Raw genomic sequence first — 110,890 nt, forward strand, 5'->3', positions numbered from 1 at the left:
GATGAGATTTCCCTTTGAGCAATCAAGAAAGACCCCTCAGAGACGATGAGGTAGATAGGTCATGGGTGGAAGCACGGCGACGTGTGGAGCTGAATGATACTAATCGGTCGAGGCTTTGATCTAGAAACGGTTTGAACTTGATGAGTCTTCAGTTTTCAGGGAACAATTCCCTTGTCTGGTGGCGATAGCGAAGCGGCCACACCCGTTCCCATGCCGAACACGGAAGTTAAGCGCTTCAGCGCCGAAAGTAGTTGGGGGTCTCCCCCTGTGAGGATAGGACGTTGCCAGGCAAGATCGTTCCGCAATAGCTCAGTGGTAGAGCAACCGGCTGTTAACCGGTAGGTCGTAGGTTCAAATCCTACTTGCGGAGCCAATAAGGCCCGTTGGTCAAGCGGTTAAGACACCGCCCTTTCACGGCGGTAACACGGGTTCGATTCCCGTACGGGTCACCATTTTGGAGGATTAGCTCAGCTGGGAGAGCACCTGCCTTACAAGCAGGGGGTCGGCGGTTCGATCCCGTCATCCTCCACCATTTTAATTAACCAATCAAACCATATATGCCGGTGTAGCTCAGTTGGTAGAGCATCTGACTTGTAATCAGAGGGTCGAGGGTTCAAATCCTTTCGCCGGCACTCCTTGGGGGGGTAGCGAAGTGGCTAAACGCGGCGGACTGTAAATCCGCTCCCTCGGGTTCGGCGGTTCGAATCCGCCCCCCCCCACCAGGTTTGAGCCATTAGCTCAGTTGGTAGAGCATCTGACTTTTAATCAGAGGGTCGCAGGTTCGAGCCCTGCATGGCTCACCATTTTTTTCGCGGAAGTAGTTCAGTGGTAGAATACGACCTTGCCAAGGTCGGGGTCGCGGGTTCGAATCCCGTCTTCCGCTCCATATTTATTCCCTGTAACGGGGCCTTAGCTCAGCTGGGAGAGCGCCTGCCTTGCACGCAGGAGGTCAGCGGTTCGATCCCGCTAGGCTCCACCACTTGTTTTTTTCTTAAGTTACTTACGACTTAAGTTTTTTTTTGCCTAAATCCATGAAACCATTCACTTAAGAGTACAGAGAAAGGCAGCCTGCCACCATTCAGGCTGCCTTTTTGCATGTTTATTCACCGGCGTGTGAAGTTGAACCACACATTTGGTAGCGTTTACAATGTAGGTATCAATTGCTCAAGGGGGAATGGCTATGCAATGGTCATATATTGAAGTACCACTCCGTTACGGACAGGGGAAACACGGAGTCGATCAAGGTCCAACTAAATTGCGAACACTCGGAATCGAGGCGTTACTGCCAACGGGGACGCTACAACAAAGGATTCGCGTCTTGCCAGAGTCAGAAATTCAAGTGAACGAAGAACATTTAAAGCGCGTAGACGGCGTCTTGTATACGGTCAATGAGCTGGCAGACGTCGTTGCTGCCGATATTGAAGCAAATCGATTCCCGTTGATCGTTGGGGGCGATCACAGCATGGCAATCGGGACACTCGCTGGGCTCGCCAAAACCGGACCGTACGGAGTGATTTGGGTCGATGCCCATGCTGATTTGAATACGGGGGAAACATCACCGTCAGGCAATATTCACGGGATGCCGCTTGCCGCTGCGATGGGACTAGGTGACATTCGATTGACGGAAGTCGGCGGGCGTGAACCAAAGCTTGCCCCAGAACATCTGGTGTACATCGCTTTACGTGATATTGATGAGGGGGAGATGCGAGCGATTAAGCAGCTGGGGATCAAGGTCGTAACGGTCGAAGAAGTTCGAACGCGTGGCGTCGAGATAATCATGGCTGAAACGATTGAGTATTTACGTGACCGTGTCGATCGCTTCTATCTCAGCTTTGATATGGATAGTTTGGATGCTCAACTCGTCCCTGGAACAGGGACACCGGTTGACGGCGGGTTGACGGCAGAAGAAGGAAAAACAATTTTGGCGGAAGCGATGAAAGCCGACGAGTTGATTGCGATTGAAATCGTCGAATTGAATCCTGCACTTGACCAAGAAGATACAACTGCTCAACTCGCCTTCAGTTTATGCGAAACGATTTTGAAATCCAAAGAAAACCTGTTACTGGAAAGCAAAACAGTCTAATAGCCTTACAGTTTCCAAATCCGTTTGCTACAATGGGTTTGGAAACTTTTTTTTGTGTGATGTGAAACCTGATCAGACAACTGAACGTATATTGTATTGACCGCATAGGTTGCGGAGAGGGGAAGTGGATTGATGGAACGGCTGACCACCCGTTTAGTAGACGAATTAAGGTCGGGGAATCACGATTCGTTTGCTGAGCTGGTAGAACTGTACAAGGATGGTGTCTTTGCTGTCGCCTTTAAGATTTTATACGATCGTGGCGAAGCCGAGGATGCTGCCCAAGAGACGTTCATTCGTGCATATACCCGGATTGATACGTATGATCCGCAGTATAAGTTCAAGACATGGTTGTATCGAATCGCCACGAACGTCGCCATCGACCGTCTCCGAAAGCGAAAGCCGGAGTACTCGATGGATGCCGAAATCGCTGGCACGGATGGTCTCACCTATCAAGACCATTTGGCCGATGATGCCCCCCAACCCGACGCCCAAGTCGTTCACCGCGAGATTCGAGGCGAAATGCATGAGGCCATCAAGCAACTGCCGGACAAATATCGTATCCCGTTACTGCTCAAGTACGTGGACGATTTGTCGCTCAAAGAAATTAGCGTCATGATCGATATGCCGGTCGCAACGGTTAAAACAAGGATCTTCCGGGGAAGAGAAATGTTAAAAACAATCTTTCAAAACAGGGAGGGGTTCAATTGACTCCTGAAGAGAAACTGCAACAATACTTGGAAGATGGCATCCTGCCCGAAGAATCTGACGAATTACGTCAATTACTAGAGGACGAAGCCTTATATGAGGCGTACCTTCAGTACGAACGAATAGATGCCGAACTTAAAGCACTTCCACGTCCTAAGCTATCAGACGATTTTACGGCGCGCGTGATGGCGGCCATTCCTGAAGCGAAAACGTCTCCGCTGGCGACATCGGTCGTGCGTCTTGAAGACCGTCCACGGCCACGGAGAAAACCGCATTCGAAACAGATGACTTGGTTCCGGAAGCATCCGGGACTCGTTGCGGCCTTACTATTCTTTAGTTTAATGTCGAGTGCGACACTCGGTTTATGGAATGGGTCTACCGAAACCATGACGTACACGAAAGTACCTGGAATCGTTGTCACAGCGAACGAAGTCATCGTGCCGAAAGACGTCATCGTCGAGCGTGACATTACGGTCCAAGGCGGGGACCTGCGGATCGAGGGTACCGTCAACGGCAATGCGACAGCTGTGCACGGCCGAGCCTATTTGGCCAGTGCGGGTGAAGTGACCGGAGAGCTCGAACAAATCGACCGGATTTTTGAGTGGATTTGGTACTCTATCAAGCAAATACTTTAAGAGAGGCGCCTCAGGGCGTCTTTTTTCATTCGTTTCAATCTGGTTTCGTTTTGTCATCTAACGATGCGTCGTTTGGGAAATATGATATAATAAAACTTGCACGAATTGGCTAGGTAGTTGAGGAGGGGAGCATTTGCCGCTACTTGAAAAGGTTTCAATCTTATCATTTTTCAGTCTTTCAGAGAACGTACATTGGTACGATTATTTGAATGACGTTTTAGATATTGTCGTCGTCACGTACGTCATCTATAAATTGATGATGATCGTCCGTGGGACAAAAGCGGTCCAACTGATAAAAGGAATTTCAATCATCCTCGTCAGCTGGTTCCTCAGCGGATTCTTTGGTTTGAAGACGTTACAGTTCTTGCTGAACCAAGTGATCACGTATGGTTTGCTTGGGATCATCATCATCTTCCAACCAGAACTTCGACGCGGGCTCGAGCACTTAGGGCGAACGAGCAATTTGTTCGGTCGTACGAGCACAAGCGATGAGGACAAGCAACGACAAATGATCGAAGCGATTGTCAGTTCGGCACAGTACATGTCGAAACGTCGAATTGGGGCATTGATCGCGATTGAACGAGATACCGGGTTGAACGAATACGTTGAAACCGGTATCCGGATGGACTCGCACATCACGTCACAACTGATCATCAATTTATTTATTCCGAATACACCGCTTCACGATGGGGCGATGATTATCCAAGACGGGAAAATTGCAGCGGCGGCTTGTTATTTACCGCTCTCGGAAAGCCCGCACATCGATAAGGCGCTCGGGACGAGACACCGGGCCGCAATCGGGGTCAGTGAAGTGACCGATAGCGTGACGCTCACCGTTTCAGAAGAGACGGGTGCGGTATCTTTAGCAATTGCTGGACGTTTATACCGCGAGCTAGACGAGGAGGCACTTCGCAACAAGTTGATCCAAGAACTTGTTATTGAAGAAAAAGAGACGACACTCTCGTTCTTTAATAAAAAAGGGGGGGACAAGTAAGTGATTGATCAGTGGTTACAACATAAATGGTTTCTCCGCATCATCGCACTTGCTTTAGCCATCCTTCTTTATTTTATGGTCGCCGAGACGAGCTCGTCGACCAATTCAACAAATGCATTGCCGATTGTCGGGCAAAGCTCGATGTCGCTTGACGTTCCTGTCGAAGTATTCTTCGATGAAGTACAATACGTCGCGTACAACGTTCCGGAAGAGATGAACGTTGAGCTGCAAGGTCCATCGAGTAGTTTGACGATGACAAAATTGGTGAAAGATTATCAAGTGTTCGTCGATTTAACGAACCTCGGTACTGGGTTCCATCGTGTCCCGGTGGAAGCACGAGGTTTCGGAGGTGACGTCAACGTAAAGCTTGAGCGGGACACTGTTGAAATTTACATCGATCGCAAACAGACAGTTGAAGTGCCCGTTTCGGTCAACTTGTTAAATAAAGACCAGTTGCCGGAAGGGTATGTGGTCGGAGAAGCGGAAATCGAGCCGGCGACTGTAAAAGTTTCTGGTGGCGAAAGCCGGATTCAAAACGTAAAAGAAATCACCTTGAACGTCGATGTGGCGAATCAAACCCAGACGTTCACGCGCGAGGTGCCGCCGACGATTTTAGATGCGAACGGAAACCCGCTTAACGTGACGGTCGAACCGAACATCATCAACGTCACCGTTCCTGTCTATGAACAAAGTGCCGTGTTCCCGATTGAAGCTGTCACGACCGGAGAAGTTGCCGATAATTTCAGGCTCGTTGACACGTTGCTAGAGGAAACAGAAGTCCGTGTTTTCGCACCGCGCGAAGTGCTCGATGCACTAGACCGTGTTGAGACCGAGCCGATTGACCTTGATGGCGTCGATCAGACGGGGAAGGTGACAGCGAAGCTTGCCCTGCCGGAAGGCGCATCATCGCTCGCTGCCGAGCAAGTTGAAGTCCAGCTACTCGTCCGAGCGGATGATCAGACGCGAGATGATACCGGGGAATTGACGGAACGCGTCCGTTTAACCGTGCCTGTCACGGTCAGAGGCTATGATCGGACGAACTATACGCTTCAAGCACCGGAAGTCGTCAGCGTCACATTGTCAGGTAAACGATCACTTCTTGAGAGCGTGACGTCGAACAGCATCAGTGTGACACTAGATTTGACCGGTCTGCCGAGTGGTTTGCATGGGGTCGATGTAGACTATGAAGTACCGAAAGGCGCGACGGTCGTCTCGCCGAAAACAATCGACGTCGAGTTAACGAGCGTCGAAGACCAAACCGAAACGTCTTCGCTTCAATGAGACGTTCAATCATACAAAAGTGAGGAAACGAATATATGGGTAAATATTTTGGAACAGATGGGGTCCGCGGTGTCGCGAACTCAGAATTGACAGCAGAACTAGCTTATCGTTTAGGACGCATTGGTGGTTACGTGTTATCGAAGCATTTGCCAGCCGGTGAACAGCCGAAAGTATTGATCGGGCGTGACACACGCATTTCAGGTCATATGCTCGAAGGCGCACTGATCGCAGGTCTTTTGTCAATCGGAGCGGAAGTGATGCGTCTCGGCGTCATCTCGACACCAGGTGTGGCTTACTTGACGAAGTCGCTTGACGCGACAGCAGGTGTCATGATCTCAGCTTCACATAACCCGGTCGCCGACAACGGCATCAAATTCTTCGGTAGCGACGGTTTCAAGCTCGATGATGCGACCGAAGCAGAGATCGAAACGATTCTCGACGCAGCGGAAGATACACTCCCGCGTCCGACAGGGAAAGATCTCGGATTCGTCTCGGACTATTATGAAGGGGCACAAAAGTACCTTCAACTCTTGAAACAGACGGTTGATGAGGACCTCGATGGTCTCCATATCGCCCTCGACTGTGCACATGGCGCGACGAGCGGCCTTGCGGCTCGCTTGTTTGCTGACCTTGAAGCGAACGTCTCGACAATCGGGAACTCGCCGAACGGGTTGAACATTAACGAAGGCGTCGGCTCGACACATCCGGAGCACTTGGCACAATTCGTTCGCGAAAAGGGAGCGGACATGGGCCTTGCGTTTGACGGAGACGGAGACCGCTTGATCGCAATCGATGAAAACGGCGACATCGTCGACGGCGATAAAATCATGTACATTTGTGGAAAATACTTGAGCGAAAAAGGTCGCTTGAAAGACAATACGATTGTTGCGACAGTCATGAGTAACCTTGGCTTCCACAAAGCAGTCGAAGACGCAGGTATGACGGCTCTTCAAACAGCTGTCGGTGACCGTTACGTCGTCGAAGAGATGAAGAAGCATAACTACACGCTCGGTGGCGAGCAGTCGGGTCATCTCATCTTCCTCGATTACTCGACGACGGGCGACGGTATGCTCTCGGGTGTCCAACTCGCACAAATCGTGAAGACGACAGGACGCAAGCTGTCTGAACTAGCTGCGGAAATGCCGGTCTATCCGCAAACGCTCGTCAACATTCGCGTCACGAATAAACAGGATGCGATGACAGGGGAACGTGTGCTCACAACGATTCAAGAAGCGGAAGCTGAAATGAACGGAAACGGGCGCATCCTCGTCCGTGCATCAGGTACAGAACCACTCGTTCGAGTGATGGCTGAAGCGCCGACGAAGGAAGATTGCGACCGTTACGTCGAACAAATCGCTCAAGTCGTCCGTGAAGATTACGGTGTTGAAGGATAATTTTGTCGAAACAGGGAATAACACAAGGGAATCCAATTTTGGGTTCCCTTTTTGTTTCCGTTTTGTCACTGTGAAATCATCTGATTTTCTTGACGGATGGGGGTGTGATTTGTACTATTAAGAGCGTGACCTTAGAAACGGAGGGGCACAAAGTACGAGAAAGCGCCAGAACTCTTTATGAGTTGACGAGGTTGGAGGTTATCGAGATTTCGGCGGATGCCTCCTAGTCGCCTGTCACGACTAAAAGCAATCCCTCAAAACGTCCGGGTGACCGGACGGCCAAAGGGGAGCGCGTTGACAGCTCTTTGAAAAAGCCCGTTTCCTTTTTCGAGAAATCGAATATAGAGGAGATTTTTGTATGTGTGGAATTGTAGGAATGATTGGGAATACCGGAGCGAAGGAAATCCTTCTCAAAGGTTTAGAGAAACTCGAGTACCGCGGTTATGACTCGGCAGGTCTTGCGTTGATGCACGATAACGTCAACGTTCATAAAGAAGTCGGTCGCATCGCTGCGCTACGCGAAGTCGTCCCAGCAGAAGTAGACGGATTGATTGGAATCGGCCACACACGTTGGGCGACACACGGGGTACCGAGCGTACCGAACGCCCACCCGCACCAAAGCACGACAGGCCGCTTCACGCTCGTCCACAACGGCGTCATCGAGAACGACGAGCAGATCAAGGCGACGCTCGACGCACCGTTCCTCTCAGAGACGGACACGGAAGTCATCGTCCAGTTGATGGAGAAGAACTTCGTCGAACTCGGCGACGTTGAAGCGGCGTTCCGTAAGACGCTCTCAGAGCTCCACGGCTCGTACGCGATCGCGATGATCGACTCAGAGGACCGCGAACGCCTCTATATCGGTAAGAACAAGTCGCCGCTCCTCGTCGGACTTGGTGATGGCACGTTCAACGTCGTCGCGTCGGACGCGATGGCGATGCTCCAAGTGACGGATCAGTACCTCGAGCTCCACGACGGCGAGATCGTCATCTTGACGCGTGAGTCGGCGACGATCAAGACGCTCGACGGTGAAATCCTCGAGCGCGCCCCGTACACGGCCGAGATCGATGCGTCAGACATCGAGAAGGGCACGTACGCGCACTACATGTTGAAGGAGATGGACGAGCAACCGGCCGTCATCCGCAACATTATCCAACACTACCAGAACGACAATGGCGACATCGAGCTCACAGAAGGCGTCCGTTCGCTCGTCTCGGAAGCGGACCGCATCTACATCGTCGCTTGTGGCACGAGTTACCACGCTGGTCTCGTCGGCAGGCAATTGATCGAGCGCGTCGCTGGTGTGCCGACTGAAGTGCACGTCGCTTCAGAATTCGGTTACAACATGCCGCTCCTCACGGAGAAACCATTGTTCCTCTTCATCTCACAATCAGGTGAGACGGCCGACAGCCGTGCCGTCCTCGTCGAAGTGAAGAAGCGCGGCTACAAGGCGCTCACACTCACGAACGTTGCCGGTTCAACGCTGTCGCGTGAAGCGAATGAGACGATGCTCCTCCATGCTGGCCCTGAGATCGCGGTCGCGTCGACGAAAGCGTACACGGCGCAAATCGCCGTGCTCGCGATCCTCGCTTACGACATCGCTCGTGCGAACGGGAAGAAGCTTCCGTTCGACCTCATGACGGAACTCGCTCGCATCGCGACGATCATGGATTCGGTCATGGCTCAAAAAGAGATTTTCGAACAGCTTGCTGACAAGTTCTTGAAAGAATCACGTAACGCGTTCTTCCTCGGTCGTGGGATGGACTCATACGTTGGTCTTGAAGGCGCGCTCAAGCTTAAAGAGATCTCGTATATCCAAGCGGAAGGCTACCCAGGCGGTGAGCTCAAGCACGGACCGATCGCGTTGATCGAAGACGGCACACCGGTCATCACGCTCGTCTCGCAACCGAACACGCACCTCAACATCCGTGGAAACATCAAGGAAGTTGTCGCTCGTGGCGCCGTTGCCTGCACGATCTCGATGGAAGGCATGGAACACGAGAGTGATTCATTCGTCTTGCCACGTGTCGAGCCGTTGCTCACACCACTCGTAACAGTACTCCCGCTTCAACTCATCTCATATTACGCTGCACTCGCGCGTGACTGTGATGTCGACAAGCCACGTAACTTGGCGAAGTCAGTAACGGTAGAATAAACAGTGAAGCCAGGATTTTTAAATCCTGGCTTTTTGTGAGGAAAAATACAAAAGAGGATACCTTGCTGTATAATATAACCAGTTGATTCAAAGAAACACAAACATAAACTTTAATTGAAGGAAATGAGGATTTAGCATGATGCAAGAGTTAAAACGTCGCGCGACCGAAGCAACGCGTGGCAAAATGCTTTCGTTGATGATGGGTTCATTTTTGATTGCCGCATTCATGGAGATGCAATTATGGACGGACCCGTACATACAGTTTTCCTGGTTGTCGTTCCTCCCGCTATTGCTCATCGCCTTGACGGCTCCGCTTTCGATTGGATACAAATGGATTGTCTTAGACGTGATCCGCGGACAACAAATTGTGTGGGCTCGTTTAATCGATCCGTTCCGAGAGAATTATTTACGTCACGTTCTAGTCACCGTATTATTGGGGATCTATCAACTTGGATGGTTGTTGTTGTTCATTATTCCTGGAATCGTGAAGTATTTTTCTTACGCGTTTACGTATTTCCTTTTACAAGACGATCCCGAGTTGTCGGCGAATGAAGCCATCACAAAATCCCGGGATATGATGAACGGTCATAAGAAAGAAGCATTATATTTAATTTTTCCATTTTTTATTGTAACTACGATTGGATGGATTGCGCTCATAGTCGTCGAAGTCTTTAATCCGCTGTATTGGATTTTGACGCTCGGGATGCCATGGCTTTATCCTTTCATCGATCGTCGCTTTGCTGTCTTCTACGAAGAAACGAAACGAGAGTATGACGAACAGTGGAACCGATCGGCGTGAAACGCATCGAGACCGGATGGCACTCTCACCGTCATGGTACAATCTTCCTGAAAGAGGGGGAATGCATATGAACATCGGAATCATCGGGGCCGGACTGAGCGGAATTGTTGCAGCACGTGAACTCGTCCGGCAAGGACATACGGTTGAACTGATTGAGAAGAGCCGGAGCGTCGGTGGACGCTTGGCGACCCGACGGATCGGGGCCGGGAAAGCCGATCACGGGGCCGTCTATTTCACCGTACGCGGGGAAGCGCTTAAACAGGCGGTCGCCGATTGGGTCGAGCGGGACTGGGTAAGCGTCTGGTACGCCGACCCGTATCCGCGGTACATCGCCCGTGACGGCATGAACGCGCTCGCCAAACAGTTGGCCGACGGCTTGACCGTCCAATTGAACGAGCGGGTCGAGACGGTCAGTATGGAGAGTGGGACGGTCGTCGTCACGACAGACGTGGCGACGCGCCACTATGACCGTCTCCTCATCACGTCACCGCTCCCACAGACGTTCGAGCTCCTCGCTGACTTATCGAGTCAGGTGGCTGAGTCGTTGCGTGAGCTGACTTACGCCCCGACGTTCGTCGGATTGTTCGAGTTCGCGGGCGACACCCAAATCGGTGCGGACGGGATTATCGACACGGACTTGGCACCTGGTCTGTTGAAAATCATCAACAACCGGCAAAAAGGCATCTCGACGTCAGAACTCGTCAGCGTCTACATGGATGAGGCGTGGAGTGAAGCTTGGTATGAGCGTCCTGCTAAAGACACGCTTCTAGAAATCGAGCGGTTGCTAACAACCGTGACCGGAGACGCACCGATTCAGTCGAGACAGTTGAAGCGGTGGCGCTACGCCCAGGCGACAGACGTCTGGCACGAGCCTTACTATAAATTGAACGACGCACCGATTTACTTGGCGGGCGACGTCTTTCTCGAGCCGGACGACGCTTCAGGGCGGACCCGGTTCGAAAGTGCGTACGTCTCGGGTCTCCGCGTTGCGGCAGCGATGCGGTCCTAAACCTTCTGCGGAAGGTTTTTTTGATCACGACGATACGATTTTGAGAAAGGAGGCGTTGATTACGTGAATCGGGTGAGTCTGAAACCATTGCGCATACAGGACGAAACCGCACTGTACACGTTTGAATGTGAGAATCGCCCCTATTTCGAGCGATACGTTCCAAGCCGTGGAGACACGTACTATGAACCTGAAGCATTTCGTCAGAAGTTGGAACGTTTGTTGGCCGAACAAGTGAACGGGGATGGATATTATTATTTGATTTGGCATGGTGAGTCCATCGTGGGGCGTCTCAACGTCCATCATGTCAATTTCGAGACCGGGGAAATCGGCTATCGAATTGGTGGGGACTATGTAGGTCGTGGATATGCCACCGCAGCCCTTCAGCAATTACTTACGCTTAACCTTCCTCGATTCACACGATTGACTGCCAAGACGATGACAGATAATAAGGCGTCCCAACACGTCTTGATGCGTTCTGGCTTTTCTCGTGAAGATGAAATACATCAGATGGAATGGGAAGGACGATTCTTATCTTTTTACATATACGTTTACGAAATGGACAGATGAAGCGCCTACTTCATCGGTCTTTTTATTTGACCTCGTCTAGTTTAGGGCATAAACTATCTTTAACTAGTTTAGGGGGTAAACCAAAATGAAAGAATTGATGCGGGAGGCCGTCCAACTATTTGAAGAAGTCATGTTCCAAGGAGCGGAACATGTCATTGAGGCGATGGAAGGCGACGTCTGGCGGGAGTATTCGCGTGAACAGCTCCAACTATTAAAACTGCTCGAACAGTTCGGCCCGATTCAAGCGGGTCAGTTGGCGATGAAACAAGGTGTGCATAAAAGCGCCGTTTCAAACCGTTTAAAAAAACTCGTTGAGAAACAGCTCGTCGTCAGTCGGCGCGGGCAAGACCAACGCGAACGGTTGATCGAACTGACAGCGGCGGGACAACACGTCGTCGAACAGGCAGATACGGCCGTCTACCATTATGTCGAGTCACTACTCGACGGGAAAATAGATGAGGCAGAGATCGAACAGTTCGTCCGGACGTTCCGGAAAATCAAAGAGCTGCTTCGAATTGGGGAGGAATAACACGTGCGCAAAATTATTCAATGGCGCTTCGGCATCTTGATCGGTCTCGTCGTGTTGACGGCGGCCTTGTTCGTCGCGGCACCAAACTTGACCGAGCAGGCAGAACAGGCGGGAAGTTTCCAACTGTCTGAAGACATGGACTCGCAACGCGCGCAAGATATTTTAAACGCTGCGGGCAAGAGCGATAAGACGATTTCGCTCGTCTATGAGTTTGAAGCGCTCGGAGACGCTGAACGGGCCGATATTGCCCGGGTAATCGATGAGCTGGAACAAAATGATACGGTCGTCAAAGATGTGCTCGATCCGTTCGAGAACGCCGAGACGGAGGCACAACTCGTCTCGGAAGATGAACGTATCGTCCTCGTCCCGATCACGGTCGAAGGATCGATAGAGGACATCAACGCTTTCGCGGACGATGTCCGTGAGAACATCCTCCCGACAGACGAGACCGTCTACATCACAGGTGAAGAAATCATCAACAACGATGTGAACTTGAGTGCGCAGGAAGGGTTGAAGAAGACCGAGATCATCACGGTCGTGTTGATCTTCGGACTGCTCTTGCTCGTGTTCCGTTCAATCGTGACCCCGTTTATTCCGTTGATCGCGGTCGGGTTCACCTATCTCCTCAGCCAATCGTTCGTCGCGTTCTTCGTCGACTGGTTCGGTTTCCCGGTCTCGAACTACACACAAATTTTCCTCGTGGCGATTTTGTTCGGGATTGGGACCGACTACTGCATCCTGCTGCTTAGCCGGTATAAAGAAGAACTCAGTGCCGGGCACGCGATCGAGGACGCCATCGTCAACACGTATAAGACGGCTGGACGGACGGTGCTCATTAGTGGTCTCGCCGTATTCGTCGGCTTCGCCGCGATCGGATTTGCCGATTTCCCGATCTTCAAGTCGGCCGTCGCGGTCGCGGTCGGGATTGCCGTCTTGTTGCTTATCTTGTTCACGGTTGTGCCGTTCTTTATGGCGACGCTCAAGAATCGCTTGTTCTGGCCGTCGAAAAAAGCAGGCGAGCATCACGACAGCAAGCTGTGGGCCGGATTCAGCCGCATCTCGGTCAATCGTCCGTTCGTCTCAATCCTTGTCGTCGCACTGATCACCGTGCCGGTGTTGTTCACGTACGACGATGCCCGGTCGTTCAATACGGTCGATGAGATCGGTGACGATTACGACTCGGTGCGCGGTCTCAATTTGATCTCGGAAGGGTTCGGACAAGGTGAATCGCTCCCGGTTCAAATTATCTTGAAGCAAGAGTCGGAACTGACCGAGTCGGATATTCCGTACATCGAGAAGTTCGCGAGCGAATTAGAAAAAGTCGATGGTGTGAGCGGTGTCCGTTCGATCACACGTCCGACCGGTGACGTCATCGATGATTTTTATGTCGATACGCAACTCGAACAAGTGAGTTCAGGGCTTGCCGAGGCAGAGACCGGTCTCGGTGACGTGCAAGACGGACTCTCTCAAGTCGAAGCCGGTCTTCAAGCGGTCGTCGGTCAACTGCCGGCTGGCACGACGAACGCCGGGGCGCCGCTCGTAGAAGCGGCGACAGGACTCGGCCAACTGAACGCCCAACTCGGTTTGATCGGACAAGGCCTTGCGGCGACGCAAAACATCCCGGCGACCGTGGCGCAACTGCAACAAGTGTCTGGTGGTCTCAGTCAGATCGAGGCGGGTATCAATGAAGCAGCGTCTGTGTTGACGGCGCAAGGTGCGCAAGTCGGTGAGCTCGGATCGGGACTCGGCCAACTCGCGACTGGTGTCGGTGAAGCGAACGCTGGGCTCGCGCAAATCGAAACCGGTCTTGGCGACGCGGTGGCGTTCCTCTCGGCACTCAGTGAAGCGGACAGCCTGCGTGATACGGGCGTCTATTTACCGGAAGGAACGCTCACGTCAGACGAGTTTGCCCCGGCCGTCGAACGTTACGTGTTCGACGAGGGGACGGCGACACAACTCGAGGTCATCCTTGATATGGACCCGTACTCGCCGGAAGCAATCGATACGGTCGAAACGTTGAAACAGACGATGGAACGTGTCGTCACGGACACCCCATTTGATAACGCGACCATCGGTTACGCCGGGATTTCAAGCATTAACAGCGATTTAAACGAGACATCGACAAACGACTTCAATCGGACCGTCGCCATCATGCTCGTGACGCTGTTCGTCGTTTTGACGGTACTATTCCGTTCGATGATCATGCCACTCTATATGATCGGGTCACTGTTGCTCACGTACTACACGTCAGCGGCGATAACGGAGCTCATCTTCGTTGAAGGGCTCGGTTATGACGGCATCAGCTGGGCCGTACCGTTCTTCGGGTTCGTCATGTTGATCGCGCTCGGCATCGACTACTCGATCTTCCTACTCGATCGGTTCCGTGAAGAATCGATTAACGGGATGACGGTGCGTGACGCCCTCGTCCACGCCATGACGAAGATGGGTACGGTCATCATGACGGCGGCCGTCATCCTCGCCGGGACGTTCGGGGCGATGATTCCGTCTGGTGTACTCAGCCTCGTCCAGATCGCGACAATCGTCATCACCGGTCTGTTGTTGTACGGGTTGATCGTGCTGCCACTTCTCATCCCGGCGATCACCGTATCGTTCGGAGATGGTGTCTGGTGGCCGTTCAAACGAAAGAATAAATGACTGAACAAGACGTCATTCAATTAAACTGTCCCTCAATTGTTAAGTACAAATGACAATTTGAGGGACAGTTTTTATTTGTTTAGTCAATGTAATAAAAATAGCGAAAAACAAACTTCATATTGGAAAAAATGCACCGAAGTATAGTGTAGATCTCTATTCTACTGAAAGAAGGCAACAATCATGGTGAATCATTTTGAAAAAATAAGTTCGTTGTTAGTATCTCGTATGTTGATCGTTTTATTTTTCCTCTCTTATCCGATTATGGGTGTTTTGTACTGGATCGGGGAGCTCGCCGGACAAGACGCAGTCAGTTTTATTGTGGTGGGGAGTGTCATTCAAATTGGATCATGGCTCGGCCATCGCTTCTATGTAGAGCATGCTTGGTTGAAGTATGGGCTCGTCACATTGATGTACATTTCGGCTTCAGCGATTATCTTGACGCTACCAGGTGCGGCGATTCAAAATGTCGTCTTTCTTTACATCGTATTGACGTTGATCTACTTGAATCGGCATCTTGTACTGTACGGTAGCATGCTCGCGCTGATCGTCTCGGTCGTAGCTGTGTTAACCGGGCGCTTTTCATTTGCAACGCCGCTCGACCTCGTCATTTGGTTCACGGTGCTCACAATGGCTTTGTCTGGCGCGTACTTTGTGTCGTTCTTTGGCGCAAAGTTGTTGCATGAGACGTTCGCGCAGCAAGAGAAAGCAGAACAACATGCAGGGGAAATCGAGCTGACAATGGCGAAAACGACAGCGAGTGCGACTACGCTTCACGGAGCTGTCTTCACGATGAATGATTCAGTCGAGTCAGTCACAAATGCTTCAGAACAGGTGACGGAACAAATCGGTTCGATGACGAAACGGACATCTGAACAGGCAGGTCTTATTCAAACTGTCGCTTCACAAATCCATTCAACTGTACAGGCGTTTGAACGAATGCAGCAGCAGCTCCAGGAGACAACGTCTCAAGTAAGTGGCGTCTTGCAGGACGCTCACGTCTCGCATGAAAACATGGACTCGACAGAACGGTCGCTCGCTGAACTGAACTTAAGTATCGGTGAAGTCAATCATGCGTTTAAAGGGTTGGCGGAGCGCTTCCAAGAAGTACGGACCATCACGGGGACGATTCAGCAGATTTCATCTCAGACGAACCTCCTGTCGCTCAATGCTTCAATTGAAGCGGCGCGAGCGGGTGAGCACGGGAAAGGGTTTGCCGTCGTTGCGTCCGAGATTCGAAATTTGTCGGATCAAACCGCCCAAGCCTCATCTCAAATCAATGATATTATCCAACTCGTCATGCAAGAGGTACAAGTGACGGAACGGGCAATCGATGGCAGTACAGAACGTTTGTCGACGCAGGAAGAACAAGTCCGTAAGAGCGGGACGTCGATTCTCTCCATGATTCAAACGACAGGGACGGTAGCGAGCACGGTGGATGAGACATCGACCCAGCTCCAAGTCGTCGCATCAGAACTGAACAAAGTCCATCAAGTGACGGGCCAAATGTCAGCACTGATGACAGCTCTCGAAGAGAACGGTCAAGACGTGCATGTGTTGACGACGTCGCAGCAACAGGCGTTGGCTTCGTTAAAGGATCAAATTGCAGAATTGAACGAGATTGCGAACGAACTCGTCTAAATGATGGACACGCCTTGAAAATAGGCGTGTCCATTTGCGTATACATCTCTTCTAAAACGGGAAAAGTTTTGCGTCAGTCCTAAAATGAGGAGGAACGATCAATGGAAATTACGATCACAGCTATTTTAAAGGCTCACCCGGGCAAAGAGAGTGAGTTGCGTCAAGCACTCGATCAGGTCATCCCGCCGTCGCGGCAGGAAGAAGGGTGCATCACCTACGTGTTACACGAGTCGATCGATGCGCCGGGTACGTTCGTGTTCTATGAAAAGTATCGGGACGAGACGGCGCTCGACCATCATATCAACTCAGCCCACTACCAAGCGTATCGGCAAGCTGCCGAGACGTTACTCGCTGTCCGTGACGTGTACCGTTTGCAAGAGGTCTGAAAGGAGACAGTCCGATGATCACGCAACCGATTATTCCGTGTATTTGGTTCGAGCAAGACGTCGAAGCGATTGCCGATTGGTACGCCTCGATATTTCCGGATTCATTCGTCGACTATACGACGAAACTTATCGACACTCCGCCTGGTGAGACGACGGTCGTCACGGTCTCACTCTTTGGTCAGTTCTTTCAACTGCTCGGTGCCGGTAACTTGAAGGAGCGGAATCCGTCCTTCTCCTATATGGTCTCGCTCCCGACGTCAGAAGAAGTCGATACGCTGTGGGACAAGTTATCAGACGGTGCTGACGTGCTCACGCCGCTCGACACGTACGACTTTAGTGAACGTTACGGCTGGTTGAAAGACAAGCACGGCGTCTCTTGGCAAATCATGCACAACGGTGGCATGGACATCCAGACGGTGACGCCGTGTCTGTTATTCGTCGGTGAGGCGTTCGGCCGGGCCGAGGCGGCGATGGACGATTGGGTCACAGTGTTCCCGGACTCGTACGTACTCGACGATCAGCTGATCCGTTACGATAAAGACGATGGCCCAGAATTAGAAGGGAAGTTGAACTACGCCCGTTTCGTCTTATCTGGACGTGAGTTCGTCGTCATGGACAGTGCCGAGCATCACCAGTTCGCTTTCAACGAGATGCAGTCGCTGATCGCGTTTTGTGAGACACAAGACCAAATCGATGCGTATTGGGATGAACTATCGTCCGTACCTGAAGCCGAACAATGCGGTTGGCTACAGGACCGCTACGGCGTCTCTTGGCAAATCGTGCCGTGGGAGATGGAAGAGATGCTGACGACCGGTACGCCGGAACAGTTGGCGCGGGTAACGGCAGCGTTCTTGCCGATGAAGAAGATCGATCTGGCCGAGTTGCGGAAAGTATATTGAAACGAATCATGCCGCCCTTAACGAATCGGGGCGGCATGGTTTTATTCGCGTTTCTTTTTAGAGAGTGCGTCTTTCTCGATGATCGTATCGGACAGACGTAGCTGTTCGGCCGCTTCGTCGATAAAAGGCTCACATTGGCTGAGCGGTAGCTCATCTCCTGTCTCGACCGCGTAACACGTCCCGTTTCCGATGGGCTCGGTCAAGTTGGGAACATAGTAGAGCGTGTCGTACCGGAACGACCCGTTACGGAACACGGTCAAGTTCGGTTCGTCGTCGAGCAGCGGGCTGCCGAGCATGTAGGCGGGCTCCATCCCGAGCAACTCTAGGATGGTCGGGGCGATGTCCGTTTGACCGCCGCTCGCTTCGATCGTTCGACCTTCGTTCAAGTTGGCTGGTTTGATGTAGAGCGGAACAGAACGGTCGAGCTGAAACAGTTCGACGGCCGAATCGGCGTTCTCTTGCTCGGCCATCTCGTCACCTGCTGAGGTCAGGCCGCTGTCATGATCGCTATAAAAGACGACTAACGAATTATTCCACGTCCCGTTCGCCTTCAATTGATCGACCATCAATCCGACGGCCGCGTCGACGTAATGGATGGTATGGTAATAGTTTTGAAGCAGCGGATCGTCATATCCGGTCAAGTCCAAACGCTTCTCTTCTTCCGGAATGTCGTACGGCGTATGGCTCGTCAAAGCGACCATGAACGCATAAAACGGTTCTGCTAACGTGTCCATCGCTTCGACGGAAGTGGTCAAGAAGTCTTTGTCGTTAAGTGCCATGCCGATCACGTCCTGAGCGGGGTAATCGTCTTTGCTGAAAAAATGATTGAAGCCGATATTGTCGTAGACGTTGTCGCGGTTCCAAAACGTTTTATCGAACGCATGCATCGCGGCCGTATCATAGCCGGCTTGGCGCAAACGTTCAGGTAAGGCGTCAAACGTATGGTCACCGTACTGGGTGTACACTGAACCGGATTTGACGGGATAGAGCGAGGTGTTGACCGTGAATTCTGCGTCCGACGTCCGGCCTTCGTGCGTCTGATGATAGAAGTTCGGGAAGTACAACATCTCGTCACGAAGCGCGTTCAAGTTCGGTGTCAGTTCCTGTCCGTTGATCGTCTGGCCGATCACCGACGTCTGGAACGACTCGAGCTGCAGCATGATGACGTTCGTATCAGCCGTTGTCTCGACGTCGGTTGGAGCCGAGGTACCGAGCCGCGTCTCTTCTTGTGCGGTTAAGCCGTCTCCGAAGCCGAGTTGGTCGCCGATGCCACGGAACAAGTCGAGGCCGTGATACCCCCAAAAGCCGTACTCGTAATATTCACGCATGTTCGAAATCGGTGCTTGCTCGTCACCATTCGGCTGACTGACGGTTAACGGAACGACGAAGGCGGCCAAGCCGACGACAAAACCGGCAGCGGCGATCCGGCGGTTTTTTCCTGTGCCTTGCGCAGGTCTTTTTCTCATATAGACGAGGACAGCGGTATAAAGCACCAAGTCCACGAACAATAGAAAGTCGGTCGGTTGAATCAACGTCAGGAAGCCGCCGCCGACGTCGCCCATCTGACCAACGTCTGACAAAAGCGCGACCGACAACAGATTGCCGAAATAGCGGTAATACCAGACGTCGGAGATGAGGAGTGTACTGTGTAGAAACAGCGAGGCGAATAAAATCCAGCGCCGTGTTTTCGTCTTCACGAGTAACGCCCAGCTCGTCATCATGAGAATCATCCCGATGTTGACGAGTAAAAAATGAACGTTGAACGCACTCGCGGTCAAGATGCTGAATAAAAATAGTTTGGCAAGTGATAGTGACAGATAACTCCAATAATCAAGATATTTCATAAATAGCCTCCAAACGGTACGTACACGTTGTATTCTTTTTCATGTACCTGTTCGCAAGTGGCGGGAAACATGGGGGTGTGCGATACGGACGAAAAAAAGCGAGGCGAGCGCCTCACTTGATCAAAAACGTGTCCCGAAGCTCGATGATCGTGCCTTCCGGGGCTTTTAGTTTGCTCAAATGTCCGTCGACGACGAAGTAGATGTTGCCGCCATGTTTCGGCAAGAACGTGACACCGAGCGCCTCGAGCCGACGGACTTCCGCTTCAAGGTCATCGACGTACAAGGCGAAGTGAACGGGTCCGGCCGCATGTTTCGAATACGGCGATAACGTCTCGTCGGTCTTCGCCGTCTGGAGTTCGATATAGAAGTCGCCGAGCTTGAGCCAACTGTTGAACGCCCGGGTATGGAAGTTGGGTGACTCTTGGACGAGCTCAAAACCGAGCGTTTCATAAAATTGCTTTGACGCCGCATAGTCGGGCGTTTGGATACAGAGATGGTGGATTTGTTTCATCGTGTCACTCCTTTGCTTTTATTTTAGCGAATAGGAGCCTGAAGCGGAACTTTTCTTGAACGAAGACGTATACGACACCGAGGAGGGATACATATGGAAATCCAATACGAATTGACGGAAGAAGACTACATTCACTTCAACTTGAGTCATATTAGACGTTCAAAGATAGGAAAGAGGATGCTATTCCTGCAGCGCATCATCGGGCCCGTCATCATTTTAAGTGGTGGCGCTTTGACGTTCGCGACACTGTTTCAAGATACGAGCTGGTGGCTGTTTGGGGTATATGGCGTCATCAGCCTCCTCTGGTTCCTGTATTATCCGAAGTATTTTGAACGGCATATCCGAAAACAAACGAAGCGGATGATTCAAGAACGAAGCAATGAAGGCATGATCGGCCCGCATACGATGGATTTGGATGAAGACGGTCTTCGTGACAAAAATGCGTTCGGGGAGACGAAAGTCTCATGGAGCGGCATCAAGGAAGTCGTCGAGGAAGCCGATTATGTGTATTTGTATAACTCGTCGGTCAGCGCCTACATCTTGCCGAAACGCGGGCAGGACATGGAGGAGGTACAACGATGGCTACCGATGCGTTGACGATTCAACCGATTGATGAGACGAACTTGGATGCGGTCGTCGCCTTGACCGTCGCACCTGGTCAGGCCCGCTTTATCGAAACGAACGCGGAATCGCTCCGCGAGATGGACGTCGACGTCAAGTACGCGTGGACGTGCTACGCGCTCTGTCGAGACAATCAACCGGTCGGCTTCATGATGGTCGGGGCCGAGAACAAGGTGGAGCGTTACGTCTGGCTCGACCGCTTTATGATTGATATGGATGAGCAAGGGAAAGGCATCGGGTCAACATTTTTGCAACTTGCGATTGAGTGGATGCAAGAGCGATTTGATGTCGATGACATCATCCTCAGTCTCCATCCGACGAACGAACCAGCGAAACGGTTTTATGCGAAGGGCGGATTTGAGGACAGTGGCTTGATTGATGAAGCGAACGGGGAAGAGATTTGGGTGTATCACGTGAAGCAGGGACAGCCTTCCTAAGTCGGCCGTCCCTGTTTTGGTGGTTGTTGTTCAATTATCGCTTCACCGTGAGTGGACGCAACTGTTTGACCCGCGCCAAGACGATCCAGCCGAGGATGGCTCCGGTCACGCTCGAGGCGAGGAAGGCCGGGAAGAAGAACAGCGCCCCAAACTCAGAACCCATTAAGATTTTCGCGTACGGGACGGCGATGAGCGAGGCAATGACGCCCGTCCCGATGACTTCACCGAGCGCAGCGAAAGCGACCCGGTTCGTCCGCACGTAAAATAGTCCGGCAAGCAAGGCGCCGATCATACCACCTGGGAAGGCGAGCAACGACCCGGTCCCGGTCATGACACGGACGAGTCCGGTCACGAACGCGACGAGGACGGCACCAATCGGACTGACGGTGACGGCGGCGATGACGTTCACCATATGTTGCACCGGATAGGCCCGGGCGACACCGGTCGGGATGGAGATGAACAGGGAGCCGATGATGGCGATGGCGATGAGCATCGCCATCCAAGTGAGTTGTTGAATACGCATGAAGTGTCTCCTTTCAAAATGAAAACGCCACTTCTCCAAGTGGAAAAGTGGCGTGGACAGACAGACGTATCCAAGCCACTTCCCTACGCTGGTATGAGCCAGATCAGGTTCGAAGGGTCCGGCAGTTGCCGTCTCAGCCCGAAGGCTCCCCTAGTGGTCGTTTATTGGTTTGAGTATAGCATACCGTTATTTTGTTGCCTCAATTTTTCGCGGTCGGAAGATGAAATAAATGATACCGCTATACAGGGCGTATAAAAACAGGGAAAACACGAGATTGATGAGCCACGGGAGTGTACCCATAAATACGGTGACCGAGGCGTTACGGAACCAGCCGAGTGAAAGACATAGTCCGACAAAGCTGAGCACGATCGTCGTCCAAAAGCTGATATCTGGACGCCTCGACACGCGGCGAACGACTAGACCGATTATGAAGCTGAAGACAGCCGTCGTACCTAAATACATATAGAGTAACGCATCAACCGGGTATGAATAATAGACAACGTCCATATTATTTCCTCCTAAACGAAGTGTGGTGAAAGGAAGTGAGGTCAGTGAGGAGTGCGATCCCATGGCGTGACGAGTCTTACCGTGAACAGTTCGAGCACTGGCTCGATGGCCATGTGCCAGGCGTGACGTGGCGGGTTGTGAAAGATACGGATTTGACATACTTGATGTATGGAGAGTACGGAGCAGACCGTTACTACGCCAAGGCGGTGACAGCAATTAGTGATGGCGAGGCCGAACTGTCGATGCATCTAGCCGAACGGCATCCGGGACTGGTCCCGGAGGTCATCGCCATTGACGCGGCACGCAACTGGCTACTTATGCGAGACATCGGCGGGGATGCACTTCGCGAATACCCTAAGCACAGTCGGTACGAAGCGGCTGTGCGTCAATATGCGAAACTACAGAGAAAAGAAGCGAATTACATGGATACGCTTTTGGCCTACGGCATCCCGGACCGGTGTCCGGCTCGTCTAAAAGAAGAGATACGGACGTATTTACCCGAGTTATGTACGGGGTTAGATCGAGATAAGGCAGAGGCGGTGCTGGCGCTCCAAGACGAACTCCTCACCATGTGCGACGAGCTCGCGACGGGTATGCCGATGAGTCTCGAGCACGGCGATTTACATTGCGGCAACATCTTTTGGCGCGAACAGACGGATGACTTATGTATTCTCGATTGGGGCGATGCGACCGTCACCCATCCGTTCTTCAGCGTCCGTGTGTTTTGGAACGCGCTCTACGACTTGTTGCCGGAAGACGATGAAGTCGCCTGGTATGAACAGATTCAGAAGATGCGTACCGTCTACTTGGCTGAGTGGGAAGATGTGGCGCCTCGGGACTTGCTATGGCGCCATTTGTTGATCGCTGAAGAGCTCGGTTGCGTATATCGGGCGCTGTCGTGGCATATATATGTGACCAACTATCGGTATGATCCGTCCGAGTCAGCCGATAAACCGGCCCAATGGCTCAACTTGTTCCTCGAGTATCGGGACTTGAAACGTCGCGGTACGTGATCACTCATTCTTCTCGAGCAGGTTTTCATAATCCGTCTCGTTCCAAAACAGCTGGGCGATTGACTCCGGTGCTTTCAAAATCTCACCGTCTTGGTCGTAGACGATGGCGTAGCCGTTTTCGATCTCAAAGACGATCAAGTCGGCCGTCACTTCCTTGACGCCGTTCCCGGCAATGATGACGTTCTCGATTGGGTCGCGTGCGACTTGAACTCCCCATTCGTCGAGCTCGACGATGAGCGCTGACGTGTAGGCATGGCGGTCGTAAATCGATTGAAACTCGTCTTGCGTCAATGTGACGTCGGTCGGGGGGGCACTCGTCCCGTATTTGCGCTTCTCAATCTCCTCAACGAATTGCGTGAACGACTCTTCTTGCCAAAAGAGCGGTGCGACCGACTCGGGACCGTTGGCGATCTCACCGTCTTCATTCTCATAGACGGTCGCGTACGTGCCGTCGTCGAGCTTGAACGGATAAATATCGGCGTATGTATGATGGATCCCGTCCCCGGCGATGACGACGCGTTCGAACGTCTCCCGGAACGGTGTTAGCCCTTGGGTTTCGAGCGCTGCTAACAAGTCTTGGGCAGTCTCGTGTTGGTCAAAGACGTCTTTGAAATCTTCTCGTGTCCATTCGATCGTCGCTTCTTCATCTTGTTCGTTCATATCAGGAGAGACGATTGGTTGCTCGGCTTGATCGGTACAACCTGTCAGCAAGAACGCGCTTAAGCCAAGTAGTCCTAACCGTTTCATAAAACAACCCCCTAGTAAGTTACATTATTTCCCTATTTTACATTAGCGTAGCATGTATGAAATAGGATGAGAACCTGGATACTTTCTCATCTAGGGCAAATGCAATCGCTACCTCGTCTGGTTCAATCAACACAATCTGTACGATTGAACAGGGAAATGTCGACTTTTGGCGAACACATTTAGGAAACCGGTCTAAAGGAGAGAGAGAGATGCCAAAACGAAAATTTGCCAATCGTCGTGATTGGGAACGAATATTAAAAAATCGATACGCACAAATGGAGGTGCAGGACGATCGCTTCTCGGGCACCGTCGCCCTCTTCCAAATTGACGCCGTCCGAGCCCCGCAATATAAGATGCATCAAGGAGAGGAGTTCATCGTCGCCGACGCAGGTTATGCGTGGCTCCAGTACTTCTCAGAACATGAACCGTTCGGGGTGACTGTCATGTTCGACGACCGGGGCAACATCGTCCAATGGTACATCGATATCGTTGAAGGGATTGGGTATGAGGATGGGATTCCGTACATGGATGACCTCCTGCTCGACATTCTCATCTTCCCGAACGGTGACGTCGTCCGTAAAGACGAGGATGAGTTCGAAGCGGCAGCCAAGTCAGGTGAGCTCACGCCGGAGATGGTCGACCGTGGCTGGCGTGATTTCAAGGCGACGCTCGATCGGATCGAACGCCGCGACTTCGTCTATTTTGATTTAGCGAACGAGCATTACGAGCAGTTGAAGCAAAAGCTTTGAGTCTTCCCGTACTGCTTTTGGTACAGTGTAAGAACAGGGGGGAAGATAGATGAAACAAATTGATCTCGAGAAGTGGTCGCGTAAAAAGCATTATGAGTTTTTCAAGGCGTTTGACGCCCCGCATTTCAACGTGACGGCGAACGTCGACGTGACGAAGCTACATACGTTCGCGAAGACGCGCGGACAGTCATTTTTCAAGCTGTTCTTATACGGCGTGGTGAAGACGGCGAACGCCATCCCGGAACTTAGGTACCGGATGCGCGGTGACGTGGTCGTCGAGCATGATGTCGTCCATCCATCGTTCACCGTCATGATGGATGATGACGTCTTCAATTTCTGTACGGCGACGTATAAAGACGCGTTTCCCGACTTCATGGAGGAAGTGGCCGTGCGGATGAGCGGGGCGAAACGAGAAGTCGTCGTCGGAGATGACGAGCCGGACAGCCTGCTCTATATTACGAGCGTGCCTTGGCTCACGTTCACGAGCATCAGTCATCCGACGAATGACCAACAGCACGATAGCGTTCCGCGGATCGCCTGGGGCAAATTCACGAAAGTTGGCGACCGGATGATGATGCCGCTCTCGGTTCAAGCGCACCACGCGCTCGTCGACGGCGTCCATATCGGGAAATATTATGAGAAACTGCAAGTGTGGCTCGATGATTTGAGCGACCTTCACGTTAAACAGCCTGAAGAGGTCGGACTCGACGAGGCGATCCGCCTGCGCGAGAACGGAGAGCTCGAGCGGGCGAAGCAGCTGTTGCTCATGCTGTTGCGTCAAGATGAGAAGAATCCACGACTCCACGCGCAATGTGCCTGGTGTTATGACTCGCTCGGCGAAGAGCGTCAAGCCGTCCCGCACTATGAGCGGGCCATCCGACTCGGTCTGAGCGGTCACGAGCTCAGTGAGACGTATATCGGGCTCGGCAGCACGTACCGTGCGCTCGGTCGTTACGAGGATGCCGAGGAGCTGTTCACTCGGGCTATCGAACAATTCCCGGACATCGGCGCGCTCAAAGTGTTCCGGGCGATGACGCATTACAACCTCGGCCGCCATACTGAAGCGACCGGCGCATTGCTCGAACTGCTCGCGAACCCTAAGCCCGATGACAGCATTAAACGGTATCGTCGCGCCATCGCGTTTTATGCGCGCAACCTCGACGAGACGTATGACTGATCCGGAAGACAAGGCTTGTGGACGCGGCCTTGTCTTTTTTGGAGACGAATTGATTGACCAATCCAAATTACCGTGTTATATTTATCTCGAATTAAAGATAATTAAATTTAAAGTATTGTTTTCTCTCAACAAAGGAGGGGAACAGATGAAACAATCAGACGCCTTAAAAGCGATTACCGTCTTATTTCGAGCCTCGCAGTCAATCCAGGACATGGTCAAACACGAAGTCGCCGCATATGGACTGAACGCGACCGAATTCTCGGTACTCGAACTGCTCTATCATAAAGGTGACCAACCGATTCAAATCATCGGCAAAAAAGTCTTGCTCTCAAGCGGAAGCATGACGTATATCGTCGACCGACTCGAGGCAAAAGGCTATTTGGTCCGGAAAGCTTGTCCAAGCGACCGCCGTGTGACATATGCCGCATTAACTGAAGCGGGAACCGACTTGATGGATCAAATTTTTCCGACACACACGAAACGGATGAACGAGTTGTTCGACGGACTCGATTTAGATGACACAATCACACAATTGAAGACGGTCGGCAAACGTGCCGAGGCGTCAAAATTTTTTAACTAATTATCTCGAAATCAAGATTTTGAAGGAGCGATTTAGATGAACCATGTAAAAGGGATTCACCACGTGACGGCGATCACGAGCAGCGCCGAAAAGAACTATGACTTCTTTACGAACGTCTTAGGGATGCGTCTCGTCAAGAAGACGGTCAACCAAGACGACATTCAGACGTATCACTTGTTCTTCGCGGACGATAAAGGTAGCGCCGGGACGGACATGACGTTTTTCGACTTCCCAGGCATCCCAAAAGGCGTGCACGGGACGAATGAGATTTCAAAGACGTCGTTCCGTGTCCCGACGGATCAGGCACTCGACTACTGGGTCCGCCGTTTTGATCGGTTAAAGGTCAAACATGAAGGCATCACCGAGCAGTTCGGCAAGAAGACGCTGTCGTTCGTCGACTTCGACGACCAAGCGTATCAACTCATCTCGGACGAGTTCAATCAAGGTGTCGCTTCTGGTGAGCCGTGGCCAAACGGTCCGATTCCGCTCGAGTATGCCATTACTGGACTCGGGCCAATCTTTATCCGTATTTCTGACTTCACGTACTTCAAGCAAGTGATGGAGGAAGTCATGTTGTTCGAAGAAATCGGGAAAGAAGGTGACAATCATCTCTTTGAAGGAGGTGAGGGTGGAAACGGAGCGCAAGTCGTCGTCATTCATGACGAGACGTCTCAGCAAGCACGCCAAGGGTTTGGAACGGTGCATCACGTCGCGTTCCGCGTCGATGACCGCAGCGTCCTCGACGAATGGACAGCACGGCTTCAACAGTTCGGGTTACCGACGTCAGGTTACGTTGATCGTTTCTTCTTTGAATCGTCGTATGCACGCGTCGCACCGCAAATCTTGTTCGAATGGGCGACCGACGGACCAGGATTTATGGGTGACGAACCATATGAGACGGTAGGTGAGAAATTGTCGCTTCCACCGTTCTTAGAGTCGAAGCGTGAGCAGATCGAAGCGATGGTCCGGCCGATTGATACAGTCAGGAGCACAAAAACGTTCGAGAAAGAATATGAGGGTATGCCATCATGAGTTTTTTCAATCGTTTGTTCGGTAAACAAGAAGCATCAACCAACTCACAAGGAGGAACTACTATGTTGAAAATTGGAATCGTACTCGGATCGACTCGTGAAGGACGCGTTAGCCCGCAAGTCGGAGAATGGGTAAAAGAACTCGCCGACAAGCGCGGTGACGCGAACTATGAAATCATCGATATTGCGGACTACAGCTTACCGCTTCTCGGCGAGGCTAGCGGTGACGCGACAGGTGCCGCGGCATGGTCAGAGAAGATTGCAGAGATGGACGGTTTCGTCTTCATCGTACAAGAGTACAACCACTCGATGACAGGCGCGCTCAAAAACGCCCTCGACTACTTACGCAACGAATGGCATAACAAGGCGGCAGGGATCGTCTCGTACGGTTCGGTCGGCGGTGCTCGGGCAACTGAGCATGTGCGCGGTGTCTTGAGCGAACTCTTGATCGCCCACGTCCGGGTCCACCCGGCGCTCTCGCTCTTCACAGATTTCGAGAACGGCACGCACTTCGCACCGAAAGACGTACAAGTCCAATCGGTGAATGATATGCTCGACCAGCTCGTCCCGTGGACAGAAGCGATGCAGACGGTCCGTACGAAAGCAGCGGAAGCAACGAACAACTAATCAAGCAACTGGTTGTCCTTTTAGGGACGATCAGTTTTTTTGTGTTACTGTTCATTCGAGATTGCATCGTGTATCGTCAGTAAAAGAAGGGAACAAAAGAAGCATACATATAGCCTGAAGGAGGAAACAACGATGAAATGGATGATCTATGGCGCGAACGGCTATACGGGTGAACTGATTGCCCGGCAAGCAGTAAAAGAAGGGATGACGCCGGTGCTCGCAGGGCGGCGCGCGGACGCGATCGAGCGTCTTGGCGATGAGCTCGGATGCGAGACGCGTGTCTTTAGTCTGTCGCTCGACAAAGCGAAGCAGGAACTCGCTGACATCGACCTCGTCTTGCACTGTGCTGGACCGTTCGCCGATACGAGTCAGCCGATGGTCGAGGCGTGCCTTGCGTCACAGACTCATTACCTCGATATTACCGGGGAAATTGAAGTATTCGAATACATTCATTCGAAGAAACGGGCCAAACTCGCGCAAGAAGCAGGCGTGTTGCTGTGCTCGGGTGTCGGCTTTGACGTCATCCCGACCGATTGTGTCGCCCGAAAGCTAAAAGAATTGATGCCAGACGCCACGAATCTTGCCCTTGGTTTCTCGGCCGCTGCCGGTATTTCGCGCGGAACGATGAAAACAGCAATCCGTGGGCTCGGCTCGAGCAGTGCCGAGCGGAAAGACGGAAAACTGTCGCCGTTCCCGCTTGGGGCCAAGCGTCGACAAATCGACTTTGGGCGCGGCAAGAAAACAGCGCTCGCGATTCCGTGGGGTGACGTCTCGACCGCGTATTATACGACGGGAATCCCGAACATCACGACATGGATCCCAGTTCCCCCAGTGGCCGGATATGCGTCTCGTCTCATGTCGTTCTTTAGTCCGATTCTTGGTAGTGACGCTGTCCAAGGACGTCTCTTACGCTATGTCGATGAACATATTAGCGGACCGGATGAGGCGGAGCGGGACGGGTCGTCGACGTATGTTTGGGGCGAAGCAACGAATGCAGACGGACACAAATATATCGTTCGCATTCAGACGGCGAGCACGTACGCCTTCACCGTCTATGGCGCGCTCGAGGTCGTGAAACGTCTCGTCGGTTCAAGCCGGGTCATTCCTGGAAGCTTCACACCAGCGATGTTGTTCGGCTCGCATTTTATCGAAGAAATCGAAGGGTCGTCCTCGTTCGTGATTGATGAAGTCCGCCTTTAAAGCGTTGCCTTGTAACGGAATCACAACATGTTCGTAATTGAAGTGTGGTAAACTCAGGGAAGATTAGAGGGAGGGAACGAGATGAAACGCTTAGAACTAGCCAGGCGCATCGAACGCATCAAAGCGGAAGGGACGTCTGCCTACATCAGGCATCGAAAACAGACCCCTCCCTATGAAGGTTCGGAGTTAATCGTTGAAAATAAAGGTCATGTGTTCCGGATGGGGAATACGAGTTTTGCGGTCGGGTTCGGCTTGAACCGTCCGACGAGCTTTTACGATCTGCACCAAATGGAGAAGTGGGTCCGTGGTAAGAACGTGTCCCGCCTACATATTGAGGTGTGTCCACTCGCGGACATGTCGCTCATTCGCCTGCTGCAGGAACGAAACTATACGCTCGATCACTTTCTTGACGTCTGGTTGCTCGATGTGAACACGTTTGAGTTGCCAGAGAGTGAAGCGACACGTGTCGAACGTGTGCACGCTGATAACGTGAACGAATGGGCTCGGGCGATTGCGACAGGATTCGCCGAGACGGGGACCGTCCTGCAAGAGACGATTGATACGGCGAAAGGGTTTTATGCGTTACCGGAAAACCAGGCGTTTCTCGTCCGTGAAGACGAGACAGCGGTCGCCGGCGGTATTCTCGCCGTTCAGGATGGGATGGGGGAACTGTTTTTAACGAGCACGATTCCCGATTATCGGGGAAAAGGGTATCAGACCCAACTCATTTTAGAGCGAGTCGCCGCGGCAAAAGCGATGGGTTGCGAGTACGTGACGGTGACGACGAAAGTCGATACCGCCTCGGGACGCAACATGGAACGCCTTGGTTTTACACCGTTTTACCAAAAAGCAGTTATGAAAAGTCCGATCCTCAAATAAACAGGTCGCCCCGCGGGGCGACCTGTTGTCGTTAGAGTAGTGATTCGGCACCGTCGACGTACACTTCTGATCCGGTGACGTGGCTCGACATATTGCTCGCAAAGAACAAGACGACGTCGGCCACTTGCTTCGCCGTACCTGATTTTCCGGCGAGTGGTTGGTTGCCTTCTGGATATTCGATCGGGATGACGATTTCTTCAAGTAACGCGTCGTCCCGGTTCGTCGAATCATCGATGTTCGTATCGATCGCACCCGGACAAATCGTGTTGACCCGAATACCGAACTGGGCGAGCTCGGCCGCAGCCATTTTCGCAAAACCGGTCTGGCCGGCTTTCGTCGTCGCATAGCCGCTGAAGCCAAAGTTTTTAAAGAAACGGTTCCCGTTGATCGACGACGTGATGATGATGCTGCCGCCTTTCTCTTTCAAGTGGGGAATCGCATGTTTCACGGTCAAGAACGTGCCCGTCAAGTTCGTCTCGACGACCCCATTCCAATCTTCGAGCGACAAGTGCTCGATTGGTGTGATCGTCCCGTTCCGTCCCGCGTTCGCAAACACGATATCGACATGTCCGAACCGTTCGACCGTCTGTTCATAAGCTCGCTTCATCTCGTCTTCGTTTGAGACGTCGGCGCTAATACCGATGGCGCGGTCCTCGCCGATCAAGCTCGCGAGCTTCTCGGAGTCCTCTTGGTTCAAGTCGACGATGGCGACTTTTGCCCCTGCTTGGACGAACCGGATGACAGCGGCGCGTCCGATTCCTGACGCCGCTCCTGTGATAAACGCGACTTTACCCGACAACAATGTATTTGAAATCATGTATTTATCTCCTTTCAGCTACCTGTTGTCATATTCCACTGTTCTATAAAAATTAAGCCCGTTTTCTTGAAAAAAGACGATTCTTCGTTTAATCGGACGTTACATGAATCGATAGCGCGATGTTGAGCGTCGCATCTGGGTCAAGCTCAACAGTCACATGTTGACCGGCGCGAAGCTCTTGCACGTCGCTAGCAAGACCCGTCACTTCCGTCTGGTCATTAACTAAAATCGTATGCAATTTGATTTCATCCATATCCGTCTCGGCTGGACCAATCATCAGTTGAGGGATTTCAATCCGTTCGATGCGTCCGTCGAGCGTGTGATCGTTCCACGTGCTCACCCAATAGACTGCTAACAAAAAAAGACCGATGAACGCGAAGGCAAAGATGAGTCTAGCTCTCATGATGATCCTCCTCTGCGGTACCCCGGTGCGATGGTTTCCATTAGTTATTTACCCGGAATCAGGAATTTATATAGGCTGATTTTTACAGGGATTTGAATGACAGATGCGGAATATAGTAAAACAATTTGCGGAGTGGAGGCGCTGACGATGGTTCTAGTTGGGATGGTTGGGTTAATCATTTTAGGATTGATTGCTTTCGGGTGGTGGACGATTGGGTTTCCCAGACGGAGGGTGTGGGGTGGGCTGATCATGCTAGTGGTTTCCTTCCTCTTTTCGCCGCTACTGCTCGTCGCGAGCGGCGAGCGCTACGGATTTGATGGCATCGTGGCCGGATTGGTCGCGCTGTTCTGTATGGTCGGGGGCGGTTTTTTCTTCACGACACTTGGCTGGACCGGTCGTCACCGAAAAGTCAGGAAAGTCCGGACATTGTCGGAAGACCCTGATCTGTTTTAGTTTAGGTTGTCGTTGCCCCTTCGAAACCCGTACAGTAAACGTATGGAACAAAATGGAGGGATAGATGTGTCGACACTCATTAAACCGACCGCGTTACGGCCGGGCGATAAGATTGGGATTATAACGCCGTCATTTCCGGCACCGAACCGCTTTCCCAAGCGTTACGAGCGGGGGATTGCCCAACTGAGACGAATGGGCTTTACCGTTCGTGAAGGCAGCTGCACATATCGCACAGAAGGCTATAGGTCTGCTTCAATCAAGGACCGGGCCACGGAATTCAATGACTTGTTGCGTGATCCTGACGTCAAAGCGATCATCAGCACGATTGGGGGAACGAACTCGAACTCGCTTCTGCCGTATCTTGATTACGAAGCGCTGCGTCGACATCCGAAAATTATTATGGGTTATAGCGACGTCACGGCGCTCTTGCTCGCCTGCTACGCGAAGACGGGCGTGACGACGTTTTACGGCCCGGCGATTGTTCCGTCGTTTGGAGAGTATGAGACGATGTTAGCGGATGGGGAGCGCTACGTCCGAAACGTGCTCTGTCTAGAGCGCGAGGCACCTTATTCACTCGACGTGCCACGGGAGTGGACTGAAGAGATGCTTGACTGGATGACGCAAGATCGGCCAAAGATGCTTCGTCCGAATGACGGATGGCTGTCGCTACGAGATGGCAGGGCACAGGGTAAATTGGTAGGTGGTAATTTGAACACGATGTCGGGCTTTTTGAAGTCAGAGTTCTTCCCGGACATGGAGGGCGCCATTTTGTTTCTCGAAGATTCGTTCAAGACGATGGCGGACGAGGAACGGTCACTCAGTATGCTCAAGCTGGCCGGTGTCTTTGATCAAATCAACGGCCTGATCATCGGAAAACATGAGCATTTTGATACGCTAGGGGCACCTTTTTCGTTCGAAGCGCTCTTGCTTGAAGTGCTCGGTGACGTCGACTTCCCGATTTTGACGAACGTCGATATCGGGCATACGTTTCCGTCACACGTCTTCCCGATCGGCATCGACGTCGAGCTCGATGCGACCGCCGGGACGATCACCTTTTTAGAGAATGGAGTGACGATATGATTGAATTCATTACCGTGGTCGACCGGACACGTAAAAGAGTCGGGTTGAAGCCCCGGGCCGACGTCCATCGTGACGGCGATTGGCATGAGACGTTTCACTGCTGGATGATTGACCCGACGCATCTTTACTTACAGCTCCGCAGCGAGACGAAACAAGATTTTCCAGGACTGTTCGACATCACGGCAGCAGGGCATCTGACTGCCGGAGAGACGGTCCGGGACGGGGTCCGTGAGATACAAGAAGAGCTCGGGATTGAACTGTCACTTGAGCAACTCCACCCGCTCGGCGTCTTTGAAGACGTGATTGAGACGGGAGCGTTTCTAGACCGGGAGTTCGCCCATACATATGTCTATCCGTACGCTGGGGAGGCGTTCACGTTAGACGTTGACGAAGTGGCAGACGTCGGCAAAGTTGACTTCGAGGCGTTCGTCGCCTTGCTCGACGGTTCGCGCGAACAGATTGAGGCAACTTCGGTCGTAACCGGAAAGACGTTACGCGTGACGAAAGAGACGCTCGTTCCACATCCAGACACATACTGGAACCAAGTTGTTGAAGGGGTTCGGACATTTTGGGAGAAAGCAGAAGGCCATGATGATTGATATCATCTGGCAACTGTTGAACGTCTTGCTCGTACTCAGTTTAGGTGGGCTGCTCGTTTGGTGTTTTCGCAAGTGAAGAGGGGGAATTGACGAGATGGAAGTTGTACATCCAGTAACACCGCTCGAGATCGAGTCGGCGCGCTTACGATTGCGGGCACCACGGCTGAGTGGAGACGAGCATGTCGTGAATGCGGCGATTCGGGATTCGCATGAGGAGTTCCGGCAGTGGTTGCCGTTCGCTCAAACGGTCCCGTCGTTAGAAGAGACCGAGATCAATTTACGACGTGCCCACGAACTCTATGTAACAGGGGAGAGTTTTCGCTATCTCATCTTTTTACGAGACACGGGAACGTTCGTTGGCACGGTCAGTCTGCAAGGCATCGACTGGGACGTCCCGAAGGCAGAAATCGGGTACTGGCTGCATTCGATGCATACCGGACACGGATACATGGGCGAAGCGGTCGAGGCGGTCACGCGGTTCGGGTTTACACATTTCGGATTCAAACGGATCGAGATCCGTTGTGAGTCGACGAACCGGGGCAGCCGGATGATACCAGAACGTCTAGGGTTTCAACTCGAAGGCATACTGAGGAACGACGACTTGTCCGCCGATGGCAACCGCCTGACCGACACGGCCGTCTATGCGATGCTGCCCGGTGAACTCAAACCGTCAGCGACATGATTCGTTGTTCGCCGACGGGTCCGGCCATACGACGTCCCGTATCCGTAAATCCGACAGTTCGATAGAGTGAGAACGCCGCCTCATTTGTTAAATTGACGGACAAAACGACTTGTTGCTTGTCAGAAAAATGGTGGCGGACGTATTCAGGTAGTTGTTGAAGCGCCGACTTGGCGTACCCGTTGTTTTGCGCCGGATGATTGATGGAAAAAATCGATAAGAGCAAGGCGTTCGGATTGTCCGTGTACGATTGGACGCGCTCGGTGTCGTGCAACAAAAAGAAGCCGACGGGTATATCGTTCACGATGACGACGGGGTGCACACCGTCCGGGATTATCGAGTCGATATCTTTTGGCAACGTCGTATATTTCTCTTGATCGAGCGGCAGCGTGAACGTCTCGAGGACGGGCCAGTGTTTGTCTTGAAGCGATTCGAGTGTGACGGATGACATCGTTATTCCTCCCTCATTAGAAGTAGCGCACTTTCAGTATACAAAAAATGAATTGGAAAGGACCAACTATGGACCAACAGATCTCGTATCAACAAAATGCACCACTATCCGACATGTATCAAGCTTTCATGGACGGGTTTTCTGATTACATAATTCGCTTTGACATGGATGCGACAGGATTCGAATCGACCTTCCTCGTCCGGGATCAAAATCAACCGTCACGCTCCATCGTCGCGTATGCGGACGGACGTCCGGTCGGTGTCGTCTTGAGCGGGGTGGCCCATTTAGAGACAGGTTGGGTCACGCGTTGTGGTGGTCTGGCGGTCTCCCCTGCTTTTCGAAAAATAGGGATTGCCCGCGAGTTGATGCGCCGTTTTGACGAGCAGGCAACGGGGACACGTCTACTTGAAGTCATCCAAGGCAACGACGCGGCACTCGCTTTGTACGAGCGGCTCGGGTACGAGACGGTGCGCGAAATCTTTTATTTCGACTCCGTTCCGACCGAAACGGAAGCGACACGCGCGATCGAACCGATCGTGACGCTGTTCGATTGCTATTACCCGTCGGCATCGCACCGGCCAATCTGGCAAACGGACGCGCGGACGACCCAGCAACGAGCCGAGCTCGTCCGGATCACAGAAGGCGACAAAACGGGGGCGCTCTTGTTCCGGTCAGACGTCCTCCTCGACGTTTTCGGCCGGGATGAGGATGCGGAATGGCTCCTACGGGCGGCCGCAGCGAATGGACCGATCAAGTTGACGCTCACGTCGGATCGTCCTGAATTGATCGAGGCGGCGCGAACGCTCGGGTTCAAACAAGATGCCATCGCCCAGTTTGAGATGGTGAAGCGCGAGACAGGTGTCTGATGAGACGTCTTCTTCCCATGTTGATGGTCGGTCTCATCGTCGGAAACTTGTTCACGATTCTCGGATTGACGACGAACTTGTCTCCGTCAATCGACCGTGTCTTTCTGTTCGGGGGCCCGTCGGTGACGTTTATAACTGCTGTGGGTATTATCTTTGTAGTCCTAAAAATGAAGCGAGACAAACGGTGATGAACTATTTGTGAAGTTTGTGAGAGTGCTTGCTCACCGTTTTGAAATGTTAGACATATAAATGAAATGCTTCATATATTGAACTTTTCAGGTAGGGATGCTATATTCGCACTTGTAGCTTTTTATATAGCTAGCGAATCATCCTATTTGGAGGTTTTATCAATATATGTGGAAACAACTTTTACTAACTGTCGGTGTCGGCGTACTCGTTTTGAATGGTCCGGCGTCGACCTCAGCAGATCAACTTACCCCGCAAGAGCTCGTCAAGACGACGAAATCCCTTCAGAAGATAGAGCGTAATGTTCGCGCATCAAAGCAAGCGGTTGAAAAGGCGAAGCATCACGTGCAGACCGTCGAGACGCGGGCGGATGCGCTTCAAGCTAAACTAGATCAAGTAAGCACTCAGCTCGAAGCGTACGAAACGGCTTCGACCCCTGAAGAGACGTCTTTGTTTAAACAAGTACTGTCGTCTGTCCTTCCTAGCGCGAAGGCGGAAGCGGCGGAATCCGAAAAAGCCGAGACAGATTTAAAAGCGAGAGAAGCCGAAGCTGCTCGAGCGTTAGACGAATTGAGTGATCAACAGGCCGAAGTTAAGGCCGAGCGGGAACAGGCGAAGGCTTCACATGCGGCAGCGTATAAGCAGTTGAAGGCACAAGCTGCGCAATTAACAGATTTGAAGAAGCAAAAAGCAGCCATCGCACCAGATCAGTTTATGATTCCGGCGACTGGACGTCTGTCACAAGGGTTCGGCCCTGCTAGTGGACAATTCGGTTATACGTTCCACAACGGGATCGATATCGCCGCCAAAGTCGGGACACCGATCTACGCAGCGGCTGACGGTAAGGTCATCGACGTCAAGACGAGCGGTCCTTACGGCAAGCACGTCTTCATCGAGCATGACTTGAACGGACAGAAGTGGACGACCGTCTACGCTCATATGCATAAAATCGAAGTGAAGAAAGGCCAAGCGTTGCTTCAAGGTGAAGGCATCGGCCAAATCGGCAACACGGGCAACTCTTCGGGTCCTCACTTACATTTCGAGGTGCATCAAGGAAAATACGGTTACTCGTCAAGTTCGGCCGGCAATACTGTCAATCCGATGGACGTAGCGGAAGTACTCGGCGGCACATCACCAATCAAAGCTGTTTATTGACACGACGCGGCGTAGCGTCGTGTTTTTTTGCGCAAAAAAAGCCGCATTGCAGCGGCTCTCGTTCATTCGCGGGTTGGATCGTGATTGCCTTTGGTGTCGGCGATTGTATCCGAGCTTCCGAAGTCTTCGACTTGGCTGAAGGCGTCAGTACTTTTCCCGGCGTCATCTGTTCCGTCGAGCTGTTTATGGGCAGCCGTCTCAGACGCATTGAGGACATCTTCTTCGACCGGACGATCGAGGTCTGTTCGATGCTCTTGTTCTTCCTGCTCACGTGCATGTTCGATGCAAAGCGTCGCTTCTGGGATAATCTCGAGCCGATCGAGTTCAATTTCTTTCCCGCACACTTCACATTTTCCGTACGTCCCGTTTTTGATGGCGAGAAGCGCCTTATCGACGTCCGTTAAAAATTCTTCGTCGAGTTCAGTGAGTGCGTGGTCACGTTCGCGTAAAAACAGCTCTTCTCCCGAATCGGCGGGATGGTTGTCATAGTGCGACAACTCTCCTTCGTCGTAAACTTCTTCACGATTTTCCAGATACCCTTCGGTCTTGGCTTTCTCTTTTAGTAGACGTTCTTTGAACGTATCGATTTGTTTTTGTGTCAACATACGGTCCACTCTCCAGTTCTGATTTCATTAGTATAAGCATTTCCCATTTTGCGACGCGACAAACCTTTCTGTCGGCAAAGCGGATTTCTAAAGACTTGAGAAAACGGGTATGATGACAATGAGTGTCAATTGTCGTGGAATAAGGAGGAAGCAACATGAGAAAAGTTGAGGTTGTGGAATACGATACAGCATGGACGGAAAAGTTTGAGGACGAATCGAGCAGGCTCGAACGATTGCTCGACGGTGAACTGATTGTGATTCATCATATCGGCAGCACGTCTGTCCCGGGTCTTGACGCCAAACCGATCATCGATATCATGCCGGTCGTTCGCCAAATCGAACGCGTCGATGGATTGATCGGCCACATGGAGGCCCTCGGTTATCGCAGTTTCGGCGAGCACGGTATTCCGAGACGGCGCTTCTTCGCCAAAGGTGAGGACGTGCGGACGGTCCATGTCCACGTCTTCGAGGAAGGGGACGAAGGGGTCGTCCGGCATTTGGCCTTTCGGGACTACTTGATGGCATTTCCGGACGTACGTGCCGAATATGCCGCTCTCAAACAACAGCTCGCGAGCCAACATCCGGAAGATATCGAAAGCTACATCCAAGGAAAACAAGAATGGGTGTCCGAAACGGAGCGAGTGGCGACGCTTTGGTATTTGTCCCAGCAACAGAAATGAAACTTTTTCTCGCTTCATCTCGTAACGATAGATAACAAGTTGAGGGGGGAGATAAAGTGAAGCAATTTCTTGGGAAATGTATCGAATACGCGTTTGTCGCGCTCGTATTCATCGGATTATTCTTTGGCTTGCGCTATGGGGTCCATCAGTTCGTCCCGGCAACGGAAGAGATTCAACGTTATACTTATCTCGTCTTAGGGACAGCCGTTCTCGTGTTTCCGGCTTCGTTGTTCGGCGGCTATTTTCTCGCCCGTCCGATTCAGCGCCGGTTGAACGGAACAGCGACGGTCAGTTCGAACCACGTGTTGCGTGGTGATGAAAAGCCACACGGGGTCACGGAAGACCGAAACGGCACGCACACTGGGGGCGGTTTATGATGCGCTTGCGCCCCACTAGTTCGGTTGACGAAGAAGCCGCCACGTTTTAAGAACGTGTCGGCTTTCAAGCGAAACGTCAAATCGTCGTGAAGCACCTTTAGAAAGGGGAGACGGATCATGACGCGGCGCCTCGTGCTATTTATCGTGTTCACGTTCGCGTGGTCATGGTCATGGTGGGGTCTGAACATCTGGCTCGTCCGCTCGACCGGTGCTTCGTCTTCGCTGCTGCATTTCGCTGGGGCGTTCGGACCGCTCGTCGCGGCATGGCTGACGACGGCTTGGACGGATGGGTGGTCAGGGTGTCGTCGATTGTTTGAGCGCGCCTATGGCCGCTTGACGATTCGCTGGACGTTACTCGCCGTGTCTCTACCCGTTTTGTTTTTCGCAATCGGTGTCCTCGTCGTCAGTATGATGCCGGAAGTCTCAAATAGTTCGAATTGGTTTGCCAACGACAAGCTTCCGGACTGGTCGCCGTTTGTGTTATGGCTCGTTTGGGTGGCGACATACGGGTTTGGTGAGGAGAGCGGGTGGCGCGGTTATTTGCTGCCGACACTATCAGAACGGATGGCGGTCCGACCGGCGACGCTCGTGGTCGCGCTCGTTTGGGCGCTTTGGCATGTGCCCGTCTTTTTATACGACCCAGATTTTCAAGACATGTCACTGTTCATGATTGCCGGTTGGACGATCGGACTCATCTTCGGCTCCTTCTTTTTAGGCTGGTTGACCGTTCAGGCTGACTTCAGCATCTGGCCGGCTATCCTGTTTCACGGAACGTTTGATTTTTTGAGCGCCGGGGATGCGTTGCCGGACTTCATTCCGGCGATCTCATCGGTACTTTTGATTGGACTCGTGCTCGTATTGGCCCGTCGTTACGACGAGCAATTTCATAAACGTTGAAAGTAGGGATTGGATGGAAACGGTTATTTTAGTGATTGGGATCATCGGAGTGATTTCTTTGATGTTTTTCATGTCGAACCAGTGGATGGGATACAGCAAAGGCAATATCGTCATGACGCTCGATGATCATCACACGGACTTGAATCAATACGTGCCGGCGATTTTGACGAAACTCTATGAGGACGGCAAGTCGGCCCATTATCTCGGCGACCGGAAGTTTGAGGTGGACGGGAAACGATACGTCCTCGTCGAACGGACCGTACCGATCGGTCGGGTTCCGACCCAGCAGACGGTACTCATGCCGGATAAAACGAAGTAAAGCCACGCTGCCGCGTGGCTTTTTGTTATTGTGCCGGGGGTCCGAAACTACCGGCATGATAATCGCGGAACGCTTGGCGAATCTCGTCCTCGGTGTTCATGACGAACGGACCATGGGCGATGTAGTCCTCACGAATCGGCTGTCCTGAGTAGACGAGCAGGCGGGCCCGTGACGTCGCTTTGACGCGGAGTACGCTCATGCTGTCCGCTGTTTCGTCGTACGTGAGCGTCGCCACGTGCGTTTTCGCGAGCGGGGTCGCCGACGTGCCGAGCTCGACTGAACCGGCGAGCACGTAGACGAATCCGTTATGGTTTGTCGGCAAGACGTGCTCGTAGACGGCACCGTCTTTCAAACTAATTTCGCTCATCGTGATCGGCACGAGGCTGTTCATCGGCCCCGTTACCCCGGCGACATCGCCGGAGTAGACGCGCACCTGCCCGCCGTCGACCGGTACGACCGGAGCGTCTTCGACATACACGTTCTGATAGGAAGTCGTCGTCGATTTAAGCGATTTTGGCAAGTTGAGCCATAGTTGCAGCGTATGGATCAAGTCGTCATCGACGGCTTCCTCGGCATGCCGGGCTGCCCAACCGGCGTTCATATATTGAACGTCACCGGCGTCTAAAATTGAGTGACCGCCATGGTTGTCGATATGCTCGAGCCGACCGTCGATGACGTACGTGATCGTCTGAAACCCGCGGTGCGGATGGTCAGAGAACGTGCCACGCTTGAACCAATCCTCGGCCATTAAAATAAACGGGTCGAACTCGTCTTTTCGTTCCGGGGGTAACACCCACCCTTGTTGGACGTGCGGATAGCCGTTCTGTTTATACGCGACTTGCCAGTGTGCGGCGACATCGCGGTCAAATCGTTTCGTCATCAGACCATCTCCTTCGAAAGCGTTTGGCTCCATTGTCGCACATGGTCGATCTAGAAACGGGTGATTTTGCTCTCTGAACGTGCAAAGACAGACGGCCAGGAGACCGTCTGTCAATAAGGGGCGAGTGACAGCCAGGTGGCGCTGTCCTCGGAACTGAGTTTGTAGTGGTTACCTTTGGTCGTGACATAGACGTCCGTCTTTTTGGAACGTTCATGGAGCGTCACGTCGAACGTTTGGGACTTAACGCCTTCGGCCAAGGTGAATAGCGGGTATGCGGCCGCCTCACCATTCCGGTTGACGCGTTCGGCCCGCTGCAGCATCTGTTTAAGCGTTTCTCCGTCGGCAGTGGTCGTCTGGATGGCGTCCAAATGATGAAGTTCGGTCTTACCGGAGAGCGACGTCTTATGGAAATAACCGATGGTCGCTTCCTCGACTTCTTCTGTTGTTGCTGCGTCGACTTCTGACTGTGTCATCATCACCGGCGGTTCATAGGAGAGCGAGATTGTTTGTTTCACCGTTTCCCCGCCAACATCATAAGACAGTTCCCAAAGAGGGTATGTTTCTCCGAACTTGAGTTCGTCAGGCAACGGATAGACGGTTGAAAGCGTCGGGATGCCGCCATCTGGAACAGAATCGAGCGACCCGTATGCCATGTTGTTTTCAGAAGATCGAATCAAGAGCGGTTGGACAACCCCGTCCATCTTGACGAGATAAAGCGACAGCGTCATCGTCTTCATGTTCGGGTCAAATGGGTGAAAAGATGTCGTCGACGAGTCCTGTGTCTTCACTTCTAGAGCGAGTGAGGCGAAGAGAGGAGAGTGCAGCGTAACAAACGGTGAGGTGAAAGGCATCACTTCGAAAAAGAGATCGTCCTCAAGATTGCTTTTGACCGCTTGATGCACCTCATCGGATCTACTCAGTGAACGAGGTCTTATGGGCTCGGCAGCCGTTTCACGCCGGGCAATCGAGAAGCGCTCGGGATTGATTTGTTTCATATATTGGCTGGCATCGGTTTGGCAATAGGCGTATGTCGCCTCGTCGTCATGGAACACGGTCATGCTCGTCAAGAGAGACGCCGCATCTGACGAAAAGCGTGAAAAACTGCGATACGTCCCGTCATAGACGAAGGTGCTGTTCGGGAGGGAAATCGCACCGGTGTCGTCACAAATCGTATGCACGGCAATCTGTTCCGTTTCGTCGAGCTGCATCGACTGTTGGTCCGGTTCATAATGATAGCCGTCGAATAGGATGGGGCGAACTTTGAGGTCGAGCGCGGACTCTTGTTCTGTGCAACCGGTCAAGATGATTGTTGCCATGAGCAACGTTGTGATGCCGATGGTTCGCACGCCATTTGCCCCCTTTACTCCATGAATTGAGCCTGCCACTTGGCCGCATCGTCGCGGAGTAGCTGGAAATGAGACCCAGTCTTCGTATTCGTCAAAAACACGTCATTTCCTTCATAGCTGACGTCGAACGTTTGCGCACATATGCCTTCGAAGACGGTCAAATAAGGGGTCTGGGCAGGTGTGCCGGCTTTCGAGACGGCTTTCGCGCGCTCGATCGCTTTGAAGATGAATTGCGTATCGTCAGCTGTCGCGTGGCTTAAAAACGGCTCGTCTTTCGATTCCGTACCGATCAAGGCGAGCTCGTGAAAGACGACGTGCCGGCGGTGGTCGAATTGTTGGCGCATTTTGTTCTTCAGGCTATCCCCGCGCAACAAGGTTTCTTCTTTATAGGTGATCGACACGACTTGTTTATGGGCTTTTCCATCGCGGGTGAACGAGAAGCTGAACAACGGATAGCGTTTGTTCGCTACGAGTGTCGATGGGAGCGCACTTGCTTGCCGGGCTCCTAGAAAACGGTCGAACGTCGCGTCTGGCGGTCGGACTACGTCGCGATAGAGCTCTTGGTTCGACGAGGTGTAAATGCCGTAGCGCTGTTCGCCATCAGCCGACTCGGTACCAAATCCGATCGAGAGAAACGGCTGTCTAGAAGATAAATCAATAGGGACCACGAGGGTCTCGGCCGTGTCCGTTGACTCGAACGTGAACTCATATGAACCGTTGAACGGCATCGTCACGTGGACGAGCGTTTGCTCGAGAGCAGTCCGGAGCGGATATGGTTCGTTGCCGACCGGTTTGTCCATCTCGTTTAGAAACTGAAGTCGTTCGTGCGGTTGAGCGTTTCGCAGTTTCGAGATGGACGGATAAGTGACGGACAAGTCTTGAAAAGCCGTGAGACTGTCCGGAACGGATGCGACTTGTTTGATATAAGTGATTGTTCCTGCCTGACATTGCACATAAGACTGATTCTCCACTTCAAAGAATGTAGCGGTCGGAAACGCTTCGGTTGACGTTGTCGTCGTCAACGGCTGCGTCAACGTGACCGTTCCGACTAAACGGCGGTCGCCGGCGGGAACGTTCGTGATCGCATCTTCTGGATAACAAGCATCGAGCACGTTCGTCCGGTCGGACTCGGTCATCTCGATCTGTTGCCCCGAGGGAAGCGTGGCGCGACCTTGGTAGTACTCTGGAGCTGTATGTAAACGAAAAGCATGTTCTTCCTCACATCCAAATAGGACTGACAAAATGGCGAGCGTACAGAAAAGCAGGTACTTTTTCACAGCGGTGCACTCCTTCGATGAATAACTTTCATCATTTTAGCACCAATTTTTTGTGACTTTAGTCTTAGGAAAACTAATGTGTTTTTTTAATAAAAAAGCGAAAAACCCGCTCGACTTGAACTGAGAGGGTCCGGTTTACACTTATGGATAAGAAATGGAATTTCTTAATTTCAGCATTGTCGATTTTTGACGAATGAACCTTGATATAGCGTCATTGCTAAAAAACGAACAGAAAACGTTGAAATGTAGTATGGATTTTATAGGTATTTATTGGTTTGTATATCCCTTTAGTCGACGTCGCGACCGCGTGAAGCTTTCAAAATTTCGAACCATTCTTCACGGCTGAGCTCAATTTCGAGTGCGTCGACACCGGTGCGGACTCGTTCAATTTTCCCAGAGCCGATGATCGGCATGATATTGACCGGATGCTTGAGCAACCAAGCATAGACGATTGAATCGATACCGCTAGCGTCATGACGGACGCGGATCTCTTCAAGTTTTTCACGAAGCGGCGCATAGTTGTCTGCAGAGAATAACTGACCTCCGGCGAGCGGGCTCCATGCCATGAGCGGCATCCGCTTTTCGTGACATAGGTCGACAGAACCATCTTCGAAATGTTTCAACTGCATCGGCGAGAGCTCGAGCTGGTTCGTCACGAGTTGGAACGGTAACCGTGACTGCAGCAGTTGCTGTGTCGACGGTACGTGGTTCGAGACGCCGAACGTCCGGACTTTTCCGCTCTGTTGCAACGTGATGAACGCCTCGGCGACTTCATCTGGATCCATGAGCGGATCGGGACGATGGATCAAAAGTGTATCAATCTGGTCAATCCCGAGCTCGTTCAAAGAACGTTCGATTTGGCTGATGATATGTGCTTTCGTCGTGTCGTAATGATTGAGCGTTTGGCCGGGGTTGAATGAGCCGGTCAACTTGATGCCCGTCTTCGTCACGATTTCGATTTGGTCACGAAGCGAAGGTTTGAGGCGCAACGCCTCTCCGAATAATCCTTCACACGTATACCCGCCATAAATGTCGGCGTGATCGAACGTCGTGATGCCGAGCTCGATACATTGCTCGATGAACGTGAGACGCTCCTGTGGGCTCATCTCCCATTCGGCGAGACGCCACATTCCGTGGATGATGCGTGAGAACGATAAGTCTTCCGTTAGTGCGATTCGTTGCATAATCGATTCCTCCTAATTGTCTGTCGCTTTCATTATACGGGTATTGGACAACAGCGTCACTTTCTGCGCGCGAGCAGGGATGCTGAAACAGGGTCAATCGTGACGGAATCCGTTATGATAGACGAGAGACAAACAGAAAGAGGAGTTCTTCATGAATCGTTATGAAATTTATGCGGACGTGTCGTTCGAACAAGACGTTCACGAGACGCGTGTCACCGCTTATCACCAAGACCTCGAGCTGCATGGAATCGGACGGAGCGCCGCCGTATTTCGCGTGAAAGACACGCGACTCGTCATCAAAGTGTTCTTCCCGGGCTATACTCAAATCGCGGCGGAAGAAGCCGTGATTTATCGTACGCTCGAAGGGCTGCCCCAGTTCCCATATTTGTACGAAGTCGGGCCGAACTATATCGTCATCGATTATATCGCAGGTAAGACGCTGTTCGAGTGTTTGACCGAAGGGATTTGGATTGACGCGGCGTACATCGAGCAAGTCGACGAGGCGCTGATTAAGGCGCGTCAGCTTGGACTGACCCCGTCAGACGTACATTTGCGCAACATCATCCTCAGTCCGCAAGGCCGCATCTATTTGATCGATTTGGCCCGGTTCCGGCAAGGGCAGCATATCGACCATCAATGGGAAGACTTGAAACGGATGTATCGGTTCTATCGGCTCCGCTTCGTGCCGAAACGATATTCCGAGCGGCTGTTGAACGGCATCGCCTATTTATACCGCACGTTTGTCAACGATCCGAGACGTTAGTCGAAGGTCGTTTTTCTTCTGGCGATTAGGGAACAACAGTAACGTATCGTTGTCGTGTCACTAAAAAAGGAGGACGTCCGAATGGCTCACCGAATTTATGCGAATGAACTCGAAACGTTGCATGACTGTGTGGAGACGTGTAACTACTGTCTTGAATCGTGTCTTGAAGAGCGCGATGTGAAGATGATGGTCGATTGCATCCGGCTCGACCGCGAATGTGCCGCTATGTGCTCGTTCCTCGCCGAGGCGATGACACGGGATTCGGCGTTCGTGCCCGAACTCGCACGGGCTTGTGCGGTCATGTGTAAGGCGTGCGCCCAAGAGTGCGAAAAACATAAGCACGAGCACTGCCAAGAGTGTGCGCGCGTTTGCTTCGAATGCGCTTCGATGTGCGACCGCTTAGCAGCTTGAGCGGAATACGGTCAGTCGACGCGGCTGACCTTTTTTGTGGAAAATGCGTCGTGACGTGTGTTTTGAGAGCGAGATACGTATAATGAAGAAAACTCATGAAAGTGGTGTATGTATGATCCGTAATTGCCGTCGTGACGACCTTCAAGCCGTCTTACATATTTACAATGATGCCATCGTCAACAGTACTGCCGTCTATCACTATGAACCGGTGACGCTTCAAAATCGAGTCGCCTGGTATGAAGATAAAAAAGCGTCCGGACACCCCGTCATCGTCTGGCAAGACGGCGACGTCGTCATGGGCTTCGCCACGTTTGGCCCGTTCCGTCCATGGCCGGCCTATCATTACACGATCGAACACTCTGTCTACGTTCATCCGGGCTATCGCGGTAAAGGCGTCGGTAACAAGTTGCTTCGTGAGATCATCCGCATCGCGGAAGCGCGTGACTATAAGACGATGATCGGCGGAATCGATGCTGCCAACATCGCGAGTATCAAAGCGCATGAAAAATTGGGCTTCGTTCATTCAGGGACGATCAAACGAGCCGGCTACAAATTTGGAAAATGGCTCGACCTGTCGTTTTATCAATTGGATTTGACAGGTCCCGAAACACCGAAAGAAGGCTAAATGTTGTCTATCGAGATTTCTGAAATACGGTATACTGGCAACAGTGAATCGAATGGAGGAATCAAGATGACAGAACTACCGAATTGCCCAAAATGTCAGTCGGCCTACGTCTATGAAGATGGCGCTTTGCTCGTCTGCCCGGAATGTGCTTACGAGTGGTCACCGAGCGAGGCGGCCGAAGCCGAGGCGGACGCTGAGGTTAAAGACGCGAACGGGAACGTGCTCCAAGATGGAGATGCGGTCACGGTCATCAAAGACTTGAAAGTGAAAGGTACGTCACTCGTCGTCAAACAAGGGACGAAAGTGAAAAGTATCCGCCTCGTCGACGGTGATCACGATATCGATTGCAAAATCGATGGGTTCGGCGCGATGAAGCTCAAGTCAGAATTCGTCAAGAAACTATGAAAAAACTGTTTCGGTCCACGGACCGAAACAGTTTTTTGTATTACGAGAAGAACGGCTTGTATTCACGGCGTTCATGCATGACAGATACCCACTGGAGCGTCGTGAACTCCTCGAGCACCCATTCGCCGTTGAAGCGGCCGAGCCCTGAGTCTTTCTCACCGCCGAACGGCAAGTGCGGCTCGTCGTTCACCGATTGGTCGTTGATGTGGATCATCCCGGTCTCGACGCGGCGAGCAAACTCGGTCGCCCGGTAAATCGAACCGTGGACGGCTCCGCTAAGACCATATGGGAGTTCGTTCGAGATACGGAGCGCTTCTTCGTCGTCTTTGAATGACAAGATGACGGCGACCGGTCCGAAGATCTCATTTTTAGCGAGCGGCATGTCGTTCGTGACACCGCTAAGGACCGTCGGCTCGAGCACGTTGCCGTTCGCTTTGCCACCGACGTGGAGCGTCGCCCCGGCGTCGACCGTCTGATCGATTTGGTCGAGGATACGATCGATTTGATCATGGTCGATGAGTGGTCCGACCTGTGTAGCGGCTTCATTCGGATTTCCGAATTTAAGGCCGCGGACGCGTTCGTTAAACCGTTCGAGGAACGTGTCATGAATCGATTCGGCGACGAGAATCCGGTTCGTCGACATACAGATCTGACCTTGATGGAAGAACTTGCTGTAGACGGCCGACTCGACGGCGCGGTCGATATCAGCATCGTCTAGGACGACGAAGACGTTGTTGCCGCCAAGTTCAAGCGCGGTCTTCTTCAACAGACGCCCTGCCTTCTCGGCAATGCCTTTCCCGACCTCGGTCGATCCCGTGAACGAGATGAGTTTTGGGATCGGGTGCTCGACGATGGCATCGCCAATCTCAGAGCCGCGACCGACGACGATATTCAAGACGCCTTTCGGGAGCCCGGCTTCTTCAAACAATGAAGCGAACAGGAGCCCGCCAGTGACCGGTGTCGCCGTCGCTGGTTTGACGACGACCGTGTTGCCGGTCGCGAGCGCCGAGACGATCGAGCGGACCGCGAGATGGAACGGGAAGTTCCATGGGCTGATGACGCCGATGACGCCGAGCGGCTTCCGGTAGACCCGATTCTCTTTGTTCGGCACGATCGATGGTTTGATCAGCCCGTCCATCCGGAACGGGAACGTCGACGCCTCTTTAATGATTGCCATCGAGGCAGCGAATTCGCCTTCTGCCTTGATGCGGGTGCTGCCTGACTCTTTCACGAGCCAGTCGATGATGTCGTCTTTATAGTGTAACGTCAGTTCAGCGAATCGCTCGATGAGGGCGCGGCGCTCTTGCGGCAGCATGACCGCCCATTCGCCTTGCGCTTCCTTGGCCACCTGATACGCCTTGTCGAGATCGGACTCGTCTGCTGACCGGATCGAGAACAGCTTCTCGTCCGTGAACGGGTTGACGTTGTCGATCGACTTGTCGCTCGAACCGTCTACCCACTGGCCATTAATGTACATCTTTGTAAAATCGGTATGCATAACAACACTCCTTTGTTTTTTGCTTCACCATAAGAAGTATTCACCTCTTGTCAAAAATTAAACATTAGAATGTGTACTAACTTGTTTAACAAACTAGTTGATTTTGGAATCTTTATCCATTACTATTATGTATAACAAGTTAGTTTGGAGAAAGTGAGGTCACGCCATGGCGATGAGTCAAATGTTGAAAGGGTTGCTCGAAGGGTGTCTGCTCGCCATCATCGCGAAAGGGGAGACGTACGGCTATGAGATGTCGGAAAAACTGCAAGCGTACGGTTTCACGATGGTGAGCGAAGGCAGTATCTACCCGGTTCTGTTACGGATGAAGAAAGAGGGATGGGTCGAGACGGTTCAAAAACCTCTGCCTTCAGGGGGGCCGAAACGAAAGTATTACGTATTGACGGAAGCTGGGGAACAGGAACTGATGGCGTTCCGGAAGCGTTGGGCGGATGTGTCGAGCGGTGTCGACCGCGTACTAGGAGAGGGGAATGAACGTGGAACTTTCGAAAAAGAGTCGTGATTTTTTAGACGATTTGGCTGTCTATCTCATGTCGAGCGGGAAATCAGAACGTGAAGTGAAAGACGTGACCGAAGAATTGAAAGACCATTTGGAAGAAGCGGAGCGGGCAGGTAAGGACGTGACCGATGTCGTCGGACAGAGCCCTGAGGGGTATATGCGCCAACTCGGGAGCGAGATGGCGTTTGACGTGAAAGGGGTAGTGAAAGTTGTCAGCATGATCATTCCGAGCGTATTCGCCTACATCATCATCGGGAACTTTATTCAAGGAGAGATGACGTTCTCGACGGTCCAACTGATCGGCTTCCCACTCGTCGCCGTCATACTTTTACTCGCCGTGACACAAGTGTTCCGTAAGATGTCGACTGATTCGTCTCGCGGCAAGATGAAAACTGGGTTGACGTATGCCGCGCTCGGTGCATTGCCGATGACGCTATTCCTAGGCTTGATGACTTTCGACCTGCTCGTTGAGACACCGAAGATCACGTTTGGGACGGTCGGGCAGTTCGTGTTGTTCGGGTTGGCAGTGCTCACACTCGTCATCGTGTCGGTGTGGACGAAGACGTGGATCAATCTGATTATTCCACTTCTACTGTTTGTGCCGCAATATGTGTTCGCGCAAACGAACCTGCCGCTTGAACAACAGTTGATTTTCTCAATGATAGTTCTGTTCGTCGGCATGGGAATCGTTATGTTCGTCTGGTGGAAAAAGAACGAAAAGGGGCAAGTTTGATGCTGGAGCGAATCCTCTTAGTCGTTCTCCTGTGTCTGCCGTGGGGTTTTCTCGTGACAGCGGCAGACTTCCTTTGGGGCAATGCGCTCGGATATCTCGTGATTCCGGCCATCGTGTGGTGGGGTGTGTGGTGGTTTGGCCGGCGTGGGATGTTCCCGTGGCTCGCATTTGGGCTCGTCGTCTCATACTTCATTTCCACGGCAATGGTGTGGCGCGTCGATGGGGCATGGGATTACTTCTTCAAGCCGATCGGCCAGTCCATCCTCATGAATGTCTGGACCATTGTATTCGTGAGTGGTGTCGTTTTGGCGTATGTGTATCGTCGTACTTTTCAAAAAGCACGTGAATCTGCTTAAGGTCGGGTTCGGCTGGGAATAGGAAACTGTACGCCAATAGAGAAAGAAGGGGTTCCCATTGCCAGTCAATCCGACGATTCAATTTTATTTGGATCAATTTAAAAATCAGATGTCACCCACATATGAGCAAATGAACCCACTCGAGTTAAGACGACAGGAAGATGCAGTGCTGACGAGGTTCCAGCATAAAGAGCACGTTCACGAAGTCGAGGACTTGGATCTCTCGCTCCCAGGGCGTACGCTCCCGATTCGGATTTATCGGTCAGGAGCAACGACCGCTCCGGCACTTGTCTACTATCACGGCGGCGGTTACGTCACCGGCAGCATCGAGACACACGATGCAATTTGCCGCACCCTCGCGAACGAGGCGGACTGTACCGTCATCTCGGTCGGGTATCGCCTCGCGCCCGAACATAAATTTCCAGCCCCGGTCGACGACGCTTACGATGCACTCGTTTGGATCGGGGAACACGCTTCGGAATTAAACGTAGATGCGTCACGACTCGCCGTCGGCGGCGACAGTGCCGGCGGGACGCTCGCCACGGTCAGCGCATTGATTACGAGTGAGCGCGGGGGGCCGTCACTCGTTCATCAGCTCCTGTTTTACCCGGTGACCGGGACCGAAGAGAACTTGCCGTTATCTTTGATTGATTACGCTACCGGCTACTTGCTTGACGAAGGGTTGATCCGTTGGTTCCAGCAGCAATATTTTAATGACGAAAATGAGTTGACACATCCGTATGCGTCGCCAATTTTGTCCGATCGCTTAGAACAACTGCCTGCGACGACACTACTGACGGCCGAGTACGACCCGCTCCGTGACGTCGGTCGGGCTTATGCGAACAAATTGATCAGCCTCGGTGTCCCGGTGACGTATAAAAATTACGGGGGGGCTGATCCACGGCTTCACGAACTACTATGCGTTCGTCCCAGAGGCGAAACGGGCGGTGAAAGAGGCGGCTCATTGTTTAAAAACAGCGTTTGAGAACCAAAAAAATATTCTTGGATAAGAGAAGAGGACCATTCTGACCTATTGTCGGAACGGTCCTCTTCTCTTATGAGTACGCTCGCACCATCAGACTCTGTTGCAAGGCGCGTTATTTCATGCTTTCGATAAACTCGGGAAGCGACAGCCTTCCGGGAAAAGGTGGCCGTCTCTCATGCGAATCATCCATTGTCCGTCACGTGCACGTGACGCACGTCGTTCGACATCAGCCAAGTCAGGTGTGAATTCAAAGACGATTTCCGCGATCCCATCAAAGGAGAGCCGTGCCACGACGTCACGCATATCGACAGGCCGAGGCGACAGCACCGCGAACAAATGCAGACGCGTGCGCTCAATAAAATAGATGACATGCACGTCGTCGAAGCGATAGACGTCCTCGTTCAGACCTTGATAGAAACGGAACATCCAAATATGCATGTCGCCCGTCGTATAGAACCGGAGCTTCTCATAAAACGGTTCGAGGCCCTCGTCACAAGCCAAAATATAGGGCAATCCATCGGCGTCATGTTGTTTGAAGAGGTGCTTGAAGACGCGGGTGGCGAGTCCTTGTCCTTGTCGATCCTCGTCCGTCACGAGCGTCATCCGGCTCATGCTGACGTTCGAGATGATGTTCCGGTAGAACGTCAACGAATAACAGCGATAGCGGTCGGTCCATTCACCGTCCAGATACCATCCGCGAAAATCGATGCCGAACATCTAGTCGGTCAGATAGAAAAATGATTCACGTTCTTTATCTGAATACTCGAGATTGGTGATCGGTCGTTTAGCCATGTGACTCACTCCTTGTTTTGAACTTCTCGGCCTGTTCCTGTACATTAGAGGCAGAGAGGGGTAATTCAAATTATGAAACGGTATGAAGCTATTTTATTTGATGTCGACGATACGTTGCTAGACTTTAAACGGAGCGAGCACGTCGCCTTGGAGCAATTGCTCGCCTCACATAACGTCCGGATGACCGATGCGTTAAAACAACAATACGTGACGATCAACAACGGGCTATGGCGCGCGTTTGAACGCGGTGAGGTCGGACGGGAAGACGTCTTGATGGGCCGCCACACGCAACTGTTCGACACGCTCGGGATTGCGATCGATGCGCATGAAGTCGAACAGCGCTATCGGGACCATTTGCACGACGGGGTGCACATCATCGATGGGGCACTCGAACTCGTGCAAACGCTCAGTGAACAGTATCCGCTCTACATCGTCACGAACGGTGTGACAGAGACACAGTTCAAGCGGCTTGAAGTGTCGGGGTTGCTCCCGTATTTCAAGGACGTGTTCGTCTCCGACGCTACGGGATCGCAAAAGCCGATGAAACCGTTCTTTGATTATGTATTCGACCGTGTCCCGAACGTGTCGCCAGAGCGCGGACTCATCGTCGGTGACTCGCTGACGGCGGACATCGCCGGAGGACGCATGTACGGGCTCGATACATGTTGGTACAACCCGGATGAGGTTGCGGCAACGGTCGAGACGACGTATGAGATTCGAGACTTGAACGAACTAAAAACGATTTTATAACGTGCGTCTACTGAGTCAGCGGTCAATGAAATGAGGCGGCAATGCCTCGGGCAACGCATAGAGCGTCTCTGGATACAACGTCAGTTCGCGTAACTGCTCGAGCGGCTGCCAACGATAGATGAGGTGATCACCCTCTGGTCCGTGGAAGTCGCCGGTCTGGAGCGGGAGGTCACCTTTTACATAAAAATACATGCCGATCTCATGGACCGTCCGTTCGAGATACGTGAAAAAGTTTTCGGAGACGAAAGCGAACACCGTCTCGGACACGTTGGCTGCGAGTTCTTCTTTCAGTTCTCGCACGAGCGCGAGTTCGGCTTGTTCACCGATAGCGACGCGACCGCCGGGTAACGCCCAAAAGTCGTCATTTATGTTTCGGTGGACCAACAAGTGATTGTCTTTCACCCAAATGCCGGCGACTCGGTAGTTGAACGTGCCTTGCTCGGTCGGAAATACGATATCCATATGCAACACTCCCAATTTTTACTAAATTCATTATACGCCAAGGAGGCAGACAATGTTTCAATCAAATGCAGTCTATGAGGGACAAGATTTTCGTGAGACCTCGTTCCGTGACCTTCAACTTTCACATACGACGTTCGAGAACTGTCGGTTCACGTACATCGATGCGACCGAGTTCGAGACCGAGCAGTGCCGCTTCATCAACTGTGACTTTACCGACTCGAAATGGAACGCATCGCGCCACGTCGGCAGTTCGTTTTTAAACTGTCAATTCAATGGGGCGAATTTGTTTTTAAGTGTGTTCGATCAATGCAAGATGACAGGTTCTTCGTTCGAGTCGTGTACGTTTGAGGGCGTGACCGTTCGTGGAGGCGACTGGTCGTTCGTCAATTTGCGTCACGCACCGCTCCGAAAAATGGATTGGTCGGATGTTCGTCTAGTAGAGGCTGATTTGTACGGGGCGGACTTGAAGGAGTCGCGCTGGACGAACGCTGCGTTGACACGTGCCGTCCTGCAGCATGCGGACTGTACGGCTGCCGACTTCATAGGTGCTGACATGGACGGGGTCGATTTCACGGACGTTACGCTCAAAAAGACGAAACTCGACGTCATGCAGGCGGTCCAAGTCGCCCGTTCGCTCGGGGCCATCGTCGAATGAACAATAACCAGGTGCTCGAGCAGCTACTCGCTTTGGCGGAGGAGCGGGAAGACATCCGAATCATGGTGTTGAACGGATCGCTCGTCAATCCGCACGTTTCCCCAGACCGGTTTCAAGATGTAGATGTCACGTTTTTCGTTCTGGACGTATCATCGTTCATAACGGATCGATCCTGGATCGATCGGTTCGGCGAGGTGTTGATCATGCAGACACCGGACGAGTCACCGTCTCAAACAAGATACGAGCGGTTTGCGTTTCTCGTCCAGTTTGCAGCCTGTCATCGGATCGATCTGACCGTTCGTCCTGTTCGCGTCGTGCAGGAAGTGATTGCGGAAGATTCGCTCAGTCTCGTCATGCTCGATAAAGATGACACGGCAGGCCGGCCTGTGCCGAGCGATGAGACGTACCGAGTCAAACGCCCGAGCGCGTTTGACTATGCGTCGTGTTGGAACGAGTTTTGGTGGGTGTCATTGTATGTCGTGAAAGGACTAAGGCGCAATCAACTGCTGTATGCGATCGATCACGTGACGATCATGCGAGACATGCTCCGACAGATGATGGCGTGGGATGTCGGATATAGGACCGGCTTTTCCGTAAATATCGGGAAAGCTGGGGACGCTTTGGTGGACCACTTATCAAATCAAGCTTGGCAAGCATACTTACGGACATACCCGGTCGCGGATCCTGCGGCGATTACAGCCGCGTTTGAAACGTTGGTCGAGCAGTTCTGCGTCTACAGTCGGCGTGTTTCGGAGAAAAGTGGCAACTCATTTCGGGACGACGAGTCTAAGCAGATTCGTGACTCATTTTCGACGCTTTGGACTTCAAACGATTAGTTTTTAGCCGAGTCGGGAAACCTCCTCTATAGAAGGGGGAATGATGCTTGAATCCGTATACGACGTTCATCGCGCTCCTAGTGGGGAGTTTACTCTTATTTGTCGGCATCCGGACGAAGAAATGGCCAATCGTTGTCGTGGCCTTATTTCCGCTTGGACTCGTCGCATTTAACATGTTTTTACTTATCACCGGACGTTAGAAGACTGCTTGTCAGTCTTCTTTTTTGTACATCGATTTTACGAAAAACGCGGTCGGGAGCAAGATTCCGATTGCCGCTTCCAGAAGTGCGAACAGACGGGCCGGTCCAACCGGCAGTAAGTCACCGAATCCGATTGACAGAAGCGTGACACCGCTGAAATAGAGCAGGTTTTGCCAGGATGGCTCGACAGCGGTCATCGTCTCAAGTGACGTGACGAGAATGACCCCGTCCCAAGACAACGCGTAATAAACCAAGGCAAACCCGACCATCACACCTAACAAGCTGATGAAAAGGTGGCTAAATAATCGGCCGTCAAATCCGGTCTGCCGGTACGTCTGTCGGCGGAAGAAGGTATATACGTTCAGTCCGACGAATAAGAGGGCAACCGTCAGTAAAATCGCATTCATCCTCATCTCTCCTTTTTTGCTAAGTCATACTAAGTTGTTTCCCTGAACAATTGACGTCAAACGGACCTAATTGCACCATGAAGTATTCTGCGACAAGGAGGTGTCCGTGTGCGACGCTTTAGGTTGACGAGTTTAGTGCTGCTTCTGCTGCTAGGTGGATGTACCACGAAAACGCCATTTGATTTTGATGAAATCAGCTCGTACAAAATTTTTTACAATATTCCGACCGAGGCGATTATCGAGGATATGACTCGGTATGATCTCGTGATCATCGAACCGATTTGGTATACACCGGAGCAGATTGAAGCGATTCGTTCGAACGGCACGAAAGTGCTCGGCTATATAAACGTGATGGAAGCGGACACGTGGAATCGGGAACTGATCGGTCAAATGAAACAAGACGATTTTTTCTACCGGGACGGAGAGCGTATTTATTTTCCGAAATGGGATTCCTATTTGACGGATATCAGTTCGGACCATTTTCGGAAGATTTTGATGCGCGAGATCCAAAAGCAAGTCATCAATAAACACTTAGACGGTATCTTTTTAGACACGGTTGGAGATATCGACGATGTACACCTCGACTATCCCGAAGACTTGACTGAGCAATTGAACGGGTTAGAAGCATTTTTAAAAGCGATTAAGCAGACTTACACTGGGATCCCGATTGTACAAAATTGGGGAATCGAAACGCTTGAACGAACGAGCGCTCCATACGTGGACGGGTTCATGTGGGAGGGGTTCAATTATTCGGAGATCACATCGGACTCTTGGTCGATGGAAATGTTGGACCGGATGAATGTGATTCAAGAACAGTATGGGATTGCGGTACTTACCGTTTCGGACCAAGAGGCAGCTATTAGTCGAGACTTGGCGGAAGAGAACGGGTTTATCCATTATCATGAACCCACTTATTATGACACATGGGATTTTCAGGAAGAGAATTAAGATATTTAGCAGGGGAATTTGCTGCGAGCGCCAAATAAGTAAGCATGACATTCGTGTTATGAAGCTGTGACTAATCGTTGGGAGGGGATTATCATTCTATATGCTCAAGACCGTCCGTGGATTAAGTGGGCCGAAATTTTTATCGTGTTCACTTTATTGATCGGAATCGATTTAGCTTTCAATTTAGGGACGATTCAAAATGATTTGAACCTATTTTATGTAGCCGCCATCTTGTTCGCGCTACGTTACGGAACAACCTTTGGGTTGATCAGTTTCGCCGTCTTGCTTCTGTACAAAGTCCTCTACACCGGACTTGTCGGAGGCGATATCTTCTTACTGTTCTACGATACAAACTCACTTCTCACTCTTTTCTATTACTTCGCACTCACTGTCATCGTCGGCTTGTTTAGCACTTCATTTCGAGAGCGTTATGAAATCAGTCAGTTTCGCAACGAAGAACTGAAAGATGAAAACACGTATTTGAAAGAGACCGTCGATTTACTCAACACTTCGCAAACGACCCTTCGTCAAAAATTACTTCAATCGGAATACAGTTTAAATCAATTGTACGAACTAGCTGTCTCGCTTGACCTGCCACATCCTGAATTGATTCGTAGCGAGACGATTCGTCTGCTTAAAAAATATTTCTTGGCGAGTGACGTCGCCATCTATCATGTCGATCGATCGCAAAAGTCGATGCGTCTAATCATTCGCCAAGCCGAGAAGAAAGAGTTTCCACAAACCATTTTCTTAGATGAGGCGTCGAGTATGTTCAAACGTTTCTTCCAAGTCCAAGAGACGATGTTACGGCAACTCGATGATGACGACACGGATCCGATGTTGCTCGCTCCGATCGTGATTGACGGAGAGACGCGTGAAGTTGTCGTCATTAAGCGTCTGCCGCTTCGGAAATTGACGACAGATGACCTCCACGTATTAAATATCTTGTTCTCGTGGATCGGGACGCGAATCACAAACGCGCAAAACTTGATTCGTAAAGAGCAGCACGAGAAGCGCTACCCGGGCACATCGTTCTACAAGAAAGAGGCGTTCATCGAGATAGTGGCGCTTCAAGAACAAAAGAAACTTCATCACGACCAACCGTTCATCGTACTCGAATATGCGCTCGGTTATGAACCAGTCTCGCTCGAAAGTATTGAAGCGATCGTGCAGTCGTATTTGCGAGAGATTGATATCGTCGGTTATGACCAAGACGAAAACAAGTTGTTACTCTTGCTCCCAGGAACGAGTGAGGAGAACCGTCAACGAGTTTATGATCGGATCGAAGGGATTTTGATCCAGAAGGGAGTGTGAGTTCATGGAAGCCATCGACAGTTTAGTTTGGATTGGGCTCTATGTGATTCACGCAATCTTAGCGTTCGTTTTGTTAGTGGTGTTGAAGCGAAAAATGAAAGCGCTAGACTATGGGGTGGCAGTGGTCGCTTTATGCTTCGGCCTATTTTTACCTTTTGTCGCTGAAGTCGCAGTATATGCAATTTATCGCTTCGCAGAACGCTTCGATCGGAGCGGACTGATTGAAGATTACGACGAGTATATTGATTTTCGGGTCGTCAATTATGAGCAGATTCGGCACGATGCGAAAACGAGCTCTAGCCTGCTGCCGTTAGCCGATGCCATCAATTCAAAAGATCCGGCGATTCGCAAGCACTCGATTTTGACGCACGTCAACCAGTCCATCAATAACCAAGGGAAATACTTGCAGATGGGGCTTAATAGCACGGACAGTGAAACGGTCCATTATGCGGCCGCGACGATGAATATTCTCATCGATCAGTACGAGCAGGAATTAAAATTGGCGAAGCATGAATACGATTTAGGAAACCCGGAAACGATTCACCGACTAGCGACAATTTACAAACGGATGATTCACAGTGAACTGATCACGGAAGTCATGTTGAAAGACAGACGTGAGGCCTGGTTAAAAGAGATTTTGAAAGCGAAGACGCTGTATCCGCCGTCGCCATGGATTTATGAGGATCTAAACGAAGTCTACATCACGTTAAAACGTCCTAGAGATCAGCTTGAAATATTGAAGGAGTACGTTCACCATTTCCCGGAACGCATCGAGGCCCATCTCATGCTCATCGATTTTTACTATGAACGGGAGCGGTGGACCGAGGTGAAGGCTGTCATGTTTATGATGCAAACACAATTTTCGTTAGACGATGTGCCGTATGAGCACCGACTGTTGTTTGAAGAATGGAGTGACTCGACATCATGGAAAAACGAACTGTAATCTCATTCTCGCTCTTCATCGTGTTATTTCTCGTCGTCGTCGGCGCAATCCAATACTTGAGGATCCATTCCTTGCATACGTTGTTACCGAACGTTGCTGAGCAACGAATGAACATCGACCAATTGCAAGGGGATGCTTCCACTAAAACAGGAGAGCATCAACTTCAAGTTTACCTTGTCCGAGACGAAGGTGATTTGGCGGTCAATACGGCAGATAATTTATTGTATGGCTTGCGTTACGCCAAACTAGACGTTCGAGAAATTGAGGCGGGTGCGGTCAGTTCGATCACGCCGTCTCCCTACAGCATCATCGTCTTTACAGGAGAACAAACCGCGACATGGCCATTGCAAGAGACGAAACGGTTCGTCGAACAAGGAGGCAATGTTGTGTTCGCCAACCGTTTCAAAGACCCTGCTTGGAATGAAGTGACAGGTATCGAAGAAATCGGTGAATTCGTTCCAGACGTTTACGGTCTGAACTTCGAAGAAACGATTTTCCCGGGTTATGTCGACTTGAATCCACCGGACGATCTGTTCGTCCATAGTGTCGTCGACTTCGCAATTGCAGACGAAGCGAACGTTTTACTGTCAGCAGAAGGATTTCCCGTCCTTTGGGAATACGAGGTCGGTGATGGCAACGTTCTGTACTGGAATACAACGATCACCGATCAAAAGATGATTCGCGGACTGTTCGTCCAAACGCTCGGAACGTTACCGCCTGCGTTCGTGGGTGCCCAAGCGGCGATTAAGCTCATGTATATCGATGACTTTCCGGCTCCAGTCATGGACGGCAAGATGAAAGACGTCTCGGCGACACCACTCGATAAATCGGTCAAAGACTTCTTTGCCGAAGAGTGGTGGCAAGACATGGTCGACATGGCTCAAGATGACGACGTCATTTACACGGGCGCGATGATCGGGACGTACGAAGAAGAGATGGAACTGCTAGATGAACAATTGATTAAACGCGGCGAGTTCCCGATGCTCTACTTCGGTCGAAAACTATTGGCGCAGGGTGGTGAAATCGGGTTGCACGGCTATAACCACCAATCGCTTGTCACGGCCGATGAACCGATCGATCCGACGTACGGATATATTCCGTGGAAAGACAAGGACGAGATGAAGCGTTCGCTGCTGCAGGCAGAGTCGGTATTTGCTAACTATTTCCCGGCAGAACAACTTAAATCATACGTCCCACCTTCGAATGCACTCAATCGTACCGGTGTCGACGCGATTGCTGAGGCGTTGCCTGAACTGCGGACGATTGCGTCACTCTATACCGGTGACCCGGAAAGTGGCGATTTTGTCCAAGAGTTCGAATTTGATACGACACACGCCGAAATCTATCACTTCCCGCGCATCACGAGTGACTACGGGGAAGAAAGAGGTTCGATCTTCCAAATGGTCGATGCGATCGCTAACTTTGGGGTGTTTTCACACTTTATCCACCCGGATGACGTCATCGACCCAGACCGTGCTTTCGGTCGCGACTGGGATACGATGTTCGCCAGTTTGAAAAAAATCGTCGATGATGTCAACGTCAGCTATCCCTATTTAGAGGCTTACACACAACACTATGCGACGGAAAAACTAATCACGTATCAAGAGGCAGACTTGAACGTCACGTTTGATGACGAGACCATTTATTTGACTGGCGACGGACTTGTCAATCCGTCACACTTCACCGTCCGTCTAAAAGTGGGCCAATCATTGGACACAGGCAAATTCGCATTCGGCACGGTCGAGCAGATGGAGGCGGACCGTCCACTCTATCTTGTCCAATTGACATCAGCGAACGCTGAAATCGCCATCAAGGGGGACCCGCAATGAAGATTGGGCTCGTGTTAGAAGGGAGTTACCCGTATGTGAGCGGAGGTGTCTCGAGTTGGACGCAGACGCTGATTGAAGCGATGCCGGAAGTCGAGTTTGAAATCATCTCGATTCAGCCATCGATCAAGCGGCCAGAAGATATGAAATATGAGTTGCCGCAAAACGTGTCAGGGATCACGCACCTTTATTTAAGCGATATGGATAAAAAGGCGAAGGGTCGAATGAAGCTCGACGCCGAAGACGAGCGGAAAATTTCGGAATGGCTCATGTTGAAAAACCCGAACCGGCAAGCGCTTGGCATTCTCGGGAAACAAGTCCCATCGAGCCAAGCCTTCTTCTCAAGCGAGTTCTTTTGGAGAAACGTAAAATCGGCTTACGCAGAAGAAATGAACGGTGGCTCGTTCATCGATTATTTTTGGATGTGGCAGAGTATGTATATGCCGATTTTGCGTGTGTTGCATCAACCGTTACCAAAAGTCGATCTCGTCCACTCCATCTCGACAGGCTACGCCGGCGTCGTCGCATCTTACATGAAAGAGACGCAAGGCATTCCATTCATTTTGACCGAACACGGCATCTACTCACGTGAGCGCGAGGAAGAAATCCTACAGTCTTATTGGATTCCGTCCCCTTACAAACCGAGGTGGGTTCGCTTTTTCCATCACTTGTCGCGCGAGGCGTATAACGCGGCCGACGAGATTATCACACTGTTTGAGCGGAATCGCGAATATCAAGAGTGGATTGGGGCGCCTAGCGAGAAGACAAAAATTATCGCCAACGGGATTGACGACCGTCATATCCGCGCTACGCTTGAGCGAGCCGAGAATGATGTGTTCCAAATCGGGGCCATCGTCCGCCTCGTTCCGATCAAGGATTTGAAGACGATGATCTACTCTGCAAAAATCCTTCAAGAGCGCCATCGGCTGTTCACACTGACAATCATGGGTCCGCTTGATGAGGACGAAGAGTACGCCGAAGAGTGTCGTTTACTGATTGAGCAGAGCGGGCTGACCGACTATGTCGAACTCGTCGGGAAAGTGAACGTACAAGACTGGTTGCCGAAATTTGATTTATTGTTGCTGACGAGCATATCGGAAGGGCAACCGCTCGCCATTTTAGAAGGGATGGCGGCCGGCATCCCTTGGGTGGCGACCGACGTCGGGGCTTGTTCGGAACTACTTTACGGACGCGCTGACGATCCGTTCGGTCCGGCAGGCTTTATCGTTCCCCCGGTCCATCCGGAAGCCATCGCTGACAAAGTCGAATGGATGATGGATTATCCGCGTGAACGGATGCGCTTCGGTAAAAATGGCCGCGAGCGTGTCCGTCAGTATTATCGATTGCAACAGTTCGTCGACCGCTATAAAGCAATCTATGAAGCGAGGAGGGAACAGTATGGCGGGCATCGGGTTTAAGTTACAAAAGCTGTTTCAAGAAGACTATTACTCTTCAAGACTGAAGGCGTACACGTTTTCCGGGCTCGTCACATCGGGCCCTTGGCTGATCGTCATCCTTGTTGTCGGTACGATTCAATGGTTGGCGTTTCAGATGCCGATGTTGTCGCTCGAGGAACGGACACTGTTTATGCTATCCGTGTCTTACGCGTTCATTTTCTCGCAAATTCTATTTAGTTTTCAGCAGCTCGTCGTCACGCGATACGTGGCCGATTTATTTTATGAAAAGAAAGCCCATGAGATCTTTCCTGTCTTCACCGGCATGTTAAAAGTGACGATTCTCGCTGCCGTCGTCATGTATAGCGTGTTTTGGCTGATTTCACCGCTCAGTTTCGCCTATAAGCTCGTCCTGTTCGTCTTATTCATGACCATCAACGTCATCTGGGTCATGTTCTTGTTCTTGAGCGCCGCCAAATTTTATCAAGCGGTCGCTTACAGCTTCTTGCTAGGCGGGGTTATTTCAGTCGCGAGCGTCTATTTGATCAGTCGTCTCATGGTCAACCCATCGAGCCTCGAGCTTTTGTTTGGCTTTACCGTTGGGATGGTCGTGACGCTGTTCGGCCTATTCTTCGCGATGCTCCGAACGTTTCCGCTCAGGTATGCAACACGAGAGTTTTCATACTTCCGGTATTTTGATAAGTATCCGGACTTGTTCGCGATTGGTGTGTTATACGTGCTTGGGATCTGGGTGACCAACTTCATCATCTGGTTTGGTGAAGGGCGCATGGTGATTGCCGATTCGTTCGTGTTCAATCCGTATTACGACACGGCTGTGTTCTGGTCGTACTTGACGATCATCCCGACCCAGCTCTTGTTCGTCGTCGCTGTAGAGACAAGGTTTTACGAGCGCTACCGAACGTTTTACGGCTTGATCAATTATGGTGGGGCGTTACACCAAATTGAGAAGGCGAAGCAGACGATGACGACGGTGTTGAAAAATGAATTGATCCGACTTGGGCGAAGTCAAGGTGTTGTCACCTTGTTCGCGATCTTGATGGCGGGTGTGTTCGTCGGTTGGATCGGTGTCCCGGAAGAAGTCGGTCAAATTTTCCGGATGACGACGCTCGCCGCGTTCGCGAACGCGATGATTCTCGTACTGACGCTGCTCTTGCTTTATTTTGAGGACCGGCGTGGTGCGTTGTTCGTCAACCTCTCGTTCTTCACATTGAACGCCTTGTTCACGTTGTCGTTACTGTCACGCGGAATCGACTGGTACGGAGTCGGCTTTGCCATCAGCACGACGATCACGTTCTTCATTGCGGGACTACGCTTGATTTATTATATGGGGAAGGTCGATTATTACGTGTTTGCGGCCTCGAACCGTCGTAAGCTCGGGACAGAGCGGTTCTCACATTTTGGGACCGCGCTCAACCGTCGCTTCTCGCGTTAAAGGGTTTGCATTTTCCAAAAAGATTGATATGATGTGGTCGAAGATGACCAAATTTCATAATGTTTGCCACTAGGGGAGTCGCTTGACGCGGCTGAGATGGACAAGGTCCAGACCCTTTGAACCTGATCTAGTTCACGCTAGCGGAGGGAAGTGGGCGAAACGTCCTTTCTCACACTCTTTGTGTATGGCCGACGCCGCTTCCGTTATGGGAGGCGGCGTCTTTTTTCATACAAAGGAGGAGAATACGATGACATTTACCGCACACATCCGCCAAGAGGCCGACGCCTTGTTTGAGGCGAGTTTCCACCATCCGTTCGTCCGCGCGCTCGGAGACGGGACACTCGACGAGGCGAAGTTTCGGCATTACGTGATGCAAGACTCGTACTACTTGAATCAATTTTCGAAAGTACAGGCGAAGGGCGCTACACTTGCCCCGACGATGGAGCTGGCGAGCCGATTTTTGACGCACGCCCTCCATACGATCGAGGCGGAGCACGAGTTGCATCGGGACTTTTTTACGATGCTCAAGGTGAGTGACGTGGAGTGGGCGACGTTCGAACCAGCTCCGACGGCTTATGCATACGCGCTCCATATGCAACAAGCCGGCCCGACCCTCGGAGACGTGCTCGCGGCGATTCTTCCATGCTACTGGGTGTATTACGAGATCGGGGAGCGCTTGAAGGACGCAGAGCCAGACCATCCGATTTATTCTGTTTGGATTGCGACGTACGGTTCGGAATGGTTCCGTGAACTCGTCGAAGAGCAGATCGAGCGACTTGACGAATTGGCGGGACAAGCGACGGAGTCAGAACGGATGCGCTATCAGCAGCTGTTTTTGAAAAGTTGCTACTATGAGCTCGCGTTTTGGGAGATGGCCTGGACACTCGAATCGTGGGAACTGCCGCTTGAGGTGGGACGATGAGGCCGGATCTATGGGAAGCCGTCCGGTTGAAGCGACCGCTCGTCCATAACATTACGAACATCGTCGTCGCCAACTTCTCGGCCAACGGGTTGCTCGCCATCGGTGCGTCCCCGGTCATGGCCGATGCGATTGAAGAAGTGGCAGACATGGCGACCGTGAGCGATGCCCTCGTCTTGAACATCGGGACGCTTGACGCAATGACCGAGGCGACGATGATCCGTGCCGGACAAGCTGCGAATCAGTCGGGTCGTCCTGTCGTCCTAGACCCGGTCGGTGTCGGGGCGACGTCATTTCGCCGCGGTGTCGTTGAACGAATTTTGCGAGACGTCCGCGTCACGGTCATCCGTGGGAACGCCGGGGAAGTCGCCACGCTTGTCGATGCCGGTTGGACGACGAAAGGGGTCGACGCCGGAAGCGGCACACATCATCCGCAACAACTCGCCGAACGAGCAGCGAACCGATTTAGCTGTGTTGTCGCGATTACGGGGAGGACAGATTTCGTGAGCGATGGTACGGTCACGCTAGAAATTTTGGGCGGGCATCCGCTCATGACAGAGACCACAGGCACCGGCTGTCTACTCAGTGCGGTCGTCGGTGCGTTCCTTGCTGTTGAACCGGACGTGATGACGGCAACCTCGACCGCGCTCACCGGATATGCACGATGCGGCGAGTTGGCGAGTGAAGCAGCGACGGGTCCTGGGGATTTCCCGATCCACTTTCTCAACGCGCTCGCTACCATGACGTCAACTGACCTGCCGAGCGACCGAATCGAGGTGTTTGCGCGATGAGGCCTCAAGTCTTGACCATCGCCGGTTCGGACTCTGGCGGGGGAGCCGGAATCCAAGCCGATTTGAAAACGTTTCAAGAATTAGGCGTATTTGGCACGAGTGTCGTGACCGCGGTGACGGCTCAAAACACGCGTGGCGTGCACGGTGTCGAAGCCGTCTCCGCCGACCTCGTCGCACGCCAGCTCGATGCAGTCGGATCAGACTTTATCATCTCGGCGTGCAAGACCGGGATGCTGTTCAATCGTGAGTTGATTGACATCGTAGCTGACGCGCTCGAGCAGCATCGTTTTCAAAATGTCGTCGTCGATCCGGTCATGATCGCTAAAGGCGGTGCGACCTTGCTTGAACGGGACGCCGTCACCGCGCTACGGACGAGGCTGTTACCGATGGCGACGGTCGTCACACCAAATATCCCTGAAGCTGAAGTGTTGACCGGCTTGACGATTTGTACGTTCACTGATCGTCTGAAAGCAGCTGAGCGCTTGTTGTCTTACGGTGCAAACGTCGTCATGTTGAAAGGCGGTCATTTGGATGGTCCTCTCGCCGAAGACCTAGTCATGACGAAGACCGATACGTTTCGAATGGTGACGCCACGGTTGCTGACGAAAGATACGCACGGGACCGGTTGCACGTTTTCGGCTGCGCTAACAGCGGAGCTCGCGAACGGGCATACCGTTATGGAAGCCGCGCAGAAGGCGAAACAGTTCATCCATAGTGCCATCGCCCACGGATTGCAGATCGGCAGCGGGCATGGACCGACAAATCATTGGGCGTACAATAAGCACCCGAAGGAGGTGGTTTCCATTGAATCCATCGCCTATCGTTGAGCGGTTAAAGCTCTACTTCATTTGCGGCACGGCGGATACGTTTGATCTCGTTCAGACGGTCGAAACGGCGCTTCAATGTGGTGTGACATGTTTTCAATTTCGCGAAAAAGGTAAAGAGCCACTGTATGGGGATAAAAAAGAAGCGATGGCACGAGCGTTGCATACACTTTGTCGACAGTACAGTGTCCCGTTCATCGTCAACGATGACGTCGAGCTGGCAATCAAACTCGATGCGGACGGAGTTCATGTCGGACAAGAGGACGCAGCAGCCGAAGTCGTTCGTCGGCGAATCGGTTCAAAGAAGTGGCTCGGTGTCTCGGTCCACTCGATCGAGCAAGCCGCAACGGCTTCGAGATACGCCGATTATGTCGGAATTGGACCGATTCATCCGACTGTGTCGAAACAAGACGCGGCCGAAGTGAATGGAACGATGCTCATTCGGCAAGTGCGAGCCCGGTTTCAGCATTTGCCAATCGTGGGGATTGGTGGAATCATGCCTGAACACGTCGAAGCGATTCGACGTGACGGGGCTGACGGCGTAGCTGTCATCTCGGCCATTGCTTCTGCACCGGACGTGGCCATGGCCACACGGCGTTTCGCTTGTCTCTGAATTTTATTTGAGGAGGAAGACAGATGAACGTATTTGTAATTGGAGCGAATGGACAGATTGGAAAGCAACTCGTAGAACGATTGAAGCAGGATGGGAAGCACGAAGTCACCGCGATGGTGCGGAAACAAGAGCAGCTAGACGAGTTCAAAGCGAACGGCTATCAGGCGGTTCTCGGAGACTTAGAAGGTGACGTTGAGACGTTGAAGCAAGCGATGAGCGGCATGGACGCAGTCGTGTTCGCGGCCGGTTCGGGCGGCAGCACGGGAGCCGACAAAACGTTACTCATCGACCTAGACGGTGCAGCGAAAAGTGTCGAGGCGGCCCAAGCGAACGGCAACATTAAGCACTTCGTGATGCTCAGTGCCTTGAAAGCGGAAGATCGCTCGGCATGGCCCGATTCGATGAAACCGTACTACGTGGCAAAACATCATGCGGACCGTTTGCTCGAACAGAGTGGACTCGACTATACGATCGTCCGTCCAGGCGCGCTCACAGACGATGCCGGTACAGGCAAAGTGAACATCGACAACGTGTCGACGGGCGAGATTCCGCGGGCGGATGTCGCAGCGTTCTTGGCCCATGTCATCGGTCGACAAGAAGCGGCAAACAAAGCCATCGACTTGGTCAAAGGTGATACTGCAATCGAAGAGACGATATAAATCATGTGAGCGAGCGGATTCGAAAATCCGCTCGCTTTTTTGCGGTGATGTGTCAGCCCGTTCGAAAAAGGAATTGATGCGGCCGATAGAGAAAGTAAAGACGTATCTATTCAAGAAAGGGGTCTGTTCATGACCGCGTTATTTGTCTATATGGCCGCCTATTTACTGCCGGCTTTCTTGTTGAGCCATCTCGCGCTCGACGTCTTGTTACGTAACCCGCGACAAGTCGAGCATCGTCTGCTCAGCCTGTTCGTATTCGGTTACGCAATGCTGTTTTTGGCGGAGTTCGGCCGTCACTTGTCACCAATCGAAGCGAGTCCGGCGTTCGTCACCTATTGGTTCGGGAATGCCGGTATTTTGATCTTTATCTTTTCGGTCCATTTCATCGTCAAAGTGACGGGCGTCGGTGCGAAGATGCCGAAATGGGTATACCCGTATGCAATCTACTTACCGTTGATCCCGGTTGCTTTGACGTTCATTCGACAAGAGAACATCATCAACAGTCAACGCTTCGACCAAGTCGGGCTCTGGATTTATCCTGAATTCAACGTTTCTTATTTGACGACGATGACGATTGGGAACGTCTTTCATTTCCTGATTATTTTGTTGTTGGCGTATGCGCTCAAACGAGCAGAACGGCATGAACATCAACGGGTGCTGCGTCTACTCATCTTGACGGCGGTACTTGTCTTGATTTGGGACATCGTGTTCGGTTACTTCCAATTTCGTGGAGTCATTCCGCCTTATGCGTATATGTACGGTGGCTTGGTCTGGACGGTGGCGCTCGTTTTGGCAATGAACCGGCTCGATTTTCTCGCCTCTTACGCCAAGCGCTACGGGACGTTGTACAACTTGAACCCGTCGGCCATTCTGCTCGTCGACGATACTGGCCGAATCGAGAGTGCGAACCCGGCCGCACGCATGTTGTTCCACACGGTCCGTGTCGTCAATGAACGGTTCGTCGACCTATTGCCGGAGAAGAAGCGTGAGGAATGGTGCGATCACTATACACAGCACTTCGCGGCCCAAAAGAAGTTTTTAGAGTTCGAGACGAAGGTTCAGACGAAGACCGGACAAGAACGATACGTCGTTATCGATGGTGACTTCGTCTATATCGATCAAAAAATTCACGGCATGATTTTGATTCGCGATGTCCACACGTTCAAGGAAGCGGAGCAATCGATTCGTTTTTTCGCCTATCACGACCCGCTCACGAAGCTCGCCAATCGCCGGGCTTTTTATGAACAAGCTGATCAAGCGTTACTTCAAGCGGACAACCTTGCCCTCGTCATCCTCGACCTTGACGGGTTTAAAGGAGTCAACGACACGTATGGCCATCAAGTCGGCGATGACTTCTTGATCCACCTCGGCGTTCTGCTCGAAGAAGCGACACCGGACACCGGGCTCGCGTCGCGCGTCGGCGGTGACGAGTTCTACATCTATTTGACGGACGTGGAAGAAGCGGACATCGTCATGTTCGTGGAGCGGCTGCGGACGACGTTGTTGGAACGGCCGTTCAAACTAGGGCATGGGGTGATCCCGATTCGAGCAAGCATCGGCGTCAGCGTCGCGCCAGACCAAGGCATGGATTTGGACACGTTGATTCATAAGGCGGACCAAGCGATGTATCAAATCAAGCAGCACGGTAAAAATGACTATGCGATTTACGACGACGCGTTACACGGTCCGACATAACGGGAACGGTAGTAGAGATGTGATTTCAAAAGGAGGAGATGGGATGTCAGAACAACCATTAGTGACGATGCGGGCCGAGGGCGAAGCGACGAGCGTGAAGACGACGGTGCATGTGCGCGACTTACAACCGTTCGTTGTCGATGAGCCGGAACGTCTCGGCGGGACCGATGCCGGACCGAATCCGCTCGAATACTTACTCGGGGCGCTATCATCGTGTACGACGATCATGATTGCCTATGTCGCGCAAGACCAGGACTTTAACTATGACGGTGTGACGTTCGCGACGGAAGGGACGCTCGACCCGCGCGGCTTCCAAGGCGTCGAAGGGGTCCGGACTTATTTCGAGAACGTGCACATCAACATCGTGCTCGACACGACCGAGTCGGATGAACGGATCGAGGCGCTGCAAAAAGGCGTCGAGGCCCGGTGCCCGATCCACAACTTGATGCATACGGCTGACGTCGACATCACGGCGACATGGACACGAAAATAACGAGAGGATGGGGCAACCCATCCTTTTTTTTGTGAAATGACAGGGATTTTTCGTGTAGGACACGAACAGGAGTAAGACGTGAGACAGGAGGCGCAAATGGAAATTCGTCCTATGACAGAAAAAGACGCCCACGCGATCCAAGCGTGGACGTATGAAGCGCCATATGGTTTTTAGCCGTACTGTTTCTGATGGGCCTTCTTACGTTTCAAGTAGTCCTCGTCAGCACGGATCTCGTCCCACCGAACTTTAAAGATGCGTGCCGATTCGGCTTTTTCTTCGTCGATTTGGCGATCGTGAATAGCGCCGTCGTCTTTATACTTGCGGCCACCTTTATAGTTGGCGTAACGACGGGCCCGGGTATGGCCCATCTGGATGAACTTCCGCGCCATATCCATGCCGACAAAATCATCGTTGGAGCGATACGCTTCAAACAGCTCCATGATCTCATCGGCGGACTGTTTGGCGATGGCAGGTGTCTTAAAGCGCCAGTGCGGCAAAATCTCACTCTTGTAAGGCTCGACGAGTAACACACCTTGTTCGCCGCGTCCGACGCGATAGAGCTCAGGGTGTTTTCGGAAATCGATCGTCTCAAAATCTAAGTCGTAATCAAACGGCATCGTCATCCCTCCTCTGTTCCGTTGTTCCCGGAACGGAGGCGAGGGAAACGAGCGAAGGAGCAGCTGACATGATTCAATTAGACACAGAACGGCTACGGCTCAGAGCGTTTCAGCTCGATGACGCCGAAGCGATGCATCGCTATGCGAAGAATAAGCGGGTCGGACCGATGGCGGGCTGGGCCCCGCACGAGTCCGTCGACGAGACGCGGGACGTCATCCGTATGTTCCAGCAAGATCAAGACGTCTGGGCGATCACGTTGAAAGCGACCGGCGAACTGATCGGCAGTATCGGTTTGCACGACCGACGCCCGGACCCGGATATCCAACACGACAACCAGCGCGAAATCGGCTACGTGCTCAGTCCGGATCATTGGGGGAGAGGCTACGTCCCGGAAGCGGTGCGTGAGCTGCTTCGTCACGGATTTGTCGACCTCGGCCTCGAACGAATTTGGTGCGGTTATTTCGATTTCAATGACCGGTCGCGTCGTGTCGTCGAGAAGTGCGGTTTCACGTATGCGTTCACGACGACGCAAGAGCTGACCCGGTTGGACGGACGGACCGTTCGGAGTTTGGTCTATGTCATCACGCGTGAAGGTTACATGAACCGCTCATCGCTTAACTAAGGATGGTGGCTTTATCAATATGAAAGGGCTTGTATATTGACTATCAACATACGAGCCCTTTTCGACGTTACTTCATTCGGAGAAGCGATTCAGTGCGATCATCGAAAAAATATCCGTGTTTGTAAACGTCGAGCTAATACAAGGTAAGATCCGAATAAGATAACTCCGAAGAGTGTAAGCCCGGTCGTGAGTGTGAAGAACGGCGGACGATACGTCAACGCGACCTCGTTTCGACCTTCGTCGAGAGCGATGGCGCTGAACGCGTAGTTCGCTTGCAAGACGTCGCGTCGCTCTCCGTTCACAGTTGCCTTCCACCCTCGTTCATACGGAACAGAGAGGACGGCATATGTCCCTTCGGTTGCGTCTTCAACCGTGAAGTCGATGTCAGGTCCGTCCCAAACGACCGGAATATCCGGGATAGAAGCCGATTCTTCAAGGGCGTCTTCGAGTGTCGCATAATCTTCCCACTCGATCGTCACGTCTTCAAGTACATACGTTCCTTCCGGTAGACGGAGCGGTACGTTTTTCTTGAGAGGTGTCCGGAGCGTCATCGAAGTGAGATTGGTCCGATAAATCGACGCTTCTGGTTTTCGAGTCGTCCGGTAATTCCCAAGCCGGATGAAGAAACCATCACCTTCAAGCTTGCGAATCTTGAACGAGACGTACAAATCACCCGTCGCCGAGTCTGGGACGTCCGGAATAAAGTCGACTCCGCCTTCTTCAGCGGTGACTTGGAGTGTCTCATCTTCCCATACCGCATTGACAGGCTCACTCACAAACGTAATCGTTTGCGCTGGGGACGGTGTCTCGCTCCCGTCTTCTAAGATGACACCCGACAGCATCGCTTGCTCACGCGTCAACATCGAAACATCTTTAAGCGCTTCACGACTGTACGTGTTTGATGTCGTCCGGATGAACGGCAAGCGGGTCGCGCTCTCATAAACGGCGTAACGTTCTGTTTCGGCAAGCAGTTTGAAGCCGTACGGCGCTTCGCTCGCGATTGCTTTATCACGCATCCAATAAGGAGTCGACAGCACATGATGTAAGTTCGAACGGTTGCCGAGTGTCCCGTAACGGCTGACACTTTCCCGTCTCATATCAATTTCAAGGTCGCTCCAATAAAACGTGAGCAAATGTCCGTTCAAAATACTCGAGTATAGGCTCGTCCCAAGGAACGACTGGACGATCGGTGTATTGTTTCGCAACGGTATCATCCAGTCCACGCGTTCGAGCGGTCCGGCTTTTTCACGGACGACGTCGATGAGTTCCCGTTGTTCGGCACTATTGTAGTGCTCGCTTGTCACGAACGTCTCATTCGTATCGATAATCGACAAATCGTGGAGCACCAACTTTGTATATCCGTTGAACACGATGAGACAAGACGCGATGATGAGGTACGGAGCCAACAATGGTTTAAGCCAAAACGATAAGACGGTTAAAATCATGAGGGCAAACATACCGAACACGATTGGCCATGGCGCGTTACCGAATAGCCCAAAACCGAGATAAGCCAAAACGGTTACGACTGCTGCCTTGAAAAATGATGTTTTTTCGAAGCGCCAATGCGTCAAGCCGACAGCAACCATGCCGCCGATCGTGAAGCTCGCCAAATACTCCCAGCGATATTGCGGTGCCGAAAAGCCGTTGAAGAAGCTACCGACATGCGGACTGAAATGGAGTAGGGTCAACAGTAGACTCATGCTCGCAAACAATCGGAACGTGACGTGACGGTAGAGCGGACGATAAAGAGCGAACAGTAGGAAGACGGCCGGTAGGATCAGCAGATTGCTATCGTATAACAAATTGTCGAGCTGAATCCAACGAATCTCATGCTCGAGCGATGGTCGCTCATTTTGCAAAAAGCCATAAGTCGCCGGAATGAACGCAAATGAACTCAGAAGTAGGGCAATGACGCCAGATCCGCTATAGAGCAACCATTGCTGTTTACGACTGACCCGATCTTCGGGTAGGTGAATGAATTGTCGGAACAAGACATAGACGAGAACGAAGACTAAATTGATGTAGGCAAAGTAAAAGTTATTGATCAGCATGATGGCACTAACAACAATAAAGAAGTCGGCGCGACCGTTTCGGATGATGCGTTCGAGACCGATGACAAGGAGCGGGACCCACAAAAAGCCGTCCGCAAAAAACTCCCAAAACGTCACGTGACGGATGTACATGACCGACACACCATAAATGACGGCACCGACGAAAGCGTGGAGTGTGCGGACGTTAAACAACTGATACGCATACGTCGCGAACACGATGACGACAGCGAGCCGGATGACACTCACAATCAAGGCGAGACGCAACCACATGTCCAAGTCAGGTGTGACGAGTCCGAGCACATCAAATAAGGAAACGACGGCGACCGAGAGCCAAAATACGACTGACGTCGAAAAGTAGTAAGCGAGTTGTGTGAGGATACCGCCGCCGAAGCCGAAGTCCTCGGCATAGACGAGATTCCCTTTATGGAACGTTTCGTAAAGGAAATGCTTGAACGGGACCATTTGCGATAAGCCGTCATTCGGTCCGGCGATGAAGCCACCCTGTGATTGATAGTAGATGAAAAAAGCGTGGGCGATGGTCGACACGAGCAACGCAACACTGATGAGTTTGAACTGTCTCATATTGTCGATTGCTCACGTTTCAAAATTTTACTCGTGACGATGAACGTCGCCGGCACAGCGATAAAGATGGCGAACAACGGGGCCAACGTCGTCGAGACGTTCAGTTGTTCGACGAGCAAATAAATACACACCGTCGTGACTGTGAAGTTGACGACTTGCGTCAACGGAAACTGCAAAAATTTCCGTAGCGTCGGTTTGACTTTGAACGTGAAATAACTGTTCAAAAAGAAAGAGGCGATCATGCTGAGCGTGAATGCCACCACATGAGAGACCCCATAGCTGGTGTTCCATAGATGATGAAACAACATATAAATCAAATAGTAGTTAAGAGTATTAATTCCCCCAATGGCGACGAATCTTATAAACTCGGCCTTTCTCTTGTTCATTCGCACTCTTCCTTTGTATGTTAGTTTCTTGAATCAAGTAGGCCGGACGGCGTTTCGTCTCAAAATAGATGCGACCGACGTACTCACCGATGATCCCGAGGCTGACGAGCTGGATTCCACCAAGTAACAGGATGGCTGAGATGAGCGTGAAATAGCCTGGTGTGTCGATACCGTCTTGAATGATGTCAAACAGTGTCAACAGAATATAGAGCATCGACAGTAGTAAAATCAATACGCCTGAGTAAAAGCAAAAGCGCAGCGGTTTCGAATTGAAAGAGATCAACCCGTCGACACCGTAATTGAATAGTTGGCTAAACGACCATTTTGTCTCGCCGTTTTGACGGAGCACATTTTGATAAGTAATCGTCTTTTGTTCCATGCCAATCCACGAGAATAAGCCTTTTGAGAACCGTTGATGCTCGTTCATTCGTAAGAGAGCGTCGACAGCCTCGCGGCTTAGCAGACGGAAGTCACCGACACCGTCCTCGAGTTCGACGTCGACGATTTTGTTGATAAGCTTGTAATACGTCCGAGAGGCCAGTTTTCGAGTCCTGCTTTCGCCGGCTCGGTCGCGCTTGGCGATGACTTGATCAAATCCTTGCTCGAAACCGGCAACCATGTCCGGAATCAGGGACGGCGGATGCTGTAAATCGGTATCCATCAAAATCGTCGCATCCCCCGCCGCGTGTTGCAACCCGGCCAGGATGGCTGCTTCCTTCCCGAAATTTCGCGAGAATGAGATGTAACGCACTTCAGGATGACGCTTTGCCAAATATTTAATTACATCAAGTGTACGATCCGAACTTGCATCATTCACGAATAAGATTTCATAAGAATAAGGAGTGCCGTCAAACTGTTCATGGATGGCGTCGAAGAGGAGAGGAATGTTTTTTTCTTCGTTATAGGCAGGTAATACCAAAGAAATCGTCTTCATAAAAAACACTCCTTTCTACATACTTCCGATGATTATCCATTCCCGAACAGTTGCAAACTCAAGCGTCAATGGTTCCTTTCACATAAAACAAAAACATCCACACCGTCAAAATGGAGTGGATGTAAGATCAGTTAGTCAATCGAGCGAAGCAATGCGCGCACCGGGCTACCATCGCCTTCCACAATCGGTAGCGGGACGGCGTTCAACTCGTAATCCCCGGGCGCGATCGCATCGAGGACAAGTCCTTCGAGGATGTGGACGCCGTTCCGCGCGAGTGCGTGGTGGGCGTCCATGTCTTTACTGTCGATCGCGTCGACCGATGGCAGGTCGAGACCGATCAAATAAATACCGAGCTGTCCCAACCGCTCAGCGAGGGATGGCGTCAGTTCCGGGATCTGGCTTGGGAATTCAGCTTTGTTCGGCCAGCCGTCCGTCTTCAGGATGAGGCGCTCGACACCGGTCAAGTCGAACCCGTCCAAATCGCTCGCTTCAATCTTTTGGCGGCCGGGCAAATGAATGACCCGGACCGGTCCGATGTAGAGCCCGGGGTCGAGGTCGATCACCCGCTTGCCGGCATCGTCAAAATGGAACGGGGCGTCAATATGTGTGCCTGTATGTAGACTCATCGTCACTTTGCCGACGTTGACGGAGCCACTGTCCGCCATCGGCCAAGCGATCTCGTAGTGGAACTTTGTGTCGCCCGGCCATGTCGTGATCGAGTCGTCGAGCGGCTGTGATACGTCAATCCATTGTGTCATCGTTATGTCTCCTCACAATTTTGTCCGGACGGTCCATAGTTCAGGGAAGAAACGGTGGTCGAGGACGCGGCGCAAGTAGTTCACGCCGGACGATCCACCCGTACCCATTTTTTGACCGATGATCCGTTCGACCGTGCTCATATGATTGAAACGCCACATCTGTTGTTGGTTGCCGATGTCTAGCAACTTCTCGCCGAGTTCATACAAGTCCCAGTACGTGTTGACGTCCCGGTACACGGCGGCCCAAGCGTTCTCGACGCTCTCGTTCCACTCCCAGTCCTGCGTCACGTCCCGGTCGAGCACGTCCGCGTCGATATGCAGTCCGCGGCGGTGCATCTCACGGGCGGTCACGTCATAGATGCTCGGTGCGTTCAGTGACGCCTCGAGGAGCGGATAGAGTGCCTCGTCATGGGCATAGACACTGAGCGTCCGTGCATTTTTAAAGCCGAGCGCGAATTCAATCTGGCGGTTCTGGTACGATTGGAAGCCAGATGACGAGCCGAGCTCGTCACGGAACTCTAAATATTCGGCCGGGGTGAGCGTCGCGAGGACGCTCCACGATTGGATGAGTTGTTGTTGGATTTTCGAGACGCGGGCGAGCATTTTGAACGAGCGTTCGAGCTCACCCGTTTCGATGGCGGTCACGGCCGCAGCCAACTCATGCAAGATCAACTTCATCCACAACTCACTCGTCTGGTGGATGATGATAAACAGCATCTCGTCGTGGTGGTCCGACAGGCGATGTTGACTCGATAAGATCGGGTCGAGCTGTAAATAGTCGCCATACGACATGTCTTTTGAAAAGTCAGTTTGAATCGATTGCTCGACTTTATGTTCGATACGTTCACTCATCGTTAATCTCCTTAAGCTACGACTTCACGGACGTTCTCGAACGCCTCGTATTCTTTATTGTCCATTATTGCCTTCAAGATCATGACGACGTCGTACACGTCGGTGAACGTGTTGTAGAGCGCGACCGGTGCGAGGCGGATGATGTTCGGCGCTCGGAAATCGGGAATGACGCGATGTTGTTTGAGCGCTTTACAGATGCGGGCCGCCTCCGGATGCTCGAGGCTCAAATGGGCACCACGTCGTTTTTCATCGCGCGGGCTGCCGATGACGAAGCCGTGCGGTGCGAGCAGTTCATCAATCAATTCGGTCATATACGTCGTTAAGGCGAGCGACTTCTCACGAATCGCTTCCATGCCGACCTCATTGAACATCTCGAGCGCGCCGAGTTGTGGCGCGAGGCTCATGACGTGCGGTGTCCCGATTTGGAACGCACCGGCATGTTCAGCTGGTGTCATCGTATGGTCCATGTCGAACTGTTTGTCTTTTCGTGATCCGAACCAGCCGGCAAGACCTGGCGTCGTCCCGAAATGACGTTCATGGACGAACAGCCCACCGACGCTTCCTGGTCCGCCGTTCAAATGCTTATAGTTGCACCAGTAGGCGAAGTCGACGCCCCAATCGTGAAACGCGTGCGGGATGGCGCCGACCGAGTGGCACGCATCAAAGCCGATCAAAATGTCGCGTTCGTGTGCGGCTTTGGCGAGGCGGGCCATATCAAGAATCTGACCGCTCCGATATAACACCGTCGGCAAGACGATGAGCGCGATGTCGTCAGTCATCGCGGCGATGATGTCATCCTCATTTAAATAACGGCCGTCACGGCTCGGCACTTGAACGAGATGCTCGGCCGGATCGAGGTCTCGTAGCAAGAGTTGGCTTTGGAGTGCGTAAATGTCCGACGGGAACGTCAGCGCATCGGCGAGAATTTTCGTCCGTTTGCCGACCGGTTTAAAGAACGTGGCGGCGAGCTGGTGCAAGTTGACGGTCGTCGATCCGGTGACCATGACTTCGTCGGCACTCGCACCGATGAGCGGCGCGTTGAGTGCGGCCAGCTCTTCTGACAGGTTGAACCACGGATGGCGCCCTGACATCCAGCCATCGATTCCGAGTTCTTTCCAGTCACTGAGCGACTCGAGTAACGTCTTCTCGGCTCGTTTCGATAACAGACCGAGCGAATTCCCGTCCATGTAGATCCCGTCTTGCGGTAAGTAAAACTCTCCCCGGTAGTGTGCGAGCGGGTCGCTTGCGTCTCGCGTCTCCGCATAACCGCGTGTGAAATCTTGAACCATCATGTATCCCCCTTAAATGTGTCGTTCAATTCTGTCAAAAGCGTAGCAAACCGCAAAGGTAGCGTCAATTTTTGGAGCGGATGATGTGTATATATTGAACGTTTGTAAATACCATAATCAATGTTACGACAAAAATTGAAAACAATTGTGAATCCCCCGTCACAATCGAATAGACGAGCAACAAAATAATCGCAAATGTCATAAGCGAGGTCGTCGAGATGTTTGTCTTGTACAAGCCTTGCAACATGACATGTTTCTCACCGTCATCGGAGAGGTCGAGCAATCGCTGTGCATAATCCGGATCTGACAGTTTTGGGAGGGAACGCTCTGGATACATGATTGGTAATAATGTGTTCAATGAATAGGTAAGGATTGAGCCCACCGCTAACGAGAGCAAAGTCGCGATGAGAAACGATGGCGATTGATCGGTCAATAAAATAAAGCTAGCCGAGGTGAGACTGAGGATAATCGTCAACGAGGATGCGAGCGAACCGTCACTATAGGCTTGATACATGTATCCCTCGGCCTCATCTTCTTCATCGCCGGTCAAAGGCTGTTTCGTCAGGCGACGTATACGTTGAACGCGGCTAAAACCCCAAGCAATCAGTCCGAGTAGCGAAAGAAGCAATAGCAATGTTAAAGGGAAGACAAGCTTTGTCAAATCGACTTGAATTGTTTCGTTGTTTAAATAGACATACATGAAGGTGTAACCGACCACTCCGCCGAGAAACATCTGCAGACCAAATTTGAACCATGATTTCATTGTAATTCCTCCTCGTCAAATTGAAATACTTCTTCAATGGGTTCCTCAAACACACGTGCGATTTTCACGGCAATCAATAAAGATGGCATGAATTCTTCACGTTCAATTAAACTGACGGTTTGACGTGAGATGTGAGCCCGCTTGGCAAGTTCAGTCTGATTCATGCCAAATCGAGCGCGGAGTTCTTTCAATTTTGTTTTCATAATCTTCACCTCGTTAAGGTTAATGTACACGATTATAATCAAAATGACAACTATAATAGTCAATATGAAATGTTTCATTGTCATTCATCACAAAAACCCTTTACACATTTAGAAGGTAAAGGGTAAGTGGCTATTTAATTTTTTTAAGGTTTTCTTGACGCAATAAGCTGAACAGCGTGTACACCATCAAGATTAGAATGATCGTGAACGGCAGGGCCGAGATCAAGGAAGCGGTCTGTAGCCCTTCGAGTCCGCTCGCGATGAGCAGGACAGCGGCGATGCCACCTAGCAAGATGCCCCAGACGATGCGGACGGAAAGCGGCGGGTTCAAGCTTCCGTTCGTTGTCATGCTGCTGATGATGTACGTCGCCGAGTCGGCCGACGTGATCAAGAACGTGAGAATCAATAAAATCGACAAGATAGACAGGATGAAACTGAACGGCAGCTCGGCGAACGTGACGAACAAGGCGCTCGTGACGTCCGCGTCGACTGCCTGGGCGATCGATGTCCCTTCAAACAAGTCGAGATGAAGGGCGGTCCCGCCGAACACGGCAATCCACATGAGCGCGATGAACGGTGGTACGACGAGAACACCGACGATGAATTCGCGAATCGTACGGCCTCGTGAAACACGAGCGACGAACGCTCCGACGAATGGCGACCAGGCGATGGCCCATGCCCAGTAGAAAATCGTCCAGTCCCGTACCCACGTCCCTTGTTGATAAGGTTGGAGACGGAGACTATAGCGGATAAAGTTTTGCAAATAGTCGCCAAGCCCGAGCGTGAACGTCTCTAAGATGAAGATGGTCGGACCGGCGAAGAAGACGAACACCATCAATACAAGTGCCGTTCCGAGGTTGATGTTACTTAGCCATTTGATCCCGCGATCGAGACCGGTCGTCGTCGACGTCAAGAACAAGGCGGTCAATACGACGATGATGAGGACTTGGACGAGTGCTGTGTTCGGCAACCCAAAGACGCTATTCAGTCCGCCATTGATTTGCAGAACGCCGAGCCCGAGCGACGTCGCGACACCCATGACCGTCGCGATGACGGCAAAAATGTCGATTGTTTGGTTGAGTGGTTGTTTGTAAGGCCGTTCTTTGATGAGTGGCGATAAACTTGTCGAGATCCGACCGTCCGTGTTCCGGCGAAACTGGAAGTAGGCGATGATCAATCCGACGATGGCGAAGACGGACCACTGACTGACGCCCCAGTGAAAGAACGAATAGCCCATGGCGAGTCGGGCTCCCTCGACTGTCAATCCGGTCGTATCCGCATATGGGGGCGTGATGAAGTGACTCATCGGTTCAGCGACGCCCCAAAAGACGAGCCCGACCCCAAAACCAGCTGAAAATAACATTCCGATCCAAGTGAAGAACGGGTATTGTGGTCGGTCGCTGTCTGCCCCGAGACGAATCTTTCCGTACTTGCTGAAAGCGAGGAAGATTAAGAAGAGGACGAAAAAGAAGACGGCGAGTAAGTAGAACCAACCGAACGACCGGGTCGTGAAGTTGAAGATACTGCCGGCGATATCAGCAAATAATGTCGGGCGAATCGCACCGAATAAGACGAGCAGGGCAATGATGCTCGCAGAAATGTAAAACACACGATTCAAACGCGGTTTTCCAGGTGAGATGTTCATAAAGAACTCCTTTCTGAACGGGCAAATATTATTGAGAACTAATAATAAATTCCCTATTTTTGAAAGTGGGAAACCGGGGTTTTCATTTACTGTGCAATCTGACAGTTGAGACTGAGCAAATCAGGGAATTAGAATGGAGACAAACATGCTGAAAGGAGAGAATTAAATGAAATTGATTGCCATCGACTTAGACGGGACGTTATTGTCGCGCACCGGTGTTATCACAGAAGCGAATCAACAAGCGATTCGGCGACGTCAGGAGCGCGGTGATTTGGTCGCCATCTCGTCAGGACGTTCAATCCATGACATCGAGGAAATTTTAAAACGGAGCGGGTTGACGTGTCCGATCCTTTCCGGGAACGGGGCGATCGCATTTTATGAAAATGAACGCATTTACTATCACGCCCTCCCGGAACAAGTCGTTCAGGAGTTATGGGACGTGGCGCATGAGCACGATACGTACGTCGAGTTTTATACGAACGCTGGTGTCAAAGTGCTGCGCACGGGTACCGACTTGTTAAAAGGCGAATTAGATGATGTGTTACCGCACGACCAGTCGTTCACCCGAGAGTGGGGCGAGCGGGAGATCGAGATTCAAAATGAACAGTTCGGCCTGACATACGTCGATACGATTGACGAGATTGATTTTGAAGCCGATGAAGTGTACAAAGTGTTCATCTATTCGTTCGATCGTCGTAAGCTGCATAAGCTACGGAAGCTGTACGAGCCGCGGACTGATATTTTGATCACGACGGCGGGATGGACGAAGATTGAAATCGGACATCCGAAGGCGAGTAAAGGCATGGCGCTGAAGCAGCTCGCCGAGCATCATCAGATCCCGCAAGAAGAAATCGTTGCGATTGGGGACAACTTGAATGACATCTCGATGTTTGAAGTGGCGGAAACGAGAATTGCGATGGGTAACGCGGTCGATCCGTTAAAAGATATCAGTACCCATATTACGAAAGACGTCGAGGCTGATGGAGTCGCGTATGCGCTTGATCGTTATGTATGAGCTGAAATTTTGAAGAAATGGTGAACTAGGGTTCGTCACTGGGCAGAACGGCTATTGTATTAATGTAGTCCTCATTCAACGTGTTGAGCTGAAAGGGGGCAACGAATGAAACAAAGATTCAGTCGTTGTTTGGCCGAGGCCGGCTCGGTGAAACGAGAGACAGCATGTCCGAAAAATCGACCTGTGTGACCGTCCTTCATATCCGATCTGTCGTCCACTTTGCGTATGTTAAAACGGCAAGGGGCAGACAAACATGATGCTTTGAGGAAGCAGACGTCAACGGATATCGATTTTTCTGGAAACAGAGGTGAGCAGGACGAGGTTCGTGACAGATTTCATTTTTCACAGTCGAAGTGTCGGTAAAATGCCAATCCGGAACCGTTTTTTTCGCTTCTGTGCCAGGCTATATCGACCTCTAGACGAACGTACGCTCAGAAATCATTGCGTGAATCGCGTCGATTTTCTAGCACGTATTTGACCAATCCAATGGGACGGTCGATTGAGACGTATCTCGATCGGGTGAAAGTCCGCTTTTTTAGAAAATGCTCACCGTTAAGCGCCACACGTGTGGCGCTTTTTCTTAGGTGATGGGTGAAGGGGTGAATCTATGCCGAAATTGTACTGGCTCGGTACGTTCGTGAGCGGACTGTTGCTCATGTCAATCGGAGAGGCGAGCGCGGTGCCGCGCGTCGTTCCGTATTTTTTGATGGCGGTCGGTGTGACCGGCTTTTTAGTCCAATCCTGGTTCGAACAAAAACGACGCCGTTGACACGGCGTCGTTCGTCGTTAAATCGATTCAAGCAACTGATTGAGCAGCGTATCGATGTCAGCTTGGAGCGCATCGGCTTGTCGTTGCAGCGTCATCAGTTCCTCGACGTCGTTCGTGTCGTTCATTTGAGTGAGTAGACTCTGATGATCATCTTCGAGCTGGTTCAATCGTGCCTCGTCGGCCGCGGTATCGACGGGCCGTTGCGGTTTGGCTATTTTGGCTTTCGGTTGCGAGACGGGTTCAGCGATGTGAGGTTCAACCCGTTTTTCAAGCGCGTAGGCGACATTTCCCGGGAAACGGGTGATTGTTCCATCGAGCCAATACGTGATCGGGAACAGTTTGTTCAAGAAGTACCGGTCATGGGAAACGACGACGAGCGTTCCGGTGAAGCGGTCGAGTGCTTCTTCGAGCGCCTCGCGCGCTTCGATGTCGAGATGGTTCGTCGGTTCGTCGAGAACGAGCACGTTCATGTCCTCGTGCATGAGGACCGCGAGCATGAGCCGCATCTTTTCACCGCCGCTCAAATTGCCGACCGGTTTGAACACGCTCGCTCCATAAAACAAGAACTGGGCGAGCAACTGTCGTGCCTTGCCCTCATCGACGGCGATCCGGTCTCGGAACGCCTCGATCAATCGATGCCCGTCGTCGAACTGGACGTGCTGGGACAAGTAGCCGATTCGGGCCCGTTCCGCCCGGCGAACATCTCCGGAAGTCGGCTCGAGCTCGCCTAGCAATAGCTTCAAGAGCGTCGACTTGCCGCTGCCATTCGGTCCAACGATGGCAATCCGTTCCCCGTGACCGGCGTAGAACGAGACGTTTTGAAACACGGTCTGATCATACGTGACAGAAGCGTCTGTCACTTCAAACACATCGCGCCCGGTTCGCCCGCTCGCGGAGAACGTGATGTCGGGCTGAATCGCCTCGAGTCGCGGTTTTTTGATCGTCTCGATCCGAGCGAGCGCCTTTTCCATCGATTTGGCGCGGCGGTAGAACTTTTCGTTCGGGGGATTGCCCTCGTTCGCCCATTGCCGCAACTGGCGGATCGTCTCTTTCATCTTCTTGATTTTCTTTTGTTGCTCGGTGTAGGCATGGAATTGGTTGAGCAACAGCTTCTCTTTTTGAGCGACGAACGAGCTGTAATTGCCGTCAAAACTCGTCAACTCACCGTCCTCGCATTCGACGATTCGTGTGGCGACAACATCGAGGAAGACCCGATCGTGCGAGACGAGCAGGAGCGTCGACGGGCTGTCCCGTAAGAATGACTCGAGCCAAGCCATCGCTTCTAAGTCTAAGTGGTTCGTCGGCTCATCGAGGATGAGCAGCTCTGGTTCTTGCAGCAGTGCCAAAGCGAGCCCGATCTTCGTCCGCTCGCCGCCGCTTAACGTGTCGAATGGGCGGTCGACAAACCGCGTGAGGCGCAGCCCATCGATCATAGCGTTCACTTTGGAGTCGATCACATAGCCGCCGCTCTGTTCGTATCGGGTTTGAAGCGCTCCGTATTTGTCTAATAACGATTCAAGTCTGTTGCTTGACGCCATCTCTGTCTCGAGCGCATGCATCGCCTCGCCGAGCCGAATCAGTTCGGCGAACGCGGTGTAGAGCACGTCGCGCCCGCTCTTGTCCGGATGGGCGGGCAATTGTGCCAAATAACCGATGTTGAGCCGTTGTTTTCGATAAATCGTACCATCGTCAGGCGTCTCGGTGCCGACGATCAAGTGGAGCAACGTTGTTTTGCCGCTACCGTTCCGTCCGACAAGTCCGATCCGCTCGCCTGCGTTCACGTGGAGATTGGCATCGGTCAGGACGGCGTGGCCACCGAATTGTTTTTGAATGTGTTGCATGTCGATCAACATGTGAGTTCCTCCTAAAGTCGAGGCCTATCAAAAAAAACCGAGCGCAAACAAGCGCTCGGTAAGGAAGAGAGGCGCTTCGTCGTATTTTCAACAATGTCTAAAAAAGGACAGACGGGTCCCTTGTTTAAGCGACATCGTGAAAAATCGCACGCAAAATGTACAAATGTTCAGTTGACCAGTGCGTACGTTCGACAAAGTTCACCTTTCTCCCTCCTTTCAATCATCGATATAACTAGTGTAAGCGATTTCTTGGATTTCGACAACGATTGAAAAACAGGAGTTCATCCGATGGACGTCGTATTAGTTATGAATCAAAGGAGGGATGAAGATGCGCAAGGAATGGCTCGGTGCCATCAGTTTGGCGCTCGCCGCTAGCATTTGGGGCGGGATGTACGTCGTCAGTAAGTATGCGCTCGGGTTCATCGAGCCGTTCACGCTCGTCTGGATGCGCTACGCCGTCGCGTTCATCGTCTTGTTCGCGGCATGGTCGTTGTTCGGTCGTGAACAAGTGAGGCGAGAGGATTGGAAATGGATCGCGCGCGTCGGTGTGATCGGTTACGTCGCTTCGATCTCATTCCAATTCATCGGCACGAAGCTGTCCGATGCCCACACCGGCTCACTCGTGACAGCAGCGACACCGGCGTTCATGGTGTTGTTCGCCCGGTTGATTTTGAAAGAGCAACTCACACCCGTCAAAATCGGGTCACTCGTCCTGGCGACGCTCGGCGTCATCATCGTCGTCGGCTGGCACGTCGATGGGACGTATTTGCTTGGCAGCCTCGTCTTGGTCGGTGCCGCCATCACCTGGGCGCTCATGTCCGTGTATGTCAAAGTCGCTTCGCAAACGGTCTCGTCTCTGACGATCACGACGTTCGCGATTGGGATTGCCTTCGTCTTGATGACACCGCTCATGGGTCTCGAAGTCGTGCAGTCTGGCGTTCCGGACATGACGAGCGTCCTTTGGCTCAGCGTTTTATACGTCGGCATCATCTCGACGGCCGGGGCGTTCTTCTTTTGGAACAAAGGACTCGAACTGATGGATGCGAGCGTTGGGTCGTTGTTCTTCTTCTTTCAGCCGCTCGTCGGAGGTTATCTCGGTTGGCTCGTTCTCGGCGAACAGCTCGACCGAAACTTTTTCATCGGCGCTGCCTGTATCGTCACGGCCGTCACCTGGTCGACACTCGTCGAACGGCGCCAAAAGCGTCGCCTCGACGTGACGGCTTCATACGAACGAAACATTTTATAACACGAACGGTCGGCCCAATGAAGGGTCGACCGTCTTTTTAAAATCCGTGGTCATCCAATTTGTCCTGGTCGCGCTTCATCTCGAGTTCGAGCCGCTGGATCGCGAGCTTTTCTTGCTCGACTTTGAGCCGCAGCTCCTCGACGCGAGCTTTGCGCGTCTTGATGATTGTGTCCGAGGCGATGGCGATGACGGCGATGATCATAATGTAGAAAAAGAAATCCATCTGAATTCTCCTCCTCTCAGCGTCTGCTGAACAAGTCTGTGACTAGTTGTTGCGTGAGCAACGCCTCGCGTCCGTCCGTCAAAATCGGAGTATCGTCAGTCAGCGCCGTGATGAAGTGGTCGATTGCTCCTTGGAAGCCGCGTTGCGTGAGCAACGTATCCCACGAACCGAACGTTTCGGTCGAATGCGCGCCGTGTTCGAAGCGATGGAGCGTCACCATTTCATCGACCGTCAACCGAAGTCCGTCCTTGATGGCGACGAGTCCTTCGTGATTGACGCCCGCCTTGCGGTGCATCGACGTCGTATGCAGGCCAGATCCGTCTTGCCAGACGTGACGTGCGAAATGGAGTCCGTTCGATGCGGTCGTCTCAATCTGTCCCGTCACGAGCCGTAAGTCGCTTCCGGCAAAATAGCGGAGCGTATCGACGACGTGCAAGTAATCGTCGAGTAACGTGAACCGGTAATCATGTCCGCGCAAGCCGTCCCCCCGGTGCTTGACGAAGTCGAGCGAGTGGAATGGGGCAGCTACCTTCACTTGATTATACATCGGGGCGAAGCGACGGTTAAAGCCGACCATCAGCTTGCGGTTCGTACGTTCTGCCGTTTCGACGAGCCGTTCTGCCTGTTCGACGGTTGCGGCGAGCGGCTTGTCGACGTACACGTCGACGCCTTGCGCGAGCAAGTAGGAAACGACCTCGTAATGCGTCTCGGTCGAACTATGGACGAACGCCGCATCGACAGACGAGGCGAGCGAATCGAGTCCCGTGAACGATTCCATCCGATGAGCCCGACAAATTTCATCCCGTTTAGCTTGTGTCGGAGAGTAGGCGCCGACGAGTTCGAACGAGGTGCTGTTCGTCAAGATGGGCAAATACGCTTTTTGGGCGATGCCGCCGAGGCCGACGATACCGATTTTCGGTTTTCTCATATGTACCACTCCTTTCTTCCATCATAACGAAAAAAGAACCGGATGACACCTACGCTTCACGCGTAAAGTCATCCGGTTCTATGTCAGAGACTGGCACTTAGTACGATGTCGCCCTCGGGTGTTTGATTGCCCCGTTCAGGCTCTTTCGTGACGGCGACCGTATCCCAATCTGTCGCTGACTCGGTCGAGTCGAGCGTATAGATGACGGTACCGTTGCCTTTATCGTCTGTGACGAACGCACCGGTCGGAATCGGGGAACCGTCCTTCAGCAACCAGACTTGATATACTTCGTTCGCCTCGAGCGGTGCGAGGCCGTTCGTCTGGACGATGAGTTGGTGATCGCCGTCTTGCTCGGCCAAGTAGGCGACCCCTTCTGATTCGCCTTCGAGCGGCACCGTGTCGGTCAAGGTAATCGCGGTCGGCTCGTCTTGATTCATCAACAGATAGCCGTTACCGACGAGTGAGAGGACGAGTGCGGCCGCGAGTGCGAGCGCCCCCCACGAAGACTTCTGCTTTTTACGAGTTTCCGTGAACGGTGTGACGGGAGACGGTTCGGCTTTGACGAGCTTCGGTTCAGTTGTGTCTTCGGCGAAGACGTTGTCGAGAATGCGAGCCTTCATGCCGCTCGGTGGTTCGGTCGGTTCAGAGAGGAACGCGACGCCTCCGACGAGTGCCTCGAGTTGTTCGAGTTCTTCTTGGCACGTTTGACATGTTGCCAAATGTGCCTCGAAGCGAAGCCGTTCGTCTTCTGTTAAATGTTGGTTGAAATAGTCGATCAATTGGTCACAGGCGTTCATCGTTCCACCTCCTTATCTATATCATCATGGGATAGATGTTTTCGTAACTGTTTCAGCGCTAATCGAATCCTTCCTTTTACGGTACCGAGCGGGATGTCGCACGCGTCGGCAATCTTCTGCTGGCTAAGACCTTGGAAATACATGAGCCGGACGACTTTTTGTTGCTCGACCGGCAACTCGGCCATTGCCGTCTCGATTTGGGCCCGTTCTTCTTGCCACTCGACCTCGGTCTCGACAGAAGGGGACGGGGAAGGAATCGCTTCAGCATATGATTCATCGAGCTGTAAATCGGGTTTGCGTTTTCGAATCAAGTCGATCGTGACGTGCCGGCTCATCGTGAACAGCCACGATTTGAACTTGCCTTTCGACTCGTCGTACACACCGCCGCCGCGCCACAGCTTGATGAAGACTTCTTGCATCGCTTCTTCGGCGAGGTCGCGGTCTTTCGTCAGTTGCATGACGAACGCGTACAAGATTCGTTCGTAGCGGTCATATAATGTTTCGAGCGCTTGCTTGTCTTTTTTTCTGACGCGCTCATACAATTCAATATCAGTCATGGCGTTCTCCTTTACTCATGAAGGGAGTCCCTTGTATTTGTCTAACGGATAGAATCATCAAATGGATGCCTATTTGATATGACTATTTTGTGAATGATCATATGTATCTATCGTGTTCAACGTGAACACGTGGAAGTTGCATCCCCGATTTGACGAAAGAGTCGTAAATTCAAGTAGGTGAGCAGTTGATGTGTCGCGTAGCTGAAGAGCGTCGCCGTGACGAGTGTCATGACGAGCGCGGGCCCGTTTGACAGCGACTGATGCCAGAACGGATACGTCCGCACACCGGACAAAAAAGCGAAGACGAGGGCGAAACCGATTAGGATTCCGCTATACTGACAGTAGTACCGACTTAATCGATTTTTCATGTCGATCATTCCTTTCGTCCTTTTACTATACGAGATGGGGTATGACGACACAAGGAGGATGACCATGAAACGATTTACGAACGAGGGGCGGACGCTCGTCTGTTTTGATTTCGACGAGACGTATTTCCCGCATGCGTGTACGGCTGAACAGCTCGAGCACTTGCGGCGACTTGAAGATTTTCTCGAGCAACACTCCCATCGGTTTTCGACGATGTGGGTGACGGGGAGCTCGCTTGAGACGATTGCTGAGAAGGTGAGGCGGGCCGACATGCGCTACTTTCCGCATCGGATCGCCTCGAGCCTCGGGACAGAGTTATACCATGTCACAACTGCAGGAGAACTCGAGCTAGACTCGAACTTCCAGTCACTGTTCCCGTCTGATTTCTCTCGCCGTGTCGAACAGGTCGTCACTCACCATGCGCTCACGATTGAGCCGCAGACGAACATGGGGACGAACGCGTGGATGCACAACTATTATTACTTCGGTGAAGATGAAGTCGAACTAGAGCGCATCCAAACGGCCGCTCGTGATTTTGGGATCGCGGTCAACGTCAGTCGCTGCAATCCACTCGCCGGAGATCCCGTCGGGGCGTATGATATCGACTTCATCCCACGCGGAGCCGGGAAGACCGCCGCGGTCGATTACGTCTGTACCCGCTGTGCATTTCAAGTGGGCGAAGCGTATGCGTTCGGTGACAGTGGGAACGACTTGGCGATGTTGAAGCACGTCGGTAACGGATACGTCCTCGGCAACGGGACGGAGCAAGCCAAGTCTGAACACGATCGCGTGACCGCGGGAAGTTATGCGGAAGGAATGCTAGAGGTGTTGATGCGATTTGTGCAGGAGACACGGTCGCACTAGTTCACTTCAAGCGCTTTGAGCGATACGGAGTGCCGCTTGTTCCGCGCTCGCGAGCAAGCAGGACCGAACCGTTCTCGTGGATAAATCAAATGAGACGTGACTGTGCCAAAGTTCGGTGAACACGGTCGAGAGGGCGGCTTCTGCCAAGTCAGGGTGTGTCGTCAAACGCAGTGTGATGGCGTACAAGATTCGTTCATAACGGTCGTATAGGAGTTCTAAAGCGAGGGCGTCTTTTTGTTGGATGCGTTCGTATAATTCGCGGTCGGTAATAAATGACATTGTAAACTCCTTCAGAGGGTCCAGTTCGCTCATGTTTTGGTCGCGGCGGGCAATGGTCTAAATATGTAAGGGTTATATTTCACTAATCACCGCGCCGTAAACGGTTACTTTGACCGCGGAGCACATTCAAAAACACCCGAAGAACCGTTTATGCGGATCTTCGGGTGTTTTAGGTCAAAATGAATGATAGCAGTGGGGGCAGGTTTGGCTACTGCCCGGTGCCCGTTTGAACGTCTGTTTACAGTTCGGGCACGTGACGGTCTCGCTCTCTTGACCGAACAAGCTTCCGCGGTTGAATAAGACGTCTTTCAAGTTCGGCAACGCCTTGGCGGCAAAGATCATTGAGATGAACAAGAAAGCGGCGAGTACGGCAAGCATGACATAAGTCGTCACAGGTAAAGCTCCTTTCTCTGTCTCGTTTTTTCAAGCATACGGGAAAACAGGTGAAAACACACTTAATAACTAGAGATAAGAACAAATGTTCTGTATACTAGCAGTAACAAAGGAGGGGACAGGATGAAGAATGAAGTGACGCGTTGGATGCGGATGGGCCGGGTCGTCGAATTGATGTATGTGGATCGTCACGGGGTCATCTCGAAGCGACGAGTCAAGTTGATGAAGCTACAAGGGGAACAAGTAATCGCATGGGACATCATGAAGCAAGCCCGGCGGACGTTTTGCATCGAGCGAATCCTCGCCTGCCTCCCGATGATCGACCAGAAGTACGGAGGAAAGGAGGGAGTCGGATGACGCCAATCCCGAAATGTTCGGCGCCAGCGGAGCGGGCACTTGCAGCGGCTTATATTGACACGCTTGAACAACTCGCGACGTATTCGAGAACGGAGATTGCCGAGATGCACGGCATCGGACCGAGTGTGCTTCGATTGTTAGAGATTGCTCTCGCTGAACAAGGACTTCGGTTCACTGATAGCGAAATGAATTCCTAGTCCCGATATGGGCTAGGAATTTTTTGGTTAGACGTATGTTTTCCTATGAAAAAGGGAAGTAATATATTTGTCATCTCTATTACAGCCTAAAATCTAGTACCATGACGATAAGGTTTGTTAACCTAGCGACACCCATGAGAAAGGAAGTACACAGCATGAGGACGAAACATTTATCCGCCATTCTAGGAAATGAGATGGATGATATCGAATGTGATCCATGGGTGACCGGAATTGAAACAGATTCCAGAAAGGTCAGTCCAGGGAATTTGTTTATCTGCATCCGTGGTTATACGGTGGACGGACATGAATTCGCCGAAGACGCTGTCTCTAAAGGCGCGAGCGCGGTGATTTCTGAATCTCCGCTTGACCTCGAGGTGCCGAACATTGTCGTTGCCGATACGAAACGAACGGCCGGAGTCGTGGCGAGCGCGTTTTACGACCACCCGTCCCATCGGATGCGAATTTATGGCGTCACCGGTACGAACGGGAAGACGACGACTGCTACGTTAACATATGATTTATTTCGTTTATCAGGACGTCCGGTCGGGATTGTCAGTACGATTGGAGCCCGTTATAAAGATAAGAAGTTAAAGACGCCCAACACGACGCCAGAAGCCGTCGTCCTGCACCGCATCTTGGCCGAAATGGCAGATGCCGGGGTGACCGACTGTGTCGTCGAAGTATCATCGCACGCCATGATGGAAGGGCGCGTCGAAGGGGTCCGCTTCCATGCGGCGGCGTTCACGAACTTGACGCACGACCACCTCGACTACCACCGTTCAATGGATGAATACGCACGGGCGAAGGCGCGTCTGTTTGAGCAAGTCGAAACGACAGGCGGCGACGCCATCATCTTGAACGCGGAAGACCCGGCGAGCGAGACGATGGCCGCATTCGCACGGACACGGCGGAAAGTCATGTACAGTACGCGCGCAGACGTCCCGGCCGATATTCAAGTCATTTGGCTAGGTCACACCGTCCGCATCAAAATGAACGCGATGACGATCGAAGCGCCTGTTCACTTTATGGGATCGTTCAACGCTGCCAACTTGGCCGCGGCCATCGGTCTCGTCTCAACGTCGGAGCTCATGCTTCGCGCGATTATCGATAATGTTCCAGGGCTCACACTTCCGAAAGGTCGCCTCGAGCGGCTTGACACGGAAGATGCGGAGATTTATATCGACTACGCCCATACACCGGACGGATTGGAAAAATGTCTGTCTACTTTACAAAAAGGGGAGCGGCAGCTCGTCGTCGTCTTGAGCGCGGCCGGAGACCGGGACCCGACGAAGCGGGCCGAGATGGGACGCATCGCGAGCCGCTATTCGGACGATCTGATTGTGACGGTACACGATGTCCGAACCGAAAATCCGAAGCAGATCATCGACGGACTGCTCGAAGGCATCGAAGCGGACACGCATTATGTGACGTTTGAAGCGCGAAGAGACGCGTTGCACCATGCGGCCGTGCAAGCGCTCGACGGCAAACGCATCGTCGTCGTCGGAAAAGGGCACGACCATGTCGAACGTGTCGGCAGCGAAGCGATTCCGTTCAATGAATCGGATATCTTGTTAGAAGAATTGAAAAAATTAAAAGGCCAAGAACCGGCCGTTTGAATTTCATTACCAAGCATATAAAAGAAGGGCTGAATCGTTGGATTCAGCCCTTCTTTGACGTTTAGCCGTTCATGCGGACGACGGTCCGGCCGCTCAGCTCACCGCGCATCATCGCCTCGGCTTGACGCGGAACATCATGGAGCGGGATCTCGTGCACCATCCGATTGAGTACGTGCGGTTCGATCAGCTCGTATAGCCGCTCCCACGCCGTCACTCGTCTTGTGATCGGCTGCATGACCGAATCGATGCCGACGAGACGGACGCCTCGCAGGATGAACGGGTAGACGGTCGCAGGAAGTTCGTGACCTCCAACTAGTCCACAAGCGGCGACCGTTCCTTCGTATCGGGTTTGGCTTAAAATATTCGCGAGCGTGTTACCGCCGATCGAGTCGATCGCAGCATCGAATCGTTGGCGAGCGAGTGGTCGGGGTGTTCCTTCCAATTCACTGCGTGGTATCGTCTGTTCAGCACCGAGATCGGTTAAATAAGATAAATCTGTTTTTCCGGTCGAGGCAATGGCGTGATAGCCGAGTTTATGGAGCAAGGCGATTGAGAAACTTCCGACTCCGCCGGATGCTCCCGTGACGAGCACTTCTTGACCGGGATGAACGCCTTCGTGTTCGAGTGCCTCAATCGCGAACATGGCGGTCAGTCCGGGTGTCCCGATCGTGATGGCATCTCGCATGTTCATGCCTTCCGGTAATTTCACGAGCCAATTTCCTGGAACTTGTGCAAACTGGCTGAAGCCACCGAAATGACGCTCACCGATGCCAAATCCGGTCGCGATGACTTCGTCCCCCGGCTTGAAATCAAGATGATCGGATTCGACGACTTTCCCGACGAATTCGCAGCCTGGGATGAACGGATAATGGCTGACGATTTTGCCCGATCCGGTCAATCCGAGGGCGTCTTTGTAGTTGAGTGCCGAATAATGGACCTCGACGAGGACGTTGCCGTCCTCTTCTTTGGGTAATGAGTCACGATCGACCTCAGTCACCTCGGAATGGAGTCGGTCGTCACGCTTGTCGAGCACGAGTGCTTGAAATGAGTCGTTCATTGTAAATTGGCCCCTTTCTGTATGGCAAATCTGTTCCCTTTGTATGATTCCCCACTCTCGAAAATATATACGCGAATGTTTCGTTATAACGAGGTGTGGAATGGTACAATGTAGTAGATTCAATTAGAGTGAGGAGGAATGAAGCATGCGGCACGACGACTATGAGTTTGATGAAGAAGTAGAAGTAGAAGAAGGCGAATTGTTCAACGTATACGACATTCTGCCACCAGATGGAACTATTCTCGAAATGGCGACTGCTGAAGAGATGGTCCGCGCGGCGGAGCTTGAAGCGACACATAACGCGCTCGAGCGAATCCAAGAATCAAACTTCCAGTTGTCAGGAGTAACGTTTAAAGAGTTACTGACAGAGTTCGAACGATACGAGCAAGAATCGATGGAATTCTGGACGGGCGTATATAGCCGACTGCGCATTCCATGGGCATGGACGATTCGAATCGATGTGGCCAATGGCCCGATTCACGTCGTCAATGATCGTGACATCTTTATCGATGAGGCAGACTTCGAAGAGTACGATTTTGAAGAGTTTGCCGATGATGACTTTGAAGATGAGACCGATAACCAAAACTGAATCCAAAACGTCTTTCCCTTATTCAGAAGGGAAAGACGTTTTTTTGACTTCGCTCATGTCCATACGCATACGCATCACTTCCGTGGCACCGAACCAGAGCCCGACGCTACACAGCAGGGACACACCGCTCACCAACGCTCCGACGATCGCGATATCTCCAATCATCGTGAACGATAGCCCGAGGCTGAATATCCCGAAAAACAGCAATCCTCCCGCTATAGTCTTCATACATCACGCCACCCTTTCTCATTTGATTTGACTCTAGTGTAGCCGGTCAAACGAGACAGGGTTGGTCTATTTTTATACCCGGTTTAAAATTAGATAAGGTCGTGGATGGCGTACGTTTTTCCATTGACAAACGGCTTGTCGATCAACTGCTCGACGAGGACGCGGCCGACCGTCTCAGGCGAGCGCAGTTTTCCTTCCGTCTCGTAAGCTTGAAACTGTTCGACATCTTGAAACGCTTCTCGTGAAGACGCGCGGATCGTCTGTTGCATGGATGTGTCCATCACGCCCGGGTTGAACAAGGCGAGGCGATGTCTCGTTCCTTCTAGTTCGAGCGCGACGGTCTCACTAAAGTGGTCGAGTCCGGCTTTCGTGCCGCAGTAGGCGCTCCACCCCGAAATCGAACGTTTGGCGGCACCTGACGTCACGTGGATGAGCGAGACGGGCACATCGTAAGCGAGGACGGCGTTCGTGATCAGCATCGGGGCGAGCAGATTCGCCTGAACGTGAGCGGTGAGCTGCTCCGTGTCAAGATGGCCGGCCCGTTGAATCGGTTCGATCAACGCCGCGTTTTGGATGATGAGTAGCGACGTGGCGTCAGCGATGTACGGCTTGATTTGGTCAAGGGCTCGAAGTGTACTCGATACGTCGGATAAATCGACTTCGATATGTTTGAACGTTAAATCGCGTGATTGCGAGCGTGATAGGTTGATGACGTCGTAGTTTCGTCTCGACAGTTCTTCGGCGACAGCACGGCCGAGACCGCGTGACGCACCGGTGACAAGGGCAAGTTTCAAATAAATTCTCTCCTATTCGTGAATCGTTTTTCGAAAACCGTAGAAGGGGCGGAAGTTCAAGCGTTCATAATACGTATGCGAGGAAGCGCTCGCGAGCATCTCGAGTCGTGTCTCAGGATAGAGTGCATGGACGTGTGTCAATAACCGTTCCCCGAGGCCAAGCCGGCGGTGCGAAGCAGCGATGAGCAACTCGCACACGTAAAGGCTGACTTTTGTGTCGGTCAAACCGCGAAGATAGGCGATCACGTGTCCCGTTTCAGACTCGATGACGAAAGCGATGTTCGAGCGGCGCCATGCTTCTTTTGTCAACTCATCTTGACGAACGAGCTGGTGCCAGCCCTCAGCTTCGTTCAATGCTTGAATCTGTTCAAAATCTCGTTCATCGTAAAGACGGATGATCATCAAGACGCACCCACTTTCACTTCAATCGCTTTCATCACATCAAACGCCCCCTCTGACTCGTTCGAACAGACGGTCGAAATGACTTCTAAAGCAGGGTAATAGGCGGAATGGAAGCTGACACCGGGATCGTAACCCATCACGTGATATTTGAATACCTCTTCGTTAGGTTCGAGTTGAATCCAGACGCCATACCCGTAATGTCCGCCCCGGTCATTGACGGTCACGTGAGGTGTCAATAACCGCGTTGTCATCTGTTGACCGAGAAGACGATGCCCGAGCAACGCGTCCCATAGTTTGGCCATGTCGGCCACCGTCACGAACGCCCCTCCGTCCGAACCGCCTTTGACGGGAATAGAGTACTGGTTTGTCCGCCATGAACCGTCCGGATTGTTGATATAGCCGAGCGCCGTATCGGCAGGCAAGGCGTCAAGCGAGAAGTAACCGGAATCGGTCATGCCGGCCGGTGTGAAGACGAACTGTTCGATGTAATCCGAGAACGTCAATCCGCTCGTTTGTTCGACAATGAGACCGAGCAAAATGTAACCGGCGTTATTATAGTGGAATTCGCCGATTTCATGTTTCATTGACTGTTGCTGGAACATCGGCAAAAAGTCGCTCAATCGTCGTAGCTGATACATCGGACGTTGTTGCCATAACTCTTCAAAGTCGTTCATGACGGATTCATCAAAATAGTCCGGGATGCCTGACGTATGAGTGAGTAACGTTTCGACTGTCACACGTGTATCAAACTTAGGTAAATCAAGGGATAGACAGTCTCGGAGCAGCGAAGTGAACGCCAGCTTCCCTTGTTCGACGAGCTGACAGATGGCGATCGCCGTGAACAGCTTACAGCCAGAGGCGATCCCGAACCGAGTCACGTCACGGTTTGGCAGTCGTTCGGAACGATTCGCATATCCTTGTTGGCGTTCGATTAATAGGTCATGCTTTCGGACAGCGAGACATGTGCCTGAAAAAGCGGATGAGATTTCAAAATCTGACCAATTGTTCTTCATGCATGGACCTCCGGGGTTGGAATATTCGCGTTCTTGTTCAATAAGCAAACCTTACCATAAACATTAACCTAAATAATGGAAAAGTGATAGGTATCATCTCTCTCTCGTGATACGATAAACAAATATTTTAAAAAGTGGGAGCAGGAAATACAATGATTGAATTTGGATTTGGCTTGCTAGTAGGTCTGATTTTGACGTTTGCTATACAAAAGATTCGTCAGTCTCGCAAAGGGATGGATGAGGAATTTACGCATTTCGGAAATCGAATCAAGGACGTCATCTACATATTTGAAGTCAAACCGATTTTTCGATTCCGGTATATCAGTCCATCTTTAGACCTCTATCTAGGTGAAGGGGTCGTAGCGACCAATTATGAGGATCCGTATGATTGTTTTCGTCGCGTTCACCCAGATGACTATCAACTTCTCGTCAATAAAGTTTTAGGAAACGTCGATTACGACGAGGCGATTTTGCAACGATGGAGAACAGACGATGGCCGTTATTTGTGGTTCGAGGAATATACGACGCCGATTTATGAGAACGGTGAAATCGTTGCGGTGCAAGGTGTGATTCGAAACGTTCAGGCTGCCGTTGCAGAACGAGAGACATTAGCGTACGAAAGCCGTCACGACAGCTTGACCGGCGTGTTGAATCGTCGAGCGTTCAATGAAGCGGTCTGTCTTCTTTCAAAAGATAGTGTAGGTGCAATTGTCATCGACTTGAACGACTTGAAACGAATCAATGACAAACGCGGACATTCTGCCGGGGACAAGTTACTTCAAGAAACGGCTTCCGGGTTGCTCGAGCTGAGCACAAGGGTCTATCGGCTCGGAGGCGACGAGTTTGTCGTGTTGGCCCCTAATCAAGATGAGGAGTCATTCATTGTCTTCGCCACCGCCGTCAAGTCAAAGCTTGAAGCGAAACAAATTTCTGCCTCAGTCGGTGCGGCGTGGCATGAACAACTGACGGATTTCTCTCAGTTGTATGAGGAAGCGGACCGAGAAATGTATGAACAGAAAAAAAGAAGCAAGATGAAAAAGCACATTTCCCACTGACGAATGTCAGCGAGAAATGTGCTTTTTTCGATGGATTATCAACCGCTCGCTTTTTCTTCGAGCTTGGTTTCGGTCGTTCCAAGGTTGTTCAAGTACACCTCGTATCTCGGGAGCCAGTACCGGTACGATACCCAGACGAGACCGCTCGTCGCGGCGAACAATGTCAGCGTCGCCGGCCAGAACCAGCCCGAGACGATCCCGTCCGCATAGGCGAGACCGATCGGAGAGAAGACGAAATAGACGAACACCATCGAGGTGATGAGGATGATTGACGTCGAGATCGCATGACGCCAAGGTTTCACCCGACCGAGGTCGATCCGGATCGGCTTGATTTGTTGCATCGGACGCAGTTTGGCGAACAACAACATGATACTCGTCTCGATGACGAACAAGATGCCGTAGATGTGTATGAAGTTGATGCCGAGGTCAAATCCAAACCATTGTTTCATACCCCAGACTAAGAAGTAGTACGTGATGACATGGAAGCCGATGACGATTTTAGCGGCGATCGGCGGCACGCGCTTGACGAGCATGCCGATCAAGACGACGACGAGAATCGGGATGTTGAAGAAACCGGTGAAACGGCGAATCAAGTCCCAAAGACCGTCCGGCGCGTACATCAAGTTCGGTGCGACGAAGAACGAGACGAGCGCGACGAACGTCCCGAACCATTTGCTGACCCGGATCAAATCTTTGTCCGAGGCATCGGGTTTGAACTTCGGTTTATAAATGTCGAGCACGAACAGTGTGGCGATACTGTTCAGCAATGAGTTGAACGAACTGAACACCGCGCCGAGCAAGACGGCGAGGAAGAAGCCCATGAGCCACGTCGGTAGCAAATCGGCGATCAAACTCGGATAGGCGAGGTCTGCCTTGTCCATGTTCGTGCCGTATAAGTGAAACGCGATGATGCCTGGAAGCAGCATAAAGATCGGAACGAGCAACTTCAAATAACCGGTGAAGAGGACACCTTTTTGTCCTTCGGCGAGGTTTTTAGCCCCAAGAGCCCGTTGAATGACATATTGATTCAATGCCCAGTAGAACAAGTTCGCGAAAATCATTCCGGTGAAGATGGATAGGAATGGCACCGAGTCATTCGATGACCCGATCGCGTTCAACTTTTCAGGGTTCGACGTCGCGATCGTCTTCATCCCTTCGACGACGCTGCCGTCGCCGAGTGCGATAAAGCCGAGCGTCGGGACGAGGAAGCCGATGATGATGAGCCCGATGCCGTTGAGTGTATCCGACACCGCGACGGCGCGGAGGCCGCCGAAAATGGCGTAGATAGCGCCGATGATGCCGATGAACCAAATGACGAGCCAAAGTGACTGTTCAAAGCTGATCCCGAGCAGTTCGGGCACGTCGAAGAGCTGAAGGACCGCGAGTCCGCCGGAATAGAGCATCGACGGAATCGTGACGCACATGTAACCGAACAAGAACAAGAGGACGGTCAAGCGCCGGACGTCCTCGTCATAGCGTTGACTTAAAAACTCAGGGATCGTCGTGATCCCGATGCCGAGAAAGCGTGGCAGTAGGAATAGTGCCATGATGATGGCGGCAATCCCAGCCGTCACTTCCCATGCCATCGCCGACATGTTGCCGGCGAACGACTGTCCGTTCAAGCCGATCAACTGCTCGGCCGATAAGTTTGTGAGCAGGAGCGACCCGGCGATGAAGAGACCGGTCAGCCCGCGACCGGCCAAGAAATAATCATCGGCGCTGTCGACTTTTCCTTTTGTCATGCGATAGGATACGTAAGCGACGAGTCCCATGAATAAGGCTCCGGTCACTAATATGTATATAACTTGTTGAATCGTCACGATTTATCCCTCCTTGTATTACTTCTTATCTATAAGTACTTTTCGTAATTACCCACCTGGCACGATAATTATTTCCCATCATCGCTTTTGTAAACAAACCGTAACAAAGCTCACACGAAAAAAGACACCTGAAACGTCAGGTGTCAGAAAAAGCGAAGCAATGAAGTGGCGACAGTGAAGTAGATGAGCAATCCGAGATTGTCCACGACCGTCGTGATGAATGGACCCGAGGCCACGGCCGGATCGAGTTTCAGGCGGTTGATCAAGAGCGGGACGAGTGTACCGACAATCGTGGCAACGCTCAGTGAGGCGAAAATCGACAAGCCGACGATCATGCCGATCAAGGCGCTATCGTACAGGACCGTGATGACCCCGAAAATAACGACCATACAGGCCAGTCCAAGCAGGACACCAGTTCCGAACTCCCGGCGAATCATCTTGGCGACATTTTTCCGGTTGATCGTGCCTAGTGCGATCGAACGTACGGCGACGACGAGCGACTGGGTGGCGGCGTTTCCGGCCGACCCCATGACGAGTGGCATGAAGACGGCGAGCAAAACGATCGTCTCAAGCGTATCTTCAAATCCACCGATCGTCGATGCGGTGATCATCCCGAGGAACATGAGGCTGATGATCCAAGGGGCACGTTTTTTCGCGGCCTCGACCGGGCCCATGTTGATGTCAGACGAGCCTTTCGTTGCGGACAGCTCTTCAAAGTCTTCGGTCGTCTCGCGTTCGATGACGTCCATGACGTCGTCGACGGTGATGATGCCGAGCAAGTGATCATCGCTATCGATGACCGGGAGCGCGAGCAAGTCATACTTTTGGACGGTTCGGGCCAAGTCTTCTTGATCGGCCATGACGTGGGCCGAAACGACCCGCCGCCCCATGATATCGGCGATGAGATGGTCGAGCGGGGAAACGATCAAGTCACGGAGCGACACGACGCCGACGAGACGTCGGTCTGCATCGATTACATATAAATAGTAAATCGTCTCAGCTTCAGGACCGAGGTCACGCAACTCTTCGAGTGTCGCCCCGATCGTTTTGTCGGCCTGTAGCACGATGAACTCGGTCGTCATGATGGCGCCGGCCGTATCGTCCGGATAGCGCATCAAGTCCTTGACCTCGGTCGCCTCGGTCTCGTCCATCTGCTCGAACAGTTCGTTCATGAAATCGTCCGGAAGTTCGGTCATGAGGTCGGCGGCATTATCCGAGAACATATCGTTCAAGACGCTGACCGCATACGGGCGCGGCATTTCTTGGATGAACTGCTGTTGTTCATCGAGCTCTAATTTTTCAAATAAATCGGTGTACTCTTCCGGTGATAGAGCGCTGTATACAAACGCCCGATCGGGTTGGTTAAGTTCGATGAAGATGTCGCCCTGTTCACCCGGGTGAAGTGTTAAAAACACGTCGCGGAAATCGACCGGATCCCCTTTTTGGATGAGGGCTGTCACTTGGGCTTCATGACGCGCGCGTTCTGTACGTTCGATGGCCATCGACTCACTTCCTTTTCTTAAGTCATTTTTCGTATCCTGTCGTTATCGTACCTTAATTTGAAAAGAAAAAATAATGGATTTTATTCACAATTCATACATCGTGTATACATCCCAACCGTCGCCCTCTCCTTGTTCATTGATTCACAACCGTTTGTTCATTCAATTTGACTCATATTGTATCCATTTTTTTGTGGAATCGACCACAATCAGAACGTCGGAATTACCCGCCTCGGAATCGGGTAAGTTGATAATGTAAGGGTAGAAACACACCCGAATCACTAGGAGGAAGCGAGATGATATCGATGACGGATCAATTGACCGCACGGGATACGACGCTGAAACATCCGATTCACGTGTATTCAGAAATTGGTGAACTAAAGACTGTGCTATTGAAGCGTCCAGGACGCGAACTTGAGAATTTGACGCCGGAGTATTTGGAACGACTCCTGTTCGACGACATTCCACATTTGCCGGTCATTCAAAAAGAGCACGACTACTTTGCGAGCGTGCTGCAAAACCGGGGCGTCGAGGTGCTCTATTTAGAAAACTTGATGGCAGAGACGTTATCGCTGCCTGGCGTACGTGAACGATTCGTCGCCGACATTCTTTCGGAATCAAAATCAAATATTAACGGATCATACGAGACGCTCAAAGAGTATTTACTCGCTTATGATAACGAACAGTTGATCGAGACGGTCATGGCCGGCATCCGTAAAACCGAGATCAAGCGCGAAAAGCGCCGTCATCTGCACGAGATGATCGAGGACACGTATCCGTTCTTTCTCGACCCGATGCCGAACCTGTACTTTACGCGCGACCCGGCCGCGGCGATTGGGAACGGCTTGTCGATCAATCGCATGAAAGAACCGGCGCGTCGCCGCGAATCACTGTTCACACAATATATTATGAGATATCATCCGCGCTTTGCGAAGCACGACATCCCGATCTGGTCGGATCGTGATTACCGGTTCGCGATGGAAGGCGGGGACGAACTCGTCCTATCAAAGGAAGTCGTCGCCATCGGGATATCGGAACGGACGACCGCCCAAGGAATCGAGCGCGTCGCCCTCAACTTGCTCGCGAACGGAGGCACGTTCAAGAAAGTCATCGCCATCGAGATTCCGAAGTCGCGTGCGTTCATGCACCTTGATACCGTCTTCACGATGGTCGACCACGATAAGTTCACGATCCATCCGTTCATTCAAGGACCGGGCGGCAAGATGAACATCTTCGAACTGACGTTGAACGCAGAAGGTGAGCTACACATCACGCAACACACTGATTTGTTGAAAGTGTTGAAATCAGCTCTCGGTCTAGAGGAAATCGTGTTGATCCCATGTGGTGGGGGCGACCCAATCGCTGCGGCGCGCGAGCAATGGAACGATGGGTCGAACACGCTCGCAATCGCCCCGGGTGTCGTCGTTACGTATGACCGGAACTATGTTTCGAACGAGCTGCTCCGTTCAGAAGGGGTCGAAGTCATCGAAATCATGTCGAGTGAGTTATCACGAGGCCGTGGAGGCCCACGTTGTATGAGTTGTCCGATTATCCGTGAAGATATTTAACGAGGAGGAGAAACACATGTCCACAACGTTCAACTTTGATTTGAAAGGTCGTCATTTCTTATCGCTTAACGAGTTTTCGCGGGACGAACTGAACTACTTGATCGACTTGTCGGCAGCGTTCAAACGTCAAAAGAAACAAGGGATTCCCCACCGGATTTGTGAAGGCAAGAACGTGGCGCTCTTGTTTGAAAAACCGTCGACACGGACGCGCTGTGCGTTCACCGTTGCGGCAATCGACCTCGGCATGCATCCTGAATACCTCGGGAAATCGGATATCCAGTTCGGAAAAAAAGAATCGGTCCGTGATACGGCAATCGTGCTTGGACGCATGTTCGACGGCATCCAATTCCGTGGCTTCGCTCACGAAACGGTGGAAGGTCTTGCACGGGATGGCGGGGTCCCAGTTTGGAACGGTTTGACGGACTTGTATCATCCGACGCAAATTTTGGCCGACTTCTTGACCGTCAAAGAACAAAAAGGTGATTTGGCTGGCATTCGTTTCGTCTACGTTGGAGATGGACGCAACAATATGGGCAACACGCTGTTGATTGGTGGTGCCAAAGTCGGCATGGACATGCGAATCTGTGCGCCGAAATCGCTCTGGCCGTCTGACGAGGTCGTCGATTACGCGCGTTCGGTCGCAACCGAAACGGGAGCACGCATCACCTTGACGGAGAGCATCGACGAAGCTGTCGCCGATGCGGACGTCATCTATACCGATGTGTGGGTATCGATGGGCGAAGAAGCTGAATATGAAGAGCGGATCAAGCTCCTTCATCCGTACCAAGTGAATATGGACATGGTCGAGAAGACCGGAAATAAAGACGTCATGTTTCTGCATTGCCTGCCGGCGTTCCACGATTTAGAGACCGAGGTCGGGCGAGCGATTCATGAACAATATGGTCTGAAAGAGATGGAAGTGACCGACGAGGTGTTCCGCAGCCGCCATTCATACGTGTTCGATCAGGCGGAAAATCGGATGCACACGATCAAAGCCGTCATGGCGGCGACACTCACCGATACGTTTGAATGGCTCGAACGCTGACGAACGAGGAGGCATGTCCTCCTCATTCGTACTAAACGAAAGGGATGAGTTAGATGTCTACTAAATTAGATCATGACTCAAGTGGTTCGGCTGGGGCGAGTCCTGGCAAAAAAGATCAACGGTTAGGTCTTGGTGCACTGACAGCCCTCGTCGTCGGTTCGATGATTGGAGGGGGCGCCTTCAACTTGGCGGCCGATTTGGCCCAAGGCGCGAACGCCGGAGCTATTTTGATTGGATGGGTCATTACCGGTATCGGGATTATCACGCTCGGTCTCAGTTTTCAGAACTTGACGATGCGTCGCCCTGACCTAGACGGCGGGGTATACAGTTACGCTCGCGCCGGCTTTGGCCAGTTCGTCGGCTTCAACTCGGCGTGGGGCTATTGGTTATCCGCTTGGCTCGGTAACGTCGCCTACGCCACATTATTGTTCAGCTCGGTCGGTTACTTTTTCCCAATCTTTGAAGGTGGTCAAAACATCGCCTCGATTATCGGCGCCTCCATCATGCTCTGGCTCGTACACTCGTTGATTTTACGAGGTATCCACGAAGCATCGATGATCAACATCATCACGACGATTGCGAAACTCGTTCCGATTTTTGCCTTTATCACCATCACCTTGTTCTTCTTCAATATCGATAACTTCACGTTCGACTTTTGGGGCCAAGGCTTCTTCTCATGGGGCAGTGTGAGAGACCAAGTCGTGTCGACGATGCTCGTCACGCTTTGGGTATTCATCGGTGTCGAAGGGGCGGTCGTCTTATCGGGCCGGGCCCGTAAGCGCTCGGACGTCGGGAAAGCGACCGTCATCGGCTTACTCGGCACGCTCGTCATTTACTTGCTCATCTCGATCATGTCACTCGGATTGTTGAACCCTGAGAGCGTGGCGAACGCTTCGCAACCGGCGATGGCGTATTTGCTCGAATCGGCTGTCGGACCGTGGGGCGCGATGCTGATCAACGGGGGCCTCGTCATCTCGGTACTCGGTGCTTGGCTTGGATGGACGTTGCTTGCGGCGGAAATCCCATTTGTCGCCGGTAAAGACGGCGTCTTCCCGAAATGGTTCACGAAAGAGAATAAAAATAACGCACCGGCCAATGCGCTCTGGCTCACGAACGGTTTGATTCAGTTGTTCCTGTTCACCTTCTTGTTCTCAGACGCTGCTTATAACTTTGCGTTCTCACTCGCTTCGAGCGCCATCTTGATCCCGTATGCGTTCTCGGCGTTCTACCAAGTCAAAGTCGCCAAAAACGGTCTCGGCTATAACGTTGGCGAACGTCGGACACGTGACCTTATTATCGGTGCGGTCGCCTCGATTTACGGGATCTGGTTGATCTATGCGGCTGGGATCGATTATTTGCTACTCACGACACTTCTGTATGCACCAGGGACGCTGCTCTATGTTAAAGCACAGCGTGAGAACGGAATTAAAACGTTGACGAAAACCGAATGGATCGTGGCCGGCATCTTGACCGGACTCGCGATCTTGGCAGTCGTACGGATTGTATCAGGCAACATCTCAGTCATATGATCGGGGGAATCGAGCATGCGTAACAAACGAGTAGTCATCGCCTTAGGCGGGAATGCGATTCAACAAGGAAAAGATGCGACGGCGGGCGCTCAAATTCGGGCCGTCGAGGCGACGGCCCAGTCGTTGGTCGCCCTTATCGAAGAAGGCGTCGACGTCATCATCACGCACGGGAACGGCCCGCAAGTTGGAAACTTGATTTTGCAACAAGCGGCCGCGGACAGTGCGGCGACGCCGGCGATGCCGCTCGACGTCTGTGGAGCGATGACGCAAGGGATGATCGGGTATTGGTTCGAGAACGCCCTCACGAAGGCGCTTCGGTCGCATGGCCTCGAACGTTCCGTCGCCCCGATCGTGACGCGGTGTGTCGTCGATCCAAACGACAGTGCCTTCAGTCACCCGACAAAGCCGATTGGTCCCTTCTATTCAGAAGCGGAAGCGACGGCACTCGAACGGTCGACAGGTCATGTGTTCAAAGAAGATGCGGGCCGCGGTTACCGCCGCGTCGTGCCAAGTCCGTACCCGACAGCGATTTGTGAGCATTCAGTCATCCGTGACCTCGTCGACAACGGCCACATCGTCGTCGCGTCCGGCGGCGGCGGAATTCCCGTCATCGACACGCCAAACGGATACGTCGGGGTCGAGGCGGTCATCGATAAAGACTTTGCCGCCGCGAAGCTCGCGGAACTCGTCGAAGCGGACATGTTGCTCATCTTGACGGCCGTCGAGCACGTCTACGTCAATTTCGGGACAACCGAGGAAGCCGCGTTAACCGAAACGACCAACGAGCAACTCGAGACGTATATCGCCGAAGGTCAGTTCGCACCGGGCAGCATGTTACCGAAAGTTCGGGCCGCCTTGCAGTTTGCCGAGTCAGGCCATGGACGCGTATCCGTCATCACGTCGCTCGAGCAGGCGCACGCTGCTGTCCGAGGAGACGTTGGGACGAGAGTCCGGCTCGCTGCCACGCTCCAACAATGATCAACGCCGTAGACATCTCGTCTACGGTTTTTTTTGTGCATAACGCGGACTGGCCGTTTTTGAACCGTGAACAAGGGGAAGGGGTGTTGTATGTCAAACCTGACATTGCTATCATCATCTGTGTAAACGGTTGCACTAATATGGGGGAAGGATGTGACGAAGAGCGGCAACGCTCGAACTTATGCGTCTATTTGAACAGGAGAACGTATACACACAGCAAATGAAGCCACTTGCAGATGAACGTGCCGTCGTCCAAGGGAGCTGCTATCGCTTCACAGTATTGACGAGCCAGTTGATCCGGATGGAGTACGCCGAGGACGGTGTGTTCGAAGACCGACCGACCCAAGTCGTGTGGAACCGGGACTATGACGTCCCTGACTTCCGGATCATCGAGGACGAGAGTGAACTGCAAATCATCACCGATCACGTTCATTTGTATTATACGAAAGGACCGTTTGCGCCGAACACGCTCTACGTCGACGTGAAAGGGAACTTTAGTACGTATTATAGCCGCTACACGTTCAACGGCCCGGAACGGACACTGAAAGGGACGGCCCGAACGCTTGACCATGTCGACGGAGCGACCGAGCTCGGGGAGGGGATCGTCTCCAAGCAAGGCTATGCGGTCATCGACGACTCGGACTCATTTCTCATGACAGACGACCGTTTCGTCGAGCCGAGACGAAAAGGCATCCATGATTTGTACTACTTCGGCTACGGGCACGAATACAAGCAAGCGCTTCACGATTTTTATAAGCTGACAGGTCCGACGCCGATGTTGCCGCGAAAAGCACTAGGCAACTGGTGGAGCCGCTACTGGCGCTATGACGAGACCGAGTACAAAGGCCTCATGCGCCGGTTCAAAGAGGAAGACATCCCGTTCTCGGTCAGCGTCATCGATATGGACTGGCACGTCACCGACGTTCCTGAAGAGTACGGGAGCGGCTGGACCGGCTACTCATGGAACAAGAATCTGTTCCCGGACCCAAAAGGCTTCTTGACGTGGTTGAAAGAAGAGAACCTGCTCGTCACGCTGAACTTGCACCCAGCCGACGGGGTCCGGGCGTTCGAAGACCAATACGTGGCGATGGCCGAAGCGATGGGGCTCGACCCGTCGAACGGAGATCGCATCCCGTTCGATTTCTCTGATAAACGCTTCATCCAAGCGTATTTTGAACAGATGCATCATCCGCACGAGGTAGACGGCGTCGATTTTTGGTGGATCGATTGGCAGCAAGGGTCGACATCGAAAATGGAAGGGCTCGACCCGATGTGGATGTTAAACCATTATCATGCGGCCGATATTTCCCGGGACGGAAATCGTCCGCTGATCTTCTCGCGTTATGCCGGACCGGGCAGCCATCGCTATCCTGTCGGTTTCTCGGGAGATACGCTCATCTCTTGGGCATCGCTTGCGTTTCAGCCTTACTTCACGGCGACGGCGTCGAATATCGGTTACGGTTGGTGGAGCCACGACATCGGCGGGCATTACCGAGGGTCGAAAGACGATGAGCTCGCCGCGCGCTGGGTCGCGTTCGGGGTGTTCAGCCCGATCATGCGCTTGCATTCGACGTTCAGTATCTTTAACGGCAAAGAGCCGTGGCGCTTCGGTCTCGAGTCCGAACGGTCGATGAAGTCGTTTTTACGACTCCGCCACCAACTCATCCCGTATTTGTACACGATGAACCGGCGTAATCATCAGGATGCGCTCCCGCTCATCCTCCCGATGTATTACGATCATCCCGACGAAGAAGCGGCGTATGGCGTGCCGAATGAATACTACTTCGGCAGTGAACTCGTCGTATCACCGATCGTCGAGCCGATGAACAAGCGGCTTCACGTCGCGGCGACGAACGTCTGGCTGCCGAAAGGCGATTGGTTCGACTTCTTTACAGGTCATCGTTACTCAGGCGACAAGTCGATCCGTATATTCCGTGGACTTGACGAGCAGGCCGTGTTCGCGAAAGCTGGAGCGATCGTCCCGCTGGCCGCTCATCGCTCTGGACGCAACGACACCGACAACCCGACCGATCTCGAAGTCGTCGTCTTCCCAGGTGCATCGAACAGGTTCACGCTGTATGAGGATAACGGGACCGATCGGGCTTATGAGACCGGGGCTTACGCCGAGACGACGTTCACCCTCGACTGGGACGAGCGCAGCCTGCACGTTCATGTCACGGGCGACACGTCCGTCTTACCGTCAGACCGGACCGTCACATTACTCGTACGCGGGGTGACCGGTTCGGGCGAGTATAAACCGGAGACGCAGACGTTACGACTCGAACTCGGTAAAATTGATGAGGAAGTGACGGTGTCGCTCCCTGTCGAGGTGACGAACAACAGTCATCGACTGGAGCGCTTATATCGCTTCATTGACCGCGCCGAGATATCTTACGATTTGAAAGACCGCCTCTACCGGATGGCGGCGTCGAAGACGAGACTCGAAGCGTGGCTGTTTGATCTCCATGCGCTCGAACTCGAACGCGATTTGCAAGATGCGATCATGGAATTGATGCTCGACTGAGGAGAGGGGGCAACCCCTCTTTTGTCTTGTCAGAAAACCGTCGGAATTTGTAAGCGTTTTCGTAAGTTGAATCTCGTATACTAAAAGAAAGATGAACAGTTCGGGAAGCGAGGGATTGATCATGAGACAGCAATGGATAGTCGACGATTTAAGACAACTCGATATCTTCAATAAATGCACGAGCCGCGAGCTAGAGAGCTTGCTACCGCACGTATACTGTCGGACGTACCGCAAAGGGCAGCTTTTATTCATGGAAGGCGACCCGCGTGAGCGCGTCTACTTTTTAATCAGTGGGTATGTGAAGCTCGAGCGGTGCAATGAAACGGCGACCCATCAATACACCGACTACTTGAAGCCGAAGCAGCTGTTTCCGTACCGGGGACTGTTGACGGAAACATATTACCAACATTCGGCGGAAGCGCTGACCGATATTGAAGTCATTTATATGCCGACGGATCGCTTTGAAGCGCTCGTCTCAAGAAATGCGACGATGCTCTTGCATATCGTCAGTCAGATGAATCGAATCCTTGACCTTCACGAACGCCGTGTTCAGGAAATCATCACGCCGAGTGCGAGCGACCGAGTGATCAATACAATCCATTACTTGATTGAAGACCTCGGAGAAAAAGAAGCCGACGGTGTGCGCGTACGTTGTCCGTTCACGACAGTTGAAATCTCGAGACTGTCGGGGACATCGCGCGAGACCGTGTCCCACATCTTATCGCGACTGCGAAAAGAAGACATTCTCCAGTTCGACGCCCGTCAACTCGTGACGTTGCACCCTGAATATTTCGAACAAGCGACACACTGACGCCACGCTGCATTCGTGGCGTTTTTTTGCACGTCTCGATAAGCGAAGCGTTCGCTATGGACCCTTACATCAGTTATAATTAGTGAGAATCATCACAAAGAAAAATTGTCATGCACGTTTAGAAAGGATGAACGCAGTGAAACGACTGCAAGCTCTCGCTTTGGCCGAGAAAGGACATATCGTCGGGCTCGTCATCGCCGCGGTGATGATCGGGTTGTCCATCTTGGCTCAGGCTTATTTGATCGTCGACGTCGTCGACCGAGTATTTTTAAAAAACGAATCGTTCCAAAGTGTCATCCCATCTCTAGGTTGGCTCGTGCTCGCATTGCTCGCACGTGCCTTGTTCGGGTATGTCTCGGGACGTATCGGTGCCAACTTGTCGGAGCGGGCGAAGCGGACGCTTCGACGTCAACTGCTCGACCGCTACACATCGAATCCGATCGAGACGTCTCTATCCGGACAGTCCGGGAAGAAAGTCAGTGTCTATATGGATGCGGTCGATGAGGTCGATGCTTACTTTAGCCAGTACTGGCCCCAAGTCATCCAGACGTCGATCATCCCGCTGCTCATTCTCGTCGTAGTCTTCAGTCAGCACTGGATCTCAGGTGTCATCATGATGGTGACCGCGCCGTTCATTCCAATCTTTTTCATCATCATCGGTATCGCGACCCAGAAGAAGTCTGAAGAGCAGATGGAGAAAATGAACCAGTTCTCGGGGAAATTTTTAGACGTCCTTCAAGGATTGACGACACTCAAGCTATACGGACGTGCCGAGCAAGAAGCGCAAGCGATCGAGAAGAGCAGTCTCGACTTCAGGGATGCGACGATGGTCGTCTTAAAGACCGCTTTCTTGTCAGGGCTCATGCTCGAGTTCATCTCGATGCTCAGCACTGGCGTCGTCGCTTTAGAAGTGGCGCTCCAGATGGTCGTTTGGCAAAACTTGACGTTTTTCGCCGGCTTCTTGATTCTTGTCTTGGCCCCGGAATACTATTTAGCGATCAAAGACCTCGGCAGCGCCTTCCATACGGGGCGTGGCAGCATGGGTGCGGCCGATCGCATCTTCGAGGCGCTCGACGCCCCGGACGATCGTATCGAATGGGGAGACAGACCGCTAACAAACCGGACGCCCGAACTCGTGCTCGATGCGGTCTCGTTCCAATATGAAGGGGGTCGCTTCACGCTCCACCCGCTGAGCGGGGTCATCCCGGCACGGTCACACGTCGCCTTGGTCGGCGCGAGCGGATCAGGCAAGACGACCGTGTTGAACGTGCTGTCCGGTCTTGTGAAACCGGACAGTGGCCGCGTCCTCGTCGACGGGGAGCCGCTCGAATCGTTCACCAATACGTCTTGGTACGGGACAATCGGGTATATTTCGCAAAACCCGTATTTGTTCGCCGGCAGTCTCGCCGCTAATATCGCCCTCGGTGAGACGGCGGACGAGACCGACATCATGCGGGCGGCTGAAGCCGCCGGCCTCGTCGATGTCATCGCCAATTTGCCGGACGGGTTGAATACCGAGCTCGGAGAAGGTGGTTACGGACTGTCCGGTGGTGAGCGGCAACGTCTCGCCCTGGCCCGTGCCTTCTTGAAACGTCCAGGTATCATCTTGTTCGATGAACCGACGACCGGTCTCGATTTGATGACCGAGAGAATCGTTCGACGCTCGATCGAGGAGTTGTCGCGTGACGCGACGCTTGTCACGGTCGCGCACCGTCTCCATACGATCAAGCAAGCGGACGCGATTTGGTTCATGGACGAGGGGAACCTCGTCGCGAGCGGGACGCATGAACAGTTACTGGCTGTCCCGGCCTACGAAGACTTGTTCACGCTACAGAAAGGGGTGAGAGGATGAACTCACTTTGGACGATCACAAAATGGATGATGAAAGAGAAAAAGGATATCATCCTCTCGATCTTCTTCGGTTATACAGCGGGCCTAGCGGCTGTCGCCTTGTTCGCGGCGAGTGGATATCTCGTGTCGCGGGCCGGCCTTGTGCCGCCCCTCTATGCGCTCATGGTGCCGGTCGTCCTGATCAAGCTGTTCGGCGTCATTCGGGCGGGGAGCCGCTACCGCGAACGCTTGGCGTCACACCGGGCGACGTTCACGATTTTAAGCGAACTGCGCGTCCGGTTTTATCGCCAGCTCGAACCGCTCGTGCCGAACATCTTCGCCAAATACCGGAGCGGGGACTTGCTCGCCCGTGTCGTCGGAGACGTCGAAAGCCTTCAAAACTACTTTTTGCGGGTGTTTTATCCGCCAATCATCTTAGTGCTCGTCTTCTTGAGCACGATCTTCTTCGTAACGTTCTTCTCGATGACGGTCAGCCTTTGGCTCGTGTTCGGGGTGTTCGTGACCGGCTTTTTGATTCCGATCTTGTTTGCCGGCATCCGAGCGAAGCATGACCAGGAAATTCGGGCCTTGCGCGGCGACTTGTCGAGCGGGGTGACCGAGATGATGTACGGGTACCGCGATCTATTGTTGCACGACCAGCTCGGCCAGACCCGTGACGACTTGCTCGCTCGAAGCGATCGTTACGCCGCCGCACAGCGCCAAGACGTGACGAACCAGTTCTTCAACTCGTCGCTCGTCGTCGCTGCGTCACTGCTCGTGTCGTGGGGCGTGCTCGCAATCGGTGCCTACCTCGTCGTCGATGGCGAACTGAACGGCCTGTTCTTGGCCATGCTCGTCATGATGTCATTGACCGCGTTTGAGAACGTAACACCGATGGCGGTCTTCCCGGGTCACTACGCCGATAGTAAACAAGCGGCAAACCGCTTGCTCGAGGTCGTCGAACCAAGTGATCACCTCGTGGCGGCAGAAGCGGCTCGTGACGACATAGCGCTTCAGACGGCGCCTGACATTTCGTTTGAACGTGTAAGTTACCGCTATCCGGATACGTTCCGTGCCGTCCTAGACACAGTTGATGTGACGTTACCGCGCGGATCGAAGACCGTGATCGTCGGCCCGAGCGGGTCTGGCAAATCGACGCTCCTGCAACTGTTGCTCGCGTTTGTAAGGCCAGAGACAGGCGAAGTACGAATCGACGGTCAGCGCTTGAATGAGGTCACACAAACATCGGTCTGGTCTCAAGCGAGTGTCGTCATGCAAGAGAACCACTT

At 52.2% G+C, this 110,890-nt stretch carries 121 protein-coding genes, 8 tRNA genes, 2 rRNA genes and 2 riboswitches (1 of these 133 cut by a window edge); of the genes, 89 read left to right on the forward strand and 42 right to left on the reverse strand.

Features of this window, described 5'->3' with window-relative positions; all coding sequences use genetic code 11:
- The 25 genes from EVJ22_RS08075 to EVJ22_RS08195 all read left to right on the forward strand — a co-directional run.
- Positions 1-123, forward strand: a 23S ribosomal RNA gene (locus tag EVJ22_RS08075); the annotation flags it as partial.
- A gap of 51 nt (positions 124-174) precedes the next feature.
- A 5S ribosomal RNA gene (rrf, locus tag EVJ22_RS08080) occupies positions 175-290 on the forward strand.
- Between the two features lie 8 nt (positions 291-298).
- A tRNA-Asn gene (locus tag EVJ22_RS08085) sits at positions 299-373 on the forward strand.
- 4 nt (positions 374-377) lie between these two features.
- Positions 378-452 (forward strand) — tRNA-Glu (locus tag EVJ22_RS08090).
- A gap of 4 nt (positions 453-456) precedes the next feature.
- Positions 457-532, forward strand: a tRNA-Val gene (locus EVJ22_RS08095).
- Between the two features lie 27 nt (positions 533-559).
- Positions 560-632, forward strand: a tRNA-Thr gene (locus tag EVJ22_RS08100).
- Between the two features lie 6 nt (positions 633-638).
- A tRNA-Tyr gene (locus tag EVJ22_RS08105) sits at positions 639-722 on the forward strand.
- Positions 723-727: 5 nt separating this feature from the next.
- Positions 728-803 (forward strand) — tRNA-Lys (locus EVJ22_RS08110).
- A gap of 8 nt (positions 804-811) precedes the next feature.
- A tRNA-Gly gene (locus tag EVJ22_RS08115) sits at positions 812-886 on the forward strand.
- Positions 887-903: 17 nt separating this feature from the next.
- Positions 904-979, forward strand: a tRNA-Ala gene (locus EVJ22_RS08120).
- Between the two features lie 201 nt (positions 980-1,180).
- On the forward strand, positions 1,181-2,083 hold the full coding sequence (gene rocF / locus EVJ22_RS08125) for an arginase (protein WP_084813002.1): 903 nt from the start codon (positions 1,181-1,183) through the stop codon (positions 2,081-2,083).
- A gap of 132 nt (positions 2,084-2,215) precedes the next feature.
- A complete protein-coding gene (sigW, locus tag EVJ22_RS08130; protein ID WP_016508869.1) occupies positions 2,216-2,791 on the forward strand; it encodes an RNA polymerase sigma factor SigW in 576 nt (191 codons plus the stop codon).
- Positions 2,788-3,423, forward strand: a complete 636-nt coding sequence (locus tag EVJ22_RS08135; protein WP_131443673.1) for a polymer-forming cytoskeletal protein — start codon at positions 2,788-2,790, stop codon at positions 3,421-3,423. Before sigW ends, EVJ22_RS08135 begins: the two co-directional genes overlap by 4 nt.
- Positions 3,424-3,556: 133 nt before the next feature.
- Entirely contained in the window at positions 3,557-4,417 is an 861-nt protein-coding gene (gene cdaA, locus EVJ22_RS08140) for a diadenylate cyclase CdaA (protein WP_016508862.1), read from the forward strand.
- The gene (locus tag EVJ22_RS08145) at positions 4,418-5,698 is read left to right on the forward strand and encodes a CdaR family protein (protein WP_071398581.1); all 1,281 of its coding nucleotides are present in this window, start codon (positions 4,418-4,420) and stop codon (positions 5,696-5,698) included. It abuts the gene before it with no gap.
- Between the two features lie 35 nt (positions 5,699-5,733).
- Positions 5,734-7,092, forward strand: coding sequence for a phosphoglucosamine mutase (gene glmM / locus EVJ22_RS08150; protein ID WP_071398580.1), 1,359 nt, complete (start codon positions 5,734-5,736; stop codon positions 7,090-7,092).
- A gap of 358 nt (positions 7,093-7,450) precedes the next feature.
- A complete protein-coding gene (glmS, locus tag EVJ22_RS08155) occupies positions 7,451-9,247 on the forward strand; it encodes a glutamine--fructose-6-phosphate transaminase (isomerizing) (RefSeq protein WP_131443674.1) in 1,797 nt (598 codons plus the stop codon).
- A 136-nt stretch (positions 9,248-9,383) separates the two neighbouring features.
- Positions 9,384-10,046, forward strand: coding sequence for a DUF975 family protein (locus EVJ22_RS08160; protein ID WP_131443675.1), 663 nt, complete (start codon positions 9,384-9,386; stop codon positions 10,044-10,046).
- Between the two features lie 67 nt (positions 10,047-10,113).
- Entirely contained in the window at positions 10,114-11,055 is a 942-nt protein-coding gene (locus tag EVJ22_RS08165; protein ID WP_233589654.1) for an NAD(P)/FAD-dependent oxidoreductase, read from the forward strand.
- A gap of 72 nt (positions 11,056-11,127) precedes the next feature.
- Positions 11,128-11,622 carry a GNAT family N-acetyltransferase gene (locus EVJ22_RS08170; protein ID WP_158625512.1) on the forward strand — a complete coding sequence of 165 codons (495 nt, stop codon included), beginning with the start codon at positions 11,128-11,130 and terminating at the stop codon, positions 11,620-11,622.
- A gap of 85 nt (positions 11,623-11,707) precedes the next feature.
- Positions 11,708-12,151, forward strand: coding sequence for a MarR family winged helix-turn-helix transcriptional regulator (locus EVJ22_RS08175; RefSeq protein WP_071398576.1), 444 nt, complete (start codon positions 11,708-11,710; stop codon positions 12,149-12,151).
- A 3-nt stretch (positions 12,152-12,154) separates the two neighbouring features.
- The gene (locus EVJ22_RS08180; RefSeq protein WP_131443677.1) at positions 12,155-14,806 is read left to right on the forward strand and encodes an MMPL family transporter; all 2,652 of its coding nucleotides are present in this window, start codon (positions 12,155-12,157) and stop codon (positions 14,804-14,806) included.
- A 210-nt stretch (positions 14,807-15,016) separates the two neighbouring features.
- A complete protein-coding gene (locus EVJ22_RS08185; RefSeq protein WP_158625513.1) occupies positions 15,017-16,444 on the forward strand; it encodes a methyl-accepting chemotaxis protein in 1,428 nt (475 codons plus the stop codon).
- A 101-nt stretch (positions 16,445-16,545) separates the two neighbouring features.
- Positions 16,546-16,830 (forward strand): putative quinol monooxygenase, encoded by a 285-nt coding sequence (locus tag EVJ22_RS08190; protein WP_071398573.1) that lies wholly within the window; start codon positions 16,546-16,548, stop codon positions 16,828-16,830.
- 14 nt (positions 16,831-16,844) lie between these two features.
- Positions 16,845-17,729, forward strand: coding sequence for a VOC family protein (locus tag EVJ22_RS08195; protein ID WP_071398572.1), 885 nt, complete (start codon positions 16,845-16,847; stop codon positions 17,727-17,729).
- Between the two features lie 41 nt (positions 17,730-17,770).
- On the opposite strand, the gene EVJ22_RS08200 is transcribed toward EVJ22_RS08195, so the two are convergent.
- Complete coding sequence (locus EVJ22_RS08200; protein WP_131443679.1) at positions 17,771-19,573, reverse strand: LTA synthase family protein; 1,803 nt, start codon at positions 19,571-19,573, stop codon at positions 17,771-17,773.
- Between the two features lie 112 nt (positions 19,574-19,685).
- Positions 19,686-20,084, reverse strand: a complete 399-nt coding sequence (locus tag EVJ22_RS08205) for a VOC family protein (protein WP_071398570.1) — start codon at positions 20,082-20,084, stop codon at positions 19,686-19,688.
- Positions 20,085-20,177: 93 nt separating this feature from the next.
- On the opposite strand from EVJ22_RS08205, the gene EVJ22_RS08210 reads away from it, so the two are divergent.
- Both EVJ22_RS08210 and EVJ22_RS08215 read left to right on the forward strand, forming a co-directional pair.
- A complete protein-coding gene (locus EVJ22_RS08210) occupies positions 20,178-20,681 on the forward strand; it encodes a YcxB family protein (protein WP_071398569.1) in 504 nt (167 codons plus the stop codon).
- Positions 20,663-21,142: a GNAT family N-acetyltransferase gene (locus tag EVJ22_RS08215; RefSeq protein WP_084812999.1), complete on the forward strand. Its 480-nt coding sequence runs from the start codon at positions 20,663-20,665 to the stop codon at positions 21,140-21,142. Before EVJ22_RS08210 ends, EVJ22_RS08215 begins: the two co-directional genes overlap by 19 nt.
- Before the next feature lie 34 nt (positions 21,143-21,176).
- Here EVJ22_RS08215 and thiW read toward each other — a convergent pair whose 3' ends face one another.
- Positions 21,177-21,665: an energy coupling factor transporter S component ThiW gene (gene thiW, locus EVJ22_RS08220; protein ID WP_071398568.1), complete on the reverse strand. Its 489-nt coding sequence runs from the start codon at positions 21,663-21,665 to the stop codon at positions 21,177-21,179.
- Positions 21,666-21,728: 63 nt separating this feature from the next.
- A riboswitch (TPP riboswitch) is annotated at positions 21,729-21,827 on the reverse strand.
- 24 nt (positions 21,828-21,851) lie between these two features.
- Complete coding sequence (locus EVJ22_RS08225; protein WP_071398567.1) at positions 21,852-22,172, reverse strand: hypothetical protein; 321 nt, start codon at positions 22,170-22,172, stop codon at positions 21,852-21,854.
- A gap of 44 nt (positions 22,173-22,216) precedes the next feature.
- On the opposite strand from EVJ22_RS08225, the gene EVJ22_RS08230 reads away from it, so the two are divergent.
- A complete protein-coding gene (locus EVJ22_RS08230; RefSeq protein WP_071398566.1) occupies positions 22,217-23,185 on the forward strand; it encodes a phosphotransferase family protein in 969 nt (322 codons plus the stop codon).
- On the opposite strand, the gene EVJ22_RS08235 is transcribed toward EVJ22_RS08230, so the two are convergent.
- Positions 23,186-23,932: a hypothetical protein gene (locus tag EVJ22_RS08235; RefSeq protein WP_071398565.1), complete on the reverse strand. Its 747-nt coding sequence runs from the start codon at positions 23,930-23,932 to the stop codon at positions 23,186-23,188.
- 209 nt (positions 23,933-24,141) lie between these two features.
- On the opposite strand from EVJ22_RS08235, the gene EVJ22_RS08240 reads away from it, so the two are divergent.
- The 7 genes from EVJ22_RS08240 to EVJ22_RS08270 all read left to right on the forward strand — a co-directional run bounded on the left by EVJ22_RS08240 (position 24,142) and on the right by EVJ22_RS08270 (position 30,175).
- Positions 24,142-24,681: a ribonuclease FAU-1 family protein gene (locus EVJ22_RS08240; RefSeq protein ID WP_071398564.1), complete on the forward strand. Its 540-nt coding sequence runs from the start codon at positions 24,142-24,144 to the stop codon at positions 24,679-24,681.
- Between the two features lie 49 nt (positions 24,682-24,730).
- Entirely contained in the window at positions 24,731-25,858 is a 1,128-nt protein-coding gene (locus EVJ22_RS08245) for a tetratricopeptide repeat protein (protein WP_131443680.1), read from the forward strand.
- Positions 25,859-26,003: 145 nt separating this feature from the next.
- Positions 26,004-26,438, forward strand: a complete 435-nt coding sequence (locus EVJ22_RS08250; protein ID WP_071398562.1) for a MarR family winged helix-turn-helix transcriptional regulator — start codon at positions 26,004-26,006, stop codon at positions 26,436-26,438.
- 36 nt (positions 26,439-26,474) lie between these two features.
- Entirely contained in the window at positions 26,475-27,470 is a 996-nt protein-coding gene (locus tag EVJ22_RS08255) for a ring-cleaving dioxygenase (protein WP_131443681.1), read from the forward strand.
- Positions 27,467-28,096 (forward strand): NADPH-dependent FMN reductase, encoded by a 630-nt coding sequence (locus EVJ22_RS08260; protein WP_131443682.1) that lies wholly within the window; start codon positions 27,467-27,469, stop codon positions 28,094-28,096. Before EVJ22_RS08255 ends, EVJ22_RS08260 begins: the two co-directional genes overlap by 4 nt.
- A gap of 132 nt (positions 28,097-28,228) precedes the next feature.
- Positions 28,229-29,296 (forward strand): saccharopine dehydrogenase family protein, encoded by a 1,068-nt coding sequence (locus tag EVJ22_RS08265; RefSeq protein WP_070329293.1) that lies wholly within the window; start codon positions 28,229-28,231, stop codon positions 29,294-29,296.
- Between the two features lie 81 nt (positions 29,297-29,377).
- A complete protein-coding gene (locus EVJ22_RS08270) occupies positions 29,378-30,175 on the forward strand; it encodes a GNAT family N-acetyltransferase (RefSeq protein WP_131439532.1) in 798 nt (265 codons plus the stop codon).
- Between the two features lie 31 nt (positions 30,176-30,206).
- Here EVJ22_RS08270 and EVJ22_RS08275 read toward each other — a convergent pair whose 3' ends face one another.
- Together EVJ22_RS08275 and EVJ22_RS08280 are read right to left on the reverse strand one after the other, a co-directional pair.
- Entirely contained in the window at positions 30,207-30,992 is a 786-nt protein-coding gene (locus EVJ22_RS08275; protein WP_070329291.1) for an SDR family oxidoreductase, read from the reverse strand.
- Positions 30,993-31,080: 88 nt separating this feature from the next.
- Complete coding sequence (locus tag EVJ22_RS08280; RefSeq protein ID WP_131443683.1) at positions 31,081-31,395, reverse strand: hypothetical protein; 315 nt, start codon at positions 31,393-31,395, stop codon at positions 31,081-31,083.
- 147 nt (positions 31,396-31,542) lie between these two features.
- On the opposite strand from EVJ22_RS08280, the gene EVJ22_RS08285 reads away from it, so the two are divergent.
- The 4 genes from EVJ22_RS08285 to EVJ22_RS08300 all read left to right on the forward strand — a co-directional run bounded on the left by EVJ22_RS08285 (position 31,543) and on the right by EVJ22_RS08300 (position 34,209).
- Positions 31,543-31,848 (forward strand): hypothetical protein, encoded by a 306-nt coding sequence (locus tag EVJ22_RS08285; protein ID WP_071398556.1) that lies wholly within the window; start codon positions 31,543-31,545, stop codon positions 31,846-31,848.
- Between the two features lie 66 nt (positions 31,849-31,914).
- A complete protein-coding gene (locus EVJ22_RS08290) occupies positions 31,915-32,928 on the forward strand; it encodes a S66 family peptidase (protein ID WP_233589655.1) in 1,014 nt (337 codons plus the stop codon).
- A complete protein-coding gene (locus tag EVJ22_RS08295) occupies positions 32,925-33,527 on the forward strand; it encodes an NUDIX hydrolase (RefSeq protein WP_131443685.1) in 603 nt (200 codons plus the stop codon). Before EVJ22_RS08290 ends, EVJ22_RS08295 begins: the two co-directional genes overlap by 4 nt.
- A 94-nt stretch (positions 33,528-33,621) precedes the next feature.
- Complete coding sequence (locus EVJ22_RS08300) at positions 33,622-34,209, forward strand: GNAT family N-acetyltransferase (protein WP_071398554.1); 588 nt, start codon at positions 33,622-33,624, stop codon at positions 34,207-34,209.
- On the opposite strand, the gene EVJ22_RS08305 is transcribed toward EVJ22_RS08300, so the two are convergent.
- The gene (locus EVJ22_RS08305; RefSeq protein ID WP_131443686.1) at positions 34,190-34,657 is read right to left on the reverse strand and encodes a GNAT family N-acetyltransferase; all 468 of its coding nucleotides are present in this window, start codon (positions 34,655-34,657) and stop codon (positions 34,190-34,192) included. The two genes, EVJ22_RS08300 and EVJ22_RS08305, sit on opposite strands and share 20 nt — an antisense overlap.
- A gap of 68 nt (positions 34,658-34,725) precedes the next feature.
- Here EVJ22_RS08305 and EVJ22_RS08310 point away from each other — a divergent pair, with 68 nt between their 5' ends.
- From EVJ22_RS08310 to EVJ22_RS08315, 3 genes are all read left to right on the forward strand, one after another.
- Complete coding sequence (locus EVJ22_RS08310; RefSeq protein WP_131443687.1) at positions 34,726-35,523, forward strand: GNAT family N-acetyltransferase; 798 nt, start codon at positions 34,726-34,728, stop codon at positions 35,521-35,523.
- 17 nt (positions 35,524-35,540) lie between these two features.
- Positions 35,541-35,711 (forward strand): hypothetical protein, encoded by a 171-nt coding sequence (locus tag EVJ22_RS15485; protein ID WP_158625514.1) that lies wholly within the window; start codon positions 35,541-35,543, stop codon positions 35,709-35,711.
- 166 nt (positions 35,712-35,877) lie between these two features.
- Entirely contained in the window at positions 35,878-36,864 is a 987-nt protein-coding gene (locus EVJ22_RS08315) for a M23 family metallopeptidase (RefSeq protein ID WP_071398551.1), read from the forward strand.
- 62 nt (positions 36,865-36,926) lie between these two features.
- On the opposite strand, the gene EVJ22_RS08320 is transcribed toward EVJ22_RS08315, so the two are convergent.
- Positions 36,927-37,469, reverse strand: a complete 543-nt coding sequence (locus tag EVJ22_RS08320) for a TraR/DksA C4-type zinc finger protein (protein WP_071398549.1) — start codon at positions 37,467-37,469, stop codon at positions 36,927-36,929.
- 155 nt (positions 37,470-37,624) lie between these two features.
- Between EVJ22_RS08320 and EVJ22_RS08325 the strand changes: the two genes are divergently transcribed.
- The 4 genes from EVJ22_RS08325 to EVJ22_RS08340 all read left to right on the forward strand — a co-directional run bounded on the left by EVJ22_RS08325 (position 37,625) and on the right by EVJ22_RS08340 (position 39,742).
- Entirely contained in the window at positions 37,625-38,149 is a 525-nt protein-coding gene (locus EVJ22_RS08325; protein WP_071398548.1) for a GrpB family protein, read from the forward strand.
- A gap of 56 nt (positions 38,150-38,205) precedes the next feature.
- Positions 38,206-38,526, forward strand: coding sequence for a hypothetical protein (locus EVJ22_RS08330; protein WP_071398547.1), 321 nt, complete (start codon positions 38,206-38,208; stop codon positions 38,524-38,526).
- A gap of 117 nt (positions 38,527-38,643) precedes the next feature.
- Positions 38,644-39,423, forward strand: a complete 780-nt coding sequence (locus tag EVJ22_RS08335; RefSeq protein WP_071398546.1) for a CPBP family intramembrane glutamic endopeptidase — start codon at positions 38,644-38,646, stop codon at positions 39,421-39,423.
- A gap of 70 nt (positions 39,424-39,493) precedes the next feature.
- Positions 39,494-39,742, forward strand: a complete 249-nt coding sequence (locus EVJ22_RS08340) for a hypothetical protein (protein WP_233589656.1) — start codon at positions 39,494-39,496, stop codon at positions 39,740-39,742.
- A gap of 25 nt (positions 39,743-39,767) precedes the next feature.
- Here EVJ22_RS08340 and EVJ22_RS08345 read toward each other — a convergent pair whose 3' ends face one another.
- The 4 genes from EVJ22_RS08345 to EVJ22_RS08360 all read right to left on the reverse strand — a co-directional run bounded on the left by EVJ22_RS08345 (position 39,768) and on the right by EVJ22_RS08360 (position 44,429).
- Complete coding sequence (locus EVJ22_RS08345) at positions 39,768-40,622, reverse strand: pirin family protein (protein WP_199749325.1); 855 nt, start codon at positions 40,620-40,622, stop codon at positions 39,768-39,770.
- A gap of 110 nt (positions 40,623-40,732) precedes the next feature.
- Complete coding sequence (locus EVJ22_RS08350; protein ID WP_131439506.1) at positions 40,733-41,968, reverse strand: hypothetical protein; 1,236 nt, start codon at positions 41,966-41,968, stop codon at positions 40,733-40,735.
- 14 nt (positions 41,969-41,982) lie between these two features.
- The gene (locus EVJ22_RS08355; protein ID WP_233589657.1) at positions 41,983-43,245 is read right to left on the reverse strand and encodes a hypothetical protein; all 1,263 of its coding nucleotides are present in this window, start codon (positions 43,243-43,245) and stop codon (positions 41,983-41,985) included.
- A gap of 287 nt (positions 43,246-43,532) precedes the next feature.
- Positions 43,533-44,429 carry an aldo/keto reductase gene (locus EVJ22_RS08360; protein ID WP_131443689.1) on the reverse strand — a complete coding sequence of 299 codons (897 nt, stop codon included), beginning with the start codon at positions 44,427-44,429 and terminating at the stop codon, positions 43,533-43,535.
- Positions 44,430-44,580: 151 nt separating this feature from the next.
- Between EVJ22_RS08360 and EVJ22_RS08365 the strand changes: the two genes are divergently transcribed.
- From EVJ22_RS08365 to EVJ22_RS08380, 4 genes are all read left to right on the forward strand, one after another.
- Positions 44,581-45,192, forward strand: a complete 612-nt coding sequence (locus EVJ22_RS08365) for a serine/threonine-protein kinase (RefSeq protein WP_071398542.1) — start codon at positions 44,581-44,583, stop codon at positions 45,190-45,192.
- 81 nt (positions 45,193-45,273) lie between these two features.
- On the forward strand, positions 45,274-45,603 hold the full coding sequence (locus tag EVJ22_RS08370; RefSeq protein ID WP_070329275.1) for a four-helix bundle copper-binding protein: 330 nt from the start codon (positions 45,274-45,276) through the stop codon (positions 45,601-45,603).
- Positions 45,604-45,715: 112 nt separating this feature from the next.
- Positions 45,716-46,228 carry a GNAT family N-acetyltransferase gene (locus EVJ22_RS08375; protein ID WP_071398541.1) on the forward strand — a complete coding sequence of 171 codons (513 nt, stop codon included), beginning with the start codon at positions 45,716-45,718 and terminating at the stop codon, positions 46,226-46,228.
- 66 nt (positions 46,229-46,294) lie between these two features.
- Positions 46,295-46,633 (forward strand): zinc ribbon domain-containing protein YjdM, encoded by a 339-nt coding sequence (locus EVJ22_RS08380; protein WP_070329273.1) that lies wholly within the window; start codon positions 46,295-46,297, stop codon positions 46,631-46,633.
- Between the two features lie 40 nt (positions 46,634-46,673).
- Here EVJ22_RS08380 and EVJ22_RS08385 read toward each other — a convergent pair whose 3' ends face one another.
- Positions 46,674-48,131: an aldehyde dehydrogenase family protein gene (locus EVJ22_RS08385; RefSeq protein ID WP_071398540.1), complete on the reverse strand. Its 1,458-nt coding sequence runs from the start codon at positions 48,129-48,131 to the stop codon at positions 46,674-46,676.
- Positions 48,132-48,297: 166 nt separating this feature from the next.
- Between EVJ22_RS08385 and EVJ22_RS08390 the strand changes: the two genes are divergently transcribed.
- The 4 genes from EVJ22_RS08390 to EVJ22_RS08405 are packed head-to-tail and all read left to right on the forward strand — an operon-like array spanning position 48,298 to position 50,722.
- Complete coding sequence (locus EVJ22_RS08390; protein ID WP_070329271.1) at positions 48,298-48,651, forward strand: PadR family transcriptional regulator; 354 nt, start codon at positions 48,298-48,300, stop codon at positions 48,649-48,651.
- Complete coding sequence (locus EVJ22_RS08395; RefSeq protein ID WP_071398539.1) at positions 48,620-49,381, forward strand: HAAS domain-containing protein; 762 nt, start codon at positions 48,620-48,622, stop codon at positions 49,379-49,381. Before EVJ22_RS08390 ends, EVJ22_RS08395 begins: the two co-directional genes overlap by 32 nt.
- A complete protein-coding gene (locus tag EVJ22_RS08400) occupies positions 49,381-49,737 on the forward strand; it encodes a hypothetical protein (RefSeq protein ID WP_131443690.1) in 357 nt (118 codons plus the stop codon). Before EVJ22_RS08395 ends, EVJ22_RS08400 begins: the two co-directional genes overlap by 1 nt.
- 58 nt (positions 49,738-49,795) lie before the next feature.
- The gene (locus EVJ22_RS08405; RefSeq protein ID WP_233589658.1) at positions 49,796-50,722 is read left to right on the forward strand and encodes an alpha/beta hydrolase; all 927 of its coding nucleotides are present in this window, start codon (positions 49,796-49,798) and stop codon (positions 50,720-50,722) included.
- A 117-nt stretch (positions 50,723-50,839) separates the two neighbouring features.
- On the opposite strand, the gene EVJ22_RS08410 is transcribed toward EVJ22_RS08405, so the two are convergent.
- A complete protein-coding gene (locus EVJ22_RS08410) occupies positions 50,840-51,439 on the reverse strand; it encodes a GNAT family N-acetyltransferase (protein WP_131443691.1) in 600 nt (199 codons plus the stop codon).
- A 147-nt stretch (positions 51,440-51,586) separates the two neighbouring features.
- Here EVJ22_RS08410 and EVJ22_RS08415 point away from each other — a divergent pair, with 147 nt between their 5' ends.
- Positions 51,587-52,264: a YjjG family noncanonical pyrimidine nucleotidase gene (locus EVJ22_RS08415; RefSeq protein ID WP_071398535.1), complete on the forward strand. Its 678-nt coding sequence runs from the start codon at positions 51,587-51,589 to the stop codon at positions 52,262-52,264.
- A 15-nt stretch (positions 52,265-52,279) separates the two neighbouring features.
- On the opposite strand, the gene EVJ22_RS08420 is transcribed toward EVJ22_RS08415, so the two are convergent.
- Positions 52,280-52,726: an NUDIX hydrolase gene (locus EVJ22_RS08420; RefSeq protein WP_131443692.1), complete on the reverse strand. Its 447-nt coding sequence runs from the start codon at positions 52,724-52,726 to the stop codon at positions 52,280-52,282.
- A 52-nt stretch (positions 52,727-52,778) separates the two neighbouring features.
- Here EVJ22_RS08420 and EVJ22_RS08425 point away from each other — a divergent pair, with 52 nt between their 5' ends.
- Genes EVJ22_RS08425 through EVJ22_RS15560 form a run of 3 tightly spaced genes read left to right on the forward strand, consistent with a single transcriptional unit; the run spans position 52,779 to position 54,417 of the window.
- Positions 52,779-53,381: a pentapeptide repeat-containing protein gene (locus EVJ22_RS08425; RefSeq protein ID WP_071398533.1), complete on the forward strand. Its 603-nt coding sequence runs from the start codon at positions 52,779-52,781 to the stop codon at positions 53,379-53,381.
- Positions 53,378-54,217: an aminoglycoside 6-adenylyltransferase gene (locus EVJ22_RS08430; protein WP_131443693.1), complete on the forward strand. Its 840-nt coding sequence runs from the start codon at positions 53,378-53,380 to the stop codon at positions 54,215-54,217. Before EVJ22_RS08425 ends, EVJ22_RS08430 begins: the two co-directional genes overlap by 4 nt.
- Before the next feature lie 47 nt (positions 54,218-54,264).
- Positions 54,265-54,417, forward strand: a complete 153-nt coding sequence (locus EVJ22_RS15560) for a hypothetical protein (RefSeq protein ID WP_167615759.1) — start codon at positions 54,265-54,267, stop codon at positions 54,415-54,417.
- Positions 54,418-54,428: 11 nt separating this feature from the next.
- On the opposite strand, the gene EVJ22_RS08435 is transcribed toward EVJ22_RS15560, so the two are convergent.
- Complete coding sequence (locus tag EVJ22_RS08435; RefSeq protein WP_071398531.1) at positions 54,429-54,824, reverse strand: ion channel; 396 nt, start codon at positions 54,822-54,824, stop codon at positions 54,429-54,431.
- A gap of 108 nt (positions 54,825-54,932) precedes the next feature.
- Here EVJ22_RS08435 and EVJ22_RS08440 point away from each other — a divergent pair, with 108 nt between their 5' ends.
- The 13 genes from EVJ22_RS08440 to EVJ22_RS08500 all read left to right on the forward strand — a co-directional run bounded on the left by EVJ22_RS08440 (position 54,933) and on the right by EVJ22_RS08500 (position 68,696).
- Positions 54,933-55,772 (forward strand): glycoside hydrolase family 191 protein, encoded by an 840-nt coding sequence (locus EVJ22_RS08440; protein WP_233589659.1) that lies wholly within the window; start codon positions 54,933-54,935, stop codon positions 55,770-55,772.
- Positions 55,773-55,838: 66 nt separating this feature from the next.
- Entirely contained in the window at positions 55,839-57,086 is a 1,248-nt protein-coding gene (locus tag EVJ22_RS08445) for a GAF domain-containing protein (protein WP_131443694.1), read from the forward strand.
- Between the two features lie 4 nt (positions 57,087-57,090).
- Positions 57,091-58,029, forward strand: coding sequence for a tetratricopeptide repeat protein (locus tag EVJ22_RS08450; protein ID WP_071398529.1), 939 nt, complete (start codon positions 57,091-57,093; stop codon positions 58,027-58,029).
- Positions 58,011-59,858: a DUF2194 domain-containing protein gene (locus EVJ22_RS08455; protein WP_071398528.1), complete on the forward strand. Its 1,848-nt coding sequence runs from the start codon at positions 58,011-58,013 to the stop codon at positions 59,856-59,858. Before EVJ22_RS08450 ends, EVJ22_RS08455 begins: the two co-directional genes overlap by 19 nt.
- Entirely contained in the window at positions 59,855-61,273 is a 1,419-nt protein-coding gene (gene pelF, locus EVJ22_RS08460; RefSeq protein WP_131443695.1) for a GT4 family glycosyltransferase PelF, read from the forward strand. Before EVJ22_RS08455 ends, pelF begins: the two co-directional genes overlap by 4 nt.
- Positions 61,254-62,702 carry an exopolysaccharide Pel transporter PelG gene (pelG, locus tag EVJ22_RS08465; RefSeq protein WP_131443696.1) on the forward strand — a complete coding sequence of 483 codons (1,449 nt, stop codon included), beginning with the start codon at positions 61,254-61,256 and terminating at the stop codon, positions 62,700-62,702. The genes pelF and pelG overlap by 20 nt, the downstream gene beginning before the upstream one ends.
- A gap of 61 nt (positions 62,703-62,763) precedes the next feature.
- A riboswitch (TPP riboswitch) is annotated at positions 62,764-62,868 on the forward strand.
- 81 nt (positions 62,869-62,949) lie between these two features.
- The gene (tenA, locus tag EVJ22_RS08470; RefSeq protein WP_071398525.1) at positions 62,950-63,624 is read left to right on the forward strand and encodes a thiaminase II; all 675 of its coding nucleotides are present in this window, start codon (positions 62,950-62,952) and stop codon (positions 63,622-63,624) included.
- The gene (gene thiM, locus EVJ22_RS08475; RefSeq protein WP_071398524.1) at positions 63,621-64,412 is read left to right on the forward strand and encodes a hydroxyethylthiazole kinase; all 792 of its coding nucleotides are present in this window, start codon (positions 63,621-63,623) and stop codon (positions 64,410-64,412) included. Before tenA ends, thiM begins: the two co-directional genes overlap by 4 nt.
- Entirely contained in the window at positions 64,409-65,239 is an 831-nt protein-coding gene (gene thiD / locus EVJ22_RS08480; protein ID WP_131443697.1) for a bifunctional hydroxymethylpyrimidine kinase/phosphomethylpyrimidine kinase, read from the forward strand. Before thiM ends, thiD begins: the two co-directional genes overlap by 4 nt.
- Entirely contained in the window at positions 65,217-65,849 is a 633-nt protein-coding gene (gene thiE / locus EVJ22_RS08485) for a thiamine phosphate synthase (RefSeq protein ID WP_131443698.1), read from the forward strand. Before thiD ends, thiE begins: the two co-directional genes overlap by 23 nt.
- Before the next feature lie 23 nt (positions 65,850-65,872).
- The gene (locus tag EVJ22_RS08490; RefSeq protein WP_071398521.1) at positions 65,873-66,508 is read left to right on the forward strand and encodes an SDR family oxidoreductase; all 636 of its coding nucleotides are present in this window, start codon (positions 65,873-65,875) and stop codon (positions 66,506-66,508) included.
- A gap of 129 nt (positions 66,509-66,637) precedes the next feature.
- Positions 66,638-68,203, forward strand: a complete 1,566-nt coding sequence (locus tag EVJ22_RS08495) for a GGDEF domain-containing protein (RefSeq protein WP_131443700.1) — start codon at positions 66,638-66,640, stop codon at positions 68,201-68,203.
- Positions 68,204-68,246: 43 nt separating this feature from the next.
- Entirely contained in the window at positions 68,247-68,696 is a 450-nt protein-coding gene (locus EVJ22_RS08500) for an OsmC family protein (protein ID WP_071398519.1), read from the forward strand.
- A 170-nt stretch (positions 68,697-68,866) separates the two neighbouring features.
- Here the strand turns inward: EVJ22_RS08500 and EVJ22_RS08510 are convergent, their stop codons facing one another.
- Positions 68,867-69,313: a DUF4385 domain-containing protein gene (locus EVJ22_RS08510; RefSeq protein WP_131443702.1), complete on the reverse strand. Its 447-nt coding sequence runs from the start codon at positions 69,311-69,313 to the stop codon at positions 68,867-68,869.
- Positions 69,314-69,381: 68 nt separating this feature from the next.
- On the opposite strand from EVJ22_RS08510, the gene EVJ22_RS08515 reads away from it, so the two are divergent.
- Positions 69,382-69,936, forward strand: coding sequence for a GNAT family N-acetyltransferase (locus tag EVJ22_RS08515; protein WP_131443704.1), 555 nt, complete (start codon positions 69,382-69,384; stop codon positions 69,934-69,936).
- Between the two features lie 98 nt (positions 69,937-70,034).
- Here EVJ22_RS08515 and EVJ22_RS08520 read toward each other — a convergent pair whose 3' ends face one another.
- The 9 genes from EVJ22_RS08520 to EVJ22_RS08560 all read right to left on the reverse strand — a co-directional run bounded on the left by EVJ22_RS08520 (position 70,035) and on the right by EVJ22_RS08560 (position 79,399).
- Positions 70,035-72,569 carry a YfhO family protein gene (locus EVJ22_RS08520; RefSeq protein ID WP_131443705.1) on the reverse strand — a complete coding sequence of 845 codons (2,535 nt, stop codon included), beginning with the start codon at positions 72,567-72,569 and terminating at the stop codon, positions 70,035-70,037.
- A complete protein-coding gene (locus tag EVJ22_RS08525) occupies positions 72,566-72,955 on the reverse strand; it encodes a GtrA family protein (protein ID WP_071398515.1) in 390 nt (129 codons plus the stop codon). The genes EVJ22_RS08520 and EVJ22_RS08525 overlap by 4 nt, the downstream gene beginning before the upstream one ends.
- Complete coding sequence (locus EVJ22_RS08530; RefSeq protein ID WP_070329448.1) at positions 72,903-73,889, reverse strand: glycosyltransferase family 2 protein; 987 nt, start codon at positions 73,887-73,889, stop codon at positions 72,903-72,905. Before EVJ22_RS08530 ends, EVJ22_RS08525 begins: the two co-directional genes overlap by 53 nt.
- 131 nt (positions 73,890-74,020) lie before the next feature.
- On the reverse strand, positions 74,021-74,647 hold the full coding sequence (gene kynB, locus EVJ22_RS08535) for an arylformamidase (RefSeq protein ID WP_131443707.1): 627 nt from the start codon (positions 74,645-74,647) through the stop codon (positions 74,021-74,023).
- 12 nt (positions 74,648-74,659) lie between these two features.
- Positions 74,660-75,499, reverse strand: coding sequence for a tryptophan 2,3-dioxygenase (gene kynA / locus EVJ22_RS08540; protein WP_070329446.1), 840 nt, complete (start codon positions 75,497-75,499; stop codon positions 74,660-74,662).
- 11 nt (positions 75,500-75,510) lie between these two features.
- Positions 75,511-76,788, reverse strand: coding sequence for a kynureninase (kynU, locus tag EVJ22_RS08545; protein WP_071398513.1), 1,278 nt, complete (start codon positions 76,786-76,788; stop codon positions 75,511-75,513).
- Positions 76,789-76,852: 64 nt separating this feature from the next.
- Positions 76,853-77,551, reverse strand: a complete 699-nt coding sequence (locus EVJ22_RS08550) for a DUF3169 family protein (RefSeq protein ID WP_070329444.1) — start codon at positions 77,549-77,551, stop codon at positions 76,853-76,855.
- The gene (locus EVJ22_RS08555) at positions 77,548-77,754 is read right to left on the reverse strand and encodes a helix-turn-helix transcriptional regulator (RefSeq protein ID WP_070329478.1); all 207 of its coding nucleotides are present in this window, start codon (positions 77,752-77,754) and stop codon (positions 77,548-77,550) included. Before EVJ22_RS08555 ends, EVJ22_RS08550 begins: the two co-directional genes overlap by 4 nt.
- 130 nt (positions 77,755-77,884) lie before the next feature.
- On the reverse strand, positions 77,885-79,399 hold the full coding sequence (locus EVJ22_RS08560) for a BCCT family transporter (protein ID WP_131443709.1): 1,515 nt from the start codon (positions 79,397-79,399) through the stop codon (positions 77,885-77,887).
- A 166-nt stretch (positions 79,400-79,565) separates the two neighbouring features.
- On the opposite strand from EVJ22_RS08560, the gene EVJ22_RS08565 reads away from it, so the two are divergent.
- Positions 79,566-80,414: an HAD family hydrolase gene (locus EVJ22_RS08565; RefSeq protein ID WP_131443711.1), complete on the forward strand. Its 849-nt coding sequence runs from the start codon at positions 79,566-79,568 to the stop codon at positions 80,412-80,414.
- A gap of 607 nt (positions 80,415-81,021) precedes the next feature.
- Complete coding sequence (locus tag EVJ22_RS15565) at positions 81,022-81,183, forward strand: hypothetical protein (RefSeq protein WP_167615757.1); 162 nt, start codon at positions 81,022-81,024, stop codon at positions 81,181-81,183.
- Positions 81,184-81,200: 17 nt separating this feature from the next.
- Here the strand turns inward: EVJ22_RS15565 and abc-f are convergent, their stop codons facing one another.
- Positions 81,201-83,036 carry a ribosomal protection-like ABC-F family protein gene (gene abc-f, locus EVJ22_RS08570; RefSeq protein WP_131443713.1) on the reverse strand — a complete coding sequence of 612 codons (1,836 nt, stop codon included), beginning with the start codon at positions 83,034-83,036 and terminating at the stop codon, positions 81,201-81,203.
- Between the two features lie 328 nt (positions 83,037-83,364).
- On the opposite strand from abc-f, the gene EVJ22_RS08575 reads away from it, so the two are divergent.
- Positions 83,365-84,282 carry a DMT family transporter gene (locus EVJ22_RS08575; protein ID WP_071398509.1) on the forward strand — a complete coding sequence of 306 codons (918 nt, stop codon included), beginning with the start codon at positions 83,365-83,367 and terminating at the stop codon, positions 84,280-84,282.
- Positions 84,283-84,319: 37 nt separating this feature from the next.
- Here EVJ22_RS08575 and EVJ22_RS08580 read toward each other — a convergent pair whose 3' ends face one another.
- The 5 genes from EVJ22_RS08580 to EVJ22_RS08600 form a co-directional block, all read right to left on the reverse strand.
- On the reverse strand, positions 84,320-84,505 hold the full coding sequence (locus EVJ22_RS08580) for a hypothetical protein (RefSeq protein WP_071398508.1): 186 nt from the start codon (positions 84,503-84,505) through the stop codon (positions 84,320-84,322).
- Between the two features lie 16 nt (positions 84,506-84,521).
- Complete coding sequence (locus EVJ22_RS08585; protein WP_071398507.1) at positions 84,522-85,433, reverse strand: Gfo/Idh/MocA family protein; 912 nt, start codon at positions 85,431-85,433, stop codon at positions 84,522-84,524.
- A gap of 83 nt (positions 85,434-85,516) precedes the next feature.
- Positions 85,517-86,230, reverse strand: coding sequence for an anti-sigma factor (locus tag EVJ22_RS08590; RefSeq protein WP_131443714.1), 714 nt, complete (start codon positions 86,228-86,230; stop codon positions 85,517-85,519).
- Positions 86,227-86,787, reverse strand: coding sequence for an RNA polymerase sigma factor (locus EVJ22_RS08595; protein ID WP_070329168.1), 561 nt, complete (start codon positions 86,785-86,787; stop codon positions 86,227-86,229). The genes EVJ22_RS08590 and EVJ22_RS08595 overlap by 4 nt, the downstream gene beginning before the upstream one ends.
- A 116-nt stretch (positions 86,788-86,903) precedes the next feature.
- A complete protein-coding gene (locus tag EVJ22_RS08600) occupies positions 86,904-87,155 on the reverse strand; it encodes a hypothetical protein (RefSeq protein WP_071398505.1) in 252 nt (83 codons plus the stop codon).
- Positions 87,156-87,219: 64 nt separating this feature from the next.
- Between EVJ22_RS08600 and EVJ22_RS08605 the strand changes: the two genes are divergently transcribed.
- The gene (locus tag EVJ22_RS08605) at positions 87,220-88,017 is read left to right on the forward strand and encodes an HAD-IIB family hydrolase (RefSeq protein WP_158625515.1); all 798 of its coding nucleotides are present in this window, start codon (positions 87,220-87,222) and stop codon (positions 88,015-88,017) included.
- A 6-nt stretch (positions 88,018-88,023) separates the two neighbouring features.
- Here EVJ22_RS08605 and EVJ22_RS08610 read toward each other — a convergent pair whose 3' ends face one another.
- Positions 88,024-88,296, reverse strand: a complete 273-nt coding sequence (locus tag EVJ22_RS08610) for a hypothetical protein (RefSeq protein WP_071398504.1) — start codon at positions 88,294-88,296, stop codon at positions 88,024-88,026.
- A gap of 174 nt (positions 88,297-88,470) precedes the next feature.
- Complete coding sequence (locus EVJ22_RS08615; RefSeq protein ID WP_233589660.1) at positions 88,471-88,689, reverse strand: zinc-ribbon domain-containing protein; 219 nt, start codon at positions 88,687-88,689, stop codon at positions 88,471-88,473.
- Between the two features lie 123 nt (positions 88,690-88,812).
- Between EVJ22_RS08615 and EVJ22_RS08620 the strand changes: the two genes are divergently transcribed.
- From EVJ22_RS08620 to EVJ22_RS08630, 3 genes are all read left to right on the forward strand, one after another.
- A complete protein-coding gene (locus EVJ22_RS08620) occupies positions 88,813-89,046 on the forward strand; it encodes a hypothetical protein (protein ID WP_071398503.1) in 234 nt (77 codons plus the stop codon).
- Positions 89,043-89,243, forward strand: a complete 201-nt coding sequence (locus EVJ22_RS08625) for a helix-hairpin-helix domain-containing protein (RefSeq protein WP_071398502.1) — start codon at positions 89,043-89,045, stop codon at positions 89,241-89,243. Before EVJ22_RS08620 ends, EVJ22_RS08625 begins: the two co-directional genes overlap by 4 nt.
- A gap of 155 nt (positions 89,244-89,398) precedes the next feature.
- Complete coding sequence (locus EVJ22_RS08630) at positions 89,399-90,859, forward strand: UDP-N-acetylmuramoyl-L-alanyl-D-glutamate--2,6-diaminopimelate ligase (protein ID WP_131443718.1); 1,461 nt, start codon at positions 89,399-89,401, stop codon at positions 90,857-90,859.
- A 61-nt stretch (positions 90,860-90,920) separates the two neighbouring features.
- Here EVJ22_RS08630 and EVJ22_RS08635 read toward each other — a convergent pair whose 3' ends face one another.
- Positions 90,921-91,916, reverse strand: a complete 996-nt coding sequence (locus EVJ22_RS08635; protein WP_071398500.1) for an MDR family oxidoreductase — start codon at positions 91,914-91,916, stop codon at positions 90,921-90,923.
- 145 nt (positions 91,917-92,061) lie between these two features.
- Here EVJ22_RS08635 and EVJ22_RS08640 point away from each other — a divergent pair, with 145 nt between their 5' ends.
- Positions 92,062-92,505 carry a hypothetical protein gene (locus tag EVJ22_RS08640; RefSeq protein ID WP_070329160.1) on the forward strand — a complete coding sequence of 148 codons (444 nt, stop codon included), beginning with the start codon at positions 92,062-92,064 and terminating at the stop codon, positions 92,503-92,505.
- Positions 92,506-92,523: 18 nt separating this feature from the next.
- On the opposite strand, the gene EVJ22_RS08645 is transcribed toward EVJ22_RS08640, so the two are convergent.
- The 4 genes from EVJ22_RS08645 to EVJ22_RS08660 all read right to left on the reverse strand — a co-directional run bounded on the left by EVJ22_RS08645 (position 92,524) and on the right by EVJ22_RS08660 (position 94,942).
- Positions 92,524-92,733, reverse strand: coding sequence for a hypothetical protein (locus EVJ22_RS08645; protein WP_071398499.1), 210 nt, complete (start codon positions 92,731-92,733; stop codon positions 92,524-92,526).
- Positions 92,734-92,822: 89 nt separating this feature from the next.
- Positions 92,823-93,527 (reverse strand): SDR family NAD(P)-dependent oxidoreductase, encoded by a 705-nt coding sequence (locus EVJ22_RS08650; protein WP_071398498.1) that lies wholly within the window; start codon positions 93,525-93,527, stop codon positions 92,823-92,825.
- A 12-nt stretch (positions 93,528-93,539) separates the two neighbouring features.
- Entirely contained in the window at positions 93,540-93,929 is a 390-nt protein-coding gene (locus EVJ22_RS08655) for a GNAT family N-acetyltransferase (RefSeq protein ID WP_070329157.1), read from the reverse strand.
- Positions 93,929-94,942: a serine hydrolase domain-containing protein gene (locus EVJ22_RS08660; protein WP_071398497.1), complete on the reverse strand. Its 1,014-nt coding sequence runs from the start codon at positions 94,940-94,942 to the stop codon at positions 93,929-93,931. Before EVJ22_RS08660 ends, EVJ22_RS08655 begins: the two co-directional genes overlap by 1 nt.
- A 152-nt stretch (positions 94,943-95,094) precedes the next feature.
- On the opposite strand from EVJ22_RS08660, the gene EVJ22_RS08665 reads away from it, so the two are divergent.
- Positions 95,095-95,997 carry a sensor domain-containing diguanylate cyclase gene (locus EVJ22_RS08665; protein WP_071398496.1) on the forward strand — a complete coding sequence of 301 codons (903 nt, stop codon included), beginning with the start codon at positions 95,095-95,097 and terminating at the stop codon, positions 95,995-95,997.
- Between the two features lie 38 nt (positions 95,998-96,035).
- Here EVJ22_RS08665 and EVJ22_RS08670 read toward each other — a convergent pair whose 3' ends face one another.
- Both EVJ22_RS08670 and mgtE read right to left on the reverse strand, forming a co-directional pair.
- Positions 96,036-97,817, reverse strand: a complete 1,782-nt coding sequence (locus EVJ22_RS08670; protein ID WP_131443720.1) for a solute:sodium symporter family transporter — start codon at positions 97,815-97,817, stop codon at positions 96,036-96,038.
- A gap of 143 nt (positions 97,818-97,960) precedes the next feature.
- Positions 97,961-99,319: a magnesium transporter gene (gene mgtE, locus EVJ22_RS08675; RefSeq protein ID WP_131443722.1), complete on the reverse strand. Its 1,359-nt coding sequence runs from the start codon at positions 99,317-99,319 to the stop codon at positions 97,961-97,963.
- 335 nt (positions 99,320-99,654) lie between these two features.
- Between mgtE and arcA the strand changes: the two genes are divergently transcribed.
- From arcA to cydC, 8 genes are all read left to right on the forward strand, one after another.
- The gene (gene arcA, locus EVJ22_RS08680; protein WP_070329178.1) at positions 99,655-100,884 is read left to right on the forward strand and encodes an arginine deiminase; all 1,230 of its coding nucleotides are present in this window, start codon (positions 99,655-99,657) and stop codon (positions 100,882-100,884) included.
- Between the two features lie 16 nt (positions 100,885-100,900).
- Positions 100,901-101,929, forward strand: a complete 1,029-nt coding sequence (gene argF, locus EVJ22_RS08685) for an ornithine carbamoyltransferase (RefSeq protein WP_071398491.1) — start codon at positions 100,901-100,903, stop codon at positions 101,927-101,929.
- 53 nt (positions 101,930-101,982) lie between these two features.
- On the forward strand, positions 101,983-103,458 hold the full coding sequence (gene arcD / locus EVJ22_RS08690) for an arginine-ornithine antiporter (RefSeq protein ID WP_131443723.1): 1,476 nt from the start codon (positions 101,983-101,985) through the stop codon (positions 103,456-103,458).
- A 15-nt stretch (positions 103,459-103,473) separates the two neighbouring features.
- Positions 103,474-104,436, forward strand: coding sequence for a carbamate kinase (arcC, locus tag EVJ22_RS08695; protein WP_131443725.1), 963 nt, complete (start codon positions 103,474-103,476; stop codon positions 104,434-104,436).
- Positions 104,437-104,617: 181 nt separating this feature from the next.
- Complete coding sequence (locus EVJ22_RS08700; RefSeq protein ID WP_071398489.1) at positions 104,618-106,960, forward strand: glycoside hydrolase family 31 protein; 2,343 nt, start codon at positions 104,618-104,620, stop codon at positions 106,958-106,960.
- A 121-nt stretch (positions 106,961-107,081) separates the two neighbouring features.
- Positions 107,082-107,771: a Crp/Fnr family transcriptional regulator gene (locus EVJ22_RS08705; protein WP_071398492.1), complete on the forward strand. Its 690-nt coding sequence runs from the start codon at positions 107,082-107,084 to the stop codon at positions 107,769-107,771.
- Positions 107,772-107,898: 127 nt separating this feature from the next.
- Positions 107,899-109,623 carry a thiol reductant ABC exporter subunit CydD gene (gene cydD / locus EVJ22_RS08710; RefSeq protein ID WP_071398488.1) on the forward strand — a complete coding sequence of 575 codons (1,725 nt, stop codon included), beginning with the start codon at positions 107,899-107,901 and terminating at the stop codon, positions 109,621-109,623.
- Positions 109,620-110,890 carry the 5' portion of a thiol reductant ABC exporter subunit CydC gene (gene cydC, locus EVJ22_RS08715; protein WP_131443727.1) on the forward strand. Its footprint extends 445 nt past the window's final position, so 1,271 of the gene's 1,716 nt are visible here — the first part of the coding sequence; its start codon is at positions 109,620-109,622; its stop codon lies off the right edge, out of view. The genes cydD and cydC overlap by 4 nt, the downstream gene beginning before the upstream one ends.

It is taken from the genome of Exiguobacterium sp. SH0S7 (genome assembly GCF_004337195.1).
GTDB classification, from domain to species: domain Bacteria; phylum Bacillota; class Bacilli; order Exiguobacteriales; family Exiguobacteriaceae; genus Exiguobacterium; species Exiguobacterium aurantiacum_A.

Excerpts from the sequence above, each read along its gene's own strand:
- rocF (WP_084813002.1), top strand. The coding sequence starts at position 1,181 with ATGCAATGGTCATATATTGAAGTACCACTCCGTTACGGACAGGGGAAA.
- sigW (WP_016508869.1), top strand. The coding sequence starts at position 2,216 with ATGGAACGGCTGACCACCCGTTTAGTAGACGAATTAAGGTCGGGGAAT.
- glmM (WP_071398580.1), top strand. The coding sequence starts at position 5,734 with ATGGGTAAATATTTTGGAACAGATGGGGTCCGCGGTGTCGCGAACTCA.
- glmS (WP_131443674.1), top strand. The coding sequence starts at position 7,451 with ATGTGTGGAATTGTAGGAATGATTGGGAATACCGGAGCGAAGGAAATC.
- EVJ22_RS08160 (WP_131443675.1), top strand. The coding sequence starts at position 9,384 with ATGATGCAAGAGTTAAAACGTCGCGCGACCGAAGCAACGCGTGGCAAA.
- EVJ22_RS08165 (WP_233589654.1), top strand. The coding sequence starts at position 10,114 with ATGAACATCGGAATCATCGGGGCCGGACTGAGCGGAATTGTTGCAGCA.
- EVJ22_RS08175 (WP_071398576.1), top strand. The coding sequence starts at position 11,708 with ATGAAAGAATTGATGCGGGAGGCCGTCCAACTATTTGAAGAAGTCATG.
- EVJ22_RS08190 (WP_071398573.1), top strand. The coding sequence starts at position 16,546 with ATGGAAATTACGATCACAGCTATTTTAAAGGCTCACCCGGGCAAAGAG.
- EVJ22_RS08195 (WP_071398572.1), top strand. The coding sequence starts at position 16,845 with ATGATCACGCAACCGATTATTCCGTGTATTTGGTTCGAGCAAGACGTC.
- EVJ22_RS08200 (WP_131443679.1), bottom strand. The coding sequence starts at position 19,573 with ATGAAATATCTTGATTATTGGAGTTATCTGTCACTATCACTTGCCAAA.
- EVJ22_RS08205 (WP_071398570.1), bottom strand. The coding sequence starts at position 20,084 with ATGAAACAAATCCACCATCTCTGTATCCAAACGCCCGACTATGCGGCG.
- EVJ22_RS08210 (WP_071398569.1), top strand. The coding sequence starts at position 20,178 with ATGGAAATCCAATACGAATTGACGGAAGAAGACTACATTCACTTCAAC.
- EVJ22_RS08215 (WP_084812999.1), top strand. The coding sequence starts at position 20,663 with ATGGCTACCGATGCGTTGACGATTCAACCGATTGATGAGACGAACTTG.
- thiW (WP_071398568.1), bottom strand. The coding sequence starts at position 21,665 with ATGCGTATTCAACAACTCACTTGGATGGCGATGCTCATCGCCATCGCC.
- EVJ22_RS08225 (WP_071398567.1), bottom strand. The coding sequence starts at position 22,172 with ATGGACGTTGTCTATTATTCATACCCGGTTGATGCGTTACTCTATATG.
- EVJ22_RS08235 (WP_071398565.1), bottom strand. The coding sequence starts at position 23,932 with ATGAAACGGTTAGGACTACTTGGCTTAAGCGCGTTCTTGCTGACAGGT.
- EVJ22_RS08240 (WP_071398564.1), top strand. The coding sequence starts at position 24,142 with ATGCCAAAACGAAAATTTGCCAATCGTCGTGATTGGGAACGAATATTA.
- EVJ22_RS08245 (WP_131443680.1), top strand. The coding sequence starts at position 24,731 with ATGAAACAAATTGATCTCGAGAAGTGGTCGCGTAAAAAGCATTATGAG.
- EVJ22_RS08250 (WP_071398562.1), top strand. The coding sequence starts at position 26,004 with ATGAAACAATCAGACGCCTTAAAAGCGATTACCGTCTTATTTCGAGCC.
- EVJ22_RS08255 (WP_131443681.1), top strand. The coding sequence starts at position 26,475 with ATGAACCATGTAAAAGGGATTCACCACGTGACGGCGATCACGAGCAGC.
- EVJ22_RS08260 (WP_131443682.1), top strand. The coding sequence starts at position 27,467 with ATGAGTTTTTTCAATCGTTTGTTCGGTAAACAAGAAGCATCAACCAAC.
- EVJ22_RS08265 (WP_070329293.1), top strand. The coding sequence starts at position 28,229 with ATGAAATGGATGATCTATGGCGCGAACGGCTATACGGGTGAACTGATT.
- EVJ22_RS08270 (WP_131439532.1), top strand. The coding sequence starts at position 29,378 with ATGAAACGCTTAGAACTAGCCAGGCGCATCGAACGCATCAAAGCGGAA.
- EVJ22_RS08275 (WP_070329291.1), bottom strand. The coding sequence starts at position 30,992 with ATGATTTCAAATACATTGTTGTCGGGTAAAGTCGCGTTTATCACAGGA.
- EVJ22_RS08280 (WP_131443683.1), bottom strand. The coding sequence starts at position 31,395 with ATGAGAGCTAGACTCATCTTTGCCTTCGCGTTCATCGGTCTTTTTTTG.
- EVJ22_RS08285 (WP_071398556.1), top strand. The coding sequence starts at position 31,543 with ATGGTTCTAGTTGGGATGGTTGGGTTAATCATTTTAGGATTGATTGCT.
- EVJ22_RS08295 (WP_131443685.1), top strand. The coding sequence starts at position 32,925 with ATGATTGAATTCATTACCGTGGTCGACCGGACACGTAAAAGAGTCGGG.
- EVJ22_RS08300 (WP_071398554.1), top strand. The coding sequence starts at position 33,622 with ATGGAAGTTGTACATCCAGTAACACCGCTCGAGATCGAGTCGGCGCGC.
- EVJ22_RS08305 (WP_131443686.1), bottom strand. The coding sequence starts at position 34,657 with ATGTCATCCGTCACACTCGAATCGCTTCAAGACAAACACTGGCCCGTC.
- EVJ22_RS08310 (WP_131443687.1), top strand. The coding sequence starts at position 34,726 with ATGGACCAACAGATCTCGTATCAACAAAATGCACCACTATCCGACATG.
- EVJ22_RS15485 (WP_158625514.1), top strand. The coding sequence starts at position 35,541 with ATGTTGATGGTCGGTCTCATCGTCGGAAACTTGTTCACGATTCTCGGA.
- EVJ22_RS08315 (WP_071398551.1), top strand. The coding sequence starts at position 35,878 with ATGTGGAAACAACTTTTACTAACTGTCGGTGTCGGCGTACTCGTTTTG.
- EVJ22_RS08320 (WP_071398549.1), bottom strand. The coding sequence starts at position 37,469 with ATGTTGACACAAAAACAAATCGATACGTTCAAAGAACGTCTACTAAAA.
- EVJ22_RS08325 (WP_071398548.1), top strand. The coding sequence starts at position 37,625 with ATGAGAAAAGTTGAGGTTGTGGAATACGATACAGCATGGACGGAAAAG.
- EVJ22_RS08335 (WP_071398546.1), top strand. The coding sequence starts at position 38,644 with ATGACGCGGCGCCTCGTGCTATTTATCGTGTTCACGTTCGCGTGGTCA.
- EVJ22_RS08340 (WP_233589656.1), top strand. The coding sequence starts at position 39,494 with ATGTCGAACCAGTGGATGGGATACAGCAAAGGCAATATCGTCATGACG.
- EVJ22_RS08345 (WP_199749325.1), bottom strand. The coding sequence starts at position 40,622 with ATGACGAAACGATTTGACCGCGATGTCGCCGCACACTGGCAAGTCGCG.
- EVJ22_RS08360 (WP_131443689.1), bottom strand. The coding sequence starts at position 44,429 with ATGCAACGAATCGCACTAACGGAAGACTTATCGTTCTCACGCATCATC.
- EVJ22_RS08365 (WP_071398542.1), top strand. The coding sequence starts at position 44,581 with ATGAATCGTTATGAAATTTATGCGGACGTGTCGTTCGAACAAGACGTT.
- EVJ22_RS08370 (WP_070329275.1), top strand. The coding sequence starts at position 45,274 with ATGGCTCACCGAATTTATGCGAATGAACTCGAAACGTTGCATGACTGT.
- EVJ22_RS08375 (WP_071398541.1), top strand. The coding sequence starts at position 45,716 with ATGATCCGTAATTGCCGTCGTGACGACCTTCAAGCCGTCTTACATATT.
- EVJ22_RS08380 (WP_070329273.1), top strand. The coding sequence starts at position 46,295 with ATGACAGAACTACCGAATTGCCCAAAATGTCAGTCGGCCTACGTCTAT.
- EVJ22_RS08385 (WP_071398540.1), bottom strand. The coding sequence starts at position 48,131 with ATGCATACCGATTTTACAAAGATGTACATTAATGGCCAGTGGGTAGAC.
- EVJ22_RS08390 (WP_070329271.1), top strand. The coding sequence starts at position 48,298 with ATGGCGATGAGTCAAATGTTGAAAGGGTTGCTCGAAGGGTGTCTGCTC.
- EVJ22_RS08395 (WP_071398539.1), top strand. The coding sequence starts at position 48,620 with ATGAACGTGGAACTTTCGAAAAAGAGTCGTGATTTTTTAGACGATTTG.
- EVJ22_RS08400 (WP_131443690.1), top strand. The coding sequence starts at position 49,381 with ATGCTGGAGCGAATCCTCTTAGTCGTTCTCCTGTGTCTGCCGTGGGGT.
- EVJ22_RS08410 (WP_131443691.1), bottom strand. The coding sequence starts at position 51,439 with ATGTTCGGCATCGATTTTCGCGGATGGTATCTGGACGGTGAATGGACC.
- EVJ22_RS08415 (WP_071398535.1), top strand. The coding sequence starts at position 51,587 with ATGAAACGGTATGAAGCTATTTTATTTGATGTCGACGATACGTTGCTA.
- EVJ22_RS08420 (WP_131443692.1), bottom strand. The coding sequence starts at position 52,726 with ATGGATATCGTATTTCCGACCGAGCAAGGCACGTTCAACTACCGAGTC.
- EVJ22_RS08425 (WP_071398533.1), top strand. The coding sequence starts at position 52,779 with ATGTTTCAATCAAATGCAGTCTATGAGGGACAAGATTTTCGTGAGACC.
- EVJ22_RS08430 (WP_131443693.1), top strand. The coding sequence starts at position 53,378 with ATGAACAATAACCAGGTGCTCGAGCAGCTACTCGCTTTGGCGGAGGAG.
- EVJ22_RS08435 (WP_071398531.1), bottom strand. The coding sequence starts at position 54,824 with ATGAATGCGATTTTACTGACGGTTGCCCTCTTATTCGTCGGACTGAAC.
- EVJ22_RS08450 (WP_071398529.1), top strand. The coding sequence starts at position 57,091 with ATGGAAGCCATCGACAGTTTAGTTTGGATTGGGCTCTATGTGATTCAC.
- EVJ22_RS08455 (WP_071398528.1), top strand. The coding sequence starts at position 58,011 with ATGGAAAAACGAACTGTAATCTCATTCTCGCTCTTCATCGTGTTATTT.
- pelF (WP_131443695.1), top strand. The coding sequence starts at position 59,855 with ATGAAGATTGGGCTCGTGTTAGAAGGGAGTTACCCGTATGTGAGCGGA.
- pelG (WP_131443696.1), top strand. The coding sequence starts at position 61,254 with ATGGCGGGCATCGGGTTTAAGTTACAAAAGCTGTTTCAAGAAGACTAT.
- tenA (WP_071398525.1), top strand. The coding sequence starts at position 62,950 with ATGACATTTACCGCACACATCCGCCAAGAGGCCGACGCCTTGTTTGAG.
- thiM (WP_071398524.1), top strand. The coding sequence starts at position 63,621 with ATGAGGCCGGATCTATGGGAAGCCGTCCGGTTGAAGCGACCGCTCGTC.
- thiD (WP_131443697.1), top strand. The coding sequence starts at position 64,409 with ATGAGGCCTCAAGTCTTGACCATCGCCGGTTCGGACTCTGGCGGGGGA.
- EVJ22_RS08490 (WP_071398521.1), top strand. The coding sequence starts at position 65,873 with ATGAACGTATTTGTAATTGGAGCGAATGGACAGATTGGAAAGCAACTC.
- EVJ22_RS08495 (WP_131443700.1), top strand. The coding sequence starts at position 66,638 with ATGACCGCGTTATTTGTCTATATGGCCGCCTATTTACTGCCGGCTTTC.
- EVJ22_RS08500 (WP_071398519.1), top strand. The coding sequence starts at position 68,247 with ATGTCAGAACAACCATTAGTGACGATGCGGGCCGAGGGCGAAGCGACG.
- EVJ22_RS08510 (WP_131443702.1), bottom strand. The coding sequence starts at position 69,313 with ATGCCGTTTGATTACGACTTAGATTTTGAGACGATCGATTTCCGAAAA.
- EVJ22_RS08515 (WP_131443704.1), top strand. The coding sequence starts at position 69,382 with ATGATTCAATTAGACACAGAACGGCTACGGCTCAGAGCGTTTCAGCTC.
- EVJ22_RS08520 (WP_131443705.1), bottom strand. The coding sequence starts at position 72,569 with ATGAGACAGTTCAAACTCATCAGTGTTGCGTTGCTCGTGTCGACCATC.
- EVJ22_RS08525 (WP_071398515.1), bottom strand. The coding sequence starts at position 72,955 with ATGAACAAGAGAAAGGCCGAGTTTATAAGATTCGTCGCCATTGGGGGA.
- EVJ22_RS08530 (WP_070329448.1), bottom strand. The coding sequence starts at position 73,889 with ATGAAGACGATTTCTTTGGTATTACCTGCCTATAACGAAGAAAAAAAC.
- kynB (WP_131443707.1), bottom strand. The coding sequence starts at position 74,647 with ATGACACAATGGATTGACGTATCACAGCCGCTCGACGACTCGATCACG.
- kynA (WP_070329446.1), bottom strand. The coding sequence starts at position 75,499 with ATGAGTGAACGTATCGAACATAAAGTCGAGCAATCGATTCAAACTGAC.
- kynU (WP_071398513.1), bottom strand. The coding sequence starts at position 76,788 with ATGGTTCAAGATTTCACACGCGGTTATGCGGAGACGCGAGACGCAAGC.
- EVJ22_RS08550 (WP_070329444.1), bottom strand. The coding sequence starts at position 77,551 with ATGAAATCATGGTTCAAATTTGGTCTGCAGATGTTTCTCGGCGGAGTG.
- EVJ22_RS08555 (WP_070329478.1), bottom strand. The coding sequence starts at position 77,754 with ATGAAAACAAAATTGAAAGAACTCCGCGCTCGATTTGGCATGAATCAG.
- EVJ22_RS08560 (WP_131443709.1), bottom strand. The coding sequence starts at position 79,399 with ATGAACATCTCACCTGGAAAACCGCGTTTGAATCGTGTGTTTTACATT.
- EVJ22_RS08565 (WP_131443711.1), top strand. The coding sequence starts at position 79,566 with ATGAAATTGATTGCCATCGACTTAGACGGGACGTTATTGTCGCGCACC.
- EVJ22_RS15565 (WP_167615757.1), top strand. The coding sequence starts at position 81,022 with ATGCCGAAATTGTACTGGCTCGGTACGTTCGTGAGCGGACTGTTGCTC.
- abc-f (WP_131443713.1), bottom strand. The coding sequence starts at position 83,036 with ATGTTGATCGACATGCAACACATTCAAAAACAATTCGGTGGCCACGCC.
- EVJ22_RS08575 (WP_071398509.1), top strand. The coding sequence starts at position 83,365 with ATGCGCAAGGAATGGCTCGGTGCCATCAGTTTGGCGCTCGCCGCTAGC.
- EVJ22_RS08580 (WP_071398508.1), bottom strand. The coding sequence starts at position 84,505 with ATGGATTTCTTTTTCTACATTATGATCATCGCCGTCATCGCCATCGCC.
- EVJ22_RS08585 (WP_071398507.1), bottom strand. The coding sequence starts at position 85,433 with ATGAGAAAACCGAAAATCGGTATCGTCGGCCTCGGCGGCATCGCCCAA.
- EVJ22_RS08590 (WP_131443714.1), bottom strand. The coding sequence starts at position 86,230 with ATGAACGCCTGTGACCAATTGATCGACTATTTCAACCAACATTTAACA.
- EVJ22_RS08595 (WP_070329168.1), bottom strand. The coding sequence starts at position 86,787 with ATGACTGATATTGAATTGTATGAGCGCGTCAGAAAAAAAGACAAGCAA.
- EVJ22_RS08600 (WP_071398505.1), bottom strand. The coding sequence starts at position 87,155 with ATGAAAAATCGATTAAGTCGGTACTACTGTCAGTATAGCGGAATCCTA.
- EVJ22_RS08605 (WP_158625515.1), top strand. The coding sequence starts at position 87,220 with ATGAAACGATTTACGAACGAGGGGCGGACGCTCGTCTGTTTTGATTTC.
- EVJ22_RS08610 (WP_071398504.1), bottom strand. The coding sequence starts at position 88,296 with ATGTCATTTATTACCGACCGCGAATTATACGAACGCATCCAACAAAAA.
- EVJ22_RS08620 (WP_071398503.1), top strand. The coding sequence starts at position 88,813 with ATGAAGAATGAAGTGACGCGTTGGATGCGGATGGGCCGGGTCGTCGAA.
- EVJ22_RS08625 (WP_071398502.1), top strand. The coding sequence starts at position 89,043 with ATGACGCCAATCCCGAAATGTTCGGCGCCAGCGGAGCGGGCACTTGCA.
- EVJ22_RS08630 (WP_131443718.1), top strand. The coding sequence starts at position 89,399 with ATGAGGACGAAACATTTATCCGCCATTCTAGGAAATGAGATGGATGAT.
- EVJ22_RS08635 (WP_071398500.1), bottom strand. The coding sequence starts at position 91,916 with ATGAACGACTCATTTCAAGCACTCGTGCTCGACAAGCGTGACGACCGA.
- EVJ22_RS08640 (WP_070329160.1), top strand. The coding sequence starts at position 92,062 with ATGCGGCACGACGACTATGAGTTTGATGAAGAAGTAGAAGTAGAAGAA.
- EVJ22_RS08645 (WP_071398499.1), bottom strand. The coding sequence starts at position 92,733 with ATGAAGACTATAGCGGGAGGATTGCTGTTTTTCGGGATATTCAGCCTC.
- EVJ22_RS08655 (WP_070329157.1), bottom strand. The coding sequence starts at position 93,929 with ATGATCATCCGTCTTTACGATGAACGAGATTTTGAACAGATTCAAGCA.
- EVJ22_RS08660 (WP_071398497.1), bottom strand. The coding sequence starts at position 94,942 with ATGAAGAACAATTGGTCAGATTTTGAAATCTCATCCGCTTTTTCAGGC.
- EVJ22_RS08665 (WP_071398496.1), top strand. The coding sequence starts at position 95,095 with ATGATTGAATTTGGATTTGGCTTGCTAGTAGGTCTGATTTTGACGTTT.
- mgtE (WP_131443722.1), bottom strand. The coding sequence starts at position 99,319 with ATGGCCATCGAACGTACAGAACGCGCGCGTCATGAAGCCCAAGTGACA.
- argF (WP_071398491.1), top strand. The coding sequence starts at position 100,901 with ATGTCCACAACGTTCAACTTTGATTTGAAAGGTCGTCATTTCTTATCG.
- arcD (WP_131443723.1), top strand. The coding sequence starts at position 101,983 with ATGTCTACTAAATTAGATCATGACTCAAGTGGTTCGGCTGGGGCGAGT.
- arcC (WP_131443725.1), top strand. The coding sequence starts at position 103,474 with ATGCGTAACAAACGAGTAGTCATCGCCTTAGGCGGGAATGCGATTCAA.
- EVJ22_RS08700 (WP_071398489.1), top strand. The coding sequence starts at position 104,618 with ATGCGTCTATTTGAACAGGAGAACGTATACACACAGCAAATGAAGCCA.
- EVJ22_RS08705 (WP_071398492.1), top strand. The coding sequence starts at position 107,082 with ATGAGACAGCAATGGATAGTCGACGATTTAAGACAACTCGATATCTTC.
- cydD (WP_071398488.1), top strand. The coding sequence starts at position 107,899 with ATGAACGCAGTGAAACGACTGCAAGCTCTCGCTTTGGCCGAGAAAGGA.